General features: G+C 72.7%; 103 protein-coding genes, 4 tRNA genes and 1 pseudogene (2 of these 108 running past the window's edge). 28 read left to right on the top strand and 80 right to left on the bottom strand.

What is annotated here, in order from left to right; all coding sequences use genetic code 11:
* From ACYVKX_RS00280 to ACYVKX_RS00295, 4 genes are all read right to left on the bottom strand, one after another.
* A protein-coding gene (locus ACYVKX_RS00280; RefSeq protein WP_460828495.1) for a dihydroorotase crosses the window boundary here: on the bottom strand, positions 1-591 show its 5' portion. Its footprint begins 699 nt before the window's first position; the window shows 591 of its 1,290 coding nt (coding positions 1-591); its start codon is at positions 589-591; its stop codon lies beyond the left edge, outside the window.
* Positions 588-1,565 (bottom strand): aspartate carbamoyltransferase catalytic subunit, encoded by a 978-nt coding sequence (locus tag ACYVKX_RS00285; RefSeq protein WP_460828496.1) that lies wholly within the window; start codon positions 1,563-1,565, stop codon positions 588-590. The genes ACYVKX_RS00280 and ACYVKX_RS00285 overlap by 4 nt, the downstream gene beginning before the upstream one ends.
* Positions 1,562-2,128 (bottom strand): bifunctional pyr operon transcriptional regulator/uracil phosphoribosyltransferase PyrR, encoded by a 567-nt coding sequence (gene pyrR / locus ACYVKX_RS00290; RefSeq protein ID WP_460828497.1) that lies wholly within the window; start codon positions 2,126-2,128, stop codon positions 1,562-1,564. Before pyrR ends, ACYVKX_RS00285 begins: the two co-directional genes overlap by 4 nt.
* A 262-nt stretch (positions 2,129-2,390) precedes the next feature.
* The gene (locus ACYVKX_RS00295; RefSeq protein WP_460828498.1) at positions 2,391-3,419 is read right to left on the bottom strand and encodes an NADPH:quinone reductase; all 1,029 of its coding nucleotides are present in this window, start codon (positions 3,417-3,419) and stop codon (positions 2,391-2,393) included.
* Positions 3,420-3,474: 55 nt separating this feature from the next.
* Between ACYVKX_RS00295 and ACYVKX_RS00300 the strand changes: the two genes are divergently transcribed.
* On the top strand, positions 3,475-3,882 hold the full coding sequence (locus ACYVKX_RS00300; RefSeq protein WP_460828499.1) for a PPOX class F420-dependent oxidoreductase: 408 nt from the start codon (positions 3,475-3,477) through the stop codon (positions 3,880-3,882).
* A gap of 61 nt (positions 3,883-3,943) precedes the next feature.
* Here ACYVKX_RS00300 and ACYVKX_RS00305 read toward each other — a convergent pair whose 3' ends face one another.
* The 26 genes from ACYVKX_RS00305 to ACYVKX_RS00430 form a co-directional block, all read right to left on the bottom strand.
* Positions 3,944-5,215 (bottom strand): MinD/ParA family ATP-binding protein, encoded by a 1,272-nt coding sequence (locus ACYVKX_RS00305; RefSeq protein WP_460828500.1) that lies wholly within the window; start codon positions 5,213-5,215, stop codon positions 3,944-3,946.
* Positions 5,216-5,289: 74 nt separating this feature from the next.
* Positions 5,290-6,093, bottom strand: coding sequence for a DUF1206 domain-containing protein (locus ACYVKX_RS00310; RefSeq protein WP_460828501.1), 804 nt, complete (start codon positions 6,091-6,093; stop codon positions 5,290-5,292).
* Positions 6,038-7,411, bottom strand: a complete 1,374-nt coding sequence (locus tag ACYVKX_RS00315; RefSeq protein ID WP_460828502.1) for a dihydrolipoyl dehydrogenase family protein — start codon at positions 7,409-7,411, stop codon at positions 6,038-6,040. The genes ACYVKX_RS00310 and ACYVKX_RS00315 overlap by 56 nt, the downstream gene beginning before the upstream one ends.
* A 4-nt stretch (positions 7,412-7,415) precedes the next feature.
* Positions 7,416-7,823: a transcription antitermination factor NusB gene (gene nusB / locus ACYVKX_RS00320; protein WP_460828503.1), complete on the bottom strand. Its 408-nt coding sequence runs from the start codon at positions 7,821-7,823 to the stop codon at positions 7,416-7,418.
* Complete coding sequence (gene efp / locus ACYVKX_RS00325; RefSeq protein ID WP_460828504.1) at positions 7,823-8,386, bottom strand: elongation factor P; 564 nt, start codon at positions 8,384-8,386, stop codon at positions 7,823-7,825. Before efp ends, nusB begins: the two co-directional genes overlap by 1 nt.
* Before the next feature lie 130 nt (positions 8,387-8,516).
* Positions 8,517-9,302 (bottom strand): SIMPL domain-containing protein, encoded by a 786-nt coding sequence (locus ACYVKX_RS00330; protein ID WP_460828505.1) that lies wholly within the window; start codon positions 9,300-9,302, stop codon positions 8,517-8,519.
* A 173-nt stretch (positions 9,303-9,475) separates the two neighbouring features.
* Complete coding sequence (locus tag ACYVKX_RS00335; RefSeq protein WP_460828506.1) at positions 9,476-9,904, bottom strand: type II 3-dehydroquinate dehydratase; 429 nt, start codon at positions 9,902-9,904, stop codon at positions 9,476-9,478.
* The gene (gene aroB, locus ACYVKX_RS00340; protein ID WP_460828507.1) at positions 9,901-11,010 is read right to left on the bottom strand and encodes a 3-dehydroquinate synthase; all 1,110 of its coding nucleotides are present in this window, start codon (positions 11,008-11,010) and stop codon (positions 9,901-9,903) included. The genes ACYVKX_RS00335 and aroB overlap by 4 nt, the downstream gene beginning before the upstream one ends.
* Positions 11,010-11,543 (bottom strand): shikimate kinase, encoded by a 534-nt coding sequence (locus tag ACYVKX_RS00345; protein WP_460828508.1) that lies wholly within the window; start codon positions 11,541-11,543, stop codon positions 11,010-11,012. The genes aroB and ACYVKX_RS00345 overlap by 1 nt, the downstream gene beginning before the upstream one ends.
* Complete coding sequence (aroC, locus tag ACYVKX_RS00350; protein ID WP_460828509.1) at positions 11,540-12,718, bottom strand: chorismate synthase; 1,179 nt, start codon at positions 12,716-12,718, stop codon at positions 11,540-11,542. The genes ACYVKX_RS00345 and aroC overlap by 4 nt, the downstream gene beginning before the upstream one ends.
* Positions 12,719-12,758: 40 nt before the next feature.
* Positions 12,759-13,481 (bottom strand): prepilin peptidase, encoded by a 723-nt coding sequence (locus ACYVKX_RS00355; protein ID WP_460828510.1) that lies wholly within the window; start codon positions 13,479-13,481, stop codon positions 12,759-12,761.
* Positions 13,478-14,296 carry a shikimate dehydrogenase gene (locus tag ACYVKX_RS00360; protein WP_460828511.1) on the bottom strand — a complete coding sequence of 273 codons (819 nt, stop codon included), beginning with the start codon at positions 14,294-14,296 and terminating at the stop codon, positions 13,478-13,480. Before ACYVKX_RS00360 ends, ACYVKX_RS00355 begins: the two co-directional genes overlap by 4 nt.
* Positions 14,296-15,450 carry an endolytic transglycosylase MltG gene (gene mltG / locus ACYVKX_RS00365; protein WP_460828512.1) on the bottom strand — a complete coding sequence of 385 codons (1,155 nt, stop codon included), beginning with the start codon at positions 15,448-15,450 and terminating at the stop codon, positions 14,296-14,298. Before mltG ends, ACYVKX_RS00360 begins: the two co-directional genes overlap by 1 nt.
* Positions 15,447-15,917, bottom strand: coding sequence for a Holliday junction resolvase RuvX (ruvX, locus tag ACYVKX_RS00370; RefSeq protein WP_460828513.1), 471 nt, complete (start codon positions 15,915-15,917; stop codon positions 15,447-15,449). Before ruvX ends, mltG begins: the two co-directional genes overlap by 4 nt.
* 2 nt (positions 15,918-15,919) lie before the next feature.
* Positions 15,920-18,589 (bottom strand): alanine--tRNA ligase, encoded by a 2,670-nt coding sequence (gene alaS / locus ACYVKX_RS00375; protein ID WP_460828514.1) that lies wholly within the window; start codon positions 18,587-18,589, stop codon positions 15,920-15,922.
* Positions 18,589-18,891 carry a DUF6167 family protein gene (locus ACYVKX_RS00380; protein WP_460828515.1) on the bottom strand — a complete coding sequence of 101 codons (303 nt, stop codon included), beginning with the start codon at positions 18,889-18,891 and terminating at the stop codon, positions 18,589-18,591. The genes alaS and ACYVKX_RS00380 overlap by 1 nt, the downstream gene beginning before the upstream one ends.
* A complete protein-coding gene (locus tag ACYVKX_RS00385; protein WP_460828516.1) occupies positions 18,888-19,385 on the bottom strand; it encodes a hypothetical protein in 498 nt (165 codons plus the stop codon). Before ACYVKX_RS00385 ends, ACYVKX_RS00380 begins: the two co-directional genes overlap by 4 nt.
* Before the next feature lie 197 nt (positions 19,386-19,582).
* A complete protein-coding gene (locus tag ACYVKX_RS00390; RefSeq protein WP_460828517.1) occupies positions 19,583-20,932 on the bottom strand; it encodes a replication-associated recombination protein A in 1,350 nt (449 codons plus the stop codon).
* A 17-nt stretch (positions 20,933-20,949) separates the two neighbouring features.
* Positions 20,950-22,056 carry an ABC transporter ATP-binding protein gene (locus tag ACYVKX_RS00395; protein ID WP_460828631.1) on the bottom strand — a complete coding sequence of 369 codons (1,107 nt, stop codon included), beginning with the start codon at positions 22,054-22,056 and terminating at the stop codon, positions 20,950-20,952.
* Positions 22,057-22,196: 140 nt separating this feature from the next.
* Positions 22,197-23,246: an ABC transporter ATP-binding protein gene (locus ACYVKX_RS00400; RefSeq protein ID WP_460828518.1), complete on the bottom strand. Its 1,050-nt coding sequence runs from the start codon at positions 23,244-23,246 to the stop codon at positions 22,197-22,199.
* A gap of 13 nt (positions 23,247-23,259) precedes the next feature.
* On the bottom strand, positions 23,260-24,276 hold the full coding sequence (locus ACYVKX_RS00405; protein WP_460828519.1) for an ABC transporter permease: 1,017 nt from the start codon (positions 24,274-24,276) through the stop codon (positions 23,260-23,262).
* A gap of 190 nt (positions 24,277-24,466) precedes the next feature.
* Complete coding sequence (locus ACYVKX_RS00410; protein WP_460828520.1) at positions 24,467-26,206, bottom strand: ABC transporter substrate-binding protein; 1,740 nt, start codon at positions 26,204-26,206, stop codon at positions 24,467-24,469.
* Between the two features lie 97 nt (positions 26,207-26,303).
* Positions 26,304-27,305 carry an ABC transporter permease gene (locus ACYVKX_RS00415; protein ID WP_460828521.1) on the bottom strand — a complete coding sequence of 334 codons (1,002 nt, stop codon included), beginning with the start codon at positions 27,303-27,305 and terminating at the stop codon, positions 26,304-26,306.
* A gap of 132 nt (positions 27,306-27,437) precedes the next feature.
* Positions 27,438-29,225 carry an aspartate--tRNA ligase gene (aspS, locus tag ACYVKX_RS00420; RefSeq protein WP_460828522.1) on the bottom strand — a complete coding sequence of 596 codons (1,788 nt, stop codon included), beginning with the start codon at positions 29,223-29,225 and terminating at the stop codon, positions 27,438-27,440.
* Positions 29,222-30,562 (bottom strand): histidine--tRNA ligase, encoded by a 1,341-nt coding sequence (gene hisS, locus ACYVKX_RS00425; protein ID WP_460828523.1) that lies wholly within the window; start codon positions 30,560-30,562, stop codon positions 29,222-29,224. Before hisS ends, aspS begins: the two co-directional genes overlap by 4 nt.
* A gap of 15 nt (positions 30,563-30,577) precedes the next feature.
* Positions 30,578-31,249: an MBL fold metallo-hydrolase gene (locus ACYVKX_RS00430; RefSeq protein ID WP_460828524.1), complete on the bottom strand. Its 672-nt coding sequence runs from the start codon at positions 31,247-31,249 to the stop codon at positions 30,578-30,580.
* A gap of 106 nt (positions 31,250-31,355) precedes the next feature.
* Between ACYVKX_RS00430 and ACYVKX_RS00435 the strand changes: the two genes are divergently transcribed.
* Entirely contained in the window at positions 31,356-32,597 is a 1,242-nt protein-coding gene (locus tag ACYVKX_RS00435) for a DUF349 domain-containing protein (RefSeq protein WP_460828525.1), read from the top strand.
* 142 nt (positions 32,598-32,739) lie between these two features.
* Here the strand turns inward: ACYVKX_RS00435 and ACYVKX_RS00440 are convergent, their stop codons facing one another.
* The 8 genes from ACYVKX_RS00440 to ruvC all read right to left on the bottom strand — a co-directional run bounded on the left by ACYVKX_RS00440 (position 32,740) and on the right by ruvC (position 41,295).
* Positions 32,740-34,983 (bottom strand): RelA/SpoT family protein, encoded by a 2,244-nt coding sequence (locus tag ACYVKX_RS00440; protein WP_460828632.1) that lies wholly within the window; start codon positions 34,981-34,983, stop codon positions 32,740-32,742.
* Between the two features lie 95 nt (positions 34,984-35,078).
* Entirely contained in the window at positions 35,079-35,636 is a 558-nt protein-coding gene (locus ACYVKX_RS00445) for an adenine phosphoribosyltransferase (protein ID WP_460828526.1), read from the bottom strand.
* Positions 35,633-36,880, bottom strand: coding sequence for a protein translocase subunit SecF (secF, locus tag ACYVKX_RS00450; RefSeq protein ID WP_460828527.1), 1,248 nt, complete (start codon positions 36,878-36,880; stop codon positions 35,633-35,635). Before secF ends, ACYVKX_RS00445 begins: the two co-directional genes overlap by 4 nt.
* Positions 36,880-38,652: a protein translocase subunit SecD gene (gene secD / locus ACYVKX_RS00455; RefSeq protein WP_460828528.1), complete on the bottom strand. Its 1,773-nt coding sequence runs from the start codon at positions 38,650-38,652 to the stop codon at positions 36,880-36,882. Before secD ends, secF begins: the two co-directional genes overlap by 1 nt.
* A gap of 1 nt (position 38,653) precedes the next feature.
* A complete protein-coding gene (yajC, locus tag ACYVKX_RS00460) occupies positions 38,654-38,965 on the bottom strand; it encodes a preprotein translocase subunit YajC (RefSeq protein WP_460828529.1) in 312 nt (103 codons plus the stop codon).
* Positions 38,966-39,074: 109 nt separating this feature from the next.
* The gene (ruvB, locus tag ACYVKX_RS00465; protein WP_460828530.1) at positions 39,075-40,157 is read right to left on the bottom strand and encodes a Holliday junction branch migration DNA helicase RuvB; all 1,083 of its coding nucleotides are present in this window, start codon (positions 40,155-40,157) and stop codon (positions 39,075-39,077) included.
* Positions 40,158-40,162: 5 nt separating this feature from the next.
* Positions 40,163-40,759: a Holliday junction branch migration protein RuvA gene (gene ruvA, locus ACYVKX_RS00470; protein WP_460828531.1), complete on the bottom strand. Its 597-nt coding sequence runs from the start codon at positions 40,757-40,759 to the stop codon at positions 40,163-40,165.
* Positions 40,756-41,295 (bottom strand): crossover junction endodeoxyribonuclease RuvC, encoded by a 540-nt coding sequence (gene ruvC, locus ACYVKX_RS00475; RefSeq protein WP_460828532.1) that lies wholly within the window; start codon positions 41,293-41,295, stop codon positions 40,756-40,758. The genes ruvA and ruvC overlap by 4 nt, the downstream gene beginning before the upstream one ends.
* Positions 41,296-41,584: 289 nt before the next feature.
* Here ruvC and ACYVKX_RS00480 point away from each other — a divergent pair.
* A pseudogene (locus ACYVKX_RS00480) lies at positions 41,585-41,674 on the top strand (hypothetical protein); the annotation flags it as partial.
* Positions 41,675-42,377: 703 nt separating this feature from the next.
* Positions 42,378-42,578: a hypothetical protein gene (locus ACYVKX_RS00485; protein ID WP_460828636.1), complete on the top strand. Its 201-nt coding sequence runs from the start codon at positions 42,378-42,380 to the stop codon at positions 42,576-42,578.
* Positions 42,579-42,626: 48 nt separating this feature from the next.
* Here the strand turns inward: ACYVKX_RS00485 and ACYVKX_RS00490 are convergent, their stop codons facing one another.
* The 8 genes from ACYVKX_RS00490 to ACYVKX_RS00525 all read right to left on the bottom strand — a co-directional run bounded on the left by ACYVKX_RS00490 (position 42,627) and on the right by ACYVKX_RS00525 (position 50,144).
* Positions 42,627-43,406 (bottom strand): YebC/PmpR family DNA-binding transcriptional regulator, encoded by a 780-nt coding sequence (locus tag ACYVKX_RS00490; RefSeq protein WP_460828533.1) that lies wholly within the window; start codon positions 43,404-43,406, stop codon positions 42,627-42,629.
* A 10-nt stretch (positions 43,407-43,416) separates the two neighbouring features.
* Positions 43,417-44,001, bottom strand: coding sequence for a pyridoxal 5'-phosphate synthase glutaminase subunit PdxT (gene pdxT, locus ACYVKX_RS00495; protein WP_460828633.1), 585 nt, complete (start codon positions 43,999-44,001; stop codon positions 43,417-43,419).
* Positions 44,002-44,069: 68 nt separating this feature from the next.
* Positions 44,070-44,975: a pyridoxal 5'-phosphate synthase lyase subunit PdxS gene (gene pdxS / locus ACYVKX_RS00500; protein ID WP_460828534.1), complete on the bottom strand. Its 906-nt coding sequence runs from the start codon at positions 44,973-44,975 to the stop codon at positions 44,070-44,072.
* Positions 44,976-44,978: 3 nt separating this feature from the next.
* Positions 44,979-45,599 (bottom strand): phosphatidylinositol phosphate synthase, encoded by a 621-nt coding sequence (pgsA, locus tag ACYVKX_RS00505; protein WP_460828535.1) that lies wholly within the window; start codon positions 45,597-45,599, stop codon positions 44,979-44,981.
* Positions 45,600-45,618: 19 nt separating this feature from the next.
* Positions 45,619-46,806, bottom strand: coding sequence for an ROK family protein (locus ACYVKX_RS00510; protein ID WP_460828536.1), 1,188 nt, complete (start codon positions 46,804-46,806; stop codon positions 45,619-45,621).
* Between the two features lie 6 nt (positions 46,807-46,812).
* Positions 46,813-48,057 (bottom strand): sugar ABC transporter permease, encoded by a 1,245-nt coding sequence (locus tag ACYVKX_RS00515; RefSeq protein WP_460828537.1) that lies wholly within the window; start codon positions 48,055-48,057, stop codon positions 46,813-46,815.
* A complete protein-coding gene (locus ACYVKX_RS00520) occupies positions 48,057-48,869 on the bottom strand; it encodes an ATP-binding cassette domain-containing protein (RefSeq protein ID WP_460828538.1) in 813 nt (270 codons plus the stop codon). The genes ACYVKX_RS00515 and ACYVKX_RS00520 overlap by 1 nt, the downstream gene beginning before the upstream one ends.
* Positions 48,870-48,998: 129 nt before the next feature.
* Entirely contained in the window at positions 48,999-50,144 is a 1,146-nt protein-coding gene (locus ACYVKX_RS00525) for a sugar ABC transporter substrate-binding protein (RefSeq protein WP_460828539.1), read from the bottom strand.
* A 213-nt stretch (positions 50,145-50,357) separates the two neighbouring features.
* Between ACYVKX_RS00525 and xylA the strand changes: the two genes are divergently transcribed.
* On the top strand, positions 50,358-51,536 hold the full coding sequence (gene xylA / locus ACYVKX_RS00530) for a xylose isomerase (RefSeq protein ID WP_460828540.1): 1,179 nt from the start codon (positions 50,358-50,360) through the stop codon (positions 51,534-51,536).
* 61 nt (positions 51,537-51,597) lie between these two features.
* Here xylA and ACYVKX_RS00535 read toward each other — a convergent pair whose 3' ends face one another.
* The 4 genes from ACYVKX_RS00535 to ACYVKX_RS00550 all read right to left on the bottom strand — a co-directional run bounded on the left by ACYVKX_RS00535 (position 51,598) and on the right by ACYVKX_RS00550 (position 55,097).
* A complete protein-coding gene (locus tag ACYVKX_RS00535) occupies positions 51,598-52,359 on the bottom strand; it encodes an inositol monophosphatase family protein (RefSeq protein WP_460828541.1) in 762 nt (253 codons plus the stop codon).
* A complete protein-coding gene (locus ACYVKX_RS00540; protein WP_460828542.1) occupies positions 52,356-52,877 on the bottom strand; it encodes an HIT family protein in 522 nt (173 codons plus the stop codon). Before ACYVKX_RS00540 ends, ACYVKX_RS00535 begins: the two co-directional genes overlap by 4 nt.
* A gap of 45 nt (positions 52,878-52,922) precedes the next feature.
* Positions 52,923-54,986 carry a threonine--tRNA ligase gene (thrS, locus tag ACYVKX_RS00545; RefSeq protein WP_460828543.1) on the bottom strand — a complete coding sequence of 688 codons (2,064 nt, stop codon included), beginning with the start codon at positions 54,984-54,986 and terminating at the stop codon, positions 52,923-52,925.
* Positions 54,987-55,025: 39 nt separating this feature from the next.
* Positions 55,026-55,097, bottom strand: a tRNA-Val gene (locus ACYVKX_RS00550).
* A 62-nt stretch (positions 55,098-55,159) separates the two neighbouring features.
* Here ACYVKX_RS00550 and ACYVKX_RS00555 point away from each other — a divergent pair.
* On the top strand, positions 55,160-55,633 hold the full coding sequence (locus tag ACYVKX_RS00555; RefSeq protein WP_460828544.1) for an SsgA family sporulation/cell division regulator: 474 nt from the start codon (positions 55,160-55,162) through the stop codon (positions 55,631-55,633).
* On the opposite strand, the gene ACYVKX_RS00560 is transcribed toward ACYVKX_RS00555, so the two are convergent.
* Entirely contained in the window at positions 55,619-56,440 is an 822-nt protein-coding gene (locus ACYVKX_RS00560) for an aminotransferase class IV (protein ID WP_460828545.1), read from the bottom strand. The two genes, ACYVKX_RS00555 and ACYVKX_RS00560, sit on opposite strands and share 15 nt — an antisense overlap.
* Positions 56,441-56,570: 130 nt before the next feature.
* Here ACYVKX_RS00560 and ACYVKX_RS00565 point away from each other — a divergent pair.
* The 3 genes from ACYVKX_RS00565 to ACYVKX_RS00575 all read left to right on the top strand — a co-directional run bounded on the left by ACYVKX_RS00565 (position 56,571) and on the right by ACYVKX_RS00575 (position 56,850).
* Positions 56,571-56,643: transfer RNA gene (locus ACYVKX_RS00565), tRNA-Gly, on the top strand.
* A gap of 31 nt (positions 56,644-56,674) precedes the next feature.
* Positions 56,675-56,748: transfer RNA gene (locus tag ACYVKX_RS00570), tRNA-Cys, on the top strand.
* A 27-nt stretch (positions 56,749-56,775) separates the two neighbouring features.
* Positions 56,776-56,850 (top strand) — tRNA-Val (locus ACYVKX_RS00575).
* Between the two features lie 470 nt (positions 56,851-57,320).
* Here the strand turns inward: ACYVKX_RS00575 and ACYVKX_RS00580 are convergent.
* Positions 57,321-57,740, bottom strand: a complete 420-nt coding sequence (locus ACYVKX_RS00580) for a pyridoxamine 5'-phosphate oxidase family protein (RefSeq protein ID WP_460828546.1) — start codon at positions 57,738-57,740, stop codon at positions 57,321-57,323.
* Positions 57,737-58,561: a universal stress protein gene (locus ACYVKX_RS00585; protein WP_460828547.1), complete on the bottom strand. Its 825-nt coding sequence runs from the start codon at positions 58,559-58,561 to the stop codon at positions 57,737-57,739. Before ACYVKX_RS00585 ends, ACYVKX_RS00580 begins: the two co-directional genes overlap by 4 nt.
* A 121-nt stretch (positions 58,562-58,682) precedes the next feature.
* Between ACYVKX_RS00585 and ACYVKX_RS00590 the strand changes: the two genes are divergently transcribed.
* Together ACYVKX_RS00590 and ACYVKX_RS00595 are read left to right on the top strand one after the other, a co-directional pair.
* Positions 58,683-59,114, top strand: a complete 432-nt coding sequence (locus tag ACYVKX_RS00590) for a pyridoxamine 5'-phosphate oxidase family protein (protein WP_460828548.1) — start codon at positions 58,683-58,685, stop codon at positions 59,112-59,114.
* Positions 59,101-59,691 (top strand): CBS domain-containing protein, encoded by a 591-nt coding sequence (locus ACYVKX_RS00595; protein ID WP_460828549.1) that lies wholly within the window; start codon positions 59,101-59,103, stop codon positions 59,689-59,691. Before ACYVKX_RS00590 ends, ACYVKX_RS00595 begins: the two co-directional genes overlap by 14 nt.
* Here the strand turns inward: ACYVKX_RS00595 and mmuM are convergent.
* Positions 59,684-60,571, bottom strand: a complete 888-nt coding sequence (gene mmuM, locus ACYVKX_RS00600; RefSeq protein WP_460828550.1) for a homocysteine S-methyltransferase — start codon at positions 60,569-60,571, stop codon at positions 59,684-59,686. The genes ACYVKX_RS00595 and mmuM overlap by 8 nt on opposite strands.
* Before the next feature lie 89 nt (positions 60,572-60,660).
* Between mmuM and ppdK the strand changes: the two genes are divergently transcribed.
* Both ppdK and adhP read left to right on the top strand, forming a co-directional pair.
* Complete coding sequence (ppdK, locus tag ACYVKX_RS00605; RefSeq protein ID WP_460828551.1) at positions 60,661-63,321, top strand: pyruvate, phosphate dikinase; 2,661 nt, start codon at positions 60,661-60,663, stop codon at positions 63,319-63,321.
* An 89-nt stretch (positions 63,322-63,410) separates the two neighbouring features.
* Positions 63,411-64,427 (top strand): alcohol dehydrogenase AdhP, encoded by a 1,017-nt coding sequence (gene adhP, locus ACYVKX_RS00610; protein ID WP_460828552.1) that lies wholly within the window; start codon positions 63,411-63,413, stop codon positions 64,425-64,427.
* A 315-nt stretch (positions 64,428-64,742) separates the two neighbouring features.
* Here the strand turns inward: adhP and ACYVKX_RS00615 are convergent, their stop codons facing one another.
* The 3 genes from ACYVKX_RS00615 to ACYVKX_RS00625 all read right to left on the bottom strand — a co-directional run bounded on the left by ACYVKX_RS00615 (position 64,743) and on the right by ACYVKX_RS00625 (position 68,911).
* A complete protein-coding gene (locus tag ACYVKX_RS00615; RefSeq protein ID WP_460828553.1) occupies positions 64,743-66,743 on the bottom strand; it encodes an ATP-binding protein in 2,001 nt (666 codons plus the stop codon).
* Between the two features lie 100 nt (positions 66,744-66,843).
* Positions 66,844-67,941, bottom strand: coding sequence for a potassium channel family protein (locus ACYVKX_RS00620; RefSeq protein WP_460828554.1), 1,098 nt, complete (start codon positions 67,939-67,941; stop codon positions 66,844-66,846).
* 10 nt (positions 67,942-67,951) lie between these two features.
* Positions 67,952-68,911 carry a YihY/virulence factor BrkB family protein gene (locus ACYVKX_RS00625; RefSeq protein ID WP_460828555.1) on the bottom strand — a complete coding sequence of 320 codons (960 nt, stop codon included), beginning with the start codon at positions 68,909-68,911 and terminating at the stop codon, positions 67,952-67,954.
* A 17-nt stretch (positions 68,912-68,928) separates the two neighbouring features.
* Here ACYVKX_RS00625 and ACYVKX_RS00630 point away from each other — a divergent pair, with 17 nt between their 5' ends.
* Positions 68,929-70,596: an acyl-CoA dehydrogenase family protein gene (locus ACYVKX_RS00630; RefSeq protein ID WP_460828556.1), complete on the top strand. Its 1,668-nt coding sequence runs from the start codon at positions 68,929-68,931 to the stop codon at positions 70,594-70,596.
* A gap of 57 nt (positions 70,597-70,653) precedes the next feature.
* Here ACYVKX_RS00630 and ACYVKX_RS00635 read toward each other — a convergent pair whose 3' ends face one another.
* Positions 70,654-72,102 carry a glycine hydroxymethyltransferase gene (locus tag ACYVKX_RS00635; protein ID WP_460828557.1) on the bottom strand — a complete coding sequence of 483 codons (1,449 nt, stop codon included), beginning with the start codon at positions 72,100-72,102 and terminating at the stop codon, positions 70,654-70,656.
* A gap of 354 nt (positions 72,103-72,456) precedes the next feature.
* Between ACYVKX_RS00635 and ACYVKX_RS00640 the strand changes: the two genes are divergently transcribed.
* From ACYVKX_RS00640 to ACYVKX_RS00685, 10 genes are all read left to right on the top strand, one after another.
* Positions 72,457-74,175 carry a nitrite/sulfite reductase gene (locus ACYVKX_RS00640; RefSeq protein ID WP_460828558.1) on the top strand — a complete coding sequence of 573 codons (1,719 nt, stop codon included), beginning with the start codon at positions 72,457-72,459 and terminating at the stop codon, positions 74,173-74,175.
* Positions 74,172-74,339: a hypothetical protein gene (locus ACYVKX_RS00645; protein WP_460828559.1), complete on the top strand. Its 168-nt coding sequence runs from the start codon at positions 74,172-74,174 to the stop codon at positions 74,337-74,339. Before ACYVKX_RS00640 ends, ACYVKX_RS00645 begins: the two co-directional genes overlap by 4 nt.
* Positions 74,336-75,082 (top strand): phosphoadenylyl-sulfate reductase, encoded by a 747-nt coding sequence (locus tag ACYVKX_RS00650; RefSeq protein WP_460828560.1) that lies wholly within the window; start codon positions 74,336-74,338, stop codon positions 75,080-75,082. The genes ACYVKX_RS00645 and ACYVKX_RS00650 overlap by 4 nt, the downstream gene beginning before the upstream one ends.
* A gap of 43 nt (positions 75,083-75,125) precedes the next feature.
* Entirely contained in the window at positions 75,126-75,869 is a 744-nt protein-coding gene (locus tag ACYVKX_RS00655) for a sirohydrochlorin chelatase (protein ID WP_460828561.1), read from the top strand.
* A 112-nt stretch (positions 75,870-75,981) separates the two neighbouring features.
* Positions 75,982-76,605: a M15 family metallopeptidase gene (locus ACYVKX_RS00660; protein ID WP_460828562.1), complete on the top strand. Its 624-nt coding sequence runs from the start codon at positions 75,982-75,984 to the stop codon at positions 76,603-76,605.
* Positions 76,602-77,741: an alanine racemase gene (gene alr, locus ACYVKX_RS00665; RefSeq protein ID WP_460828563.1), complete on the top strand. Its 1,140-nt coding sequence runs from the start codon at positions 76,602-76,604 to the stop codon at positions 77,739-77,741. The genes ACYVKX_RS00660 and alr overlap by 4 nt, the downstream gene beginning before the upstream one ends.
* Positions 77,738-78,676, top strand: a complete 939-nt coding sequence (locus tag ACYVKX_RS00670; protein ID WP_460828564.1) for a D-alanine--D-alanine ligase family protein — start codon at positions 77,738-77,740, stop codon at positions 78,674-78,676. Before alr ends, ACYVKX_RS00670 begins: the two co-directional genes overlap by 4 nt.
* The gene (locus tag ACYVKX_RS00675) at positions 78,673-79,608 is read left to right on the top strand and encodes an acyltransferase family protein (protein WP_460828565.1); all 936 of its coding nucleotides are present in this window, start codon (positions 78,673-78,675) and stop codon (positions 79,606-79,608) included. Before ACYVKX_RS00670 ends, ACYVKX_RS00675 begins: the two co-directional genes overlap by 4 nt.
* Positions 79,609-79,616: 8 nt before the next feature.
* On the top strand, positions 79,617-80,888 hold the full coding sequence (locus tag ACYVKX_RS00680; protein ID WP_460828566.1) for a sensor histidine kinase: 1,272 nt from the start codon (positions 79,617-79,619) through the stop codon (positions 80,886-80,888).
* Positions 80,885-81,538, top strand: coding sequence for a response regulator (locus ACYVKX_RS00685; RefSeq protein WP_460828567.1), 654 nt, complete (start codon positions 80,885-80,887; stop codon positions 81,536-81,538). The genes ACYVKX_RS00680 and ACYVKX_RS00685 overlap by 4 nt, the downstream gene beginning before the upstream one ends.
* A 5-nt stretch (positions 81,539-81,543) precedes the next feature.
* Here ACYVKX_RS00685 and ACYVKX_RS00690 read toward each other — a convergent pair whose 3' ends face one another.
* Positions 81,544-81,927 carry a DUF3037 domain-containing protein gene (locus ACYVKX_RS00690; protein ID WP_460828568.1) on the bottom strand — a complete coding sequence of 128 codons (384 nt, stop codon included), beginning with the start codon at positions 81,925-81,927 and terminating at the stop codon, positions 81,544-81,546.
* Positions 81,924-82,718, bottom strand: a complete 795-nt coding sequence (locus ACYVKX_RS00695) for a HipA family kinase (RefSeq protein WP_460828569.1) — start codon at positions 82,716-82,718, stop codon at positions 81,924-81,926. The genes ACYVKX_RS00690 and ACYVKX_RS00695 overlap by 4 nt, the downstream gene beginning before the upstream one ends.
* A gap of 114 nt (positions 82,719-82,832) precedes the next feature.
* Here ACYVKX_RS00695 and ACYVKX_RS00700 point away from each other — a divergent pair, with 114 nt between their 5' ends.
* Complete coding sequence (locus ACYVKX_RS00700; protein WP_460828570.1) at positions 82,833-83,513, top strand: hypothetical protein; 681 nt, start codon at positions 82,833-82,835, stop codon at positions 83,511-83,513.
* A gap of 73 nt (positions 83,514-83,586) precedes the next feature.
* Here the strand turns inward: ACYVKX_RS00700 and ACYVKX_RS00705 are convergent, their stop codons facing one another.
* From ACYVKX_RS00705 to ACYVKX_RS00735, 7 genes are all read right to left on the bottom strand, one after another.
* A complete protein-coding gene (locus ACYVKX_RS00705; protein WP_460828571.1) occupies positions 83,587-84,306 on the bottom strand; it encodes a GNAT family N-acetyltransferase in 720 nt (239 codons plus the stop codon).
* On the bottom strand, positions 84,303-84,785 hold the full coding sequence (locus tag ACYVKX_RS00710; protein WP_460828572.1) for a phosphoribosyltransferase: 483 nt from the start codon (positions 84,783-84,785) through the stop codon (positions 84,303-84,305). Before ACYVKX_RS00710 ends, ACYVKX_RS00705 begins: the two co-directional genes overlap by 4 nt.
* A 26-nt stretch (positions 84,786-84,811) precedes the next feature.
* Entirely contained in the window at positions 84,812-85,423 is a 612-nt protein-coding gene (locus tag ACYVKX_RS00715) for a regulatory protein RecX (protein ID WP_460828634.1), read from the bottom strand.
* A 5-nt stretch (positions 85,424-85,428) separates the two neighbouring features.
* Positions 85,429-86,481, bottom strand: a complete 1,053-nt coding sequence (recA, locus tag ACYVKX_RS00720; RefSeq protein ID WP_460828573.1) for a recombinase RecA — start codon at positions 86,479-86,481, stop codon at positions 85,429-85,431.
* Between the two features lie 162 nt (positions 86,482-86,643).
* Positions 86,644-87,432 (bottom strand): S-methyl-5'-thioadenosine phosphorylase, encoded by a 789-nt coding sequence (locus ACYVKX_RS00725; RefSeq protein ID WP_460828574.1) that lies wholly within the window; start codon positions 87,430-87,432, stop codon positions 86,644-86,646.
* Between the two features lie 4 nt (positions 87,433-87,436).
* Positions 87,437-88,705 carry an MFS transporter gene (locus ACYVKX_RS00730; protein WP_460828575.1) on the bottom strand — a complete coding sequence of 423 codons (1,269 nt, stop codon included), beginning with the start codon at positions 88,703-88,705 and terminating at the stop codon, positions 87,437-87,439.
* The gene (locus tag ACYVKX_RS00735; protein ID WP_460828576.1) at positions 88,669-88,863 is read right to left on the bottom strand and encodes a DUF3046 domain-containing protein; all 195 of its coding nucleotides are present in this window, start codon (positions 88,861-88,863) and stop codon (positions 88,669-88,671) included. Before ACYVKX_RS00735 ends, ACYVKX_RS00730 begins: the two co-directional genes overlap by 37 nt.
* A gap of 129 nt (positions 88,864-88,992) precedes the next feature.
* Between ACYVKX_RS00735 and ACYVKX_RS00740 the strand changes: the two genes are divergently transcribed.
* Positions 88,993-89,484: a GNAT family N-acetyltransferase gene (locus tag ACYVKX_RS00740; protein WP_460828577.1), complete on the top strand. Its 492-nt coding sequence runs from the start codon at positions 88,993-88,995 to the stop codon at positions 89,482-89,484.
* 147 nt (positions 89,485-89,631) lie between these two features.
* Here the strand turns inward: ACYVKX_RS00740 and ACYVKX_RS00745 are convergent, their stop codons facing one another.
* The 3 genes from ACYVKX_RS00745 to ACYVKX_RS00755 are packed head-to-tail and all read right to left on the bottom strand — an operon-like array spanning position 89,632 to position 92,236.
* A complete protein-coding gene (locus ACYVKX_RS00745; protein WP_460828578.1) occupies positions 89,632-90,438 on the bottom strand; it encodes an ABC transporter permease in 807 nt (268 codons plus the stop codon).
* Positions 90,438-91,256, bottom strand: a complete 819-nt coding sequence (locus ACYVKX_RS00750; protein ID WP_460828579.1) for an ABC transporter permease — start codon at positions 91,254-91,256, stop codon at positions 90,438-90,440. The genes ACYVKX_RS00745 and ACYVKX_RS00750 overlap by 1 nt, the downstream gene beginning before the upstream one ends.
* Positions 91,256-92,236 carry an ABC transporter ATP-binding protein gene (locus ACYVKX_RS00755; protein ID WP_460828580.1) on the bottom strand — a complete coding sequence of 327 codons (981 nt, stop codon included), beginning with the start codon at positions 92,234-92,236 and terminating at the stop codon, positions 91,256-91,258. Before ACYVKX_RS00755 ends, ACYVKX_RS00750 begins: the two co-directional genes overlap by 1 nt.
* 362 nt (positions 92,237-92,598) lie before the next feature.
* On the opposite strand from ACYVKX_RS00755, the gene ACYVKX_RS00760 reads away from it, so the two are divergent.
* Both ACYVKX_RS00760 and ACYVKX_RS00765 read left to right on the top strand, forming a co-directional pair.
* A complete protein-coding gene (locus ACYVKX_RS00760; RefSeq protein ID WP_460828581.1) occupies positions 92,599-97,158 on the top strand; it encodes an ATP-dependent helicase in 4,560 nt (1,519 codons plus the stop codon).
* Positions 97,151-97,906: a DNA-formamidopyrimidine glycosylase family protein gene (locus ACYVKX_RS00765; RefSeq protein WP_460828582.1), complete on the top strand. Its 756-nt coding sequence runs from the start codon at positions 97,151-97,153 to the stop codon at positions 97,904-97,906. The genes ACYVKX_RS00760 and ACYVKX_RS00765 overlap by 8 nt, the downstream gene beginning before the upstream one ends.
* A gap of 162 nt (positions 97,907-98,068) precedes the next feature.
* On the opposite strand, the gene ACYVKX_RS00770 is transcribed toward ACYVKX_RS00765, so the two are convergent.
* From ACYVKX_RS00770 to dapA, 10 genes are all read right to left on the bottom strand, one after another.
* Positions 98,069-98,371 (bottom strand): helix-turn-helix domain-containing protein, encoded by a 303-nt coding sequence (locus ACYVKX_RS00770; protein WP_460828583.1) that lies wholly within the window; start codon positions 98,369-98,371, stop codon positions 98,069-98,071.
* Between the two features lie 34 nt (positions 98,372-98,405).
* Positions 98,406-98,894: a CinA family protein gene (locus ACYVKX_RS00775; protein WP_460828584.1), complete on the bottom strand. Its 489-nt coding sequence runs from the start codon at positions 98,892-98,894 to the stop codon at positions 98,406-98,408.
* 10 nt (positions 98,895-98,904) lie between these two features.
* Positions 98,905-101,688 carry an ExeM/NucH family extracellular endonuclease gene (locus ACYVKX_RS00780; RefSeq protein ID WP_460828586.1) on the bottom strand — a complete coding sequence of 928 codons (2,784 nt, stop codon included), beginning with the start codon at positions 101,686-101,688 and terminating at the stop codon, positions 98,905-98,907.
* A 43-nt stretch (positions 101,689-101,731) separates the two neighbouring features.
* Entirely contained in the window at positions 101,732-104,008 is a 2,277-nt protein-coding gene (locus tag ACYVKX_RS00785) for a bifunctional metallophosphatase/5'-nucleotidase (RefSeq protein WP_460828587.1), read from the bottom strand.
* Between the two features lie 87 nt (positions 104,009-104,095).
* Positions 104,096-104,719, bottom strand: coding sequence for a CDP-diacylglycerol--glycerol-3-phosphate 3-phosphatidyltransferase (pgsA, locus tag ACYVKX_RS00790; protein WP_460828635.1), 624 nt, complete (start codon positions 104,717-104,719; stop codon positions 104,096-104,098).
* Positions 104,719-106,122 (bottom strand): 30S ribosomal protein S12 methylthiotransferase RimO, encoded by a 1,404-nt coding sequence (rimO, locus tag ACYVKX_RS00795; RefSeq protein ID WP_460828588.1) that lies wholly within the window; start codon positions 106,120-106,122, stop codon positions 104,719-104,721. Before rimO ends, pgsA (ACYVKX_RS00790) begins: the two co-directional genes overlap by 1 nt.
* Positions 106,123-106,275: 153 nt before the next feature.
* On the bottom strand, positions 106,276-107,979 hold the full coding sequence (locus ACYVKX_RS00800; RefSeq protein WP_460828589.1) for a RodZ domain-containing protein: 1,704 nt from the start codon (positions 107,977-107,979) through the stop codon (positions 106,276-106,278).
* Positions 107,976-110,579, bottom strand: a complete 2,604-nt coding sequence (locus tag ACYVKX_RS00805) for a DNA translocase FtsK (protein ID WP_460828590.1) — start codon at positions 110,577-110,579, stop codon at positions 107,976-107,978. Before ACYVKX_RS00805 ends, ACYVKX_RS00800 begins: the two co-directional genes overlap by 4 nt.
* Positions 110,580-110,846: 267 nt before the next feature.
* Positions 110,847-112,532, bottom strand: a complete 1,686-nt coding sequence (locus ACYVKX_RS00810) for a ribonuclease J (RefSeq protein ID WP_460828591.1) — start codon at positions 112,530-112,532, stop codon at positions 110,847-110,849.
* 9 nt (positions 112,533-112,541) lie between these two features.
* A protein-coding gene (gene dapA, locus ACYVKX_RS00815) for a 4-hydroxy-tetrahydrodipicolinate synthase (protein ID WP_460828592.1) crosses the window boundary here: on the bottom strand, positions 112,542-112,590 show its 3' portion. The gene runs 848 nt beyond the window's last position; only the last 49 of its 897 coding nucleotides appear in the window; the start codon falls outside the window, past its right edge; the stop codon is at positions 112,542-112,544.

Consider the following 112,590-nt stretch of genomic DNA (forward strand, 5'->3'; position numbering starts at 1 on the left):
GCCGGCCAGGCCGAGCCGGCCGGACAGCTCGCCCTCGTTCATCTGCGCGCCCTCGGTGAGCCGCGGCTCCTGGGCGTGCTGGGCGACGACGCCGTCGAACGCCTTGACGTACTCCAGCGCCCGGCGCATCAGCACCGCGTCGCTCACGCACCTCCCGTCGTCGGAGAAGACCCGGACGCGCGCGGCCGAGTCGGCCATCGCGCCCAGCTCGGCGAGCCGCTCGCCCCGGAGGCCGACGGTGACGGCGCCGACCGGGAATACGTCGCAGTAGCCGGCCTCGCGGCCCAGCCGCCAGACCTGCTCGACCACACCCGCGGTGTCGGCGACCGGCTCGGTGTTCGCCATCGCGTGCACGGCCGTGAAGCCGCCGAGGGCGGCCGCCCGGGTGCCGGTCTCGACGGTCTCGGCGTCCTCCCGGCCGGGCTCGCGCAGGTGGGTGTGCAGGTCGACCAGGCCGGGCAGCGCGATCAGCCCGGTCGCGTCGACCACCTCGGCGCCACCGGCCGGTCCCGTGGCGACCACGCCGTCCCTCAGGACCAGGTCGGTCGGCGTACCGCCGAGGACGGAGACGTTCTGGATCAGGTAGGTCATGCGTCGCTCTCCTCGGTCGAGCTTGTCGAGACCGCCGGCGCAGAGCCTCCGAGGAGGAGGTACAGGACGGCCATCCGTACGGCGACGCCGTTGGTGACCTGCTCGACGATGACGGACCGCGCGCTGTCGGCGACGTCGGCGGTGATCTCCATGCCGCGGACCATCGGGCCGGGGTGCATCACGATCGTGTGGTCCTGGAGCGTGGCCATCCGGCGGCCGTCGAGGCCGTAGCGGCGGGAGTACTCCCGCGCGGTCGGGAAGAACCCGCCGTTCATCCGCTCGGCCTGGACCCGCAGCATCATCACGGCGTCGGCCTTCGGGATCACCGCGTCGAGGTCGTACGACGTCGCGACCGGCCAGGTGTCGACCCCGACCGGCAGCAGGGTCGGCGGCGCGACCAGCGTGACCTCGGCGCCGAGCGTGTCGAGCAGCAGCGCGTTGGAGCGCGCGACCCGGCTGTGCAGCACGTCGCCGACGATCGCGATCCGCCGGCCGTCGAGGCTCGGCCTGCTCCCGGGGCCGCCGAGGTGGCGGGTCATCGTGAACGCGTCCAGCAGCGCCTGGGTCGGGTGCTCGTGGGTGCCGTCGCCGGCGTTGACCACGCTGGAGCGGACCCAGCCGGAGTGCGCGAGCCGGTGCGGGGCGCCGCTGGCGCCGTGCCGGACGACCACCGCGTCGGCGCCCATCGCCTCCAACGTGAGCGCGGTGTCCTTGAGGCTCTCGCCCTTCGACAGGCTCGACCCCTTGGCCGCGAAGTTGATGACGTCCGCGGAGAGCCGCTTGGCGGCGGCCTCGAACGAGATCCGGGTGCGCGTGGAGTCCTCGAAGAAGAGGTTCACCACGGTGCGGCCGCGCAGCGCGGGCAGCTTCTTGATCGGCCGGTCGGCCAGCTCGCGGAGCTCGGCGGCGGTCTTCAGGATCAGCTCGGCGTCCTCGCGGCTCAGGTCGGCCGCGCTGAGCAGGTGGCGCTTCATCGGTCCCCCACCCCCTGGATCGTCACCGCATCGACGTCGTCGATGCCGGCGAGGGTGACCCGGACCCGCTCGACCAGCGACGTGGGGAGGTTCTTGCCGACGAAGTCGGCGCGGATCGGCAGCTCGCGGTGGCCGCGGTCCACCAGGACCGCGAGGCGCACCGCCTTCGGGCGGCCGATGTCGTTGAGGGCGTCCAGCGCCGCCCGGATGGTGCGGCCGGAGAACAGCACGTCATCGACCAGGACGACGGTGCGGTCGTCGATCCCGCCCGGCGGGATCTCGGTCGGCAGCAGCGCGCGCGCCGGCTTCATCCGCAGGTCGTCGCGGTACATCGTGACGTCGAGCGAGCCGACCGGCACGTCGTACCCCTCCACGGAGGCGATGCGCTCGGCAATCCGCCGCGCCAGCGGTACGCCGCGGCTCGGGATGCCGAGCAGGACGAGGTCGCCGGCGCCCTTGTTGCGCTCGAGGATCTCGTGGGAGATGCGGGTCAGCGCCCGGGAGATGTCGCCGCCGTCGAGGACGACGCGCCCGGCGCCTCCCGAGGGGTCAGGTGCAGACACGAGCCGCGGACCTCCTTCTCCGCCTCGCCGGACGGCTCGTTAAAGGATGTCGATCGGGCGTCACCCTACCCCGCTCCGGCCGCTCCTCCACCGCCGCCCCTCGTGTTTCTCTCTCCCCCTCCTCCGCAGACGCCGAGTCGGCGCATCTTGCCCATCGTGGGGGCGCGACTCGGCGCGTCTTGCCCGCCAGGGACCCGCGAGTCGGCGCGTCTTGCCCGGACCCTGTGGATGGCGCGGGCAGCTTGCGCCGACTCGCGCCCTCTCAGCGGGCAACTTGCGCCGAGTCGATGTCGAGGAGGACCTTGCCGACCGTGCCGGACTCGACCGCGTCGTGCGCGGCGGCGGTCTCCTCCAGCGGATAGTGGTGCAGGGGTACGCCGGCCTCGACCCCCACCCGCAGGGCGCCGGCGGCGATCGCGGCGGTGACGTCCTCGACCGCCGCGCGGAGCAGGCCGGGGTCGAGGGTGTAGAGGATGAGGAACTGGAAGCGCAGGTTCCTCCCGAACGCCGCCCGCAGCGGCATCGTCAGCTCGTCGCCGCCGTTGTTGGCATAGATGCTGACCAGCCCGTGGACCTTCACCACCTCCAGGTCGATCGCGACGTTCTGCGCGGGGGCGACCTCGACCGCGATGTCGACGCCCTCGGGGGCGATCTCCCGGATCGCCGCGGCGGTCTCGCCGGCGGTGTAGTCGACGACGTGGTGCGCGCCGGCGCTGCTCGCCAGCGCGGCCTTCTCCGCGCTGCTCACCGTGCTGACCACGGTGGCGCCGGACCAGCGGGCGAGCTGGATGGCGGCGTTGCCGACCGCGCCTGCTCCCCCGGCGACCAGCACGGTCCGGCCCGCCAGCGTCCCCGGGCCGAGTCGCGCCGGACCGAACTCGTGCGCGGTCAGCGCCCGGTGCGCCGTCACCGCCGGCACCCCGACGCTGGCCCCCAGGTCGAAGGACGCGCCCGCGGGCAGGCCGATCACGTGCTCGACCGGCTGGACGGTGTACTCCGCGGCCGTGCCGTGGGCGCGGCCGTGCTGGGCGAGCACCAGCCACACCCGGTCACCGGCCGCGACGCCCGTGACCCCGTCACCGACCGCGTCGACCACGCCGGCGCCGTCCTGGCCGGGCACCACCTCGTCGTACCCGCTCATCATGCCGGCGCGGAACTTCCAGTCGGTCGGGTTCACGCCCGCGCGCACCACCCGGACCCGCACCTCGCCGGGCCCCGGCTCCGGCACCGGCCGCTCGACCACCTCCAGCACGGACGACGGGCCGGTCTCGCGATAGACGACTGCGCGCATGGCTTCCTCTCTCCGGGTCGGGTACACCTGTCGTAACCCGACACCAGGAGGTTCCATGCCCGAGCTCCCGTTCCCCGACGCCGTACGCGCGCTGCTGGAGAAGCCCAACCCGGCCGTGGTGGCGACGCTGCGCCCCGACGGCGCGCCGGTCTCGGTCGCGACCTGGTACCTCCTCGATGGCGACCGGATCCTGCTCAACATGGACCGCACCCGGGTCCGATTGGCGCATGTGCGCCGCGATCCCCGCGTCAGCCTCACCGTGCTCGACGAGGCCGGCTGGTACACCCACGTCTCGCTCGTCGGCGCGATCGAGGAGATGTACGACGACGAGGGGCTCGCCGACATCGACCGGCTCAGCACCCACTACGGCGGGCAGCCCTATCCCGACCGCGAGTCGCCGCGCGTCTCCGCCTGGATGGCCGTCGAGCGCTGGCACGGCTGGGGCGCGGCCAAGGAGGACTGACCGAGGACTGACCCGTCACTTGCGGCTCCCCGAGAGGGGCCACAAGCGACGGGTCAGCCGTCTAGAGGGCGGCGGCCATCCCGGCGCACGCCTTGAGCCACTGCATCCGGGTGTTCTCGGACAGCTGGGCGTAGGGCACCACGGAGCCGGCGACGAGTGCGGGGTCGTAGGGGACGCGGTACACGCCGCGGGTGCGCTGCTGGTAGACGTCGACCAGGTCGTCGGCGAGCTTGCTGTCGACCTGCGCGGACGGGTCGGAGAGCACCGTGACGGCCTTGTACTTGAGGTTCTGGTAGCCGGCGTCCTGGAGGGCGTCGAGCATCCACAGGCCGCTGTAGCCGGTGTCCTCGCGGACCGTGGAGGTGACGACGAGGAGGTCGGCGGCGCCGGCGGCGGCGAGCCAGTTCTCGGCGCGCATGTTGTTGCCGGTGTCGATGAGGATGATCCGGTAGAACCGCTCGAGCAGCTTGTGGACCGCGTCGAAGTCCTGCGCACGGATGGTGCCGGTCACGTCGGGGCGCTCGTCGGAGGCGAGGACGTCGAAGTGCGCGTCGCCCTGCGCCCGGACGAACGCCCCGAGGTCGCCGATCCGCGACTGGTAGACGTCGGTGAACCGGTCCAGGTCCTCGAGCAGCTCGCGGGTGGTGTTGCGGTGACTGCTCCGGGTGCCGCGGATGCCGAGCGTGCCGCGGGTCTCGTTGTTGTCCCACGCGACCACGCCGCCGCCGCGCACGGTGCCGAAGGTGTAGCCCGCGGCCAGCACGCCGGTGGTCTTCGCGGCGCCGCCCTTGGGGTTGATGAACGCGATCGTGCGCGGGCCGTCGAAGTCCTTCTGGATCATCCGGCGGTCGTCCTCGTAGGCCATCTCGGCCGGGCCCATCTTGGGGCTGATCAGGCCGCCGGTCCAGCGGCGCACGCCGCCGCGCCAGCCCCAGGTCGGCGGGCCGTAGCCCTGGTCGGCGTCGCGCCGGTCGAGGAAGTCGGTGGCGGTCATGAACCGCCGCACCTCCGGCTCCTCCGTGGGTGCCTCGGGAGCGGCAGGGGCGGCCGGCGCCTCCGGGCGGTACGCCGGGGGCGGCGACGCCGGGGGCGGGCTGGTCGGCATCGGGCCCCGCGGCGTCTCGGGCGCCGGGGGCCGGGCCGCCTGCTCACCCGGCAGCTCGCCCGCCTGCTCACCCGGCAGCGGGTCGCTCAGCGGGTCCGGGCGCGAGCCGGACGCGCGGGCGTCGCGACGGGCGGCGTACTGGGCGAGGTCCTCGGGCTGGTACAGCCGGTCGCTGGTGTCGTCGTGGTCCTGTCGCGAGCCGGCCGAACTCCACGCTTCCTGCGACATCGGGTCCTCCCTCGGGCGGCAGGACGGTCCTGCCCAGGCAGTCCCTTCCCCGAATCCCCGCGGGTCACACCCGGCTACTCGCCGAGGTGGCGCGCGCGAGCGAGCGTGAACAGCCCGAAGCAGGCCAGGCCGAGCCCGATCGCGCAGAGCAGGACCGAGCCGAACGGCATGTCGAGCACCTCGAACAGCGCCTGGTCGAGACCGCCGGACTTCTGCGCGTCGTGGGTGATCGCGGCGTAGCCGAACAGCCCACCGATGATCGCGAACGCGACGCCGCGGGCGGCGCAGCCGACCTTGCCGAACCAGAGGTACGCCGTGCCGGTGGCTCCGCTGCGGCCCTCGTGGTCGAGCTCCTCGGCGTACTTGTCGGTCCAGGCGCGGTAGACCTCGTAGCCGCCGTACCCGACGATCCCGAGGGCGACCAGGCCGACGAGCAACTGGCCGCCGGGCAGGTCCATCAGCTGCGCGGTCCATGCCTCCTCGCCCTTGCCCGAGGAGCCGGCGCCGATCGCGACCTTGACGCCGCTGACGCCGATCACCGCGTAGACGATCGCCTTGCCGGCCGCCTGCGCGCGGTCCTTCAGGTCGTTCTCGGTGAACGCGGCGATCGCCTGCCAGAGCGCGAGGAGGAACAGCCCGAGCGCGACGATCCACACCAACACCGCGCCGAGCGGCTGCTGGGCGAGCTCGCGCAGGGCACCGGTGCTGGAGGGCTTCCCCTCGCGGTCGCCGAGCGCGAGCTGGACCGCCAGCCAGGCGATCGTCAGGTAGACGATCGCGAGCGCGACGTACCCCGCGCGGCCGAGGTGCTTCAGGCGGTCCTCACCCGAGGTCGGCGAGGGCGGACTCGACCGCTCGGTGGAAAGTCGGGTACGCATAGATCATCGACCTCAAGGTGGCGACGGGGACCTCCGCGTGGACCGCGACGGCCAGGAGGCCGAGGATCTCGCCGCCCGCGGGCCCCACCGCGGTCGCTCCCACGAGGACCCCGCGATCGGCGTCCTCGACCACCTTGACCAGCCCGTGCCCGCCCGGGCCGTGCATGAAACCGCGCGAGGAGCTGGCCAGGTCCGTGCTCCCCGTGCGCACGGTGAGGCCGGCGTCGCGGGCCTGCCGCTCGGTCATCCCGACCCCGCCGACCTCGGGGTCGGTGAAGGTGACGTGCGGCACCGCGTGGTAGCGCGCCGGCTCGCCGCCCTGCCCGAGGATGTCGCGCAGTGCGACCGCGGACTGGTACATCGAGACGTGCGTGAACGCGCCGTGCCCGGTCACGTCGCCGATCGCCCAGAGCCGCTCCCCCGCGCGCAGCCACTCGTCCACCGCGAGCGTCCGCGCGGCCGGGTCGAACCCGACGGCCTCCAGGCCGAGGTCGTCGAGGTTCGGCGTCCGGCCGGCCGCCACGAGCAGCTTGTCGGCGGCCAGCTCCTCGCCGGTCTGCAATACCAGCGCAAATGCGCCGTCAGTGCACTCCGCCCGGCTGAGCTCGACCCCGGTGAGGACGCGGATGCCCTCCCGGACGAACACCTTCTCCAGCAGCTCGCCGGCCTCCGGCTCGTCGGCCGGCAGCAGCCGCGGGCCGTGCTGGACGACGGTCACCCGGACCCCGAACCGCGCGAACACCTGCGCCAGCTCGCAGCCGATCGGCCCGCCGCCGAGCACGACCAGGGAGCCCGGCAGCTCGGTGCGGCGGACCGCGTCGCGGTTGGTCCAGTACGGCGTGCCCGCGAGCCCGTCGACCGGCGGCACCGCCGGCCGGGTGCCGGTGTTGAGCACCACGCCGCGGCGCGTCGTGTACTGGATCGTCTCGCCGGCGACGTCCACCGAGACCGCGCCGACCCCGGTCAGCCGGGCCAGCCCGTGGTGCACGGTCGCGCCCGCGTCGGTGAGCCGGTCGACCGCGATCGTGTCGTCCCAGTGGGTGGTCGCGTCCTCGTCGATGCGGCCGGCCACCACCGACCAGGCCGGCTCGACGGTCGCCTCGCCCGCGACGGCCGGCGCGCGGCGTACCTCCGCGATCAGGTCGCTGCCGCGCACCATCATCTTGGTGGGGACGCAGCCGTAGTAGGGGCACTCGCCGCCGACCAGGTGCCGGTCGACGGCGACCACCTCGAGGCCGGCCTGCGCGGCGCCGCTGGCGAGGGCCTCGCCGCCGGGTCCGAGTCCGATGACGACGAGGTCGACCTCACGAGCGCTCATGCACTCAGACTAGAGAGTCCCTGTTCCTCAGGATCGCGCCGAGCACGCCGTTCACGAACTGTGGCGACTCGTCGGTGGAGAGGTTCTGCACCAGCGCCATCGCCTCGGACACCGCGACCGCGCCGGGCACGTCGCCGGCGTACAGCAGCTCCCAGGTGCCGAGCCGCAGCACGTTGCGGTCGACCGCGGGCATGCGCGACAGCGTCCAGCCCTCGGCGTACGACGCGATCACCTCGTCGATCCGCGCCCGATGCTCCTCCACCCCGCGCACGATCACCGCGGTGTAGTCGTTGGTCGGGCCCTGGCCCTCGGCGTACGCCCGGTCGAGCGCCGCGATCGCCGCCTCGCCGCGCAGCTCCGAGGCGTAGAGCAGGTCCAGCGCCCGCTTGCGGGCCTTGGAGCGAGCGGCCACTATGCCTTCACGCGGCCCATGTAGGACGAGTCGCGGGTGTCGACCTTGACCTTCTCGCCCTGGTTGATGAACAGCGGCACCTGGATCTCGTGGCCGGTCTCCAGCGTGGCCGGCTTGGTGCGGCCGGTGGCCGAGTCGCCGGCGAGGCCGGGCTCGGTGAAGGTGATGACGAGCTCGACCGAGGCCGGCATCTCGATGAACAGGACGCGGCCTTCGTTCGTGGCCACGACGGCCTCCTGGTTCTCCAGGAGGAAGTTGGCGGCGTCGCCGACGATGTCGGGGCCGACCTCGAGCTGCTCGTAGGAAGAGACGTCCATGAAGACGTACGACGTGCCGTCGTTGTAGAGGTACTGCATGGTGCGGCGGTCGACCGTGGCGGTCTCGACCTTGGTGCCGGCGTTGAAGGTCTTGTCGACGGTCTTGTTCGACTCGACGTTCTTCAGCTTGGTGCGCACGAACGCCGGACCCTTGCCGGGCTTGACGTGCTGGAACTCGACCACGGACCAGAGCTGGCCGTCGAGGTTGAGCACCATGCCGTTCTTGAGGTCGTTCGTGGTCGCCATGCGCGCGTGTCAGCCTTCGTGGGTCGGGAGAGGATCCGGGCAGCGCGCAACTCTATCGGCTGGACCCACCCCCGGCAGAATCCGGCCGAGCATCCGGCCGAGCATCCGGCAGAGTCCGGCCGGCCACCGGCTACCCGAGCGCCCAGACGATCTTGACCGTGACCGAGCCCTTCTCCTTGCCGGCCCGGATCGGCAGCGCCTTGCTGTAGGCCGCCGAGGACAGCGCGTCCCGAGTCGCGTAGACCGGCGTCGGGACCGGCTTGGCCCGCACCTCCTGGAGGGTGAGCACGTCGCCGAGGGACTGGCCGGACGCCTCGGCGTACTGCTCGGCCTTGGCGGTCGCCTCAGCGACGGCGGCGTCGCGGGCCTTCGCCATCACCGCGGACTCATCGCCGACCAGCAGCCGCAGGCCGCCGACCCGGACGTCGTTGCCGCCCGCGTCGACCGCGGCGGACACCGCGGCGCCGCCCTCCTTCAGGTCGCGCACGAGGACGCTCGCGCGCTGGGTGACCCGGTAGCCGGTCAGCACCGGCGGGGCGTAGGAGCTGTAGTCGTACACCGGGCTCATCGACAGCCCGGTCGTCTGCACGTCGCCGCGGGCCACGCCCTGGTCGGCGAGGACGCCGAGCACCCGGTCCATGGTGGCGCTGGCCGCCGAGAGCGCCTCGTCGAGGTCGGTCCGCTTGAGCGTGACCGCGAGGTCGAAGGAGAGCTGATCGGGTACGGCGGTCGCCTCGCCGGTCCCGGTCATGGTCAGCTGCCGCGGCGTACCGCCGGGCTCGGACTGCTGCTCGGCCGCCTGGGCGGGTACTCCCCCGCCACTCCCGCCGCCGAGGAGGTAGGCCACCACGAGGGCCAGGGCCACCAGGGCCGCCACCAGGATGCTGCGCACGCTCACCGTCACGTTCCCGTTCATGGCGGCTCGGACGGGGGCCGCCTCCACTCGGTTCCCCCGGTGAGGGCCGAGTCGGCGCATCTTGCCCGCTGCGAACCCGCGACTCGGCGCATCTTGCCCGCTGCCCTGTGGAGAAGCCGGGCAAGTCACGCCGACTCGGCACTCCACGGCGAGCAAGACGCGCCGAGTCGGCGTCAACCGCGGGCGAGGAGCTCGAGGGCCATCCGGTAGCCGTCGACGCCGTGGCCGGCGATCACCTCGACGGCGTACGGCGTGACGACGGAGGTGTGCCGGAACTCCTCGGGGCGCTGGTGGGGGTCGGAGATGTGGACCTCCACCAGCGGAGCGGTCAGCTGGGCGCAGGCGTCGAGGAGGGCATAGGAGTAGTGCGTCCACGCGGCGGCGTTGAGCACCACCGGGTTGCCGTCGTCGGCGGCGGCATTGAGCCAGTCGAGCAGCTCGCCCTCGTGGTTGGTCTGGCGCACCTCGACGTCGAGGCCGAGCCCCCGGCCCCACTCCACGCACTGGTGGGCGAGCTCGGCGTGGGTGGTGTGCCCGTAGATCTCCGGCTGCCGGCGGCCGAGCCGGCCCAGGTTGGGACCGTTGAGGACCAGGACCCTCACCTCGTGCCGCCGATCGCCGCGTAGGCGTCGCGCAGGTCGACGACGGACGGCCCGGCGAGCACGGTCGGGACGGCGAGGTCCGCGAGCACGACGAACCGCAGCTGCGAGCCGCGCGCCTTCTTGTCGATCCTCATCGCCTTGTGCAGGTCGTCGAAGGACGCCTTGGCGTACGTCGTCGGCAGCCCGACCCGCGCGAACGCCTGGTGGTGCCGCTCCACCACCTCCGGGGCGAGGGTGCCGGCGCGGGCGGCCAGCTCGGCGACGTACACGCACCCGATCGCGACGGCCTCGCCGTGGCGGATCCGGTAGTTCTCGGTGCGCTCGATCGCGTGCGCCATCGTGTGGCCGTAGTTGAGGATCTCGCGGCCGGGGTGGCCGTCGGTGCCGCCGGTCTCCTTGAGGTCGGCGGTGACCACGTCGACCTTCACCCGGATCGCCCGCTCGACCAGCTCGCGGAGCACCGCGGAGTCGGCGTTGATCGCGCCGGCGTCGTGGTCGTCGACCAGGTCGAGGATGGCGGGGTCGGCGATGAAGCCGCACTTCACGACCTCGCCGAGCCCGGCGACCAGCTCGGCGCGCGGCAGCGAGCGGAGCATGGACAGGTCGCACAGGACGCCGGAGGGCTCGTGGAAGGAGCCGACCAGGTTCTTGCCGCCGCGCGTGTTGATGCCGGTCTTGCCGCCGACCGCCGCGTCGACCATGCCGAGCAGCGTGGTCGGCACGTGCACGACCCGCACGCCGCGCAGCCAGGTCGCGGCCACGAAGCCGCCGAGGTCGGTGGTCGCGCCGCCGCCGAAGGCGACGATCGCGTCGGAGCGGGTGAAGCCCGCGTCGCCGAGCGCCTCCCAGCACGACACGGCGACCGCGGCCTTCTTCGCGCGCTCGCCGTCGGGGATGGGCAGCACCATCACGTCGTACGCCGCCGCGAGCGAGTCGAGCACCGGGTTGACCAGCTCCGCCAGCACGTCGGAGAAGACGACCGCGACCCGCTGTACCCCGACGCCCAGCATCTGGGGCAGCCGGTCGGCCAGGTCGTGGCCGACCACGACGTCGTACGGCGACGCGCCGGCCACCCGCACGACGGTGTCCCTCGCCTTCCGCGCCATCAGCCCCTCTCCTCCATCGGCCCCTCCATCTGCCGAGCCTTCCTCGCCAGCGTCGCCGCGATCTCCTCCGCGACATCCTCCGGGCTGCGTCCGTCGGTGTCCACGACCAGGGTCGCGACCGACTCGTAGACCGGGGTGCGCTCGTCCATCAGCGCCTTGACCCGGCCGCGGACGTTGCCGAGCAGCATCGGACGGGAGGTACCCAGCCCGACACGTTTCACCGCATCGGCGAGGCCCACGCGCAGGAAGACCACGTCGTGGCCGGCGAGCAGGTCGCGGGTGCCCGGGTCGAGCACCGCACCGCCACCCACCGCGAGGACGCCGTCGTGCTCGGCGATCGCCGCGGCGACCGCCGTACGCTCCAGGGCGCGGAACGCGGCCTCGCCGTCGTCGACGAAGATCTCCGCGATCGCGCGGCCGGCCGCCGCCTCGACGTCGTGGTCGGTGTCGCGCACGGTCGTGCCGAGCCGCGCGGCCAGCAGGCCGGCGACCGTGGTCTTGCCCGCCCCCATCGGGCCGATGAGGACGATCATCGGTAGCGCAGCGTGTCCAGGTAGCCCTCGGCGTTGCGCCGGGTCTCGGCCACCGAGTCGCCGCCGAACTTCTCCAGCACGGCGTCGGCCAGCACCAGCGCCGCCATCGCCTCGGCCACGATCCCGGCGGCCGGGACCGCGCAGACGTCGGAGCGCTGGTGGTGGGCGGCCGCCTCCTCGCCGGTGGCGACGTCGACGGTGCGCAGCGCGCGCGGCACGGTCGCGATCGGCTTCATCGCGGCCCGCACCCGCAGGATCTCGCCGGTCGACATGCCGCCCTCGGTGCCGCCGGAGCGGCCGCTCACGCGGCGGATGCCCTCGTCGGTCGGCACGATCTCGTCGTGCGCGAGCGAGCCCGGGGTCGCGGCGAGCTCGAAGCCGTCGCCGACCTCGACCCCCTTGATCGCCTGGATGCCCATGAGCGCGCCGGCCAGCCGCGAGTCGAGCCGGCGGTCCCAGTGGACGTGCGAGCCGAGGCCGGGCGGCAGCCCGTGGACGACCACCTCGACGACGCCGCCGAGCGTGTCGCCGTCCTTGTGGGCCTGGTCGATCCGCTCGACCATCCGCTTGCTGGTCTCGGCGTCGAGGCAGCGCACCTCGTCGGCGTCGAGGCGCGCGACGTCGTCCGGCTGCGGCCACGCCCCGGCCGGCGCGCGTACGCCGCCCAGCTCGATGACGTGGGAGACGATCCGGGCGCCGACGGCCTGCTCGAGGAAGCCCGACGCCACCCGGCCGAGCGCGACCCGGGCCGCGGTCTCGCGGGCGGAGGCGCGCTCGAGGATCGGGCGGGCGTCGGCGAAGTCGTACTTCTGCATGCCGACCAGGTCGGCGTGGCCCGGCCGCGGCCGGGTGAGCGGGGCGTTGCGCGCGAGCGCCTCGAGCTCGACGGGATCGACCGGATCGGCCGCCATCACCTGCTCCCACTTGGGCCACTCGGTGTTGCCGACCTCGATGGCGACCGGGCCGCCCTGGGTCTCGCCGTGGCGGACGCCGCCGACGAAGGTGACCTCGTCCCGCTCGAACTTCATCCGCGCCCCGCGCCCGTAGCCGAGCCGCCGGCGCGCGAGGGCGTCGGCGATGTCGTCGGACGTGATCCGGACGTGGGCGGGCAGCCCCTCCAGGATCGCGACCAGGGAGGGGCCGTGGGACTCGCCCGCGGTCAGCCAGCGCAGCATGGGGTCAGTCTTTCACGAGGGTTCCGGTGGGATTTCACCGTCATCCCCCGACGAGACGCGTCCAGACCGGGTCGCCGAGCACCACCCCGGCGAGCGCGCCGGCCAGCAGGAACGGCCCGAAGGGGTAGGCCGCCTTGAGCACCCGGCGGTCGCGGCGGAGCACCGCGACGACGAGACCCGGCACCGCGAAGACCAGGAACGCCCCGTAGATCCCGACCAGGAGCTCGGGCCAGCCCAGGTAGCCCAGGGCGAAGCCGAGCACGGCGGAGAGCCGGACGTCGCCGTACCCCAGGCCGGGCGGGTGGATCCACCACAGCGCGTAGAACAGGCCGAACACCACGGCGGCCGCGACTCCGGCGCGGACGAGGGCGTCGGGGTCGCGCTCGAGGTACGCCGTGAGGCAGCCGAGCAGCACGACGCCGACGAGCGCCGGCCAGACGACGGCCGTGGGCAGCAGCCGGGTGCGCAGGTCGACCACCGCGAGCCCGACGCCGACCGGCACCAGCGGCAGCAGGTAGAGCAGCGGCCACGCCATCCCCACGCCGAGACCGACCAGCGCCCCGGCGACCAGGCAGAGCGCGACCGCGACGGGGCCCAGGCCCGGCGCGGCCGCGATGGAGCGGTACGAGGGCTTGGGGTGGTCCCCGTGATCGGCAGGGTCCGGCGCGGGCTCGGGGATCCGGCCGATCAGGCCCGGGACGAGGAGGCCGGCGGCGGCGCACCCGGCCGCGCCGAGCGCGACCGCCGCCGGGTCGACGCTCACCCCGCCGCCCGCCGGGCGGCGAGCTCCCGCTCGCCCGCGGCGCGCATCGCCTCGAGCGGCCCGGGTACGCCGGTGAACAGCTCGAACTGGAGGACGGCCTGGTGCACGAGCAGGTCCAGGCCGCTCACGAGCACCCGGTCACCGGTCACGGACGCCGCGAGCGGGGTCGGCCAGGGGTCGTAGATCACCTCGAAGACCACCGGCGCGACGGCGCAGCGGGCGACCAGCCCGGGGTCCTGCGCGGCGACCGGGATCGTCGAGACGACGACCTCGCCGGCCACCTCGCCGCCGGCGAGCGGCAGCACCTCGACGTGCGGCCCCGACGGGTGCGCGGCGATGACGTCGACCGTCTCCCCGGCCCGCTCGGGCGCGCGGGCGAGCAGCCGGACCGAGGTGGCGCCGAGCTCGCAGAGCGCCAGCCCGGTGGACGCGGCGGTCGCGCCCCCGCCGAGCACGGTCCCCGCCGTGACCGGCCCGTCGTAGCGCTCCCGCACCGCCGCGACCGCGCCGGGCAGGTCGGTGTTGTCGGCCAGCGCAATTGCGCCGTTATGGCAGATCAGCGTGTTCGCCGACCCGGCGATCCGGGCGCGGTCGGTGACCTCCGCGGCCAGCGCGAGCGCGCGCCGCTTGAGCGGCATGGTCAGCGACAGGCCGCGCCAGTCGGGGCCGAGGCCGCCGAGGAAGTCGGCCAGCCCGTCCTCGGGCACCCGGACGGCGTCGTACTCCCAGTCCAGCCCGGTGGCGGCGTACCCCGCCCGGTGCAGGGCCGGCGACAGCGAGTGGCCGATCGGGTCACCGAGGACCGCGCAGCGCATCAGCAGGCATCCGAGGTCTCGCAGTAGGCATCGAGCTCCTGGGTGAAGCCGAGGAACTCCTGGTAGTCGTCGGTGAACTTGGTCTCGCCGGTGCGCAGGTTGACCGTGACCCAGAACAGCCAGTTGCCCTCGGCGGGCTTCAGCGCCGCCTGGATCGCGGCGTCGCCCGGCGCCTCGATCGGGGTCGGCGGCAGCCCGGGGTACTTCCGGGTGTTGTACGGCGAGTCGACCGCGAGGTCCTCCTCGGTCAGCGCGACGCCGAGGTTGCGGCCGAGCGCGTAGTTGACCGTGGCGTCGATCTGGAGCAGCCCGTTGGTGATGCCGTTGTCGGGGTTCTCGAGCCGGTTGTAGATCGCCCGGGCGATCTTCGGCATGTCCTGGCCGCGCCCCTCCGCCTCGACCAGGCTGGCGACCGTCATGACCTCGGCCGGGGTGTAGTCGAGCGCCGCGGCGCCGGCCTCGAGGTCGTTGTCCTCCGCGGCCTGCCGCCAGCGGTCCACCATCGCGGTGAGCATCTGCTTGGGCGTGGCGTCCGGGCCGAAGTCGTAGGTCGCGGGGAAGAGGTAGCCCTCGGGGTTGCCGCCGGCGTAGTCGGGCAGGCCGAGCTGGTCGGGGTTGTCGAGGACCCGCTGGAACGCCTTCGCGGGGTAGTCGGTCTCCTTGGCCAGGAGCTTGACCGTGTCGACCACCCGGAGCCCCTCGGGGACGGTCACCGTCGCCGTGACCATGTTGGCCGGGTCGACCAGGACGGCGACGGCGTCCGCGGCGGCCATCTCCTTGCGGAGCTGGAAGTAGCCGGCCTGGAGGTTGGCCCAGTCGGGGTTGCCGTTGGCGGCCGTGACGAACGCGTCCACCGACGCCACCACGCCCGCCTCCTTGAGCCGGCGGCCGATCGAGGCGGCCGAGTCGCCGCTCTCGACCTCGAAGGTGACCTGGCCGCGGCCGGGTCCGTCGTAGTCGGGCGCGGACTGGAACTGCTCCTGGACCTTGTCGATGCCCCAGGTGATCCCGAAGTAGAGGCCCCCGACGATCGCCGCCAGCGCCACCAGCACCGCCAGGCAGCCGGGCAGGCTGCGGCGCCTCTTGGCCCGGCGGCGCCCGGGCTCGCCGACCGGATCCTCTCCGGTCAGGGTCAGGTCGTGCTGGTCCGTCATGCGGTCTCCTCGACGATCTCGCCCGGTGCGGTCCCCGTCGTACGCTCGGCGTCCAGGGCGTGCTGCAGGATGAGGACGGCGGCAGCCTGGTCGACCACGGCACGCCGTCTGCCCCCCGTGCGGCCCTGGTCGCGCAGCATAGCCTCCGCGGAAACCGTGGTCATCCGCTCGTCGACCAGCCGCACCGGCACCGGTGCGACCCGCCGGGCCAGCGCGCCGGCGAACTCGCGCACCTTCGCTGCGGCCGGGCCTTCGCGCCCCGAGAGCGAGCGCGGCAGCCCGACGACGACCTCCACCACCGTCGAGTCGGCCTCCTCCTCGGTCAGGATCGCGGCGATCCGGGCGAGGTCGCCCCGGCCGCGCCGGACCGTCTCGACCGGGGTCGCGAGGAGCCCGGACGGGTCGCTGCGCGCGACCCCGATCCGGGCGTCTCCGGGGTCGATGCCGAGGCGTACGCCGGGGCGCAAGCTCAGCCTCCGACCCGGCCGACCTCGGCGGTGACGACTGCGAGCGCCTCGTCGATCCGCGTGGTGTCGGTGCCGCCACCCTGCGCGACGTCGGCCTTGCCGCCGCCCTTGCCGCCGACCAGCGGGCCGACCGCGCGGACCAGGTCGTTCGCGCTCAGCCCGCGGGCCTGCGCCTCCTCGTTGAGCGCGGCGACCACGGAGACCTTGCCGTCCGCGGCGCCGACCACGACCACCACGCCGGGCTCGCCCTGCGGCAGCCGGCCGCGGACGTCGAGCGCGAGCGTGCGGACGTCGCCTCCGCCCGCGCCGTCGGCGCGGTGCGCCACCACGTTGACCGGTCCGACCTTCGCCGCCCCGGCCGCGAGCTCGCCGCCGGCGGCCAGCAGCCGGCCGAGGCGGACCCTCTCGATCTCCTTCTCGGCCGCGCGCAGCCTCTCGACGATGTCGTTGACCCTCTCGGGCAGCTGCTCCGGGCGCACCTTGAGCGCCTCGGACAGCTGGTTGACCAGCACGTGCTCGCGGGCGAGGAAGCGGTAGGCGTCGCTGCCGACCAGCGCCTCGACGCGGCGCACGCCCGAGCCGATCGAGGACTCGCCGAGCAGCTTGATCACGCCGAGCTTGCCGGAGCTGCCCGCGTGGGTGCCGCCGCACAGCTCGCGCGCCCAGTCGCCGACGGAGACGACACGCACCTGGTCGCCGTACCTCTCGCCGAAGAGCGCCATCGCGCCCGAGGCGACCGCCTCCTGCTGGGTCATGATCTGCGCGTGCACGGCGAGGTCGTCGAGCACCACGTCGTTGACCCGGGCCTCGACGTCGGCCAGCACCGACGGCGGCACCGCGCCGGTGGCGGAGAAGTCGAACCGGAACCGGCCCGGCGAGTTCTCCGAGCCCGCCTGGGTCGCGGTTTCGCCCAGCGCCTCGCGGAACGCCTTGTGCACCATGTGGGTGGCGGTGTGCGACCGCGAGATCGAGCGCCGGCGCTCCAGGTCGACCGCCGCGTGCGCACCGAGCCCCGCAGCGACCTCGCCCTCGACGACCTTCGCCTTGTGCACGATCAGCCCGGTGACCGGCGACTGCACGTCGTACACCTCGAGCCGGGCGCCGTTCGTCAGCTCGATGACGCCCTGGTCGGCGAGCTGACCGCCGCCCTCGGCGTAGAACGGCGTGCGGTCGAGCACGACCTCGACCAGCTCGCCCGGTCCGGCCGAGCGGACGACGCCGCCGTCGGCGACGATGCCGCGCACGGTGCCCTCGTCGGCGATCACGTCGTAGCCGGTGAACTCCACCGGGCCGCCCATCGTGTCCGCGACCTCCCGGTAGGCCGAGGCGTCGCGGTGCTGGCCCCTCTTGGCGCGGGCGTCGTCCTTGGCACGCTGCCGCTGCTCGCCCATCAGCCGGCGGAAGCCGTCCTCGTCGACGGCGAGACCCTGCTCGGCCGCCATCTCGAGGGTCAGGTCGATCGGGAAGCCGTAGGTGTCGTGCAGCGCGAACGCCCGGTCGCCCGAGAGCGTGCCGCCGCCGGACCGCTTCACCTCGGTGGCGGCCAGGTCGAAGATCTGGGTGCCGGCGCGCAGGGTCTGGCGGAACGCCTGCTCCTCGGCGTACGCGACCGTGGAGATCCGCTCCCAGTCCCGGTGCAGCGCGGTGTAGGTCTCGCCCATCTTGTCGCGGCTGATCGGGAGCAGCTCGGGCAGCGCCGGGTCGTCGTAGCCGAGCAGGCGCATCGAGCGGACCGCGCGGCGCAGCAGCCGGCGCAGCACGTAGCCGCGCGCCTCGTTGCCCGGCGTGACGCCGTCCGCGATCAGCATCATCGAGCTGCGGACGTGGTCGGCGACGACCCGGAACCGGACGTCGTCGTGGGGGTCGGCGCCGTACCGGCGGCCGGTGAGCTCCTGGGCCTTCTCGATCACGGGGAACATCACGTCGATCTCGTACATGTTGTCGACGCCCTGGAGCAGGAACGCGACCCGCTCGAGGCCCATGCCGGTGTCGATGTTCTTCTTCGGCAGCGAGCCGGCGATGTCGAAGTCCTCCTTGGACCGCACCGCCGACAGCTCGTCCTGCATGAAGACGAGGTTCCAGAACTCCAGGTAGCGGTCCTCGGCCGAGAAGTCGCCGTCGGGTCCGTACGCCGGGCCGCGGTCGATGAGGATCTCCGAGCACGGTCCGCCGGGGCCGGGCACGCCCATCGACCAGTAGTTCTCCTTGGGGCCGAGGCGGATGATCCGCTCGTCGGGCAGGCCGGTGACCTTCCGCCAGAGGCCGAGCGCCTCGTCGTCGCCGTCGAGGATCGACGGGTAGAGCCGGCTCTCCGCGAGGCCGAAGCCGCCGTCGGCGATCGGCTTGGTGACCAGCTCCCAGGCGAGCTCGATCGCGCCCTCCTTGAAGTAGTCGCCGAAGGAGAAGTTGCCGCACATCTCGAAGAACGTGCCGTGCCGGGTCGTCTTGCCGACGTCCTCGATGTCAGGGGTCCGCACGCACTTCTGCACGCTGGTCGCGCGCGGGTACGGCGGCGTCTCCTGGCCGAGGAAGTACGGCTTGAACGGCACCATGCCGGCGTTGACGAACAGCAGGTTCGGGTCGTCGAGCAGCAGCGATGCGGACGGCACCGGGGTGTGGCCGTGCGACTCGAAGTGAGCCACGAACCTCCGGCGGATCTCCGCGGTGTCCATCAGGTGCTGCCTTCCTCGGTGGTCGGGCCTTCGGTGGTCGAGCCTGTCGAGACCGCCCGGTGGCGGCCCCCGGTCAGCTGCGGGGCTCCATGAGGCACGAGCCCGAGCTTCTCGCGCAACTCCGACTCCTTGTCGGCCCGGCCCTGCGCCACCTCGTCGCGGAGCATCCGCGCGCCCAGCCCGAGTGCGCCGACGCGGTCCTTGAGCCCCTCGACGGTGAGCGCCTCGGCCGCGCGCCGGCCCCGGACCATCACGTAGACGGCGGTCCCGGCCCCGGCGACGAACCAGAGCCCGCGCCTCATGCCGCCGCGTCCTCGGCGCGCTGGCGCGCCTCCCACTCCCGCCGGGCCTGGCGGGTGTCGGCCCTGCGCTGCCTGCGCGCCCGCCGGACCTCGCGCCGCATCTCGAAGCGGATCCGGTTGCGCGTCTCGGGATCCATCGCCCGACGTACGCCGTGCGCGAGCGAGGCCGCCTTGACGACCGTCTCGCGCAGCACCAGGTCGGCGAAGAGCGCCCCGCCGACCTGCGGCGTCGGCCGCGGCTCGGGCCCGTCCGCGCGCTCACGCTCGCCGAGGTCGGTGATGACGAACTCCGTCTCGCGATGCGGCTCCGGACGATCCAGCCTCCGCAGCACCTCCTCGAGCTGCGCCCGCAGCGCGGCGGTCTCGGCCCGTGCGGTCGCGACCTCGCGGTCGGTGCGGGACCGGGCGCGCAGCAGCGCGACGCCGAGCGCCAGCGCGACCAGCGCCAGCCCCACGGCCGCCGCGGGCCCGATCCAGCCCTGCCAGTCCTGCATGGTCCCCGACCCTATCGCGGCCCCCCTCACCAGGGTCCGCCGACTCGGCGCGTCTTGCCCACCAGAGACCGCCGACTCGGCGCAAGTTGCCCACCCGGTCCACAGCACCCGGGCAAGTTGCGCCGACTCACGCCCTCTCCGCGGGCAAGTTGCGCCGACTCACGCCCTCTCCGCGGGCAAGATGCGCCGAGTCGGCGTCAGTCGCCGCGGATCAGCCGGCGGACCCGCTCCCAGCGCTCCCTGATCGCGGCCTCGGCGCCCAGCGAGGTGGGCTGGTAGTACTCGCGGTCGAGGAGGACGTCGGGGGCGTACTGCTGCTCGGCGATCCCGAACGGCTCGTCGTGGCTGTACTTGTACGTCGCACCGTGGCCGATCCGCTTCGCCCCGGCGTAGTGGGCGTCGCGCAGGTGCGGCGGGACCTGGCCGATCCTGCCGGCGCGCACGTCGGCGATCGCCGCGCCGATGGCGGTGGTGACCGCGTTCGACTTGGGCGCGACGGCCAGCGCGATGGTCGCGTGCGCGAGGGTCAGCTGCGCCTCGGGCATGCCGATCAGCTGGACGGTCTGGGCGGCGGCGACCGCGGTCTGGAGCGCGGTGGGGTCGGCGAGGCCGACGTCCTCCGAGGCCAGGATCATCAGCCGACGGGCGATGAAGCGCGGATCCTCCCCCGCCTCGATCATCCGCGCGAGGTAGTGCAGCGCGGCGTCCGCGTCGGAGCCGCGCACCGACTTGATGAAGGCGCTCACCACGTCGTAGTGCTGGTCGCCCTGCCGGTCGTAGCGGACCGCGGCGCGGTCGACGGCGGTCTCGGCGGTCGCCAGGTCGACGGCGTCCAGCCCCTGGGAGGCGGCGGCACCGGCCGCGGCCTCCAGATAGGTGAGCGAACGGCGGGCGTCGCCGCCGGCGAGCCGCACCAGGTGCTCCAGCGCCTCGTCGTCGACCTTCATCGCTCCGGCAAGGCCGCGCTCGTCGGCCAGCGCCTGGGCGAGCACCGCCCGCACGTCGTCGTCGGTGAGCGACTCCAGGCGCAGCAGCAGGCTGCGCGAGAGCAGCGGCGAGATCACGCTGAAGAACGGGTTCTCCGTGGTCGCCGCGATCAGCGTGACCCAGCGGTTCTCCACACCCGGCAGCAGCGCGTCCTGCTGGGCCTTGCTGAACCGGTGCACCTCGTCGACGAACAGCACCGTCTCCCGGCCGCCCGCGACCAGCTCGGCGCGGGCGGCGTCGATCGCGGCCCGCACCTCCTTGACGCCCGCCGAGACCGCGGACACCTCGACGAAGCGGCGGTCGGTCTGGTTGCTCACGATCGACGCGATCGTGGTCTTGCCGGTGCCCGGAGGTCCCCACAGCAGCAGCGACATCGCCTGGTCGCCCTCGACCAGCCGGCGCAGCGGCGAGCCGGGCGCGCGCAGCTGCTCCTGCCCGACGAGCTCGTCGAGCGTCCGCGGCCGCATGCGTACGGCGAGCGGCGCCGACGCGTGGGTGTTCGCGTTCAGCGAGCCGCCCCCGACCCGCGGGCCGGGGGCGTCGAAGAGTCCTTCGTCCACCCGCTCAGGCTAGGCGGTCACGCCGACGCCATCGTCTTGCGGCTCAGGTCGAACCAGCTGTCGGCGTAGCCGGGGTCGTTGCCGAGCGCCGGGCTCGGGGTGGCACCGGGGTCCGGCGTACCGCTGTCGTCCACGCCGAGCAGGGAGGCCGTGACCGGCCGCTCGGGGTGGCGGCCCAGCTCGCCCGCGAAGTGGCACGCGACCTTGTGCCGCCGGCCGATCTGCAGCAGCGGGGGCTCGACCCGGGCACAGATCTCCTGCGCCAGCGGGCAGCGGGTGCGGAACCGGCAGCCGGACGGCGGGTTGATCGGGCTCGGTACGTCGCCCTGCAGCCGGATCCGCTCGCGCCGCCCGCCGATCGCCGCCTGCTTCACGTCGGGCACCGCGGAGAGCAGCGCCTGGGTGTAGGGGTGGTTCGGCCGGTTGTAGAGCGTGTCCCGGTCGCCGATCTCGACGATCTTGCCGAGGTACATGACCGCGACCTCGGGGCAGAAGTGCCGGACCACGGCCAGGTCGTGCGCGACGAACAGGAACGAGATGCCGAACTCGTCCTGCAGGTCCTGGAGCAGGTTGATCACCTGCGCCTGGATGGACACGTCGAGCGCGGAGACCGGCTCGTCGGCGACGAGCAGCTTCGGCTGCAGGGTCAGCGCGCGGGCGATGCCGATGCGCTGGCGCTGGCCGCCGGAGAACTCGTGCGGGTAGCGGTTGTAGTGCTCGGGGTTGAGGCCCACGATCTCGAGCAGCTCCTGCACGCGCGGCAGGATCTGGTCCTTCGGCACGACCTTGTGGATCGCCAGCGGCGCCCCCACGATCGAGCCGACGGTGTGCCGCGGGTTCAGTGAGGTGTACGGGTCCTGGAAGATCATCTGGATCTCCCGGCGCAGCGGCTTCAGTCCGCGGGCGGACGTCTTGGCGATGTCCTTGCCCTCGAAGCTGATCTGGCCGCTGGTGGGCTCGTACAGGCGGGTGATCATCCGGCCGGTGGTCGACTTGCCGCAGCCGGACTCGCCGACGAGGCCGAGCGAGCCGCCCTTCGGGACCTGGAACGAGACCCCGTCGACGGCCTGCACGTGGCCGATCGTGCGGCGCACGACGCCCGAGGACCTCACCGGGAAGTACATCCGCAGGTCGCGGACCTCGAGGATCGGCGGCGCGTCCGGGTCCAGCTCGGCCGCGGCGTGGCCCTCGACGGTCGGGATCGGTACGGCGTCGTCCGGGACGGTCGCGTCCCCGGCCGGTCGCGGGCCCTCGTGTGGCGTGGTCATCGCTCCTCCACCAGGTCCGGCGCGATCTCGGGCAGGACCTCTCGTTCGAACACGACATCGGGGTTGGCGAGGTGGCACCGCTTGAGGTGCGTCTCGGAGCGGGAGCCGGGGGCCAGCTCGGGCAGGACGGTCGTGCAGAGGTCGCCGGGCACCTTGTCGCGGTGCGGGCACCGCGGGTGGAACGCGCAGCCGCTCGGCGGGGTGAGCAAGCTCGGTGGGTTGCCCGGGATCGGGATCAGCTGCGCCGACGTGTCGCCGGTGACGTCCGGGACGCTCGAGAGCAGGCCCCAGGTGTAGGGCATCTCCGGGTGCGTCAGGATCTCCTTGGTCGTGCCGTACTCGACGGCCCGGCCGGCGTACATCACCAGGACGTCGTCGGCGGTCTCGGCGACGACGCCCAGGTCGTGGGTGATGATGATGATCGCGGACTCGAACTCGCGCTGGATGTCCTGGAGCAGGTCGAGGATCTGCGCCTGCACCGTCACGTCCAGGGCGGTGGTCGGCTCGTCGGCGATGATCAGGCTGGGGTCGTTGATCAGCCCCATCGCGATCATCGCGCGCTGCCGCATACCACCGGAGAACTGGTGCGGGTAGTCGTCCACCCGGCGATCCGGCTGCGGGATGCCGACCCGGTCGAGCATCTCGATGGTCCGGGTGCGGGCGGCCCTCCTGCTGACGTCGTGGTGGATCCGGTACGCCTCGGCGATCTGGTTGCCGACCGTGTAGTACGGGTGCATCGAGGACAGCGGGTCCTGGAAGATCATCGCCACCTCGCGGCCGCGACGCTTGCGCATGTCCTCGTCAGACAGCGTCAGCAGGTCGGTGCCGTCGAGCAGGATCCGGCCGCTGACCTGCGCGTTGGTGCCGCGGTGCAGCCCCATGATCGCGGAGCTGGACACGGACTTGCCCGAGCCCGACTCGCCCACGATGCCGAGGGTCTTGCCCTTCTCGACCGTGTACGAGAGGCCGTCGGTGGCCTTCACGACACCGTCGACGGTCGGGAAGTGGACCTTGAGATCCTCCACCGACAGGAATGCGTTGCTCATCCGCGTTCTCCCTCTAGCCCAGCCGGACGCGCGGGTCGATGACGGCGTACAGGATGTCGACGACGACGTTGGCGACGATCACGAAGGTCCCGGTCAGGATCACCAGGCCGACCAGCGTCGGCAGGTCGTCGGCGCTGTAGGCCTGGAGCGCGATCACGCCGAGGCCGTTGTAGGCGAACACGTTCTCGGTGATCAGCGCGCCGGCCATCAGCGCCGCGAAGTCCAGGCCGATCATCGTGACGAGCGGGGTCAGCGCGGCGCGCAGCGCGTGCTTGGTGATCAGCACCCGCCCCTTGACGCCCTTGGCCTTCGCCGTGCGGATGTAGTCCTCGCTCAGCGACTCCAGGACGTAGGAGCGCGTGATACGGACGTAGCCGGCGAGGTAGAGCAGGGCCAGGGTGAGCGCCGGCAGGAGCAGCGCCGACAGCCAGCCGAAGAAGCCGCCGTCGGCGATGGTCTGGTACGCCGGATAGTCGACCAGCTTCCATCTGATCGCCACGTAGATGATGAGGAACTTGCCGATGAAGAACGACGGGAACGCATAGGCGACCAGCGTCAGGCCGACCAGCCCGCGATCGAGGAAGGAGCCCTTGGTCATCGCGGCCAGGATGCCGAACAGCACGCCGCCGAGGACCCACATGACGACCGCGACCAGCGCGATGGAGGCGGTGATCGGCAGGGCGTTGCCGATGATCTTGTTGACCGTCTGCTGGTTGACGAACGAGAAGCCCAGGCAGGGGGCCTTGCAGTCGGTGACCAGGTTCGGGTTCTTCTCGCGCAGTTGCTCGTCGGCGGGGTACTGCCGGCCCTGCACGACGCCCCCGAGGAAGTCGGTCCACTGGGTGATCCACGGCTTGTCGTAGCCCAGGGCGATCCGGGTCTGCGCGATCTGCTCCTCGTTGCAGTTCTTCCCGCACGCCTGCTTCGCCGGGTCGGACGGGACCGCGAAGAACAGGACGTAGGTGACGAACGTCAGCGCGAGGATCAGGAGCAGGCCCATCAGCAGGCGCCTGACGGTGTAAGCGATCACCGGATGCTCTCGATTCAGGTGGAGGACCAGCCCGGGTGAGGCCGGGGTGTGGCGGACGGCCCGGGCGCGCGGTGGCGCACCCGGCCCATAGTGGCACGTGGTGAGGCCGGGTGGGCGGTGCGAGCACCGCCCACCCGGCTCGGGTACTGCTGTCCTACGTCACGCTAGGTGGAGCTCGGCGAGCCGAGCCTCACTGCTGCACGCCGATGGCACCCAGGTCGGGGTACATCGAGGTGGACGGGGTGATCATGTAGCCGGTCACCTTGGAGCCACGCACGTAGTAGTTCTTGAGGATGTAGAGCGGGATGTAGGCGACGTCGGCGCCCAGCTGGGCGTCGGCCTCCTGCAGGAACCCGTTCTGCTCGTCGATGCTGGTCGCGTTCGCGGCCTTGTCGACGAGCGCCTCGAAGGCGTCGCTCTGGTAGCAGCCGTAGTCCTGGCCACACGTGGTGGACGAGAAGTTCGGGCGGCTGTCGAACAGCGGCGGCAGGACCGTCATCGCGGACGGCCAGTCGGCGCCCCAGCCGGCCAGCATCACGTCCGACTCCTTCTCCGGCTTGGAGATGACGTCGTAGTAGGTGTCGGTCAGCGGGTCGAGCGTGGTGTCGAAGCCGGCCGCGTCCCAGTTCTCCTTCAGCACCGCCGCGATCTGGTCGTTCGTGTCGCTCTTGGCATAGGTGAAGGTGATCGGGTACGGCGTCTCGACGCCCGCGTCGGCGAGGAGCTGCTTGGCGGCGTCGACGTCACCCGCGGACGGGAGGTCGGCGAACGCCGGGTTGGGCTGGTAGCTCGCGACGCCGCTGTTGACGATCGAGTCGGCGCGCTCGGCGGCGAACTCGCCGCCGCGGGCCTTGACGACACCGTCGAGGTTGATGGCCGCGGCCAGCGCCTGGCGGACCTTGACGTCGGTCATGGTCTTCATGTTCGGCACCAGGTAGAAGTTGTACGGCGAGCTGGTGTTGACCGCGCGGTCGGCGACCGGGCCCTGGATCCGGCTGAAGCGGGTCGGCGGGATGTTCGGCGCGCCGACGGCGTACTTGTCGTTGCCGCTGTCGGCGATGAGGCGGTCGATGATCAGCTCGATCGAGGTGTCGGACGGGTTGATCTGGTACTCGATGGTGTCCGGCAGCGCCTTGCGGAGCTGCGGGTCGTCGGTCGCGGGGTCGTACGCGTCGTTGCGGACCAGGGTCGCGCCCTTGTTCTTGTCCCAGACGCCGCCCTGGACCTTGTAGGGCCCGTTGGAGAGGACCTTCCAGGTCGACTTCGCGCCCTCGTCGAAGGACTTCTTGTACGGGTCCATCATCGACAGGCCGGCGACGGCCAGCGGGAAGTCGGCCCACGGCTTGTTGAAGTTGTAGGTGATGGTCTTGCCGTCGCATTGGATGGCCTTGTCGAACGCGGCCTGCTGCGCGGCGGTGGCCTCGTACGGGCCCGGGTAGTCCTTCACGTCGAGGTAGCTCAGGATGTAGTTCGGGCCACCGGTGATGAGGTCGTTGGCGAACACCCGCGAGGCGCCGTAGCGGAAGTCCTCACAGGTGATGTCGCTGCCGTCCTCCCACTTCACGCCGTCCTTGATCGTGAAGCTCCACGAGGTGGCGTCCGCGTTCTTGGTGCCGGTGTCGGTCGCCAGGTCGGGGACCGGCGTGGCGGCCTCCTTCTCGTCCTCGGTGATCGGGAACGCGACCAGGCCGCGGTAGATCGTCCGGCGGTAGTTCGCGAGCTCGAGGCCGTAGTAGATCCGCTGCGGGTCGGCGCTCTCGAAGGGGTAGTGCTGCAGGTAGTACAGCGTGCCGCCGGCCTCGGCGGCGCCGCCGTCGCTGGAGGGCGAGGACGGCGGGGGCGAGTTGTCGCTGCCGCCACAGGCAGCCAGACCCAGAGCCAGCGACGCAGCCGCACCCACGGCGAGCATCCGCTTCAGATAGTTGGGCATTGCTTCTCCTTCGGTGTGTGACACGCCAGGCAAGTGGCGGCACCTGCGACGGCGTTGTGCCGTCGACAACTGGGGTGGTCGCTCGCGACGAGCGGGGTCAACGATCGGCCTTGGGGTCGAGGGCGTCGCGCAGGCCGTCGCCGAGCAGGTTGAACGAGACGACGATGATCGCGATCAGCGCGGCCGGCGCGAAGAAGAACACGAAGTCGCCGTCCGCGTAGCTCAGCGAGTAGGACAAGATGTTGCCGAGCGTCGGGGTCGGCGGCTTGATGCCGACGCCCAGGAAGCTCAGCGCCGCCTCGGCGGAGACGAAGACCGGCATGTAGAGCGTGAACGTGATCAGGATCGGGGCCCACAGGTTCGGCAGGATCTCACGGAAGTAGATCCGCCACCGCGAGGCGCCGATCATCCTGGCCGCCTCCACGAACTCGCGCTCCCGGATCGAGAGCACCTGACCGCGGATCAGCCGGCTGACACTGGGCCAGCCGAACAGGCCGAGGACGGCGGTGACGTAGACCGCGTTCGCGAGGTCGCCGGCGGGGATCTTCAGCTTGTCGGTGATGAAGGCGAGGCCGAGACTGGCGAGCGCCAGCACCATCAGCGTCTGCGGGAACGACAGGGTGAGGTCGGTGAGCCGGCCCAGGACCGCGTCGGTCTTGCCGCCGGCGGCACCGCTGACGATGCCGATGACGACCCCGAGTCCGATCGAGATGATCGTCGCCGTGAGCGCGATGCCGAGGGAGAAGGTCAGGCCGTACCAGAGCCGCGCCAGCGTGTCGCGGCCGATGCCGGGCTCGACGCCGAGCAGGTGGTCCCACGAGATGCCGCCCCAGGCTCCGATCGGGACGGTGTTCGGCCCGATCAGGTCCTGGTTGGTCTTGTAGGGGTCGAGCACCCCGAACTTGACCAGGAACGGCGCGGCGATGGCGGCGGCGACGTAGGCCACCACGAACCCGAGCGCCACCATCGTGAGCCTGTCGCGGCGCAGCCGCCCCATGGCGAGCTGGAACGGCGACTTGCCCTCGATCGCCGCGGCGGGGGCGCCTTCTGCCGACACCACCCCGGCGCTGACGGCGCCGTGGGTCTCGAGGTCGCTCATGCACTGCCTTTCGACGACGGCTCTCACACAACATCGGTACCACGGCGGGCGCCGGGCGCGCTCGCGACTCTATGTCACAAGTCCGCGCACGTCGGTCACCCGGACGTAACGATCTGGTCTCGGCCGACGAGCCTACCGTCCCGCCGATCGGGCCGCGACAGACGGATCTTCCTCCGGGCGGGCGTCCACGCCCGCCTCCTTCCGCTGCTGCGGCGTGATCGGCGCAGGAGCTGCGGTGAGTGGGTCGAAGCCGCCGCCCGACTTCGGGAACGCGATCACGTCCCGGATCGAGTCGCTGCCGGCGAGCAGCGCCACGATCCGGTCCCAGCCGAAGGCGACGCCGCCGTGGGGCGGCGCGCCGTACTTGAACGCCTCGAGCAGGAAGCCGAACTTCTCCTCCGCCTCGGCCTCGTCGATGCCCATGACCGCGAAGACCCGCTTCTGCACGTCCTCGCGGTGGATCCGGATGGAGCCGCCGCCGATCTCGTTGCCGTTGCAGACGACGTCGTAGGCCCAGGCGAGGGCGCTGCCGGGGTCGGCGTCGAAGGCGTCGAGGTCCTGCGGGCTGGTGAAGGCGTGGTGGACGGCGGTCCAGGCGCCGCTGCCGACCGCGACGTCGCCGGCCGCGGTCGCCTCGTCGGCCGGCTCGAAGAGCGGGGCGTCGACGACCCACAGGAGGCTCCACGCGCTCTCGTCGATCAGGCCGCAGCGGCGGCCGATCTCGAGGCGGGCGGCGCCGAGCAGCGCCCGGCTGGGCTTCACGGCGCCGGCGGCGAAGAAGACGCAGTCGCCCGGCCTCGCGCCGACGTGGGCGGCCAGGCCGGCCTTCTCCTCGTCGGTGATGTTCTTGGCCACCGGGCCGGTCAGCTCGCCGTCCTCCTGGACCAGCACGTAGGCCAGGCCCCGGGCACCGCGCTGCTTGGCCCACTCCTGCCAGGCGTCCAGCTGCTTGCGCGGCTGGCTCGCTCCCCCGGGCATCACGACCGCGCCGACGTACGGCGCCTGGAACACTCGGAACGGCGTACTCGAGAAGAACGCGGTGCACTCGACGAGCTCCTGGCCCATCCGCAGGTCCGGCTTGTCGGAGCCGTAGCGGGCCATCGCCTCGGCGTAGGTCATCCGCGGCAGCGGCGTCGCGACGTCGTGGCCGACCAGCCTCCAGAGGGCGACCAGGATCTCCTCGGCGACCGCCAGGACGTCGTCCTGCTCGACGAAGCTCATCTCGAGGTCGAGCTGGGTGAACTCCGGCTGCCGGTCGGCCCGGAAGTCCTCGTCGCGGTAGCACCGCGCGATCTGGTAGTAGCGCTCCATGCCGGCGACCATCAGCAGCTGCTTGAACAGCTGCGGGCTCTGCGGCAGGGCGTACCAGCTGCCCGGCTGCAGGCGCGCGGGCACGAGGAAGTCGCGGGCGCCCTCCGGGGTGCTCCGGGTGAGGGTCGGGGTCTCGATCTCGACGAAGCCGTGCCGGTCGAGCACGTCGCGCGCGGCCCTGTTGACCTTGCTGCGCAGGCGGATCGCGTGGTTGGGGCCGGATCGGCGCAGGTCGAGGTAGCGGTGCCTGAGCCGAGCCTCCTCACCGACGTCCACGTGCTCGCTGATCGGGAACGGCAGCGGCGCCGCGGCGCCGAGCACCTCGACGTCGGTCGCCACGACCTCGATCTCGCCGGTGGCGAGGTGGGGGTTCTCGTTGCCCTCCTTGCGCAGGGTCACCTCGCCGGTGACCTTGAGGCAGTACTCCGCCCGCAGGTGGTGGGCGACGGCCTCGTCGCGGATCACGACCTGGACGACGCCGCTCGCCTCGCGCAGGTCGATGAAGGCGACGCCGCCGTGATCGCGCCGGTTGGCCACCCATCCCGCGAGGGTGACGGTCCGGCCGGCATGCTCGGCGCGCAGGGCGCCGGCGTCCTGGGTGCGGATCACTGCTCTGTCTCCTTGACCTGGATCGTGACCTGCGGTCGCAGGTCGTCGGCGGGCGGGGTCCAGGCCGCGGGGTCGGCCGCGACCTGGTCGCCGGACCGGATGTCCTTGACCTCCCCCTGGTCCGGGAACCAGACGTAGGGGATGCCCCGGCGCTCGGCGTACCGGATCTGCTTGCCGAACCGCTGCGCGCTCGCGGCCACCTCGCACGCGATGCCCCGCGCGCGCAGCGCGGTCGCGACGGCGTCGCTGGCGGGCCGGCTCTCCTCGTCGGCCAGCGCGACCAGCACGGCGCTCGGCACCTTGCGGTCCGAGCTCAGCAGGCCGCGGCTCATCAGCGGCAGCAGGGATCGGCTGATGCCGAAGGAGATGCCGACCCCGGGGTAGGTGCTGCGGCCGTCGGAGGCGAGCGCGTCGTAGCGCCCTCCCCCGCCGACGGACTTCAGGAACTCGAAGCCGACCATGTGGATCTCGAAGACCGTGCCGGTGTAGTAGTCCAGGCCGCGCGCGAGGCTGAGGCTGGCCTCGACCTCGAACCGGTCGCCGCGGACGCCGGCGCAGCCCTCGATCACCGCGGCGAGCTCGGCGAGGCCGGTGTCGAGCAGCTCGTGCTCGACCCGCAGCTCGCGGACCCGCTCGACGAACGACGTGTCGGCCGTGGCGATCCGCGCGAGGGCGAGGCACTGCCGGACCTGCTCGTCGTCGAGGCCGGCGTCGCGACCGAGCAGCGCGGCGACGTCCTCCTCGGGGAGCTTGTCGAGCCTGTCGACGATCGTGATGACCGCCTGCGGGTCCGCCGCGCCGATGCCGCGGTAGAAGCCCTCGATCAGCTTGCGGTTGTTGACCCGCAGCCGCAGCGGCGGCAGCGGCAGGCCGGAGAGCGCCTCCGCCATCACCCGGGCGACCTCGACGTCGAAGTGGAAGGGCAGCTCGTCCTTCATCACCACGTCGATGTCGGCCTGGGTGAACTCGCGGTAGCGGCCCTCCTGCGGCCGCTCGCCGCGCCACGCCTTCTGGATCTGGAACCGGCGGAACGGGAACTCCAGCCGGCCGGCGTTCTCCAGCACGTAGCGGGCGAAGGGAACAGTCAGGTCGAAGTGCAGTCCCATGCCCGAGTCGTCGCCAGCCTCGTGTGCCTGCAACCTCCGCAGGACGTAGACCTCCTTGGACGTCTCGCCCTTGCGGAGCAGCTGGTCCATCGGCTCGACGGCGCGGGTCTCGATGCCGGCGAAGCCGTGCAGCTCGAAGGTACGGCGCAGCGCGTCGATCACCTGCTGCTCGACGAAGCGCTGCTCGGGCAGCAGCTCGGGGAACCCGCTGAGCGGGGTCGGCTTGCTCAAGGTCAGAGGTCCTTCTCAGAGGTCCTGGAGGTAGGGGTTGGTCGCGCGCTCCCGGCCGATCGAGGTCTGCTCGCCGTGGCCGGGGAGCACCACGATGTCGTCGGCCAGCGGGAGCACCTTGCTCTTGAGGCTCTGCAGCATGGTCGGGTGGTCGCCCCCGGGCAGGTCGGTGCGCCCGATCGAGCCCGCGAAGAGCAGGTCGCCGGAGAACATCACCTCGGACACGTCGGCACGGTCGTACGGCGAGCGGAACGTCACCGACCCCTCGGTGTGGCCCGGCGTGTGGTCGACGACGAAGCGCAGACCGGCGAGCTCGAGGTCCTGGCCGTCGGCGAGCTCCCTGACGTCGTCGGGCTCGGCGAACTCGTAGTCCCCGCCGAGCAGCATCCGGGTGCTCTCCTGCGACATCCCGGCCATCGGGTTCGCGAGCAGATGCCGGTCCGCGGGGTGGATCCAGGCGGTCGCGTCATAGGTCCCGGCGACCGGGGCGACGCACCACATGTGGTCGACGTGCCCGTGGGTGACCAGCACCGCGACCGGCTTGAGCCGGTGCTCCCGGACCACGTCGGCGACGCCCGGAGCGGCGTCCTTGCCGGGGTCGACGACCACGCACTCGCTGCCCGGACCGGTGGCGGCCACGTAGCAGTTGGTGCCCCACGGACCCGCGGGGAAGCCGGCGATCAACACTCCGGCAGCCTACCGAGCGGCGCTCGGCGCCGTCTCATCGGCACCGACCCGGTCGCCGTACGTGACTAGCATGTGCGCAACCACCAGGGATCGAGCGGAGCGCACTGTGACGAGCCACGATTGGGGCCGCGTCGGCGACGACGGCACCGTCTACGTCAAGACCGCCGACGGCGAGCGCGCCGTCGGCCAGTACCCCGAGGGCACGCCCGAGGAGGCGCTGAGGTTCTTCACCGAGCGGTACGACGCGCTCGCGTTCGAGGTCGACCTGCTCGAGCAGCGGATCAGGTCGGGCGTCATGTCGCCCGACGAGGCCGCCGCCTCGATCCGCACCGTCCGGGCCCAGGTCGCCGAGGCGAACGCGGTCGGCGACCTCGCGAGCCTCGTCAGCAGGCTCGACGCGCTCGGCCCGGTCCTGGCGACCCAGCGCGAGGCGCGCAAGGCCGAGCGGGCGCAGCGGTCCGCGGAGGCCCGCGCCGGCAAGGAGCGGATCGTCGTCGAGGCCGAGGCGCTGGCGACCGGCAGCGACTGGCGGGGCGGCGCGAACCGGATGCGCGAGCTGCTCGACGAGTGGAAGGCGCTGCCCCGCATCGATCGGTCGTCCGACGACGCACTGTGGCGCCGCTTCTCGACCGCGCGCACGGCGTACACCCGGCGCCGCAAGGCGCACTTCGCCGAGCAGCACGAGAAGCGCGACCAGGCTCGCGGGGTCAAGGAGCGGCTGGTCGTCGAGGCCGAGGAGCTGGCGACGTCCACCGACTGGGGCCCGACTGCGGGCCGCTACCGCGAGCTGATGCGGCAGTGGAAGGCCGCCGGCCCGGCGCCGCGCGACATCGACGACACGCTCTGGAAGCGCTTCCGCGGTGCCCAGGACACCTTCTTCGGGGCGCGCGACGCGGCCGCCGCCGAGCAGGACCAGGAGTTCGCGGCGAACGCCGAGGTCAAGGAGCGGCTGCTCGCCGAGGCCGAGGCGCTGCTGCCCGCCCTGCGAGCCGGGGGAGCGGATGTCGAGGACGCCAAGCGCGCCTTCCGCGACCTCGCCGAGCGCTGGGACGCCGCCGGCAAGGTGCCGCGCGACCGGATGCGCGAGCTCGAGGGCCGGATCCGCAAGGTCGAGCAGGAGATCCGCGGCGTCGAGGACGAGCAGTGGCGCCGTTCGGACCCGGAGAAGTCCGCCCGCGCCGACGACATGGTCTCCAAGCTCGAGGCCGCGATCGCCCAGGTCGAGGCCGACCTGGCGAAGGCTCGCGCCGCCGGCAACGAGAAGCTGGTCGAGGAGCTCGAGGAGAACCTCGCCTCCCGCCAGTCCTTCCTCGAGACGGCCAAGCGCGCCAGCGCCGACTTCTCCTGAGACCGCCGAGTCGGCGCATCTTGCTCGCCAAGAAGGCGCGAGTCGGCGCAAAGTGCCCAGCCTCTGCACAGGCAGCTGTGGATGGGGCGGGCAAGACGCGCCGACTCGCGCCTCCCACGTGGGCAAGACGCGCCGAGTCGCGCTACTGCGTGACCCGGTAGGCGTCGAAGACGCCGGGCACGGATCGGACCGCCTTGAGCACGGTGTCGAGGTGCTTGGCCTCGGCCATCTCGAAGGTGAACCGGCTCTTGGCGACCCGGTCGCGGGTGGTGGAGAGGTTCGCGCTGAGGATGTCGACGTGGGCGTCGGAGAGCGCCATCGTGATGTCCGAGAGCAGCCGGGCCCGGTCGAGCGCCTCGACCTGGATGTTCACCAGGAAGCTGGACTGGCCGGTCGGCGCCCACTCGACGTCGAGCAGCCGCTCCGGCCGGGACTGGAGGCTCTTGGCGTTCGTGCAGTTCTGGCGGTGCACCGAGACGCCGCCGCCCTTGGTGACGAACCCGAGGATCGGGTCGGGTGGCACCGGCGTGCAGCACTTGGCGAGCTTCACCCAGACGTCCGGCGCGCCCTTGACGATCACGCCGGAGTCGCCGCCCGGCTGCACCTTCGCCCGGCTCCGTCGGCCGGTGATCGTGACGCCCTCGGACAGGTCCTCGGCGGCACCCTCGGCGCCGCCGTGCAGGTCGATGACCCGGCGTACGACGGCCTGGGCGCTGATGTTGCCCTCGCCGACCGCGGCGTAGAGCGCGGAGACGTCGGCGAGCTTGAAGTGCCCCGCGGCGAGCATCAGCGACTCGTGCGACATCAGCCGCTTGAGCGGCAGCCCCTCCTTGCGCATCAGCTTGGCGATCTGCTCCTTGCCACGGTCGATCGCCTCCTCGCGCCGCTCCTTGGTGAACCACTGGCGGATCTTCGAGCGCGCCCGCGGCGACTTCACGAAGCCGAGCCAGTCGCGCGACGGGCCTGCGTTCGGCGCCTTCGACGTGAACACCTCGACCACGTCGCCGTTCTCCAGCCCGGACTCCAGCGGCACCAGCCGGCCGTTGACCCGGGCGCCGATCGTGTGGTGCCCGACCTCGGTGTGTACGGCGTACGCGAAGTCGACCGGGGTCGCGCCGGTCGGCAGCGCGATCACGTCGCCGCGCGGCGTGAACACGTAGACCTCGGCGCGGTTGATCTCGAAGCGCAGCGACTCGAGGAACTCCCCCGGGTCCTCGACCTCGTTCTGCCAGTCCAGCAGCTGCCGGACCCAGGTCATGTCGCCCCTCGACGACTGAGCATCGCCGGCGCGGTCGGTGTCGACGCCGGAGCGGCCGTCCTCCTTGTACTTCCAGTGCGCGGCGACGCCGTACTCCGCCCGGCGGTGCTGGGCGAAGGTCCGGATCTGCAGCTCGACCGGCTTGCCCTGCGGGCCGATCACGGTCGTGTGCAGCGACTGGTACATGTTGAACTTCGGCATCGCGACGTAGTCCTTGAACCGGCCGAGCACCGGGTTCCAGCGCGCGTGCAGGATGCCGAGGACGGTGTAGCAGTCGCGGTCGTTCTCGACGAGCACCCGGATGCCGACCAGGTCGTAGATGTCGGAGAAGTCGCGGCCGCCGATGATCATCTTCTGGTAGATCGAGTAGTAGTGCTTCGGCCGGCCGGTGACCGTCGCCTTCACCTTCGCCTCACGCAGGTCGGCCTCGACCTGGGCGATCACCTCGGCGAGGAACTGGTCGCGCGAGGGCGCGCGCTCGGCGACCATCCGCACGATCTCGTCGTAGATCTTGGGGTGCAGGGTCGCGAACGCGAGGTCCTCGAGCTCCCACTTGATGGTGTTCATGCCCAGCCGATGGGCCAGCGGCGCGTAGATGTCGAGCGTCTCGCGCGCGACCCGCTCCTGGGTCTCCTGCTTGACATAGCGCAGCGTGCGCATGTTGTGCAGCCGGTCGGCGAGCTTGATGACCAGCACCCGGATGTCGCGCGACATCGCGACGATCATCTTGCGGATGGTCTCGGCCTGCGCGGAGTCGCCGTACTTGACCTTGTCGAGCTTGGTCACGCCGTCGACGAGTTGGGCGACCTCGCCGCCGAAGTCCTGCCGCACCTGCTCGAGGGTGTACGGCGTGTCCTCGACCGTGTCGTGGAGGAGCGCCGCCGCGAGCGTCGGCTCGGTCATGCCGATGTCGGCGAGGATCGTCGTGACCGCGAGCGGGTGGGTGATGTAGGGGTCGCCGCTCTTGCGGGTCTGGGTGCCGTGCATCCGCTCGGCGGTGAGGTAGGCCCGCTCCAGCAGCGCGAGATCGGCCTTGGGGTGGTTGGCCCGCACCGAGCGGAACAGCGGCTCGAGGACCGGGTTCGCGGACTGGTTCCGCGTGCCCATCCGGGCCAGCCGGGCGCGCATCCCGCGGGTGGAGGACGCCGTCTCCGGGGCGCGCCGCTCCCGCTCGGGAGCCGGGGCGGTGCGTTCCTCCGTCACGCGGCCAGTCTACGTACGGCTCACACGGTGAGCAGCGCGGTCACGGGTACGCCGCCGACGGCCTCGCGGCCCGACAGGACCCCGAGCTCCATCAGCACGGCGACCCCGTGGACCTCGGCCCCGCACTTGCCGACCAGGTCGACGGTCGCCCTCGCCGTACCGCCCGTGGCGAGCACGTCGTCGACCACCAGCACCCGCTCTCCCGGCCGGACGGCGTCGCGGTGCACCTCGAGGGTGGCCTCGCCGTACTCCAGCGCGTAGGAGACGGCGTAGGTCTCGCGCGGCAGCTTGCCGGCCTTGCGGACCGGCACGAAGCCGGCGCCGAGGGCCAGCGCCACCGGGGCGCCGAGGATGAAGCCGCGCGACTCCATGCCGAGCACCTTGTCGACCACGGGCCGGCCGGACTCGTCCCGCGCGGTCCCAGCCAGCGCGGCCACGATCGACTCGAGCGCCGCGTGGTCGGCGAGCAGCGGCGTGATGTCCTTGAAGAGGATCCCGGGCTCGGGGAAGTCGGGGACGTCGGCGATCAGCCCGAGCGCCTCGGCCAGCCGTGGCTGGCCCGGCCCGGGCGAGGTCACCTCTTGCCCCGCTTGGACCTCGGCTGCCGCGACGGCTGCTGCCGGCCCGACGACGCGCTCCGCTGCACCGGGCGGCTCGGCTCCGGCACGTTGCGACCGCGGCCCATCGCGTCGGGCACCCGCTGCTCCCGAACCGGCGGCGGTGCACCGGACACCGGGGCGGCCAGGTCCGGGTCCTCGCCCGGCTCCTCCTGGATCGGCATGTCCTCGGTGAAGGCCGGGATGTTCGCGTAGCGGTCCGCCTCGTGGCGCGCCCGCGCCCTGGCCCGCTTGTCGGCCAGCTTGACCTCGGTCTCGTTCGACTTCAGGTGCACGAGCACGCGCGGCGCGATGAAGACCGACGAGAACACACCGGCGGCCATGCCGACGAACTGCGCGAGCGCGAGGTCCTTCAGCGAGCTGGCGCCGAGCTGGACGGCGCTCACGTAGAGGATCGCGCCGATCGGGATCAGCGCCACGATCGAGGTGTTGATCGAGCGCACCAGGGTCTGGTTGACCGCGAGGTTGGCGGCCTGGGAGTAGGTCTGGCTCTTCTGCCGCAGCTCATGGGTGTTCTCCCGGACCTTGTCGAAGACGACGACGGTGTCGTACATCGAGAAGCCGAGGATCGCGAGCAGTCCGGTGACCGCCGCGGGCGTGACCGGGAAGCCGGACAGCGAGTACACGCCGATCGTCAGGAGGATGTCGTGGGCGAGGGCGACCAGGGAGGCCACCGACATCTTCCACTCGCGGAAGTAGGCCCAGATGAAGAGGACGACGAGCGTGAGGAAGATGCCGACGCCGAGCAGCGCGCGCTCGGCGACCGCCCGGCCCCAGCTCGCGCCGATGTCGTCCTGGGAGATGTCGCCACCCTTCGGATCGACGCCGGTGACGTCGGCGACGATCTGGCGCACCTCCGCGTTCTCGGCGGCGGAGAGGTCCTCGGTCTGGATGATGATCGCCTCGCCGGAGCTGCCCGAGGACGCGGTCGTGACGGTCGGCTCGGCGTTCAGGGAGGTGCCGATCTCCTCGCGCAACCGGTCGGCGGTGTCCTGGCCGGCGACCTCCGAGGACAGGTTGTCGACGCGGAACTGGGTGCCACCGGTGAACTCGATGCCGAAGTTCAGCCCCTTGACCACGATCACGAGGATCGCGGCCGCGACGAGGGTGCCGGAGACGGCGTACCAGAGGGCGCGATGGCCGACGAAGTCGTAGGACTTGCGGCCCTGGTAGAGCTCGTTGCCGAGCCTCGAGAACTTGCCCATCAGGCCTTCCCCTCCGCGCCCACTCGGTCGATGCCCAGCGTGCCGGCGCTCAGGCCGGACAGGTTGCCACCGCCGTTGAAGAACCGGAACCGGGCCAGGTACGACACCAGCGGCTTGGTGAACCAGAACAGCACCGCGAGGTCGATCAGCGTCGAGAGGCCCAGCGCGAAGCCGAAGCCCTTCACCACGCCGGTGGCGAAGATGTAGAGGACGGCGGCGGACAGCAGCGACACGACGTTCGCCGCCATCCGGGTCTTGCGGGCCCGCTTCCACCCGGTCTCCACCGCGACCCGCATCGACCTGCCCTCGCGCATCTCGTCGCGGATGCGCTCGAAGAAGATGATGAACGAGTCCGCGGTGACGCCGACGCCGATGATCAGGCCGGCGATGCCGGGCAGCGTGAGCGTGAAGCCGGCGGTCTTGGCGAGAAGCAGCACCAGCGCGAAGGTGACGGCCGCGGCCGTCACCAGCGACGTCAGCACCACCAGGCCCAGGCCGCGGTAGTAGAGCAGGCAGTAGATCATCACCAGCAGCAGGCCGAGGGCCGCCGCGGTGAGGCCGGCGCGGAGCTGGTTGCCGGCCAGCGACGGGCCGACGTCCTCGGAGCTCACGTCGTCCTCGAACGAGATCGGCAGCGCGCCGAACTTCAGGCTGGTCGCGAGGTCCTTGGCGGAGTCCTCGGTGAAGTTGCCGCTGATCTGCGCGTCACCGCTGGTGATGACCCCGTCGAACTGAGGCGCCGAGATCACCAGCCCGTCGAGCACGATCGCGAACTGCTGCTGGGTGCCGACCATCTGGCGGGACAGGTCGGCGAAGACGCCCTTGCCCTCGCCCCCGATGCTCAGCTGGACCTGCCAGTTGACGCCACCCGAGCTCGGCAGGCCGGCGTCGGCGCTGGTCAGGTCGGTGCCCTCGACCGCGGCCGGCGAGAGGAGGTACTTGGTCGCGGCGTCCTCGCCGGCGCCGCAGGTCACCAGCGGCCTGTCCGGGTTGTCCACCACCGGCTCGGTGGCCGGGCACTTGTAGTCGTTGAAGGCCTTGATCGACCTCTGGTCCGGGTTGGCCTGGAAGGCCAGCGCCTGGGCGGCCGGGCCGGTCGGCTGCGGCTGCTCGCTGGCCCCGTCGGTGGGCTGCATGGTCGGGGAGCCGGTCGGGGAGCCGGTGGGAGAGCCGGTCGGGGTCGGCTTCGGGGAGCCGGTCGGGGACGGCTTCTCGGAGGCCTGGCCCTGGTTCTTCCCGGCCTTGTCGCCGGCCAGGAACGCCGGGCGGTTCTTGGCCGAGCCGGACTGGCTCTTCTGCAGGCCCTTCTGCTGGCTGCCCTTGCCGTCACCCTGGCCCTGGTTCTTGCCGTCACCCTGGCCGTTGCCCTGGCCCGGCGGCGGAGCGGCGGGGGTACACGGGCCCGGGTTGAGGCTCGAGCAGGCGACCGTGCGGAACCGCAGCTGCGCCTGGCGCTTGACCACCTCGACCAGGTCCTGGCGGTTCGCGCCCGGGATCTCGACCACGATGAACTGTCCGCCCTGGGTGTTCACCTCCGCCTCGGCCACGCCGGAGCCGTTGACGCGCTGGTCGATGATCTGCCGGGCCTCCTCTAGGCTCTCCGAGGACGGGTTGTCCTGCGCGACCAGCGTGATCCGGGTGCCGCCCTGGAGGTCCAGGCCGAGCGCCGGCTTCCAGTTGCCGGCCAGCGCCACGAGCCCGTAGAGGATCGCCACTCCGACCAGGAAGACGATCAGTGAGCGCCCCGCGTGCCGCGCGCCCGTGCGTGCCATGTCAGCTCTCCTCGGGTCCGGTGGCGTCTGACCGGTCCTCGTTCGCCGGCTCCTCCGGCTGCTCCGCCCTCGTGGCGACGGTGCCGATGGCGCCCCGGGCGACCTTGATCACGACGCCGTCGGCGATCTGGACCAGAGCGTGGTCGTCCTCCAGCGCGCTGAGGACTCCGTAGACGCCCGAGGTCAGCACGACCTCGTCACCCACGGACAACGACGACTGCATGCGCCGGAGTTCCTTCTGCCGCCGGCTGGCGGGGCGGATGATGAACAGCCAGAAGAGCAGCGCGATGCCGATCAGCGGCAAGAACTCCACGACGAAACGACCTCTCGAGCGACATGCGACTGCGGCGCGACCCAGACCGGGCGACCGACGACGGGCAAGTGTAACCAGCGGGGTGGTGCGGCTCACCAATCGGCGCGGGTCAGTCCTCGAAGAGAGCGGCGTCCCCGTCGACCGAGGCGGGCAGCGGCGGCGGCCTCATCCCGAGGTGCTCCCAGGCCGACGGCGTGGCGATCCGGCCGCGCGGCGTACGGGCGAGGAAGCCGTTGCGGACGAGGAACGGCTCGGCGACCTCCTCGACGGTCTCGCGCTCCTCGCCGACGGCGACCGCGAGCGTGGAGATGCCGACCGGCCCGCCGCCGAAGCGGCGGCAGAGGACGTCGAGTACGGCGCGGTCGAGGCGGTCCAGGCCGAGCTGGTCGACCTCGTACAGGTCGAGCGCGGCCCGCGCGACCGGCAGCGTGACCACGCCGTCGGCCCGGACCTGGGCGTAGTCGCGGACCCGGCGCAGCAGCCGGTTCGCGATGCGCGGGGTGCCGCGGGAGCGCGACGCGATCTCGGCGGTCCCGTCGGCGAGCGCGTCGACCTCGAGCAGCCGCGCCGAGCGCTGGACGATCCGGTCGAGCTCGTCGGGCTCGTAGAACTCGAGGTGGGCGGTGAAGCCGAACCGGTCGCGCAGCGGCCCGGGCAGCAGGCCGGCGCGGGTGGTGGCGCCGACGAGGGTGAACGGCGGGATGTCGAGCGGGATCGCGGTCGCGCCCGGCCCCTTGCCGATAACGACGTCGACCCGGAAGTCCTCCATCGCCAGGTAGAGCATCTCCTCGGCCGGCCGCGACATCCGGTGGATCTCGTCGACGAACAGGACGTCGCCCTCGTTCATGCCCGACAGGATCGCGGCGAGGTCGCCGGCATGGGTGATCGCCGGGCCGCTGGTGAGCCGCAGCGGGGCGCCCATCTCGGCGGCGATGATCATCGCCAGCGTGGTCTTGCCGAGCCCGGGCGGGCCGGACAGCAGCACGTGGTCGGGGGCGCGACCGCGGCGCCGGGCGGCCTCCAGGACGAGTCCGAGCTGGTCGCGCACCCGTGCCTGGCCCACGACCTCGTCCAGGGTCCGCGGGCGCAGCGCCGCCTCGACCGCCCGTTCGTCCCCCTCGGCCTCGGCGGCCGTCAGCGAGCGGAGGTGGGTGGTCTCCGCCTCGTCGATGTCGTCCTCGTGGAAGGGCATCCGCCTCAGGCCTTGCTCAGCGTCCGGAGCGCGGCGCGCAGCAGCGCCGCCACGTCGGGTACGTCGCCCGCCTCGGCCGCCACGGCGTCGACCGCCTTCTCGGCGTCCCTGGCCGACCAGCCGAGCCCGACCAGGCCCTGGTGCACCTGGTCGCGCCAGGGGGCGACCGCGGCGGGGACCGCCGGGGCGCGGCCGCCGGTCGGCGTACCGATCCGGTCCTTGAGCTCGAGGATGATCCGCTGCGCGCCCTTCTGCCCGATGCCGGGCACCGTGGTCAGGGTCTTGGGGTCGTCGCCGGCGATCGCGACGCGCAGGTCGTCGGGGCTGAGTACGGCGAGCATCGACTGCGCGAGCTTCGGCCCGACCCCGGACGCGGTCTGGAGCAGCTCGAAGGTCTGCTTCTCGTCGTCGTCGGCGAAGCCGAACAGGGTCAGCGAGTCCTCGCGCACCACCATGCTCGTCGGCAGCGTGGCCGCCTGGCCGGTGCGCAGGGTCGCGAGCGTGCCGGGGGTGCACATCAGCTCCAGGCCGACTCCCCCGACCTCCAGCACCGCGCTGGAGAGCGTCACCGCGGCGACCCTGCCGGACACGAACGCGATCACGATGCACTCCTCGGTGGTCGAGCTTGTCGAGACCCCGCCAGCGCCGCGTCGATCCGGGCCTGGGCGCCGCCGCGCCAGATGTGGGTGATGGCCAGCGCCAGCGCGTCGGCGGCGTCGGCCGGCCTCGGCCTCGCGTCGAGCCGCAGGATCCGGCTGACCATCGCGCCCACCTGCGCCTTGTCCGCCCGGCCGTTGCCGGACACCGCGGCCTTCACCTCGCTCGGCGTGTGCAGCGCGATCGGCAGCCCGCGCCGGGCGGCGCAGACCATCGCGATCCCGCTCGCCTGCGCGGTGCCCATCACCGTGCTCACGTCCGAGCGCGCGAACACCCGCTCCACGGCGACCGCGTCCGGCCGGTACTCGTCGAGCCAGGCATCCACACCCTTCTCGATCGTCACCAGTCGCTGCGGCACGGGCAGGTCGGACGACGTACGCAGCACGTTGACGTCCACGAGGCTCAGCGGGCGCCCCACCGTCCCCTCGACCACGCCCAGGCCGCAGCGGGTCAGGCCGGGGTCGATCCCGAGCACACGCATATCGCCTCCGTCTCGCCTCCGTCCGAACAGGTGTTCGGAGGTCACGCTAGTCGGCCGCTCCCCCATGTGCTGACAGGACACGCCCGGGGGTGGTCATTGCGCATGTAACGCCGGGTTACTCCTTGTTCCCACCAGGTTGCATCACCGTGGGAACAAGCAGTAACCCGGCGTTACAGCCGGCAGCTCGAACAGGCCCACAAACCGCCCACAGCCGCACACTCCGACCCGGATCTCCACCGGAGCCGTTCCCGGCCCGGCAGCATCCGACCCGGGCGGACGATCGTGAGGGATGCCCCTCCACCGACACCTGCCACTCGACGAGCACGGACTCCTCACCCGCCGCGCCGCTGCCGGGGCCGGCCTCCGCGATGCCGACCTCCGGAGGCTTCTCACCGACGGCGTGCTCGTCCGCCTCCGCCACGGGGTGTACGCCGATGCCGCGGTCTGGCGGGGCCTCGACCCGTACCGTGGGCGACCGCTCCTCCGCGTCCGCGCGGCCCAGCAGGTGCTCCGTTGCGAGCACGTGCTCAGCCACGACTCGGCCGCGCTCCTCCACGGTCTCGGCGTGCCCGACCCCGAAGCCGCCACCGTCCATGTGACGCGGCGCAAGGTCCACGGCGACGCGGTCCGGGCGGGCGTGAAGCACCACCTCGCGCCGTACCGCGACGAGCAGGTCGTGGTCGTCGACGGCCTGCGCGCGCTCGACTCGGCGCGCACCGCCCTGGACATGGCCCGCGAGCACGGGCTGGTGGCGGGCGTCGCCTGCTGCGACGCGGCGCTGCGCCGGGGCGCGACCCGCCTCGACCTCGACCAGGCGCGGGCGGCGATGTGGTGCTGGCCCGGCAGTCGGATCATGGACGCCGCGATCGACCTCGCCGACCCGGGCGCCGAGTCGTGGCTCGAGTCCGAGGGGCGGGTCCTCGTGGCGAGCCTCGGGCTCGGGCGCCCGGAGACCCAGTTCGGGCTCACCGACGGCCACCGCAGGGTCTGGTGCGACCTGCGGATCGGACGTCACGTCTTCGAGATCGTCCGGCAGGCTCAAGTACCTGCCGGACGATCTCGCCGGGAGGCGACCGGAGGACGTGCTCTGGGCGGAGAAGCGCCGCCAGGACTTCATCACCGGGTTCAAGCTCGGCGTCTCCCGGATCACGGTCACCGACTGCCGGAGCGGCGCTGCCGCGGCGCGCCGCCGGCTGCTTCGCGAGTATGCCGACACCTGCGCCCGGTTCAGCACCGACATCAGCGACCTGGCGCCGTACCGCATCCGCCGCCGGTGGACCTGAGGCCGTCGACCTCCCGGCTCAAGCTGCAGACAACAACCCCACCCAGCATCAGGCGTCGATCGACTCCAGCACCTCGTCGGGGATGTCGGCGTTGCTGAAGACGTTCTGGACGTCGTCGAGGTCGTCGACGGCGTCGACCAGGCGGAACACCTTGCCGGCCACGTCGACCTCGCCCACGGGGATGTCCATGGTCGCCACGAACTGCACCTCGGCGGAGTCGTAGTCGATGCCGGCCGCCTGGAGCGCCGTGCGGACCGCGACCACGTCGCCGGGCTCGGACTGCACCTCGAAGCTGTCCCCCAGGTCGACGACGTCCTCGGCGCCTGCGTCGAGCGTGGCCTCGAGTACGTCGTCCTCCGACACCGCCCACGGCCGGCCGGCGCGCTCCTGGCTCTTGCCCACCACGACGACGCCCTTGCGGGTGAACAGCCGCGAGACCGACCCGGGGTCGGCCATGGTGCCGCCGTTGCGGCTGACCGCGGTGCGGACCTCCATCGCCGCGCGGTTGCGGTTGTCGGTCAGGCACTCCACCAGCAGCGCGACGCCCGAGGGCCCGTAGGCCTCGTACATGATCGTCTCGTAGTCGACGCCGCCGCCGTCGAGGCCGCCTCCGCGCTTGACCGCGGAGTCGATGTTCTTGTTCGGGACCGACTGCTTCTTGGCCTTCTGGATGGCGTCGTAGAGCGTCGGGTTGCCGGCCGGGTCGGGTCCGCCCATCTTCGCCGCGATCTCGATGTTCTTGATCAGCTTGGCGAACAGCTTGCCGCGCTTGGCGTCGATCGCGGCCTTCTTGTGCTTGGTGGTCGCCCACTTGGAGTGGCCGGACATGCGTCTCCTTCTAACCTTCGTCGATCGAGCCGGTGGTCGAGCCGGTGGTCGAGCCCGTCGAGGCCCGGACCAGGTCCACGAACAGCCGGTGGACCCGGGGGTCGCCACCCACCTCGGGGTGGAACGACGTCGCCATCAGCGGACCCTGACGGACCGCGACGATCCTACCCGCGGCCTCGCCCCGCTCCACGCGCGCGAGCACCTCGACCCCGTCGCCGACGGCCTCGACCCACGGCGCCCGGATGAAGATCGCGTGCACCGGCTCGGCCATCCCGGCGAAGGCCAGCTCGCCCTCGAATGAGTCGACCTGCCGCCCGAACGCGTTGCGCCGCACGGTGATGTCGAGCCCGCCGAGCGTCTCCTGGTCGGCCGTGCCGTCGAGCATCCGGTCGGCGAGCAGGATCATCCCCGCGCAGGTGCCGAACGCCGGCATCCCCTCCTTGACCCGCTGCCGGATCGGCTCGGACAGGTCGAAGGTGCGCGCCAGCTTGGCCATCGTGGTCGACTCGCCACCGGGGATCACCAGGCCGTCGCAGGCGTCGAGCTCGGAGGTACGCCGGACGGCGATCGCCCGCACGCCGAGGCCGTCGAGCATCCGCACGTGCTCGCGGACGTCGCCCTGGACGGCGAGGACGCCGATCGTGGGCCCGGCAGAGGGCGTCGTCACCAGCCCCGCTCGGCCAGCCGGTGCGGCGCCGGGATCTCCTCGACGTTGATGCCGACCATGGCCTCGCCCAGCCCCCGCGAGACCTTCGCGACCATCTCGGGGTCGTCGTGGAAGGTCGTGGCCTTCACGATGGCCTCGGCCCGCTGGGCCGGGTTGCCGGACTTGAAGATCCCCGATCCCACGAACACGCCCTCCGCGCCCAGTTGCATCATCATCGCCGCGTCCGCCGGAGTCGCGATCCCGCCCGCGGTGAACAGCACCACCGGCAGCTTCCCGTCACGCGCCACCTCCGCCACCAGGTCGTACGGCGCCTGCAACTCCTTGGCCGCCACATACAGCTCGTCACCCTCCAGCGCGCCCAGCCGGCGGATCTCCCGGCGGATCGTGCGCATGTGGGTCACCGCGTTGGACACGTCCCCGGTGCCGGCCTCGCCCTTGGAGCGGATCATCGCCGCGCCCTCGGCGATCCGCCGCAGCGCCTCGCCCAGGTTGGTCGCACCGCACACGAACGGCACCGTGAACGCCCACTTGTCGATGTGGTTGGCGTAGTCGGCCGGGGTCAGCACCTCCGACTCATCGACGTAGTCCACCCCCAGCGACTGCAGCACCTGCGCCTCGGCGAAGTGCCCGATCCGGGCCTTGGCCATCACCGGGATCGAGACCGCCTCGATGATCGAGTCGATCATGTCCGGGTCGCTCATCCGCGACACCCCGCCCTGCGCCCGGATGTCGGCCGGCACTCGCTCCAGCGCCATCACCGCCACCGCGCCCGCGTCCTCCGCGACCCTCGCCTGCTCGGCGGTGACCACGTCCATGATCACACCGCCCTTGAGCATCTCCGCCATCCCGCGCTTCACCCGCGTGGTGCCGGTGCCCGTCTCGTCAGTAGTGCTGTCAGCCATACCTCAGATGGTAGTGCCGGCTTCGGCCCGGGCCTGACGGCGGACCACCCACACGCGCTGCGCGACCGTGATCGTCGACGCGACCGCCAGGCCCCAGAGGGCGACGTAGAGCAGCACCGGCAGGTCGAAGATCGCGCTGAACCCGGTCAGCACGAGGATCGCGACCAGCCGGTCGGCCCGCTCGGCGATGCCGACCTTGACCTCGAAGCCGAGGCTCTCCCCGCGCGAGCGGGCGTAGGAGGTGACCGCACCCATCAGCAGGCAGACCAGGCTGAGCACCAGGTAGACCCGGCTCGGCTCCTCCCACGCGAAGTACAGCGCGAGGCCGATGAAGATCGCGCCGTCGCCGATCCGGTCGAGCGTGGAGTCCCAGAACGCGCCGAACTTGCTCACCCGCCCCGTCGTGCGGGCCATGTGCCCGTCGAGCAGGTCGCTGAAGACGAACGCCGTGATGACGAGTACGCCGGTCAGCAGCTCGCCCCGCGGGAAGAAGATCAACGCACCGGCGCAGACGCCGAGGGTGCCGACCAGCGTGACGGCGTCCGGGCTCACCCCCAGCCGGATCAGCAGGTGGGCGACCGGCGAGATCACCGTGGTCCAGAAGGCGCGGAAACGTTCGAGCATGGCGGCAGCAGGCTACCGGTCAGCCCGCCTGGGGCACCGCCTGCGGATGGTCGAGCACCGGCGCGAAGGCCAGCTCGGCGGCGCCGATCAGCGGCGACTCGTCCTCGAGGCCGGCCGAGCGGATCACCACGTCCTGCCGCGGCGACATCATCGTGCTGCGGCTGAGCGCCTCGTCGACCCGGTCCTCCGCGGCCCGCCACACCTGGGCGAGGCAGCCGCCCAGCACCACGATCTCGGGGTTGACCAGGTTGACGATCGCCCGGATGCCGACGCCGCACCAGTCCGCGACCTTGGCCACCGCCTCCTCGGCCCGGGACTCGCCGGCCTGCGCGGCCGCGATCACCTCGGCGACCGCCGGCGGTCCGCCGCCGGCGAGCCGGCCGGCCCGGCGCAGCAGCACGTTCTCGCCGACCTTGGTCTCCCAGCAGCCGACCGCGCCACACCGGCAGACCGGCCCCTCGGAGTCGACCTGCATGTGGCCGACCTCGCCGGCGTACCCACTCGCGCCGGTCAGCGGCCGGCCGCCCACGAGGAAGCCGCCGCCGATGCCGACGCTCGCGCTGAGGTAGACGACCTCGGAGAACCCGACCGCCGCGCCCCGGAGGTGCTCGGCGAGCACGCCGAGGTTCGCGTCATTGCCGGTGGACACCGGCTTCCCGAGCCGCTTCGACAGCAGGTCGGTGAACGGCTCGTCCACCCAGCCCAGGTTGGGCGCGAACCGGACCAGGCCGTCGCCGGCCCGGACCGCGCCCGGCACCGACGCGCCGACGCCGAGGCAGCGCGCGCCCGGACGGGTGGCGAGCACCTCCTCCACCATCTGGGCCACCGCGTCGACGACGTGGTCGACGTCGTGCTCGCCGCGCTGGTGGCCACGGGTACGCCGCTCGAGCACCTCTCCACCCAGGCACACCAGCGCCACCGCGATCCGGTCCACGCCGACGTCCACGGCCACCACGACGTTGTCCCCGCGAGGGACGACCAGGTGGGACGGGCGGCCCGATCGCCCGCCCACCGGGGCCGTCTCCTCCGACACCAGCGCCAGGCTCTGCAGCTCGCCGGTGAGCGCACCGATGGTGCTCCGGTTCAGGCCGAGCTGCTTGGTGAGCACCGCGCGGGTGGTCGGTCCGTGCGTGTGCACCGTCTGGAGGATGGCGCGCAGGTTCGCGCGCCGCAGCTCCTCGGTGCCGACGCCGGTCGGGGTGGGCATGGGGGCCTACACCCGTCCCGTGGCCGCCGCGCGGCGCCGGCTGAGGGCGTCGACGGTCGCGGCGAGCAGCAGCACGATGCCGGTCACGATGAACACGATCCCGGCAGGCTGGTTGAGCAGGCCCATGCCGTTGGCGACGACGGCGATCACGAGGCCGCCGATGACGGCGTCGGTGACCCGGCCCTTGCCGCCGAAGAGGCTGGTGCCGCCGATGACGGCCGCGCCCACGGCGTACAGCAGGGTCTCGTTGCCGCCGGTCTGCGGCGAGACGGAGTTGGTCCGGCTGGCGAGCAGCATGCCCCCGACGCCCGCGACCGTCGAGGACATCATGAAGCAGGACACACGGGTCCAGGCCACGTTGATGCCGGCCCGGCGGGCGGCCTCGGCGTTGCCGCCGACCGCGTAGATGTGGCGGCCCCACGAGGTACGGCTGAGCAGGTAGCCCAGGACCACCACGAGGATCAGGATCACCAGGACGACGTTCGGCACGCCCTTGACGGACTTCAGCGTCGGGTTGGGGCTGCGCTCGGTCGACAGGTAGCCGACGACGGCCAGGACGGCGAGCGTCAGCGAGCCCGTCTTGAGCCCCCACAGCAGCATCGGCTGCGCGACCAGGCCCTTGCGTCGTCGCTGTCGCAGGGTCAGCAGGGTCGCGAGGCCGTAGCCGACGATCACCACAATCGCGAGCGCCCACCCCAGCCACAGCGGCATCGAGCCGTTGTTCAGCTTGAGGACGAACTCGTTGCGGTAGCCGATCGTGCCGCCCTCGCCGATGATCTGCAGCATCACGCCCTGGAAGCCCAGGAATGCCGCCAGCGTGACCACGAACGACGGGACGCCGATCTTGGCGACGACCGTGCCCAGGCACAGGCCGATGAACGTGCCGGTCAGGATGGCCGCGAGCAGCGACGGGATCAGCGGCCAGCCGCTCTCGGTGAGCGTCAGGCCGAGCACCGAGGCGACCACGCCACCGGTGACGCCCGCGGACAGGTCGATCTCGCCGAGGAGCAGCACGAAGACCAGGCCCATCGCGATCACCATGATGCCGGCCGACTGGCCGATCAGGTTGGCGAAGTTGAGCGCACCGGTGAAGGTCTCGGGCCGCAGCGCCGAGAACACGATCACCAGCGCGACCAGGCCCAGGATCGCCGGCAGCGAGCCGACTTCGCCGCCACGGACCTTGGCGGCGTAGGCGCGGGCGATCGCGCCGAGCGTGTTCTGCTCCTCGACGGGAGCCACCGGCGTGCTCATCAGATCGCTCCGTTCGTGGCGCCGTTGCCGTGCCGGTCGGACCGCCCGCTGGTGATCAGCTCGACCACCTCGGCACGAGTGACGTCGTCCCTGCGCACCTGCGCGACCAGCTGGCCCAGGTAGAGGACGGCGATGTCGTCGGCGACCTCGAACACGTCGTTGAGGTTGTGGCTGATCAGCACCACGCCGAGGCCGCGGTCGGCCAGCCGGCGGACCAGCAGCAGGACCTGCTCGGTCTGCGCGACGCCGAGCGCCGCGGTCGGCTCGTCGAGGATCACCACGCGCGAGTTCCAGAGCACGGCGCGGGCGATCGCGACGGTCTGCCGCTGGCCGCCGGAGAGGGCCGCGACGTGGGTGCGCACGGAGGCGAGCGTCCGGACCGAGAGCCCGTCGAGGGTCTCCCGGGCCCGGGTCTCCATCGTCGTCTCGTCGAGACGGACCGACGAGCCCAGCTCGCGGCCGAGGAACATGTTCTCGACGACGTCGAGGTTGTCGCACAGCGCGAGGTCCTGGTAGACGACCTCGATGCCCAGGGCGTTGGCGTCCTTGGGGCCGTGCACCTTGACCGGCTGGCCCTCGAAGAAGTACTCGCCGTCGTCGAAGGCGTGGATGCCGGCGATGCCCTTGATCAGGGTGCTCTTGCCGGCACCGTTGTCGCCGACCAGGGCGGTCACCTGGCCGGGTCGTACGTCGAGGTCGACGCCGCGCAGCACGTGCACGGCACCGAAGCTCTTCTGGATGCCCCGCAGGCTCAGCAGCGGCTGGCCTGGCGAGGGCGTGGGCACAGCCTGTTCGGCCGCTTGGACGGACACGGGTTCTCCTCACCGGGGTGGGATGGCGGGCGACGTGCGCCCAGGCAGGATTATGCGACTCGGAAGGGGGCTCGGGGGCCCGTCCCCGCAGGGACGGACCCCCGAGCATGCCGATCGGTCGGCGTGGCGCTACTTGATGCCGTTCTCCTGGCAGGCCTTCGCGAACGCGTCGACGCAGATGTCGGCGGCCTTGGCGAAGCCGTCGTCGATCACCTGCTGGACCTTGTCCGCGGTGATCCAGACGGGGGTCGCGAGGACGGACGGGACGTCCTCACCGGTCTCGGTGTCCGGGACGGTGCCGGTCACGAGCGCGTCGGCGGAGGCGGTGTCGCCGTTGATGAGCGCGATCGCGAGGTCGGACGCGGCCTTGGCCTCGAGGTTGGTGTTCTTGTAGACCGTGCCGCACTGGTTGCCGGCGAGCACGTTCTGCAGGCCCTCGACCGAGGCGTCCTGGCCGGTGACCGGGATCGTGCCGGCGACGCCCTGGTCCTTCATCCGGGCGATGATGCCGCCGGCCATGGTGTCGTTGGCCGACACGACGCCGTCGATCTTGCCGTTGTTCTGGGTGTAGAGCTGCTCATAGGCCTGGCCCGCCTTGGCGGCGTCCCAGAAGCCGCTCTGGTCGCCGACCAGGCTGTAGTCGCCCGAGTCGATCTTCGGCTTGAGGGCCTCCTCGTAGCCCGACTTGAACAGCGCGGCGTTGTTGTCGTTCGGGTCGCCGTTGACGTAGATGATGTTCGCTTTGGTCTTGCCGGCCTCGTCCAGGCAGGCCTGCAGGCCCGAGCCCATCAGCCGGCCGACCTCGACGTTGTCGAAGGACACGTAGTACGACGCCCCGCCACCCAGGGTGAGGCGGTCGTAGTCGATGCTCTGGACGCCGGCCTCGGCCGCTTGGCTGAGGCACGCCTTGCCGGAGTTGGAGTCGAGGTTGACGATCATGAGGACCGTCACGCCGCCGGCGACCATGCTGTCGCACAGCTGGCCGAACTTGGCGGTGTCGCCGCCGGCGTTCTGGATGTCGTAGTCGACACCGGCCGCCTTGAACGCCGCCTCCAGGCTGGGCCGGTCGTTGGCCTCCCAGCGCGGCGACGTGGTGGTGTCCGGCAGGATCACCCCGATCTTGCCCTCGGCGCCGCCGCTCTCGCCGCTGCTCCCGGTCCCGCTGTCGCCGCTGTCGTCGCCACAGGCGGCGAGGGCACCGAACGCCAGCACGCCGACCGCTACCAGGGACGCGAACCGCGCACCCGTCTTCCTGACCATTTCCTCGACCTCCATGGCTTGGACCGGCTCCGGCTCGTCTTTCGAAACGAGTGATCACTGTCGTGTGACGGCCGCCACCGGGTATGTTGTGGCGGACAACATACTCACGGCAAGCCGAGCGCGGCAAGCGGTTCCGAGTGCGCTTTTTGTTGCACGTTCCAACCAAGCGTCCGGCCGCCTGAGCGTGACCGAATCGTGATCGAAACCGAACTTGGATCGAGGACCCCGATGAGCGCCGACGACCGCTTCGCTCCCACCCGCGACGACCGCTTCTCCTTCGGCCTGTGGACCGTGGGCTGGCAGGGCGTGGACGTCTTCGGCGGGGCGGTGCGCCCCGTGCTCGACCCGGCCGAGGCGATCCACCGGCTCAGCGACCTCGGCGCCTACGGCATCACCTTCCACGACAACGACGTCTTCCCGTTCGACGCCTCCGCCGCCGAGAGGGAGCGGCACCTGGCGCCGTTCCGCAGGGCGCTCGAGGAGACCGGTCTGGTCGTCCCGATGGTGACCACGAACCTCTTCTCCCACCCGGTCTTCCGCGACGGCGGCTTCACCAACAACGACCGCGACGTACGCCGCTTCGCGATCCGCAAGGCCGCCGACCAGGTCGACCTCGCCGCCGAGCTCGGCGCGCAGATCTTCGTCGCGTGGGGCGGCCGCGAGGGCGCCGAGTCCGGCGCCGCGAAGAACGTGCAGACCGCGCTGGCGCGCTACAAGGAGGCCTTCGACGTCCTCGGGGCCTACTCCGAGGAGCAGGGCTACGGCCTGCGCTTCGCGATCGAGCCGAAGCCGAACGAGCCCCGCGGCGACATCCTGCTGCCGACCGTCGGCCACGCGCTGGCGTTCATCAACGAGCTCGAGCGCCCCGACCTGGTGGGCCTCAACCCCGAGGTCGGCCACGAGGAGATGGCCTCGCTCAACTACGCCCACGGCCTGGCCCAGGCGCTGTGGCACGGCAAGCTCTTCCACATCGACCTCAACGGCCAGACCGGCCCGCGCTACGACCAGGACCTGCGGTTCGGGGCCGGCAACGCGCGCGGCGCCTTCTGGACCGTCGACGTCGTGGAGAACGGCGGGTACGACGGGCCGCGGCACTTCGACTACAAGCCGCCGCGGACCGAGGACATGGACGGCGTCTGGGAGTCCGCCCGGGCCTGCATGCGCAACTACCTGATCCTGCGCTCGAAGGTGCAGGCATTCCGCAGTGACCCCGAGGTCCGGCAGGCCCTGAAGGATGCTCGCCTCGACGAGCTCGCCCGGCCGTCGCTGGCCGCCGGCGAGTCGGTCGCCGACCTGCGCGCGGATCTCGACGGCGGGTCCTTCGATCCCGACGCCGCCGGCCGCCGCGGGATGGCCTTCGAGCGACTCGACCAGCTCGCCCTGGAGCACCTGTACGGGGTGCGCTGAACGGATAGTCCCTGACGTTTCGGCCCCTGATCGGGCGTCCTGAGGGCGCAAACGTCAGGGACTACCCCAGCAGAGCGCGCTCGATCTCGCCCACGGCGGTCGGGGCGCCGGCGGCGAACCACGTCACGCCGGCGGCCTCGATCCGGCGGGCCGCTCCCCCGGCACCGAGGATGAGCGCGGCACCGGGCAGCTCATCCCAGGGCGGGAGTGAGTACTGGCAGCGCACGTGCAGCGAGCCCTGCGCGATCGCGGTCGCGTCCATCGACGCCGAGCCGAGCATGCGGAGCGTCGCCGCGCCCCCGGCCATCCGGGCGAACGCGGCACCGAGCTCGCCGGCGTACTCCGGTGGATGGAGGTACGTCGTCATGCAGGCCGTCGCCAGCGGCCGGTCGGCGAGCGGCGCGACGGGCACCCCGTCGACGGTGGTCGGCAGGCCCGGCCCGCCGACGAACGTGCGGCCGGTCGCGGGGTGGTGCACCGCACCGAGGACCAGGTCGTCGCCGTCGCGCAGCGCGATCGCCGAGCACCACCAGTCCAGTCCGGCGACGAAGTTGTAGGTGCCGTCGACCGGGTCGATCACCCAGGTGCGACCGGACTCGCCGTCGCGGGACGCGCCCTCCTCCCCCAGGACGCCGTCCGCCGGGCGCTCGGCCGCGAGGGTCTCGACGACGAGGCGCTCGGCCTCATGGTCGGCCGCGGTGACGATGTCCGAGATCGACGTCTTCCGCTGGGCCTGGAGGCCCTCGGCGCGCATCCGGTGGGCCAGCGCGCCGGCCGCGCGCACGACCCGGGCCGCGAGCGCGGCGTCCTCGGCGAGCGTCACGCCCACGCCTCGGCGAGCAGCGTGCGGGTGTCGGCGAGCAGCTGCGGCAGCGTCTTGGTGCCGCCGACGACCGTGATGAAGTTGGCGTCCCCGGACCAGCGCGGCACGACGTGCTGGTGCAAGTGCTCCGACAGCGAGCCGCCGGCGACGCCGCCGAGGTTGATCCCCACGTTGAAGGCGTGCGGGCCGCTGACCTCCCTCAGCACCCGGACCGCCTGCTGGGTCATCGCCATCAGCTCGGCCGCCTCGGCCTCCGCGAGGTCCTCGAGCTCGGCCACGTGCCGGTGCGGGAGCACCATCAGGTGGCCGGGGTTGTAGGGGTGCAGGTTGAGCACCGCGAAGCAGGTCTCGCCGCGGTGCACGACCAGGCTCTCCTCGGCGGGCAACTCGGCCATCGCGCAGAACGGGCAGCCGCCGTCGACGGGCCGCGCCGGGGCGACGTACGCCATCCGGTGCGGCGTCCAGAGCCGGTCGAACCCCTCGAACCCGTCGCGTACCTGCCCCGCGGGATCACTCATGGGCGCAACCCTAGGGTGAGCACTTCCCGACGCTCCGCCGGGAGCCTAGACCTGCGCCCGAGCGGCGACCGCGTCGGCGACCCGCTGGATCGCCTCGTCGACGGGTACGCCGTTGTCCTGCCTGCCGTCGCGGTAGCGGAACGACACCGCGCCCGCCGCCACGTCGTCGTCGCCGGCGATCATCATGAACGGCACCTTCTGCAGCTGGGCGTTGCGGATCTTCTTCTGCATCCGGTCGTCGGAGTGGTCGACCTCGACTCGCAGGCCCTGCGCCCGCAGCCGGCGCGCGACGCCGTCGAGGTAGTCGTCGTGCCGCTCGGCGATCGGGATCGCCTGCACCTGCACGGGCGCGAGCCACGGGGGGAAGGCGCCGGCGTAGTGCTCGACGAGCACGCCGAGGAACCGCTCGATCGACCCGAACTTCGCGGAGTGGATCATCACCGGGCGCTGCCGGCTGCCGTCGGCCGCCTGGTACTCCAGCTCGAAGCCGCGCGGCTGGTTGAAGTCGTACTGGATCGTCGACATCTGCCAGGTGCGGCCGATCGCGTCGCGGGCCTGCACCGAGATCTTCGGCCCGTAGTACGCCGCGCCGCCGGGGTCGGGCACCAGCTCGAGGCCGGACTCCTGCGCGACGTCGGCGAGCACCCTGGTGGCGACCTCCCACTCCTCGTCGTCGCCGACGAACTTGTCCTTCTTGGAGTCGTCGCGGGTCGACAGCTCGAGGTAGAAGTCGTCGAGGCCGAAGTCCTTGAACAGGCTCAGGCAGAAGTCGAGCAGGTGCTTGATCTCCGCGGGCGCCTGCTCGGGGGTGACGTAGGAGTGCGAGTCGTCCTGGGTCATGCCGCGGACCCGGGTCAGGCCGTGCACGACGCCGGACTTCTCGAACCGGTAGACGCCGCCGAACTCGAACAGCCGGAGCGGCAGCTCGCGGTAGGAGCGGCCCCGGGACTTGTAGATCAGGTTGTGCATCGGGCAGCTCATCGCCTTGAGGCGGTACTGCGCGTTCTCGAGCTCCATCGGCGGGAACATGCTGTCCGCGTAGTACGGCAGGTGCCCGGAGGTGTGGAACAGCCCGTCCTTGGAGATGTGCGGGGTGCCGACGTACGAGAAGCCCTCCTCGATGTGCCGGCGCCGGACGTAGTCCTCCATCTCCCGCTTGATCACGCCGCCCTTGGGGTGGAACACGGCCAGGCCGGAGCCGAGCTCGTCGGGGAAGCTGAACAGGTCGAGGTCGCGGCCGAGCTTGCGGTGGTCGCGGCGCTCGGCCTCCTCGATCCGGTGCAGGTGCGCCTCCAGCGCCTCCTTGGACTCCCACGCGGTGCCGTACACGCGCTGGAGCTGCTTGTTCCTCTCGTCGCCACGCCAGTACGCCGCCGCGGTGCGCATCAGCTTGAACGCCGGGATCCGCTTGGTGGTGGGCAGGTGCGGGCCGCGGCACAGGTCGCTCCAGGCGACCTCGCCGTTGCGGCGTACGTTGTCGTAGATGGTGAGCTCGCCGGCGCCGACCTCGACGCTCGCGCCCTCCGCCATCTCCTGGGCCGCCTCGGTGGTCGAGCCGGTCGAGACCCCCGCGCCCTTGAGCCCGATCAGCTCGATCTTGTAGGGCTCGTCCTGCAGCTCGGCGATCGCGTCGTGGTCGGTGGTGACCCGGCGCTCGAACCGCTGGCCCTCCTTGATGATCCTCCGCATCGCGGTCTCGATCCTCACGAGGTCCTCGGGGACGAACGGGGTCTCGACGTCGAAGTCGTAGTAGAAGCCGTTCTCGACCGGCGGGCCGATGCCCAGCTTGGCCTCGGGCCACAGCTGCTGCACGGCCTGGGCCATCACGTGCGCGGTGGAGTGGCGCAGGATGTCGTGGCCGTCCCTGCTGTCGATGGCCACGCCCTCGGTCTCGTCGCCGTCCTGCAGCTCGTAGGAGAGGTCCTTCAGCTCGCCGTTGACCCGCGCCGCGATCACCTTCTCCTCGTCGCGGTACAGCTCCCACGCCCTGGTGCCGGCCGTGACCGTCCGGTCCTCACGCGCGTCGGCGTGGGCGAGGACGATCTTGAGGTCGGACACGGTCGGGCTCCTTCTGGGTGGTGGGACGTCATACGTTCCGAGGAAACGCATGCTCCCACCGTATGACGTCCCGGTGCCGGTCCTTTTCGGTGGGCGATACTGGGTTCGAACCAGTGACCTCTTCGGTGTGAACGAAGCGCGCTACCACTGCGCCAATCGCCCCGGATGTGCGGTCGCCGACTCTAGCCTACGAGCCCGGCGAGCTCACATTCGAGGGTCGCGTCATGGGGTGCCCGGTCGCCCGTCTCCTCGGCGTGACGCAGCAGCCCATCTCCCGCACCGTCTCCGCGGACCTCCTCCTCCAAGTACTCGACGCTCGGGGGCGCACCGTCGACCTGCCGGCCGAGTTCGGGTACGACCCGGCCGACCCGTGGGCCGTCTGGATCACCTTCCGGGGGGCGAGCGGCCACTCGACCGAGCCGGTCCGCTGGGCCGTCGGCCGCGACCTGCTGCTGCACGGCATGACCGAGCCCGCGGGTGAGGGCGACGTACTGCTCTTCCCGAGCGTCGACGAGAACGGCCGGGCCGCGGTGGTGATGGAGCTCTGCTCACCCGACGGCCGACTGGTCACCCAGCTGCGCACCAGCGACCTGAACGACTTCCTGGTCAAGACGCTGACGGCGGTGCCGCTCGGCACCGAGACGATCGACCTCGACCTGCTCGTGGAGTCGCTCGTCGGCGAGTCAGAGCCCCAGTAGCTCCGGCTCCCTCTCCCGCCAACGCGCGGCGGCCTCGGCCGTGACCGGCCCCGGCGCGGACAGCTCGCGCTCGTTCCACCGGGAGACGGCCTGGACGTCGCGGGTCGTGGACGCGAGGAACACCTCGCTCGCCCGCTCGACGACCTCGATCGGCTCGTCGACCTCGCGTCCGCCGTACCACTCGAGGACGAGGGCGCGGGTGACACCGGCGAGGCAGCCGCTGGCGAGCGTCGGCGTGCGGAGCTCGCCGTCGACGACGTAGAAGACGTTCGAGCCGGTGCCCTCGCAGAGGTGACCGGCGAGGTTGGCGAAGACCGCCTCGCTCGCGCCCCGCTCCTTCGCGGCGGCGAGGGCGACGACGTTCTCGCCGTACGACGTGGTCTTGAGCCCGGCCAGCGCGCCGCGCTCGTTGCGCGGCCAGGGCACGGTGGCGACGATGGCCGCCCCCGGCCAGGGCCGCATCGCGTCGGCCGCGACGATCACGGTCGAGCCGGCGTCCCCGCGGCCCGATCCCATCGGCGCCGGTCCACCGGTGACGGTGATCCGGAGCCGGGCGAGCGGGTGGTCGAGTCCGTCGAGGACGGCACCGATCCCCCGGCGTACGGCGTCCTCGTCGACCTCCGGGAGGCCCAGCCCGGCAGCCGATCGGTGCAGCCGCTCGAGGTGGTGGTCGAGGGCGAACGGCAGTCCGTCGACGACCTTGATCGCCTCGAAGACACCGTCGCCGACGGTCAGTCCGTGGTCGCTGACGAGCACCGCCGGGGTGGTCGCGTCGGGCAGCAGGCGACCGTCGATCCACGCGCGCATGGGCCCACCCTAGGCGTGGTGAACACCGGGAGTCTGCGGGGCAACGCGCCGGCGAGGGTCGATTTTGCGAGGTCTGGGGCATCGGCTACTGTTCTCACGCACGCCGGCCGGGAGACCGTTCGGAGCGCAGGCGGACGTAGCTCAGTTGGTAGAGCGCAACCTTGCCAAGGTTGAGGTCGCGAGTTCGAGCCTCGTCGTCCGCTCGGAGAGGTCTCTCCCTGGTTTGGCCTCCATGGTGGGTTGGCCGAGAGGCGAGGCAACGGACTGCAAATCCGTGTACACGGGTTCAAATCCCGTACCCACCTCCACGCAGTCCCCTCCACAACTCAAGACCCGGGCGATTGGCGCAGCGGTAGCGCGCTTCCTTGACACGGAAGAGGTCACTGGTTCAAACCCAGTATCGCCCACCAGAGCAAAGGCGCAGGTCAGAGGCACTTCTCCACGCGGGAAAGGTGCCTCTTTCCATGTCCACTCACTCCCGCTTGGCCAGGGAGTTCGACATGCTCGGCACCGGTTGGCAGCCGGCACAGCGCGCAGCAGGTCACCTGCGCTCGCACGCCGCGCCACCTGTCGCGGGGCTCGGACACCAAGCACCTCACCGGGCTCGCGGCCTGAGTGCCGGCGCGACCGCCTGCAGTAGCCGAGGTTCGCGGCCCCGACACTCGGCGAGGCTAGGCGAAGACGCCGACGAGGACGGCGACGGCGACGGCCACGAGGAACACGGCGTTCCACTCCATGGCGACCTCCCGGGGACGAGGACGGGACCGTCCCCCTCGCCGGCTGATGGGCTCAGTAGACCGAGCGGACCGGCCCGTCGGCAAGGACGGCGCGCTCCCGGTCCAGTCCTCTCGGCCAGGCGCACGGTGGCCGAGAGGACTGGTCAGCCCCGCTGGATGAGGAACCGGCGTCCGGTCACCGTGGCGGGCACGATCTCGAGCACGTCGTACCGGAGCAGCATCGGCACCCACGACGGCACGCTCTCCCCCACGATCCGCGCCTGCTGCTCGTCGAGGTGGCGCAGCCGCCCGCGGACCAGCACCGACCAGGCGAGGTCGTCGTCCTCGAAGCCGTCGATCTCGAAGCCCACCTCGGACTCCAGCTCGGCGGCGAGCAGCTTGTTGCCGGCGGCGGTGCGTACGACGAGCGAGCCGTCGTGCAGGCCGTAGTTGACCGGCACCACATGGATCTCGTCGACCAGGCGGTAGCCGAGCCGGCCGAACCGCTCGGCGGCGAGCAGCGTCCAGCACTCCTCCTCGTCGAGCACCGCGACGGGACGGTCCGGGGTGGGCCGGTCGGTCATGACCGGTCGACCACCATCACCGGCCCCTCCGCATGCCGGAGGACCGTGCGGGTCAGGGCGCCGAGGTGGACGCCGAGGTGTCCGGGGCGCCGGCCGAGCACGAGCATCGACGAGGTCCGGGTGGCGCCGACGAGCGCGTCGACCGGCCGCCGCCACCGCACGTCGAGGTCGACGTCGTCGATCGGCCCGAGCTCGGTCAGGGAGTGCCGCAGCACGTCCTCGGCCTCGTGGATCCACCGCTCGCGGGTGTCGTTGCTGAACAGCAGGTCCTGGTACGGCTCGGCCAGCCAGACCGCGTGCAGCACCACGAGCCGCCGCCCCGCGGCCCGGGCGTGGGCCAGCGCCGCCCGGACCTGTGCATTCACCAGGAGCGGCTCGTCGAGGGCGACGGCGACCGGCTGCTCCTCGAGAGGCACGGTCCAGCCGGCCGGTACGACGACGACCGGTGCCTGCGCATGCGCGGCCACCCGGGTGGAGACCGACATGGTGAGCAGCCGCTCCATCGTGCCGGCGTCGCGCCGCTCCAGCACGACCAGGCCGTCGCGCGCGGCGCGCTCGGCGATGGTCGCGGCGACCGGCCCGGTCGCGATCTCGGTGGTGTGGGGGATGCGGCCCTCGAGTCGGTTCGAGGCGTCGGTCAGCACCGCCCGCCCGACCGCGGTCAGCGCCTGCTGGAGCGAAGGAGTCTCCCCCTGGCCGTGCACCACATGCAGCAGGAGGACTCCGGTCCCCCTCCGTTCCGCCTCGGCCACCGCCAGGCCGAGCACACCCTCGTGGACGCCGTCGGGTCCGACGGCGACGAGAACTTCGTATCCGTTCATCGGAATCCCTCCTCGTCCCCACTCTGGGCTCCGGAGCGGCGCGACGGCAGGGCCGTTGGTCCCGAGGGTTCGGGACCGATCGGTCTGGGCGGCGCCGGGCGTGCGGACCGACGGTATGGGCATGAGCACCGGCAACGTCGCGACCCTCGTCGCCTACGACTGCTGGGCGCTGCTCGAGGACGCCGACATCGCCCGCGTCGCCTGGCAGGGCGCCGACGGCATCGCCCTGGTGCCGGTCAACTACGCCGTCGACGGCGGGGCCCTGTGGTTCCGCACCGACCCGGGTACGGCGCTCGCCCGCGAGTGCGACGGCACCGACGTGGTGGTCGAGGTCGACCGGATCGAGCCCGACGGCCGGGGCGCCTGGAGCGTGGTCGTCCGCGGCACCGCCGGGCTCGTCGACCACCTCGACGTACCGGACACCCTCGCGGACCTGCGGGTGTGGCCGGTCGGTCCGCGCAGCCTGTTCGTGCGCGTCGAGCCGGACGCCGTGACCGGCCGCCGGCTCTGGAGCGCACCCCCGACCGTAGGAGGCACCGATGCTCGTCCGTGACCTGATGACGCCCGATCCGCAGACCGTGACCGCGGACAGCAGCGTCAAGGAGGCGATCACCCGCCTCGCCGAGCTGGGCATCACCTCGATGCCGGTCGTCGACCGCCACCGGCGGCTGCTCGGCATCGTGAGCGAGGCCGACCTGATCCGCGACCTCGTGGCGCGCGACCCCCGCGCCCAGGAGCGGCCGATCGAGATGCGGCCGCTCTTCGCGCCGCACACGGTCGACGAGGTCTACACCCGCGCGGCGGTCTCGGTCCACGCCGACGACGACGTCGCCGCTGCCGTCGAGATGATGACGGTGACGTCGGCCAAGAGCCTGCCGGTGGTCGACGCCGACGGCCGGCTGCTCGGCGTCCTCAGCCGCAGCGACGTGGTGCAGGCCCTGGCCCGCGCCGACGACGTGATCGCGGCCGACATCGACGAGCTGCTCGTCGACCTCGGCCACGGCGACTGGCTGGTCGAGGTCGACGAGGGCTGCGTGCGCGTCAGCGGCCCGTCCGGCGCGGCGGAGCGGTCCCTCGCCCACGTGGTGGCGCACACCGTCCCCGGCGTCGTCGAGGTCGACGTCAGCTGATCGCGGCGACCCGCCGGGCCAGCGCGGCGATGTCGGCCGGGCCGGCGCCGCAGCAGCCGCCGACGTAGGCGGCACCGGCCCGCGCCCACTCCTCGACCAGGTCGAGGTCGAGCGGCCCGCCGTACGCCCACCGCCTGGCGTCGGCGTCCCAGCTGCCGCCGCGGTTCGGGTAGGCGACGGCCGGCAGGCCGGTGACCTCGACCGCCGTGCGTACGGCGCCCAGCACGTCCTCCTGCGCCGAGCAGTTCACCCCCGCGGCGACGAGGGCCCGGCTGCCGGCCAGCACCGCGTAGGCGTCGTCGAGCGGCTGGCCGGCGCACGTGGCACCGCCCCGGACGGAGTAGCTGAACCACGCCGGGAGGCCGACCTCGTCGAGCAGCGGCACGAGCACCTCGGCCTCGTCGAGGTCGGGGATCGTCTCCACGGCGACCAGGTCGGGCCCGGCCGCGGCGAGCAGCTCGAGGCGGGGCAGGTGGAAGTCGCGGAGCCGGCCGGCGCCGACGCCGTAGCGGCCGCGGTACTCCGAGCCGTCGGCCAGGTAGGCGCCGTACGGCCCGACCGACGCGGCGACGAGCCGGCCCCCGCCGCCCAGGGAGCCGCCCGGGGCGTCGGCCAGGGAGTCGCGGACCTCGCGCGCGAGGGTGACGCTCCGCGTGATGAGCGCCGCGGCGTCGTCGTGGCCGGCGGCGGCGAAGCCGTCGACGCTGGCCTGGTAGCTGGCCGTGGTGGCCACCTGAGCGCCGGCGAGGTAGAACGCGCGGTGGGCGGCCGCGATCCGCTCCGGCTCCTCGGCGAGCAGCCGCGCGGTCCAGAGGGCGCCGGACAGGTCGGCACCCTGGTCCTCCAGGGCCGTCGAGAGGCCGCCGTCCAACACGAGCACGACCCCATCCTGCCCGGCGGCCCGCCCGACGGCCGCGCGTGGGACCATCGGCCCTCGCCACCGGCGCCCGCCGGGTGCACCCTCGATCCATGGGCAGCTACGTGTACGGCTTCGACCAGGGCGGCATGGACCAGAAGGACCTGCTCGGCGGCAAGGGCGCGAACCTCGCCGAGATGACCCGGCTCGGGCTGCCGGTGCCTCCGGGCTTCACGATCTCGACCGACGCCTGCCGGGCCTTCCTCGCCGCCGGGTCCGAGCCGGCCGGGCTCGAGGACGAGGTCGACGCCCACCTGGCCGCGCTGGAGGAGCGGATGGGCCGGCGGCTCGGCGACCCGGACGACCCGCTGCTGGTGGCGGTCCGGTCGGGAGCGAAGTTCTCGATGCCCGGGATGATGGAGACCGTCCTCGACGTCGGCCTCAACGACGCCTCGGTCGTCGGCCTCGCCCGGCGACACGGCGACGAGCGGTTCGCGGCCGACTCCTACCGGCGGCTGCTCCAGATGTTCGGCACCACCGTGCTCGGCATCGACGGCGCGGCGTTCTCCGAGCGGATGGACGCCGGCGACCGGCTCGACGCCGGCCAGCTGCGCGCGGTCGTCGAGGACTTCAAGGCGATCGTCCGGGAGCGCACCGGTCGCGACTTCCCGCAGGATCCGCGCGAGCAGCTGCGCCTGGCCATCCGCGCCGTCTTCGCGTCGTGGAACACCCCGCGCGCCGCGCTGTACCGGCGCCAGGAGCGGATCCCCGACGACCTCGGGACCGCCGTGAACGTCCAGGCGATGGTGTTCGGCAACCGGGGCCCGTCCTCGGGGTCCGGGGTCTGCTTCACCCGCGACCCGGGCACCGGCGACCAGGGGGTGTACGGCGACTACCTGCCCGACGCGCAGGGCGAGGACGTCGTCGCCGGCATCCGCAACACGGTGCCGCTGTCCGCGCTCGCCGAGCTCGACCCGGCGTCGTACGACGAGCTGCTCGGCGTGATGGCGACACTGGAGCGGCACTACCGCGACATGTGCGACCTGGAGTTCACCGTCGAGGACGGGAAGCTGTGGATGCTGCAGACCCGGGTCGGCAAGCGCACGCCGCGGGCGGCAGTGCGGATCGCGGCCGACCTGGCCGCGGAGGGCCTGATCGACCTCGACGAGGCCCTGTGCCGGGTGAGCGGGGACCAGATCGGGGCGCTGATGTTCCCGCGGTTCGCCGCCGATCCCGACCGGACCCCGGTGGCGACCGGCATGAGCGCCTCCCCCGGCGCGGCCGTCGGCCGGGTCGCCCTGGACTGCGAGACGGCGGTGGCCTGGGCGGCGGGGGGCGCGGACGTGATCCTGGTCCGCAAGGAGACGACCCCGGACGACCTGCCCGGCATGGTCGCCGCCCGCGGGGTGCTGACCAGCCGCGGCGGCAAGACCTCGCACGCGGCGGTGGTGGCGCGCGGCATGGGCCGCACCTGCGTCTGCGGCGCGGACGCGATCGCGATCGACCTCGACGCCCGCCGGCTGACGGTGGGCGGCGGCCCGGACGTCGCCGAGGGCGAGGTGATCTCCATCGACGGCGGCACCGGTGAGGTCTTCGTGGGCGCCGTCCCGGTCGAGGAGGCCGCGCTCGTCCGCCGGCTGGAGGGCGAGCCGGCCAGCGACCCGGCCGACGACCCGGTCGCCGACGCGGTGCTGCGGCTGCTCGCGCACGCGGACGGCGTACGCCGCCTGGCCGTGCGGGCCAACGCCGACACCCCGGACGACGCCGCTCGGGCCCGCCGCTTCGGGGCGGCCGGCATCGGCCTGTGCCGCACCGAGCACATGTTCCTCGGCGACCGGCGCGAGCTCGTCGAGCGCCTGATCGTGGCCACGGACGAGACGGCGCGGGAGGCGGCGCTCGCCGCGCTGCTCCCGCTCCAGCGCGCGGACTTCGCCGGGATCCTGGCGGCGATGGACGGCCTGCCGGTGACGATCCGGCTGCTGGACCCGCCGCTGCACGAGTTCCTGCCCGACCTGACCGACCTCGCCGTCCGGGTCGCGCTCGCCGACGAACGGCAGGCCGACGGCTCCGACGGCGCCGTGGACCACGAGCTGCTCGACGCCGTACGCCGCCTGCACGAGCAGAACCCGATGCTCGGCCTGCGGGGCGTGCGGCTCGGGATCGTGCTGCCGGGTCTGTTCGCGATGCAGGCCCGCGCCGTCGCCGAGGCCACCGCCGACCTGCTCGCCGGCGGTGCCGACCCCCGGCCGGAGCTGATGGTGCCGCTGGTGGCCAGCGAGCGGGAGCTCGGCCACGTCCGCTCCCGCCTCGAGGAGGTCGTCGCGACGGTCGCCGGGGAGCGCGGCGTGGACCTCGCGGTCCCGATCGGCACCATGATCGAGGTGCCGCGGGCCGCCGTCACCGCCGACCGGATCGCCGGCGCCGCGGACTTCTTCTCGTTCGGCACCAACGACCTGACCCAGATGACGTGGGGCTTCTCGCGCGACGACGTGGAGGCCGAGTTCTTCCCGGCGTACCGGGATCTCGGGATCCTGCCGGTCTCGCCGTTCGAGTCGATCGACGTCGACGGGGTGGGAGAGCTCGTGCGGCTCGCCGCCCGGCTCGGCCGGGAGACCCGGCCGGACCTCCACCTCGGCGTCTGCGGCGAGCACGGCGGCGACCCGGCGTCGATCCGGTTCTTCGAGACCGTCGGCCTCGACTACGTCTCCTGCTCGCCGTACCGGGTGCCGGTGGCGCGGTGGGAGGCCGGCCGGGCCGCCCTCCTGCGGGCGTGACCAACGACGCTCCCCCGACGGGACCTTCTGCCCTGCCGTCCCCCGCGGGGCCGGGGCGACGGTGGAGGCCTCACCCAAGGGAGGACGCCATGAAGGCAGCCGTCGTCACCAGCTTCACCACTCCGCTGGAGCTCCAGGACCGCCCGGTCCCCGAGCCCGGCCCCGGCCAGGTCCTGGTCCGCATCGAGGTCAGCGGCCTGTGCCACACCGACATCCACGCCGCCCACGGCGACTGGCCGGTCAAGCCGACCCCGCCGTTCGTCCCCGGCCACGAGGGCGTCGGCGTCGTCGAGGCGCTCGGCCCCGGCGTCACCCATCGCGCCGTCGGCGACCGGGTCGCGATCCCGTGGCTCGGCCACGCCTGCGGCCACTGCGACCACTGCATCTCCGGCTGGGAGACCCTGTGCGAGGAGCAGCAGAACTCCGGCTACTCCATCGACGGCACCTTCGCCGAGTACGCCGTCGCGGACGCCGCCTACGTCGTCCCGGTGCCCACCGGGGTCGACCCCCGAGACGCCGCGCCGCTGACGTGCGCGGGCGTCACCACCTACAAGGCGATCAAGGTCGCCGGCATCCGTCCGGCCGAGCGGGTGGCGGTCTTCGGCATCGGCGGCCTGGGCCACCTCGCGGTGCAGTACGCGCGGCTGGTGGGCGGCACCGTGATCGCGGTCGACGTCGAGGACGAGAAGCTCGAGCTCGCCCGCGAGCTCGGCGCGGACCACGTCGTCAACGCCCGCACCACCGACCCGGTGGCCGCGATCGAGGCGCTGGGCGGCGCGGACGTCGCCGTCGTACTCGCCGTGATCCCCTCGGTCTTCGAGCAGGCCCTCGCCGCGCTGCGCCGCGGCGGCCGCCTCGTGTGCGTCGGGCTGCCGCCCGAGACCGACGGGCCGATGAGCCTGCCGATCTTCTCGACCGTGCTCAAGGGCGTCTCGGTGATCGGCTCGATCGTCGGCACCCGCCAGGACCTCGCCGAGGTCTTCGACCTCCACGCCCGCGGCCGTACCCGCGTCGTCGCGGAGACCCGCAAGCTGGACGAGGTGAACGGCGCGATCGACGACGTCCTGAGCGGGCGCGCGCCGGCGCGGATCGTCTTCGAGTTCTGATCCGCGCGAGGACAGGGAGGGCCCGAGGGCAGCGACGACCTCGGGCCACCTCCCTGTCGACGATGCGTCCCGGGTCCGTCCCCGGGAGGTGGACCGCGCCGGCGTCTCGGGTCACCTGCGCGGTCCGAGAAGAGCGTAGGCGGAACCGGCCGGTCTGCGCGGCCGGTTGAGGGAATCTGGAGGAAGTCGCGACGCGATGGTCCAGCGGCAGGATCCGTGACCGCAGCGGGTCGGCGGCTCACCCGCCGGGGTGGGATGAGAGGTCCTGCCAGTAGGTGATCGCCTGCCGCGCCCCCTCCCGGCGGAACCTCTTACTCAGCCGTCGTACGCCGGGAGCGTGAACTCGAAGACGGTCCCCTGGCCCGACGGGTTGGGCAGCGCGACGATGGTGCCGTCGTGCCGGCCGACGATCCGGCGCACGATGGACAGGCCCAGGCCGCTGCCCTCGTAGTCGCGGTAGTGCGCCCGGTGGAACTCCTCGAAGATCTGCTCCTCCTCGCCCCGCGGGATGCCGATGCCGTTGTCGGCGACCCGGACGGTGACGAAGCCGGGCTGCTCTGCGCTCCCGCGCACGGTGACGCACGGCTCGACGCCCGGGGCGACGTACTTGAGCGCGTTGCCGATCAGGTTGTCGAGCACCTGCCGGACCAGGACGGGGTCGGCCATGACCGGCGGGACCGCCTCGCACCGGACGCTCGTCTCCGCGTGCCGGGCCGCGGCGACCTCGCGAGCGAGCGCGCACACCTCGACGCGGGTCATCTCGAGGTCGCGGGCGCTGCTCGTCGCGTGTGCGAGGAGGTCGCGGATCAGCTCGCGCATCCGGCGCGAGGACGAGCGCACCCGCGAGACGAACTCCCGGGCCAGCTGCGCGTCCAGCCCACCGGAGTCGAGCTCGTCGGCGATCATCTCGGTCCAGCCGTCGATCGCCGCGAGCGGGTTGCGCAGGTCGTGGGCGACGACTCCGGCGAACGCCGCCAGCTCCTCGCGCCGGGCGTGCTCGGTCGTGGTGTCGCGGAAGATCACCAGCGCCCGGGCGCGGCCGCGCCCGTCGGGCGGGAGGGGTACGGCGGACACGGAGACCACGCGGTCCGGCTGGTCGGGCACCGACAGCAGGATCTCGGCGTCGCGGACCGTCTGCCCCGCGAGCGCCCGGTGGGAGGGCCGGTCGGCGAGGAGGAGCGGCGTGCCGTCGGCCCAGCGGTCCGCACGGGCGGCGAGCTCGTCGCGGGTCACGGCGTCCTCGTCGAGGCCGAAGATCGCGGCGGCGGCCGCGTTCTGCAGCAGCATCCGGCCGCGGTCGTCGACCACGAAGAGGCCCTCGTTCATCGAGCCGATGACCGCCTCGCGCACGCTGGCCTGGTACTCCGCCTCCTCGCGGGTGCGCCGCAGCTCCTCGGCCAGCGCCTGCCGCTCGTCGCGGCCGGTGGACAGCGCGAGCCCGGTGATCACGATCGTGGCGACGTAGAACTCCGCGAGGAGGTAGCCGGCGTCGACGCGCGCGACCGCCGCGAACGGGCCGATCCCGGCCGCGGTGAGGGAGATCGTCGCGAGGCCGGCGAGGAACGAGTGCACGCCGCTGAGCAGGGTCGAGAACCGCAGGCCGAACCACACCGTCGCGGCCAGCAGCGGGAAGGCCAGCGGCAGCTCCTCGAACCAGAACGCCAGCACGTACATCCCGACGGTGAACGCCGTGGCCGCGAACAGCTCCAGCCAGCCGGCGCCGCTGAGCAGCCGCGGCCGGGGCCGCTCGGAGGTCGCGCGCTCGCCGATCAGCAGGCCGACCGTGACCACGATCAGCGCGCTGCAGAGGTTGCGACCGAACCACAGCAGCCCGCCGAGGTCGAGGTCGTCGCCGGTGACGAGGGTCCAGCCGACGGTCGCGAGGACGGCGCCGAGGGCGGTCCCGAGCACGAGCGCGGCGACGTACCGGGCGAGCGCGCGCGGCCGGTCCAGCGGCCGGTCGCCGCCACAGGCCCACAGCTCAGGGCACAGCCGCCGCAGGAGCAGCACCACCGCGAGGGTCTGCACGACGACCGCACCGGCCATTGCTCCGGCCAGGTCCGGCTCGGATCCCAGGACCAGGTTGGCGCCGAAGGCGACCAGGCCGAGCAGGACGGTCTCGACGCTGAGGACGCGGACCCCGCGCAGCACGAACCACAGGACCGCGATGCCGCCGGCCGGGAGCGCGGTGCCGAAGCCCGGGGCCTCGTAGCCGGCGCGATCGGTCCCGAGCGCGAGCAGCACCAGCAGCCCGGCGAACCCGAAGGCCCAGCCGGGACGCACGACCGCATGCGGCGTCTTCCGGTCGCCCGGCATCCCCACTCCCACACTCAGCCCCTGTTGCAGGCCCCCACTGACGTGACAGCAGGCTAGCCCCAGGAGCCGCCCGGAGTGTGGGACCCGCGCCGCAGCGAGATCACGCGTCGTCGGCGAGCTCCTCGTCGTGGGTGCCGGGTCGGGGTGCCCAGGGCAGCTCCTTGGCCGGGCGTACGACGATCAGCCGGTCGCCGCGGGCGAGCAGCGTCACGACCGGGTCGAAGTAGCGGTAGACCTTCTCGTCGCGCACCACGGCGATCACCTGGTCGGGCAGCGACTGCGGCTGCCGGCCGACCTCGTTGACGAGCAGGTCGCGCTCGGCGACCTCGAGCCCCTCGCCGTAGGTGAGCAGGTCCTCCATCACCGAGCCGAGCGTCGGCGACAGCGACGACAGCCCGAGCAGCCGGCCGACCGCGTCGGAGGAGGTGATGACGGAGTTGGCGCCGGACTGGCGCATCAGGGCGACGTTCTCCTGCTCACGGACGGCGGCGACGATCCAGACCTCGGGGTTGAGCTGGCGCACGGTGAGCGTGGCGAGGACGTTCGAGTCGTCGCGGTTGGTCGTGATGATCACCTGGCTGGCGTCCTCGACGCCGGCCCGGCGCAGCACGTCCTGGCGGGTGGCGTCGCCGGTGACGACCGCGAGCCCGTCGGCGTGCGCCTCCTGGAGGGCCGTGGCCCCCGGGTCGACGACCACGATCCCCTCGCGGTCCTGGCCGTTGTTGACCAGGGTGTCGACGGCGGCCCGGCCCTTGGTGCCGTAGCCGATGACGACGACGTGGGCAGACATGTGCTTCCTCCAGCGGGCGGTCCGGAACAGCTCACGGCCCTGCGAGGCGAGCACCTCGAGGGTGGTCCCGATCAGCAGCACCAGGAAGGCGATGCGGAGCGGGGTGACGACGAAGGCGTTGATCAGGCGGGCGTGCGACTCGACCGGCGCGATGTCGCCGTACCCGGTCGTGCTCAGCGTGACGGTCGTGTAGTAGATCGAGTCGATCAGGTCGACCTTCCCGGTCGGGTCGTTGCCGTCGACGTAGGCCCGCCGGTCGATCCAGACCAGCAGCACGGTGCCGACCAGGATCGCCAGCGCCAGCAGCAGCCGGCGGCCCAGCTCCCACCACGGGGAGCGGCCGGGGTCGGGAAGCGACAGCTTGCCGCGAACGCGGCCCTGCGTGATGTCGCTGGAGTCCTCCGGCACGGGGGTGAACCTACTCGGTCCCGGCGCGCGAGCCGAGGCGGCGCAGCCGCTGCACGAGCTCGAGTCGCGCACGCGTGGTCGCCTTCTGCGGGAAGACCTCGTCGAAGGCGGCGTTGACCGCGGCCCCGATGAGCACCGCGATCGAGACCAGGTAGAGCCACAGCAGCACCGCGATCGGCGCGGCCAGCGGCCCGTAGATCGACTTGGAGTCGGTCGAGGTGGCGGTGAGGAACCAGCGCAGCACGTAGGAGCCGACGACCCAGCAGAACAGCGAGAACGTCGCGCCGGGCAGGTTGAAGCTCCAGTTGGTCCGCACCGGCACGGAGACGTGGTAGAGCGTCGCGAGGAAGCAGATGCAGATGACCAGGACGACCGGCCAGTAGAACGCCATCAGGAAGTCCGCCCGCTCCGGCAGCCAGTCCTCGACCAGGCCCGGCCCCGCCACCATCAGCGGGATCGAGACGACCCCGGTGACCATCGCCAGGACGTAGAGCCCGAAGGACAGCGCCCGGGTCTTCACGATCCCGCGGTGGCCGCCGAGCCCGTGCATGATCGTGATGGTGTCGACGAAGACGTTGAGGGCGCGCGAGCCGGACCACAGCGCGAGCACGAAGCCGAGCGAGATGATGTCGAACCGGCCGCCCTGGAGGACGTCGTCGATGGTCGGGGTGATGATCCGGTCCACGGCGTTCTCGGTGAGCGCGCGGCCGGACAGGTCGATCACCGCCTGCCGCACGTCCTCCACCTGGGCCGCGCTGAACCGGTCGGTCACGAAGCCGATCGCGCCGGCCATCGCGAAGATCAGCGGCGGCACCGACAGCACGGCGAAGAACGCCGCCTCGGCGGCCAGCCCGGTGACGCGGTACCTCAGGCAGGAGGCCACGGTCGTGACGACCAGGCGCCAGACCAGCTCGCGGAGCCGGTGGAGCCGGGCCACGACGGCACGCTCCACGCTCTCGGCCCCGGACATGGATCTAACGTAAGGGCATGCGTTCGGAGATCCGGGTAGCCACGAACCAGCCGCCGCCGCTGGCGGGTCACAACGTCGTCACGGGCGACCCCGCCCTCGTCGAGGCGGTGACCCGGCACGCCTCCGCCGAGGTGGTCGAGGATCTCGCCGGGATCGGCGCCCAGGCCGGGTCGGCCGAGGCCCGCGAGCACGGGATGCTCGCCAACGAGCACCACCCGCGGCTGGTGAGCTACGACCGGTACGGCAACCGGGTCGACGAGGTGGAGTTCCACCCGTCCTGGCACTGGCTGATGGAGCGCGCGGTCGGGCACGGGCTGGCCGCGCGGCCGTGGGAGCAGCAGGACGCCGGGTCGCCGTACGCCCACGTCCGGCGGGCGGCCGGCTTCCTGGCGTGGTCGCACACCGAGCCCGGCCACGGGTGCCCGATCTCGATGACGTACGCCGCCGTACCGGCTCTCCGCGCGGACGAGGCGCTCGCCAAGGAGTGGACGCCGCTGCTGGCGTCGACGGCCTACGACCCCGGCGTCCGGCTCGCGTCCTCGAAGCGCGGCGCGCTGGCCGGCATGGGCATGACCGAGAAGCAGGGCGGCTCCGACGTGCGGGCCAACGTCACCGAGGCGCGGCCGACCTCGGTGGACGGCGAGTACACGCTGCACGGGCACAAGTGGTTCACCTCCGCGCCGATGAACGACGTGTTCCTCGTGCTCGCGCAGGCGGCGGGTCGGCCGGAGGATTCAGCACTGACGTGCTTCGTGGTGCCGCGGGTGCTGCCCGACGGCACGCGCAACCGGCTGGACGTCGTCCGCCTCAAGGACAAGCTCGGCAACCGCTCGAACGCCTCGTCGGAGTTGGAGCTCGACGGCACCCTCGCCCAGCGGCTCGGCGACGAGGGCAGAGGCGTGCGGACGATCATCGAGATGGTGGCCGCGACCCGGCTCGACTGCGTGCTCGGCTCGGCCTCCCTGATGCGGCGCGCGGTGAACGAGGCGACCTGGCACGCGTCGCACCGCTCGGCCTTCGGCTCGCTGCTGGCCGACAAGCCGCTGATGCAGAACGTGCTCGCCGACCTCGCCGTCGAGGCGGAGGCCGCCATCGTGCTGGCGATGCGGCTCGCGGCCGCGGTCGACGGCGTCGCCGACCCGCACGAGGCGGCGCTGCGCCGGATCGCGCTGCCGCTGGCGAAGTTCTGGGTGTGCAAGCGCACGCCGGCCCTCGTGGCCGAGACGCTGGAGTGCCTGGGCGGCAACGGGTACGTCGAGGAGTCCGGCCTGCCGCTGCTCTACCGCGAGGCGCCGCTCAACTCGGTGTGGGAGGGCTCGGGCAACGTCAACGCGCTCGACGTGCTGCGCGCGCTCGGCCGCGAGCCCGAGGCGCTCGACGCCTGGATCACCGAGGTCGGCCGCGCCCGCGGCGGCGACCCGCGCCTCGACCGCGCCATCGACGACACCCTGGCCCTGCTCGGCTCACTCATGGGCGAGCCGGACCGTCTGGAGGCGAGCGCCCGCCGGCTTGCCGGCCGGATGGCGGCAGTCCTGCAGGGTTCGCTGCTCGTCCGCCACGCCCCGCCCGAGGTCGCCGACGTCTTCTGCGCCTCGCGCCTCGGCTCGGCGTACGACGGCACCTTCGGCGCGCTCCCCGGCGGCGACCTCCGCGCGATCGTGGAGCGGGCGACGCCGGTCGTCTGAGCGGGTCGTCCGCCTCTCGACGGGCAATACGCCGCCCTCGGGCGGACGACCCGTCTCCTAGCTGAGGTCGATGCCAGGGTAGAGCGGGTGCCGGTCGAGCATCTCGGCGGAGGCGTCGCGCACCTTGTCGGCCACGCCCTCCCCGAGCGAGTACGACGCCTTGGACGGCCGGCCGTCCTTGGTGGTGCCGGGTCGGGTGCTCTGCAGGACGTGCACGATCAGCTCGGCGACCCGGTCGAACTCGTCGTGGCCGAAGCCGCGGGTCGTGAGCGCGGGCGTCCCGAGCCGGATGCCGGAGGTGTACCAGGCGCCGTTGGGGTCCTGCGGGACCGAGTTGCGGTTGGTGACCACGCCCGCGTCGAGCAGCGCCGACTCGGCCTGGCGGCCGGTGAGGCCGAAGGAGGAGACGTCGAGCAGGACGATGTGGTTGTCGGTGCCGCCGGTGACCAGCGTCGCGCCCCGGGAGAGGAACCCGTCGGCGAGGGACTTCGCGTTGTCGGCGATCCGCTGGGCGTAGGTGCGGAACGCCGGCTGCCGGGCCTCGGCGAGCGCGACCGCCTTCGCGGCCATGATGTGCGACAGCGGGCCGCCGAGGACCATCGGGCAGCCGCGATCGACGTCGGCGGCGTACTCCTCCTGCGCGAGCACGAGGCCGCCGCGCGGACCGCGCAGCGACTTGTGCGTCGTGGTCGTGACGACGTGGGCGTGCGGCACCGGATCCTCGTCGCCGGTGAACACCTTGCCGGCCACGAGGCCGGCGAAATGCGCCATGTCCACCATCAGGGTGGCGCCGACTTCGTCGGCGATCTCGCGCATCTTCGCGAAGTTCACGCGGCGGGGGTACGCCGAGTAGCCGGCGACGAGCACGAGCGGTCTGAACTCGCGGGCCTTGGCGGCGACCGCGTCGTAGTCGAGCAGCCCGGTCTCGGGGTCGGTGCCGTACTGCTGCTGGTGGAACATCTTGCCGCTGATGTTGGGACGGAAGCCGTGGGTGAGGTGGCCGCCGGCGTCCAGCGACATGCCGAGCAGGCGCTGGTTGCCGAGCTCGTGGCGCAGCGACTCCCAGTCCTCCTCGGTCAGCTCGTTGACGTTCTTCGCCCCCAGCTTCTCCAGCGCGGGGGTCTCGACCCGGTGGGCGAGGATCGACCAGAAGGCGACCAGGTTCGCGTCGATGCCGGAGTGCGGCTGGGCATAGGCGTACGGCGCGCCGAACAGCTCCCGGGCGTGCTCGGCGGCGAGGGCCTCGACGGTGTCGACGTTCTGGCAGCCGGCGTAGAACCGGTGCCCGACCGTACCCTCGGCGTACTTGTCGCTGAGCCAGGTGCCCATGGTGAGCAGCACGGCGGGCGAGGCGTAGTTCTCCGAGGCGATCAGCTTGAGCGAACCTCGCTGGTCGACGAGCTCCTGGCGGGTGGCCTCGGCGATCCGCGGCTCAACCGAGGCGATCACCTCGAGGGCCTGGCGGTACGCGCTGCTGGTCAGGGAGTCGAGGGAGGCGTCGCTCATGAGGGGCAGCGTAGGGCACCGCGCGGTGTGACGTGGCCCGCAGTCCCTCCGGTCGTGAGGCGGGCGTGCTCGCCCGTGTCTCAAATCGCGGATGACTGTCTCATTCCATGGGATTTCGGGTTGTGGCGAGCGCGTCCACCCCGTGAGACTCCTTGACATGATCTCCGCTGCGACCCATGCGTATCTCGTGGCCCGGCGCCATGTGGATCTCGGTCGTACGCGCAGCATGATGTGTTGGCCCTCCTGACCAGCCTTCCCGCCCTGGCGCGCTGAGCTCCCGGCAACGACGCCGGTCGAGCATCGCGGGCCGACCGCCCAGGAACGTCTCCCAGGAACGTCAAGGAACCGACACCCATGTCCGACCTCCGCTTCACCGCCAAGCGCGCCGAGCGCACCGAGATCCCCCGCCCCAAGCGCGGCGAGGGCCAGTGGGCGCTCGGCTACACCGAGCCGCTGAACAAGAACGAGCAGTCCAAGAAGGACGACAGCCCGCTCAACGTCCGCGACCGGATCCTCCACGTCTACTCCCAGCGCGGCTTCGACTCGATCGACCCCGCCGACCTGCGCGGCCGGTTCCGCTGGATGGGCCTCTACACCCAGCGCAGGCCCGGCATCGACGGCGGCAAGACCGCGATCCTCGAGGAGGAGCTCGACGACCGCTACTTCATGCTGCGGGTCCGCTCCGACGGCAAGCTGCTCGCCCCCGACACCGTCCGCACCCTCGGCGGCATCGGCGTCGACTACGCCCGCGACACCGCCGACGTCACCGACCGCGAGAACATCCAGTACCACTGGATCCGCATCGAGGACGTCCCGGCGATCTGGGAGCGGCTCGACGCCTCCGGGCTGCACAGCCTCGAGGCCTGCGGCGACTCGCCGCGGCCCTTCCTCGGCTCGCCGGTCGCCGGCGTCGCCGTGGACGAGATCATCGACGGCACCTCGGCGCTGGCCGAGATCGAGCGGCGCTACATCGGCAACCCGGACTTCGCGAACTTCCCGCGGAAGTTCAAGACCGCGCTGACCGGCCACCCCTCCCACGACGTCGCGCCCGAGGTGAACGACGTGGCCTTCGTCGGCACGGTGCACCCCGAGCACGGCCCCGGCTTCGACCTCTGGGTCGGCGGCGGCCTGTCGACCAACCCGATGCTCGCGCAGAGGATGGGCGTCTGGATCCCGGTCGAGGAGGTCCCGGACGCGTGGGAGGCCGTCGCCTCGATCTTCCGCGATTACGGCTACCGCCGGCTGCGCTCGCGGGCCCGCCTGAAGTTCCTCGTGCAGGACTGGGGGGTGGCGAAGTTCCGCGAGGTGATGGAGAACGAGTACCTCGGGCGCCCCCTCGTCACCTGCGCGTCGCCGGCCTCCCCGATCGGCCACCGCGACCACATCGGCGTGCACGACCAGAAGGACGGCCAGAAGTACGTCGGGATCGCGCCGGTCGCCGGCCGGGTCTCGGGCACCCTCCTGGTGCGGCTCGCCGACCTGATGGAGGAGTACGCCGTCGCGGGAGCCCGCCTCACGCCGTACCAGAAGATCGTGCTGATCGGCGTGGAGCCGGACGTCGTCGAGCCGCTGCTCGACGCCCTCGACGCGATCGGGCTGTCGGCGCGGCCGTCGAACTGGCGGCGCAACACGATGGCCTGCACCGGCATCGAGTTCTGCAAGCTCGCGATCGTCGACACCAAGGACCGCGCCCGCGACCTGGTCGCCGAGCTCGAGCGGCGCTTCCCCGAGCTGGACACCCCGATCACCGTCAACGTGAACGGCTGCCCGAACGCCTGCGCCCGCACCCAGGTCGCCGACATCGGCCTCAAGGGCCAGCTGGTGATGCACGAGGGCGAGCAGGTCGAGGGCTTCCAGGTGCACCTGGGCGGCGCGACCGGCCTGCAGGCGAACTTCGGCCGCAAGCTGCGCGCCCACAAGGTCACCAGCGCCGGGCTCGACGACTACATCACCGCCGTGGTCACGAACTACCTGGCCGACCGCGAGGCCGGCGAGTCGTTCATGACCTGGGTGCTGCGCGCCGACGAGGACCTGGTCCGCGGTGAGAAGACGCTGGCGGGGGTGCCGTCGTGAGCGAGCGCGCGGTCCCCTTCCACTGCCCGTACTGCGGCGACGAGGACCTGCGCCCGCACGAGGGCGCGCACGGCGCGTGGGAGTGCCGCTCCTGCATGCGCGCCTTCGGCCTGAAGCTGATCGGGCTGTTGCGACCCTCCGGACCGTCGGGCGGCGCGGCATGAGCGCCGCCACCACCCGGTCCGCCCGGGCCTTCCGCGGCACCGAGACCCACGGCCGCTCGCCGGAGGAGCTGCGCGAGCTGGTGTCCCACTGGGGCGCCGAGCTCGAGCTCGCCCCGGCCGAGCACATCATCGAGTGGGCCGTGGCGACCTTCGGCGAGCGCTTCTGCGTAACCTCGTCGATGGGCGACGCCGTCCTCGCCGACGTCGCCGCGAAGGTCGCGCCGGGCATCGACGTGGTCTTCCTCGACACCGGCTACCACTTCGCCGAGACGATCGGCACCCGCGACGCGGTCGAGGCGACGATGCCGGTCACCCTGCGCACGATCACGCCGGCGCAGACCGTGGCCGAGCAGGACGCGGCGTACGGCGAGGACCTCTACAAGACCGACCCGGACCTGTGCTGCGCGCTGCGCAAGGTCCGTCCGCTCGCCGACTCGCTGGAGGGGTACGACGCCTGGGCGACCGGGCTGCGCCGCGCGGAGACCCACCACCGGGTGATCGCGCCGGTGATCGGCTGGGACGCCAAGAAGGGCAAGGTCAAGGTCTCCCCGCTCGCCCGCTGGTCCGACGAGCAGGTCGAGCGGTACGTCGCCGAGAACGGCGTACTCGTGAACCCGCTCGTCTACGACGGCTACCCCTCGATCGGCTGCTGGCCGTGCACCCGCCGCGTCGCGCCCGGCGAGGACCCCCGCAGCGGCCGCTGGGCCGGCACCGCCAAGACCGAGTGCGGGATCCACTCATGACCCCGTCCCCCACGCAAGCACGCACCACGAAGGAGGCAGTGCGATGACTGCTCCGGCTCTGGTGGCCCTGGCTCACGGCAGTCGTGACCCCCGGTCCGCCGCGACCATCAAGGCCCTCGTCGGCGAGGTCAGGGCGATGCGCCCCGACCTGCGCATCGAGCCGGCCTTCCTCGAGCTGTCCAAGCCGTCGTTCACGACGGTCGTGGACCGCCTGGTCAGGGCGGGGTACGACGAGATCGTCGTCGTGCCCCTGCTGCTGACCGAGGCCTACCACGCCAAGGTCGACGTCCCGAGCGCCGTCGCCGAGGCGCAGGCGCGGCACGAGGGCCTGAGGATCCGGGCGACGAGCATCCTCGGCCTGGAGGCGCAGTTCCTCGAGGTGCTCGACGTCCGGATGCGCGAGGCGCTGCGCGCGGCCCGGGTCCGCGAGCTGGACGCGCTCGTGCTGGCCGCGGCCGGCTCCAGCGACCCGCTCGCCAACCAGGCCGTCGCCCGGCTCGCCCGCGTCTGGGGCGCCCGGCACAAGCTGCCGGTCACGGCGGCGTACGCCTCGTCCTCCCCGCCGGCCACCGGCGAGGCGGTGCGGGCGTTCCGCGCCGAGGGCCGCCGCCACATCGCGGTCGCGTCGCTCTTCCTCGCCCCCGGCAACCTGCCGGACCGGGCCGCGGAGCTCGCGCTCGAGGCCGGCGCCGTCGCCGTCTCCGATCCGCTCGGCGCCCACCCGGAGCTGGCCCGCGCGATCCTGGCGCGGTACGCCGTCGGCGCAGTCGAGCTCGTCCCCGTCTGACGCCGAGTCGGCGCAGTCTCAGTTGAGACTGCGCCGACTCGGCACTTCGGGGCAGGTGGCCGGCACCTGAGGTGGAGGCGGGTGAGGGGTCGCCGTTCCTAGCGTGGACGGCATGACGATCCTGCTGTCCGACGCCCGGGTCCGGGCGCTGCCCGTGGTCGAGTGCGGGGAGCCGCTGGTGCGGCTGCCCGCCGTTCTGTCCCCTACCGGTGCGCTGGTGCGCGCCGGGCTCCGGTTTCGGCTGCTGGCAGCCGAAACCCTGCTGCCGCCCGGGATCCGGCTGCGCGTCGTGGAAGGGCACCGGCCGGTCGAGCGGCAGCGCGCCATCATCGCGTCGTACGCCGCCCAGCTGCGCGCCCGGCACCCCGGCATCGACGAGGGCGAGCTGGAGCGGCTGACGAGCCGGTTCGTCTCGCCGGTCGACGTCGCACCGCATGTGGCCGGCGCGGCGGTCGACCTGACCCTGGTCGACGTGTGCGGCGACGAGCTCGACCTCGGCACGCCGATCGACGCGACGCCGGAGGAGAGCGACGGGCGCTGCTGGTTCGCCGCGGACGGCATCGGCGCGGACGCCCGCGCGCACCGGGACCTGCTCTCGGCCGTGCTGCACGCGCAGGGGCTGGTGAACTACCCGACCGAGTGGTGGCACTGGAGCTTCGGCGACCGCTACTGGGCGCTGGTCACCGGCGCCGACCACGCGGTCTACGGCCCGCTGTCCGCGGCGGTGGCGGCGTGAGCGTCGCGGTCGCCCCGCGCGGGCGGACCGGCAGCGGGCCACGGCTCGAGGTCGACCTCGCCGCGGTCGCGGCCAACACCCGGCTGCTGGCCGCCCGGACGACCGGGGAGCTGATGGCGGTCGTGAAGGCGGACGGGTTCGGCCACGGCGCCCTCGACGTCGCCCGCACCGCGCTCGCCCACGGCGCCACCCGCCTCGGCGTCACCTCGCTGGACGAGGCGTGGCCGCTGCTCGGCCTCGGCGCACCGGTGCTGTCCTGGCTGAACCCGGTCGACGCCGACTTCGCGAGCGCGACCGCGCACGGCGTCGAGGTCGCCGTCCCCTCGCTCCAGCACCTCGCCGCCGCGGCCGCGGCCCCGGGGCGCGCCCGCGTGCACCTGCACGTGGACGCCGGCATGGCCCGCGACGGCGCCGACCCGGCCGGCTGGGCGCTGCTGTGCCGCTCCGCCCGCCGGGCCGAGCAGCGCGGCGAGGTCGAGGTCGTCGGCGTGATGGGCCACCTCGGCTGCGCCGACTCCCCCGGCGACGAGTGCAACGCGATCGGCCGCACCCGCTTCGCCTGGGCGCTGGAGCACGCCCGCGCCGCCGGCCTGCGCCCTCGCGACCGGCACCTCGCCGCCACGGCGGCGACCCTCACCGACCCGCGCACGCACCACACGATGAGCCGCGTCGGCGCGGGCCTGGTCGGCATCGACCCGTCGGGCACCACCGCGCTGCGGCCCGCGATGACGCTGACCGCGCCGGTCGTGTCGGTCCGGCGGGTCCGCGCGGGCACGCCGGTCGGCTACGGCCACGCCCACCGCACGAGCGCTCCCACCCACCTCGGGCTGGTGCCGCTGGGGTACGCCGACGGGCTGCCCCGTGCGGCGTCCGGCCGCGCCGAGGTGCTGGTGCGCGGCGTACGGCGTCCCGTCGTCGGCCTGGTCTCGATGGACCAGCTCGTCGTCGACCTCGGCGAGCGCGGCATCGACCCCGGCGAGACCGTGACGGTCTTCGGGCCGGGCGACGCGGGCGAGCCGACCGTCGCCGAGTGGGCCGCCTGGGCCGGCACGATCGAGCACGAGGTCGTCACCGGGCTCGGTGCCCGGGTCGCGCGCCGGGTGCGCGGCGTCCCGCACCTGCGGAGTCTGTCGTGAGGACCCGGGTCGCGGTGATCGGCGGCGGGCAGAGCTGCGAGCACGACGTCTCCCTCGCCTCGGCAGCGGCCGTCGCCGCGGCACTCGACCCGGCGACGTACGACGTCGTGCCGCTCACCATCGGCCGCGACGGCACCTGGCGCGACCGCGGCCTGCGGCCGATCGGGCTCAGCGGCGCGGCGCAGGTGCTGCGCGGCTGCGACGTGGTGTTCCCCGTCGTGCACGGGCCGCACGGCGAGGACGGCGCGCTCGCAGCGCTGTGCGAGCTGGCCGGGCTCCCCTACGTCGGCTCCGGCGTCCGCCCGGGAGCGCTCGCCATGGACAAGTGGGTGACCAAGCTGGTCGCCCGGGCGGTCGGCATCGCCACCGCGCCCGGGCAGCTCGTGACCGCCGCGACCGCGGCGCACCTGCGCTGGACGCATCCGGTCGTCGTGAAGCCGGTCGCGGCCGGCTCCAGCCTCGGCGTCAGCCTGGTGACCTCGCCCGAGGCGCTGCGGCCGGCGCTCGACGCGGCGCTGGCGCTCGACGACCGGGTGCTGGTCGAGGACGTCGTCGCCGGCCGCGAGATCGACGTCGCCGTGCTCCGCCGCGCCGACGGCGCGCTCGTCGCCGCGCCCGCGCTGGAGATCGTCGCCGACGGGCTGTTCGACTACGACGCCAAGTACGGCGGGCACGCGGACTTCCGCGTCCCCGCGGCGCTCGACGAGGTCGACGCCAAGGCGCTGGAGGACGCCGCGCTGGCGGCGTACGACGCCCTCGGCTGCGGCGGCGTCGCGCGGGTCGACTTCTTCCTGACCGCGGACGGGCCGGTGCTCAACGAGGTCAACACGGTGCCGGGGATGACCGAGCACTCCCAGGTGCCGCGGATGTTCGCGGCGGCCGGGCTGTCCTACCCGGACCTGCTCGACGAACTGGTCCGCGGCGCCGGCCGGTGACCGCTCGGATCGACGGCCTGGACCTGATCCGCGGGATCGCCATCGGCCTGGTGATGCTGCGCCACGCCGTGCCCGGCGTCTTCGCGGGCGCCGGGGTGGTCGGGGTCGTGATGTTCTTCGCGCTGTCCGGCTACCTGATCACCGGGGTGCTCGAGCGCGGACCGCGCCTCGGCGAGTTCTACGCGCGCCGCGCTCGACGGCTGGTGCCGGCGCTGCTCGTGCTCGTCGCCGGCGTGGCCCTCGTGACGCTGGTGGCCGACCCGCTCGGCGACCGCGACGAGCTGGGCTGGACGATGCTGTGGGCGCTGACCTGGACCGGCAACCTGCCGTTCGCGAGCGTGGACGGCGCGACCTTCCACCTCTGGACGCTGGCGACCGAGGAGCAGTTCTACCTGCTCTGGCCGGCCACGCTGCTGCTGCTCGGCCGCCATCGGGCCCTGGTCGTGGCCGGCGCCGCGACCGTCCTGGCCTGCCTCGCGACCGTCTGGTGGCTGGCCGAGGCGCCCGACCTGGCCTACGCGCTGCCCACCAGCTGGGCGGTGTGCTTCGTGATCGGGGCCGCGGTCCGGCTGCACGGCGACCGGCTCGCGGTGCCGGCCTGGGCGGCACCGGCCGCCCTCGCGGCCCTGACGGCGCTGAGTGTGGTTCCCTTGCGTGGACACGCGCTCACCTACCTGGCAGGAGGCCCGGCCATCGCGGCGCTGACCGGCGTGCTGATCCTCGCCTGGCGGACCTGGCTGACCGTCACCGGGCCGCTGGCCGCCGTGGTCTGGCTCGGGACGGTCTCCTACGCGGCGTACCTCTGGAACTATCCGCTCTCGCTCTGGCTGCCCGCCCTGCCGGCGGCCGCGCTGACGCTGGTGGCCGCGGCGCTGAGCTGGCGGTACGTCGAAGCGCCCCTGCAGCGCCGGCGGGAGCCGGTCTCCGTATGACCGGTGCGATGACCCGCGTGCGGGCCTGGGTCCCCGACCTCGTGGTCGGGTCGGTCGTGCTGCTCGTCGGCCTGGTCGAGGTGCGCAGCATCGACCCGTACTACTACTACAACGACCCGCACCCGGCGCTGGTGCTCGTCGTCCTCGGCATCGCGACGGCCGTCGGCCTCTCTCGACGGCTCCCCGCGGTCGCACTCGCGCTCGTGGGGGCGGTCTGCACGATGCAGGTCGCCACCGGCACCCAGCTGCTCGTGATCCAGCTCGCGATCGGCGTCGTCGCCTTCGGCACGGCGCGCTGGGGCAGCACGCCGACCATGCTGGCCAGCGGAGTGTCGATCCCGGTGGCCGCCGTGATCGCGGTGCTGTGGATCGACCACGAGATCCTCTACGCGGCGATCGACGCAGCAGGGCTGCGGGACCTGGTCGGCCAGACGGCCGGATCGGTCAGCGGCCGTCAGCTCGGCGCCGCCGTGCTCGGCATGTTGGTGCTCGGCGTCCCCTGGCTCGCCGGCCTGGCCCTGCGGTTCTCCACCCGGGCGCGGCAGTCGCGCGCGTCGCAGGAGGTCGCGGAGGCCGAGCGCGACCAGGCCGAGGAGATCGCCCGGCTGCGCGAGGGGCAGGCCCAGCTGGCCCGCGACGTGCACGACGTGGTCGGCCACTCGCTGGCCGTGATCCTCGCGCAGGCCGAGTCGGCGCAGTATCTCGACGACGTCGACACCGCCAAGCTCAAGCAGACGATGGAGAACATCGCCTCCTCGGCGCGGACGTCGCTGGACGACGTGCGGCAGGTGCTCACCTCGACCTCCGGCGAGACCGCGCGGCCCGCCCGGCAGGCGGACCTGGACGGCCTGATCGAGGGCGTGCGAGCCAGCGGGCACGAGGTCGTCTCGACCGAGGTCGGTACGCCGCAGCCGATGCCTCCGGAGCTGGAGGTCGTCGCGTTCCGCGTGCTCCAGGAGATGCTCACCAACGCGATCAAGCACGGCCGCCGCGACCAGCCGGTCCGCGTCGAGCGGCACTGGGAGGGCGACCTGCGCATCGAGGTCGAGAACGCCGTCGACGCCCCGTCCCCGGTCTCGGCCGCGGGCTCGGAGGAGACCCAGCCACTCCACGGACAGGGCCGCCCGGTGCCGACCATGCCGGTGGCGCCGGGCGGCCAGGGGCTCGAGGGCATGCGCGGCCGGCTCGAGGCGGTCGGTGGCCGGCTGGACGTACGCCGGCGCACCGACCCGCCCCGCTTCACCGCCACCGTGTGGGTGCCGCTGCGGAGTCGCGGATGATCGCGGTCCTGCTGGTCGACGACCAGGATCTCTTCCGCGAGGGCGTCCGGGTGATCGTCGACGCCCAGGAGGGGATGCAGGTCGTCGGATCCGCCGCCGACGGGCTCGAGGCGGTGCGGCTCGTCGACGAGCTCGAGCCCGACGTGGTGCTCATGGACGTCCGGATGCCCGAGATGGACGGCGTCGAGGCGACCCGCCAGATCTTCCTGCCGGACCGGGCCGCCCGCCGCACCAAGCCGGTGCGCGTCGTGGTGCTCACGACCTTCAACCTCGACGACCGGGCCGCGACGGCGATCCGCTACGGCGCCAGCGGGTTCCTCCTCAAGGGCACCACGCCGGTGATGCTGGCCGACGCGATCCGCACCGTGCACGCCGGCAACGCCGTGCTCGCGCCGAGCGACCTCTCGACGCTGCTGGACGGCCAGTTCCGCAGCCGCACACCGGTGCCCCCGGCGTACCGCTCCCTGACCGAGAAGGAGCGCCAGGTCTTCGGCGCGGTCGCACGCGGGCTGTCCAACACCGAGATCGGCGAACAGGTCTTCGCCAGCGAGTCGACGGTGAAGACCCACGTGGGTGCGATCCTGCGCAAGCTCGGACTGCGCGACCGGGTGCAGATCGTGGTGTTCGCGCACGAGCACGGGCTGGTCTGAGCCCCTCAGCCGACGAGCTTCTCCATCAGGCGCTCGAGCTGGCGGGCCGGGTCGTGGGTGACGCCGCCGTGCACCGGGCCGGGCTGGAGGACGGTACTGCGCGGCGCCCCGAGGAACCCGAACCGCTGGCCGGTCGGCCTCCCCGACGCCGCACCCCCGCGCTCGTCGCCGGCGCAGACGCCCTCGACGAAGCTCAGCGCCTCGCAGACCTGGTCGACGTCGAGCCGCGGGTCGAGGGCGCGCAGCCGGTCGCGGTCGACGTGCCAGGCGACGCCGAGGAAGTCGGTCGCCTGGCAGTAGAGCACCACGCCGACGTTGACGAACTCCTCGCGGTCCACGCGGGGCACGCAGCGGAGCACGACGTACTGGTAGGCGAGCCTGCTGCTCATCGCACCGCCACCCCCGCCCCACCGGTCGGCAGCCACCGCCGGGTGCCGAGCCGCGCGGTCAGGAAGCCGACATAGGCGGCCCGGACGGCGTCCGGCGTCTCCGCACCGGGCACCGGATCGAGCCAGACGTCCGGCACCTGCGCGAGGACCTCGGCGAAGACCTCCGCGGACAGGGTCGCGCCGATCTCCTCGTCCGCGGCCGGCAGCTGCCGCGCCTTGGTCGCGAAGACGTGGTCCTCGATGCTCCACGGCTGGCGGGCGAACCGGTCCGGATCGGTCACCCCGCCCGCCCAGGCGTGGTGGAAGTACAACGCCGCGCCGTGGTCGATCACCCACAGCTCGCCGTGCCAGGAGAGCAGGTTCGGGTTGCGCCAGGACCGGTCGACGTTCGCGGTGAAGGCGTCGAGCCACAGCACCTTCGCGGCGACGCCCTCGCCCGTGGGGCCCCGTTCGACCGGCTCGGCGCCGTCGAAGCCGAACGCGCCGGGGAGGAAGTCGACGCCGAGGTTGAGGCCCGGGCTGGCGTTGAGCAGGTCCTGGACCTCCTCGTCGGCCTCGTAGCGGGCGATCTCGGGGTCGAGGTCGAGCGCCACCAGCGCCGGGGTGCGCAGCCCGATCCGCCGGGCCAGCTCGCCGACGATCACCTCGGCGACGAGCACCCGCACGCCCTGGCCGGCGCCGCGGAACTTGCAGACGTAGGTGCCGAGGTCGTCGCCCTCGACGATGCCGGGCAGGCTGCCGCCCTCGCGCAGCGGCGTGACGTAGCGGGTCACGGCCACGGTCGGGATCACGGAGACACCCTAATGACCCGGCGCATGGCCGGGTTTGTCGACTGTCCCTGTCGGGTAGTCGCCCGATGGGCGCTCGGGGCCCACCTCACTCGGACCAAGAAGACAGGACCTGTCATGCGCCTACGTCGCATCCTCGCCGCCGCCGTCGTCACCTCGCTCGCCGCGCCGGCTGCCCTCCTCACCTCCTCCCCCGCTGCCGCCGCCACCGCGACCCGCATCGTGGGCGGCAGTGACGGCAAGGGCTGGCTCTACGCCAGCTCCTACCGCTCACAACCCGGCGTCCCGGCCTACGGCGACACCCTCTCGCTGTCGATCAACGTCGTCACCGACGCCGGCCAGCAGGTCTACGACGGCACCCTCACCGTGCAGCGCAAGGTGCCGGGAAGCGACTGGAAGACGATCGGGAGTGAGTCCTCGGCGTACCTCTACAAGAGCATCAAGGCCGTCGGCAACGCCAGCTACCGCGTGCTCTACAGCGGCACCGCCGACTACGCCCCGGCGACGGCGGGCGTCACGAGCAAGGTCCAGCGCAAGCTCGACCTCCAGGGCATCAGCGGCAAGCGGGCCGGGGTCAAGGGCAAGGTCAGCCCGAAGCTCAAGGGCAAGGTCGTCATCTTGAAGAAGCAGGGCAAGAAGTGGAAGCGCTTCAAGGCGGTCCGCACGAACAAGAAGAGCCGCTTCGTCGTGTACCTGCCCGCGCCGCGCAAGGGCAAGTACTTCTGGCGGATCCAGATCGCGTCCAGCAAGGCGTTCGCGACCACGAACAGCCGGACGTACTACACGCGCAAGTACTGACGTCGACCCCCACTGGCCGGGCTGCTCGGAGTCCTCCCCGGGCGGCCCGGCCCGTTTCACTGCCGCGTCGGCGTCAGCCCAGCACCCGTCGTACGTCGAGGGTGCAGCCGACCACGGTCCGCACGCTGCCGTCCTCCTGCGGCTCGTCGAACCACAGGCCCTCGGCGAACCCGGCCTTCGCGAGCATCCGCAGCGACGCCGCGTTGCGGTGGTCGGGCGCCGCGAAGAACGCCGTCGCGTCCGGGAACCGGCGCCGCGCGCGGGCCATCCAGGCCCACACCACCCGGACCCCGAACCCGCGTCCGCTCCACTCCTCCGCGAGGGCGTAGTCGACGCCGACCGCGTCCGGGTCGGGCCCGAGCACGGCGTACTCGGGGTAGTCGCCGACGCGGTAGTCCTGCACGAACCCGACCGAGCGCCCGTTGACCTCCGCGACCCACATCCGGGTCGGCGTCATCCCGTCGATGCTCGGGCCGTACTGCCCCTCGACCCGCTCCGTCGTCGGCTCGCCGTCCGAGGCCCACCACCGATGCAGGTGGTCGGTCTGCCGCCACCGCGTCACGTCGGGGAGGTCGCCGCGGGTCATCGCGCGCACGGTCACCCGGTTGTCGTGGTCGACGAGGAACCGCTTCGGCTCGGCGGAGAGGTCCACCGGCACCGGCTCGACGTGCAGGCTCGCGACCGTGCGGCGCGCGGCCGCCGCCCACGACTCACCCTCGTGCACGACCCCGGCGAGCTCCCGGCCGCGGTCGTGGACCACCAGGTGCAGCCGGCTCGTCCGGGGGGCGTTCATCGACAGGCCCGGTCCACCAACGGCGGCTCGGCGGACCAGGGGAAGTCGATCCAGCGGTCGGTACGCCGCCAGACGTACTCCGGCCGGACCACGGTCCACGGCTTCTCGTAGATGACCGCCACCCGCGCCTCCGCGACGTGGTCGGCGCAGAAGTCCCGGACGATCTCCAGCGTCTTGCCGGTGTCGGCGACGTCGTCGGCGATGAGGACCCTCAGCCCGGCCAGGTCCACCGCCGCCGGGGTCGGCGGCAGCATGATCGGCACGTCGAGCCGCTCGTCGACCCCGGTGTAGAACTCGACGTTCACCGCCGACAGGTTCTTCACGTCCAGCGCGTAGCCCAGGCCCATGCCCAGCCCGAGCCCGCCGCGGGCGATCGAGAGCACCAGGTCGGGCTCGTAGCCGCTGTCGACCACCTGCCGGGCGAGGTCGCGCACCGCCGTACCGAACAGCTCGTAGGTCAGGGTCTCGCGCTCGGCCACGGGAGCATTCTGGCGGGTCGGACGGGTCAGTCGTCCAGCGATCGACGCCCAGCGACCTCCAACTCCTCCCTCACGACCGCGAAGGACAGCCCCGAGCCGTACCCCTTGCGGGCCAGCATGCCGACCAGCCGGCGGGTGGCGGTGGCGTCGTCGACCCGGCTCAGCGAGCGCAGCCTCTTGCGGACCAGAGCACGGGCGGCCTCCTCCTCGTCGGCCGGGTCGATCTCGTCGAGCGCTTCGCGGGCGACCTCGTCGTCGACGCCCTTGCGGCGCAGCTCCTGGGCCAGCGCCCGCCGCGCCAGGCCCCGGCCGCCCCCGGCCGGCTGGCGGGAGGCGATCCAGGAGCGGGCGAACGCCTCGTCGTCGACCAGCCCGACCTCCTCGAACCGGTCGAGGAGGCGGGTGGCGACGTCGGCGGGCACGTTCTTCTTCGCGAGCCGGTCGCTCAGCTCCCGGCGGCTGCGGGCCTGCCCGGTGAGCTGGTCGAGCAGGATCCTGCGCGCCACGGACTCGGGGTCGGCCTCGGGCACCTGGGTGGCGGCGTCCTCGGGCGGCGCCGGCGCGGACCTCCGGGTCCAGGCGTCGACGCCGGTCGAGACGTCCCCCAGCCATTCGGGGGCAGGCCGGTTCTCGTGCATCACGTTCAGAAGTCGTCGACGCCGATCGGCTCGGCCGGGAGCTCGGTCACGTCGTGGTCGACGGTCGGGCCGACGCCGAGCTTCTCGAGGATCTTCTTCTCGAGCTCGTTGGCGAGGTCGGGGTTGTCCTTGAGGAACTTCCGCGAGTTCTCCTTGCCCTGGCCGAGCTGGTCGCCCTCGTAGGTGTACCAGGCGCCGGCCTTGCGGACGATGCCGGCCTCGACGCCGACGTCGATCAGGCCGCCCTCGCGGCTGATGCCCTTGCCGTACATGATGTCGAACTCGGCCTGCTTGAACGGCGGGGCGACCTTGTTCTTCACGACCTTGACCCGGGTCCGGTTGCCGACCATGTCGGTGCCGTCCTTGAGCGTCTCGATGCGGCGCACGTCGAGGCGCACCGAGGAGTAGAACTTCAGCGCCCGGCCGCCGGTGGTGGTCTCCGGCGAGCCGAACATGACGCCGATCTTCTCGCGCAGCTGGTTGATGAAGATCGCTGTGGTCTTGGAGTTGTTGAGCGCGCCGGTCATCTTGCGCAGCGCCTGGCTCATCAGCCGGGCCTGGAGTCCGACGTGGCTGTCGCCCATCTCGCCCTCGATCTCGGCCCGGGGCACCAGCGCGGCCACCGAGTCGATGACGATCAGGTCGAGCGCGCCAGAGCGGATCAGCATGTCCGCGATCTCCAGCGCCTGCTCGCCGGAGTCGGGCTGGGAGACGAGGAGGGCGTCGGTGTCGACGCCGAGGGCCTTGGCGTACTCCGGGTCGAGCGCGTGCTCGGCGTCGATGAAGGCGACGATGCCGCCGGCGCGCTGGGCGCTGGCCACGGCGTGCAGGGCGACGGTCGTCTTGCCCGACGACTCCGGACCGTAGATCTCGACCACGCGGCCGCGCGGCAGGCCGCCGAGGCCCAGCGCGACGTCGAGCGCGATCGATCCGGTCGGGATGACCTCCAGGGGGGCGCGGGTCTCGTCGCCCAGGCGCATCACGGAGCCCTTGCCGAACTGCTTCTCGATGTTCAGCAGCGCGGCGTCGAGGGCCTTCTCGCGGTCTCCACCAGCCATGGCGTTCTTCCTTGTCTCTCGTCGGGTTCCAGGCACGTCGGCGACGCTAGGGCGAGCCACCGACAGCGCCTGGTCAGCGCGTCGACCGCTGTGGACAACCTCGCTCCACGTCGTGCCTGTGGACAGAAACTAGCCCAGGATCGAACAGATGTTCGGGAGGCGTCAGGGCGTGTCGTAGGTCAGCGCGATCCCGTCGGCCCACGTCGAGCACGAGCACCCCGAGGGATCCGGCAGCCCGGCCACCGCGGCGGTGAGCAGGCCGGTGAGCCGCTCGAGGTTCGCCCGGAACAGCGTGAAGACCTCCTCCTGGCCGACCCCGCCCCCGCTCTCCGCGCCGGCGTCCATGTCGGTGACGAGGGCGATCGCGGCGTAGCACATCCGCAGCTCCCGGGCGAGGGCCGCCTCCGGGGCGCCGGTCATGTTGATGAGCGTCCCGCCGGCGGCGGCGTACCACCGCGACTCCGCGCGCGTGGAGAACCGCGGGCCCTCGATCACGACCATCGTCGCGCCGGCCCTCACCCCTGGGTCGGCCGCGCGGACCGCCCCGGCGACGCCGGCGCAGTAGGGGTCGGCGAAGGGCAGGTGCACGGCGCCGCTCTCGACGTACGACGAGATCCGCCGGTGCGTGCGGTCGACGAGTTGGTCGGGGACGACCACGTCGCCCGGCGCGACCGCCTCGGAGAGGCCGCCGACCGCGCACGGCGCGAGCACCTGGCGCACGCCGAGGGAGCGCAGCGCCCACAGGTTCGCGCGGTAGGGGATCGCGTGCGGCGGGTACTCGTGGTGCGGCCCGTGCCGCGGCAGGAACGCCACCCGGCGGCCTGCGACCGAGCCGACGGCGATCCGGGCCGAGGGCTCGCCGTACGGCGTGTCGACGGCGTGCTCCTCGTAGTCGGCGAGGAAGGAGTAGAAGCCGGTGCCGCCGATCACGGCCACGTCCGCGTGGGTCACGTGCTCAGGGTGCCAGCCGCGTGGTCGCCCGCGCGCCGAATCCGCCCACCGCGACCAGGGCGACCAGTCCGATCGAGCCGATCGCGAGCTCGGGGTAGCCCCACGCGCCGACGACCACGCCCGCCAGGCCTCCCGCGCCGGCGGCGGTCAGGCCCATGACCAGGTCGGCGGCGCCCTGGACGTCGGTGCGGGCATCGAGCGGCGCGTGCTGGGCGATCAGCGTGGACGCCGCGACGGTCGCGAACGACCAGCCCAGGCCGAGCAGGAAGAGCCCCACGAAGATCTGCCAGCTGCTGCCCGCCGGCGCGGCGGCGCAGAGGACGAGCGCGGCGAGCAGCAGCACCGCGCCTGCGACGAGCACGGCGGGCCGGCTGGTGCGGTCGGCCAGGATGCCGACCAGCGGCGAGAACGCGAACATGCCGAGCACGTGCAGGCTGATCACCAGCCCGATCACGCGCAGCTCGGCCTGGCCGTGCTCCATCTGCAGCGGCGTCATCACCATCACCGCGACCATCGCCGCGTGCGCGCAGGCCATGCCGAGCACGGCGAAGGCCAGCACCGGCCGCTCCCGGGCCGCCGCGACCGCGCGGCTCCACGCGGTGCCGGACGGCTCGGTGACGGGTACGCCGGCGGCCTCGCGAGCCAGCAGCAGCGGGTCGGGCCGGAGCAGCCCCCAGATCACCAGCGCGGCCGCGAGCATCCCGATGCTGCCGAGCGCGAACGGCCCGGTCAGCTCGGGAATGCCGAGCGCGTCGGCGAAGGCCGCCGAGGGGCCGGTGAGGTTCGGGCCGGCGACCGCGCCGATGGTCGTCGCCCACACCACCGTGGAGAGCGCGCGGCCCTTGTGCGCGTCCTCGGCGAGGTCGGTGGCGGCGTACCGCGCCCCGTTGTTGGCCGCCGTGGTCGCGCCGAGCAGGACCGCGCCGACGAGCAGCAACGCCATCGACTCGACGACGCCCGCGACGACGGCGAGCACCGCGCCGGCGGCGCCGATCAGGTAGCCCGTGGCGAGGCCCGAGCGGCGACCGCGCCGCGACATCATCCGGGCGAGCAGGTACGCCGCGACCGCGGCGCCGAGCACCTGGAAGGTCTGCGCCAGCCCGGCCTGGCTGTCCGACCCGGAGAGGTCGCGCGCGAGCAGCGACGCGGTCGCGATGCCGATGGTGATCCCGACGGCGCCGACCGCCTGCGCGGCGACCAGCGTGCGCACCGTGCGCCGCTGGGCGGCCGCCAGCGTCAGCGCTTGCTCGGGGGCAGCTCCAGGACTCGCCATACCGCGGCCCACACCTCCTTCGGTGGTACGCCGGCGGCCAGCGCCTCGCTGGCGGTGCGGCCGCCGAGGTCGCCGATGACGAACAGCTCGGCCCAGGTGCGCGCGTAGGACTCCCCCAGCGCGTCGTCGATCCGGGCCCAGAGCTCGGTGTGTCTCATGGGTGCCATGCCTTCCTCACGGGCGCACCGCCTGCGCATCCAGCCACCGTCCCGCTCATGCCGCCCATCCTTCCAGTCCGCTCGCGCGCCGCGCGTCCGAGCCCCGCCGGCCTCCGCGAGGATGGCGGCATGTCACTCGTGCGCGCCGCCACCGAGGCCGACCTGCCCGCGATCGCCGCGATCTACGACGAGGAGGTGCGCCACGGCATCTCGACGTTCGCGACCGAGCCACCGGGCCCCGACTACTGGGAGGAGCGGCTGCACTCCACGCACCCGGGCGACCACGTGCTCGTCGCCGAGCGCGCCGGCGCCGCCGTCGGGTATGCCTACTCCGGCAGCTACCGGCCACGGGCGGCCTACGCCCGGACCCGCGAGACCTCGGTCTACCTCGCCTCCTCCGCGCGCGGGCAGGGCCTCGGCCGGGCGCTGTACGGCGAGCTGCTCGGCCGGATGCGGGGCGACGGCGTGCGGCTGGCGGTCGCCGTGATCGCCGTACCGAACCCGGGCAGTCGGGCGCTGCACCGGGCCTGCGGGTTCGCGCACGCCGGCACGCTGCACGAGGTCGGCTTCAAGTTCGGCCGGTGGATCGACACCGAGCTGTGGGAGCGGCGGCTCACGTGAGCAGCAGCGTGTCAGCCCCTCCCCCGCAGTTTCACCATGGGATGGTGTCGAGCCTGCACGTTCCACGGTGTGCACACCACGGGAAGTGCAGGCTCGCCTGGATACCGTGGTGAACCTGCGACTCGGTGCCGCAGCGCCCCCGGTCGGTCACTTCAGCAGCAGCGTGTCGAGCCGGCGGCGGACGATCAGCAGGCCGACGACGCCCATGGCGACGAGGTAGACCACCGAGACCAGCGAGCCCCACGAGAGCGCGCCGGTGGTCAGCTCGCGGCAGAGCACCACGCCGCGGTAGAGCGGCGTCGCCTCGACCACCCACCGCACGCCGATCGGGTAGGCCCCGATCGGGAAGAACGTCGCCGAGAACAGGAACATCGGGATCACCGCGAGGTTCACCCACTCGAAGTCCTGCCAGCTGCGCATCCAGGTCGTCAGCGCCATGCAGATGCCGCCGAACGCCAGGCCGATGAGGAGTGCGGCCGGTACGGCGAGCACCGCCCACCACGACGACACCAGGCCCATCGCGACCATCACGAGGAGGAAGCCCGCGGAGTAGATGCCGCCGCGCAGCAGCGACCAGCTCAGCTCGCCACGGGCGACGTCCATCGTGGTCAGCGGCGTCGCCAGCATCTGGTCGAACAGCTTGTTGTACTTGAGCTTGAAGAAGAAGTTGAACGTGCTGTCGAGCAGCGAGCCGTTCATCGCCGACGCCGCGAGCATGCCGGGAGCCACGAACTCGGCGTACGGGATGTCCTGGCCGTTGAACTCGAAGCCGGTGACCAGCTGGCCGACGCCGACGCCGATCGAGAACAGGTAGAAGACCGGCTCGAGGAAGCCGGTGAGGAAGATGTACCAGGCGCGGCGGTAGGCCAGGTAGTTGCGGTAGACCAGCAGCCCGGTGGCCTCACCCGCCGAGAGCGGCCGGGCGCGGAGCACGGTCGCGGTGACGGCGGCCATCAGAGGCTCATCCGCTTCGTGAGGCGGGCCACGGCCCAGAACCAGCCGAGCACCGCGAGTACCGCCAGGTAGCCGACGTGCACGACCGCCGTACCGGCGTCCACGGTGTCGAGGGTGAGCATCCGGGTCAGGTCGACGCCGTGCCACAGCGGGGTGGCCTTGGCGAGCGCCTGCATCCACGGGTCGAGGTTCTCGACCGGGAAGAACGCGCCGGAGAACAGGAACAGCGGGATCATCCCGAGCCGGAACACGATCGCGAACGGGCTCTCGTCCCTCAGCCCCGCCGAGAACGCGTAGATCGGGGTGGCGAACGCCAGCGCGACGAGGAACTGGACGAGGAAGGCCAGCACGGCGCCGTACGCCGTCGCGAAGACGCCGAACGGCGCCACCACCAGCGTGAACACGCCGCAGGTCAGGCCGACGCGGAAGAGCACGAACCCGAGGTGGCCGAGGATCACCTCGCGCACGCTCAGCGGCGTGGCGGTCATCCCGAAGTAGGTCTTGTGCCACTTGATCATGCTCATGACCGGGTAGGTGGTCTCGCCGAACACCGTCTGCATCGCCTGCGAGGCGAGCAGGCCGGGCGCGATGAAGACGAGGTACGACGACGCGCCCTCCAGTTGCGAGGGGTCGCCCGCGACGTAGTCGCCGAGGAGCACGCCCATCGCGAGCACGTAGAAGAGCGGGTTGACGAAGGAGGAGATCGCCGAGCCCTTCCAGGTACGGCGGTAGACGATCGCCCAGTAGTCGACCAGCCGCGCGGCGCCGGCGAGCGTGTTGGCGGGCGCGGTGCTCGCTGCTGGATCCCGGGGAGCCATCAGTCGACCAGCGTCCGGCCGGTGAGGCGGAGGAAGACGTCCTCGAGGGTGGAGCGGCGGACCAGCGTCGCGACCGGCTCGAGGCCGCGCTCGTGGACCTTGGCGACCGTCTCCTCGCCGTCCGCGGTGTAGAGCAGCAGCCGGTCGGGCAGCACCTCGACCCGGTCGGCGAGGTCCTCGACCTTGCTCGCGAGCGCCTCGTGGCTCTGCTCCTCGGGCGCCACCCCGAACCGCAGCTCGGCCACCTCGCGGGTGGAGTGCTCGGCGATCAGCGCGAGCGGCGAGCCCTCGGCGACGATCAGACCCTTGTCCATGACGACCAGCCGGTCGGCGAGCTGCTCGGCCTCGTCCATGTAGTGGGTGGTGAGCACCAGCGTCACGCCCTGCTGCTTGAGCCGGAACAGCCGGTCCCACACGACGTGCCGCGCCTGTGGGTCCAGGCCCGTGGTCGGCTCGTCGAGCAGCAGCACCTCGGGCCGGTTGATCAGGCTGCGCGCGATCGTGAGCCGCCGCTTCATGCCGCCGGAGAGGTCCTCGACCCTGGCGTCGGCCTTCTCGGTCAGCTGCACGAACTCCAGCAGTTCGTCGACCCGCTCCCGGACCGCCTTGCGCGGCAGCCCGAAGTAGCGGCCGTAGACGAACAGGTTGTCGCGCACCGAGATCTCGAGGTCGAGGGTGTCCTCCTGCGGGCACACCCCGATGCGGCTCCTGATCTCGGGGCCGTCGGTGGCCGGGTCCAGCCCGAGGATGCGCAGCGTGCCGTGGGTGACGGGCGAGACCGCCGCGACCATTCGCATCGTGCTCGACTTGCCGGCGCCGTTCGGCCCGAGGAACCCGAACGCCTCCCCGCGGCGTACGTCGACGTCGATGCCCCGCACCGCCTCGAAGCTCCCGAACGACTTGCGCAGGCCCGCGGCGAAGATCATGGAGTCGTTCACGGGGTCGATCGTGGACTCGTTTGCGGGGTCGGCATCGGTCACGTGACGGCATCCTAGGACGCCCCTCCGACAGTCGCCTCCGGTTATCGGGCGGGGTTGGGGCCGCGGTTGGTGACCAAACCACAAGGATTCGGCCGCAATCTCTGCGGTTGGTGACCAAACCGCGTAGTGAACGGCCAACGACGTTCGCCGCGCGTCCGCTGAGCGAACGACGCCTACGACCCGCCCGACAGCCCCTCGATTGGTCACGAACCGCACGTGGGAGCGCTCCAGATCTGCGGTTGGTGACCAAACCGCATCACCTACGCTGCCCATCTTCGAGTCGGGGCGAATTCACCCAACTCGACGGCGACTGAGACCCAACTCGACGAGGGGGTGTCGGTGGGGTGAGCAAGACTGGCCCGGTGAGCGCCCTAGAGAGGTTCAGCGAGCCGACCCGCACCTGGTTCGGCGCGGCGTTCGCCGAGCCCACCCCAGCGCAGGCGGGGGCGTGGGAGGCGATCGGGGCGGGGCGGCAGGCGCTGGTGGTGGCGCCGACCGGGTCGGGCAAGACGCTGAGCGCGTTCCTGTGGAGCATCGACCGGCTCGTCACCACCGAGCGTCCCGAGGACAGGCAGCGGCGCTGCCGGGTCCTCTACATCTCCCCCCTCAAGGCGCTCGGCGTCGACGTCGAGCGCAACCTGCGCGCGCCCCTGACCGGCATCCGCCACACCGCCGACCGGCTCGGCATCGACGTCCCCGAGGTCGCCGTCGGCGTCCGCTCGGGCGACACCCCGGCCGCCGACCGCCGCAGGCTCACGACCACCCCGCCGGACATCCTGATCACCACCCCCGAGTCGCTGTTCCTCATGCTGACCGGCCAGGCGCGCGAGTCGCTGCGCGGCGTGGAGACCGTGATCGTCGACGAGGTGCACGCGGTCGCCGGCACCAAGCGCGGCGCCCACCTCGCGGTCAGCCTCGAGCGCCTCGACGCGCTGCTCGACCGGCCCGCGCAGCGGATCGGCCTCTCCGCGACGGTCCGCCCGCTCGAGGAGGTGGCCCGCTTCCTCGGCGGCTCCGCGCCGGTCGAGATCGTGGCGCCGCCGAGCGCGAAGGAGTGGGACCTGCGGGTCGTCGTCCCGGTCGAGGACATGACCGCCCCCGAGGAGTACGACGACGAGGACGGCGCCGACCCCGAGCGCTCCCAGAGCCTCTGGCCGCACGTCGAGGAGCGGGTCGTCGACCTGATCGAGCAGCACCGTTCCACGATCGTCTTCGCCAACTCGCGCAGGCTGGCCGAGCGGCTCACCGCCCGGCTCAACGAGATCGCCACCAACCGCGCCGGGGTCTCGAGGGGCTCGACCACCGAGGGAGTCCCTGCCCAGATCATGGCGCAGTCCGGCCAGTCCCACGGTGCCGAGCAGGTGATCGCCAAGGCCCACCACGGCTCGGTGTCGAAGGAGCAGCGCGCGCTGATCGAGGACGACCTCAAGCGCGGCCGGCTGCCCTGCGTGGTCGCCACCAGCAGTCTCGAGCTCGGCATCGACATGGGCGCGGTCGACCTGGTCGTCCAGATCGAGTCCCCGCCCAGCGTGGCCAGTGCCCTGCAGCGGGTCGGCCGGGCGGGCCACCAGGTCGGCGAGGTCTCCCGCGGCGTGCTGCTCCCCAAGCACCGCGGCGACCTCGCCCAGACCGCCGTCGCGGTGGGCCGGATGCGCACCGGCGCGATCGAGTCGCTGCGCGTCCCGGCCAACCCCCTCGACGTACTCGCCCAGCAGGTCGTCGCCGCCACCGCCCTCGACGCCTGGACCGCCGACGACCTCTACGAGCTGGTGAAGCGCAGCGCGCCGTTCACGAACCTCCCCCGCAGCGCCTACGACGCCACGCTCGACCTGCTCAGCGGCCGCTACCCCTCCGACGAGTTCGCCGAGCTCCGCCCGCGGATCGTGTGGGACCGCGTGACCGGCACGCTCACCGGCCGGCCCGGATCCCAGCGGCTCGCGGTCACCAGCGGCGGCACCATCCCCGACCGCGGTCTCTTCGGCGTCTACCTGGTCGGCGAGACCCAGTTGAATTCTGGGGCGGGTCGCCGGGTCGGCGAGCTGGACGAGGAGATGGTCTACGAGTCCCGCGTCGGCGACGTCTTCGCGCTCGGCGCGACCAGCTGGCGGATCGAGGACATCACCCACGACCGGGTGCTCGTGACGCCGGCGCCCGGCGTCCCCGGGCGGCTGCCGTTCTGGAAGGGCGACGCCCTCGGCCGCCCCGCCGAGCTCGGCGCCGCGATCGGCGCGTTCACCCGCGAACTGGCCGCCCTCCCGAGGGCCCGCGCCGAGGAGCGCGCCCGCGCGGACGGCCTCGACGAGTACGCCGCCGGCAACCTGGTCGCCTACCTCCACGAGCAGCTCGACGCCACCAACCTGCTCCCCAGCGACCGGACGCTGGTGGTGGAGCGGTTCCGCGACGAGCTCGGCGACTGGCGGCTGGTCGTGCACTCGCCGTACGGCGTCCCGGTGCACGCGCCCTGGGCGCTGGCCGTCAATGCCCGGCTGCGCGAGCGCTACGGCGTCGACGGCCAGGCGGTCGCCTCCGACGACGGCATCGTCGTGCGCATCCCCGACACCGACGCCGAGCCGCCCGGTGGCGACGTGATCGTCTTCGAGCCCGACGAGATCGAGGCGGTCGTCACCGACGAGGTCGGCGGCTCGGCGCTGTTCGCGAGCCGGTTCCGCGAGTGCGCCGCCCGCGCGCTGCTGCTCCCCCGGCGCGACCCCGGCCGCCGCTCGCCGCTGTGGCAGCAGCGCCAGCGCTCCGCCGTACTGCTCGAGGTCGCGGCCAAGTACCCGTCGTTCCCGATCGTGCTCGAGGCCGTCCGCGAGTGCCTCCAGGACGTCTACGACCTGCCCGCGCTGGTCGCGCTGATGCGCGGCATCGACCGCCGCGAGGTGCAGGTGGCCGACGTCGCCACCCACCAGCCCTCGCCGTTCGCGCGCAGCCTGCTCTTCGGGTACGTCGCGCAGTTCATGTACGAGGGCGACTCCCCCATCGCCGAGCGGCGGGCCGCCGCGCTCTCGCTCGACCAGGGCCTGCTGGCCGAGCTGCTCGGCCGGGCCGAGCTGCGCGAACTGCTCGACCCCGACGTGCTCGCCGAGGTCGAGGCCGAGCTCCAGCGCACCGCCGCGGACCGGCGCGCCCGCGACGCCGAGGGCGTCGCCGACCTGCTGCGCCTGCTCGGGCCGCTCGGCACCGCCGAGGTCGCCGAGCGCAGCACCGCCGACCCCGCCGAGTGGCTCCAGGCACTGGCCGACCAGCGCCGGATCGTCGAGGTGCGGATGGCCGGCGCGGAGCGCTGGGCCGCGATCGAGGACGTCGGCCGGCTCCGCGACGGGCTCGGCGTCCCGGTCCCGCCCGGTACGCCGGACGCGTTCGCCGACCCGGTCGACGACCCGCTCGCGGACCTGGTGGCGCGGTTCGCGCGGACCCACGGGCCGTTCACCGTCGACGACGTCGCGGCCCGGCTCGGGCTCGGCGCGGCGGTCGTCCGGCACACCCTCCAGCGGCTCGGCGCGCAGGGCCGGGTGCTCGACGGCGAGTTCCGCCCCTCGGGCAGCGGCACCGAGTGGTGCGACGCCGAGGTGCTGCGCCGGCTGCGCCGCCGCTCGCTGGCCCGGCTGCGCCAGGAGATCGAGCCGGTCGAGCCCGACACCCTGGGCCGCTTCCTCCCCGCGTGGCAGCACGTGGTCTCGACGGGCTCGACCACCGGGACCCGCGGCATCGACGGGGTGCTCGCCGTGGTCGACCAGCTCGCCGGCTGCGCGGTCCCCGCCAGCGCGCTCGAGCCGCTGGTGCTCGCCTCCCGCGTGCGCGACTACGAGCCGGCGTACCTCGACGAGCTCACCGCATCCGGCGAGGTCCTCTGGGCCGGCCACGCGGCGCTGCCCGGGAGCGACGGGTGGGTCTCGCTGCACCTCGCCGACCAGGCGCCGCTCACGCTCCCGGAGCCGGGGCTCGACGAGCTCGACCACCGGTGGGGCGAGCTCCACCAGAAGGTCCTCGACGCGCTCGCGCCCGGCGGCGCCTTCTTCTTCCGCCAGCTCGCCGACAGCGTCGGCACCCAGGACGACAAGGCGCTCTCGGCCGCGCTCTGGGACCTGGTCTGGGCGGGTCGCGTCTCCAACGACACCCTCGCCCCGCTCCGCGCGCTCACCCGCAGCGGCACCCCCGCCCACCGCAGCCGGCGCCCGCCGCCCCGGCTCGGCCGGCGCCCAGGTGGCGGCCCGGTCCGCACCGGCCCGCCCGGGACCGCCGGCCGCTGGGCGCTGCTGCCCGCGATCGATCCCGACCCCACCCGCCGCGCGCACGCGACCGCCGAGCGGCTGCTCGACCGGCACGGCGTCGTGACCCGCGGCGCGGTGGCCAACGAGCGGGTCCCGGGCGGGTTCGCGGCGGTCTACAAGGTGCTGGCGGCGTTCGAGGAGACCGGCCGGTGCCGGCGCGGCTACTTCGTGGCCGGGCTCGGCGCCGCCCAGTTCGGCACCGCCGGTTCAGTCGACCGACTGCGCACCTACTCCGAGCCGCCGCCGGACGCCAAGCCGGCCGCGGTCGCGCTGGCCGCCACGGACCCGGCCAACCCGTACGGCGCCGCGCTGCCCTGGCCGGTCTTGACGGGCTCGACCACCGGGGGGCACCGGCCGGGCCGCAAGGCCGGCGCGGTCGTCGTACTCGTCGACGGCGTGCTGACCATGTACGTCGAGCGCGGCGGCCGCACCCTGCTCACCTGGTCCGACGACCCCGACCGGCTCGGCCCAGCCACCGCCGCGCTGGCCGAGGCCGCGCGCCGCGGCACGCTCGGCCGGATGACCGTCGAGAGAGCCGACGGCGAGCAGCTGCTCGGGTCGGGTTCGACCCCGCTGCGCGAAGCGCTGCAGGCCGCCGGCTTCGTGGCGACGCCGAAGGGGCTGCGGCTGAGGGCCACGGATGCCTGAGGGCGACGCGGTACGCCGCACCGCCCGGCGTCTCGCCCGAACCCTGGACGGCCGGGTGCTGACCCGCAGCGACCTCCGCGTGCCGCGGCACGCCACCGCCGACCTGGCCGGCGGCACCGTCGTCGAGACCGTGTCGCGGGGCAAGCACCTGCTCACCCGGGTCGACACCGACGGCGGGCAGCTCACGCTGCACACCCACCTGAGGATGGAGGGGTCGTGGCGGGTCTTCGAGGCCGGGAGGCGCTGGAACCCTGCCTCCCACGAGATCCGCGTGGTGCTCGAGACCGCCGGGCCGGTCGCGGTCGGCTACCTGCTCGGCATCGTCGAGCTGGTCCCGCGTGAGCAGGAGGACGACGTGGTCGGCCACCTCGGGCCCGACCTGCTCGGCCCCGGCTGGGACGAGGACGAGGCGCTCCGGCGTCTCCGGCAGCACCCGGACGCGCCCATCTTCGAGGCGCTGCGCGACCAGACCCTGCTCGCGGGCGTCGGCACGATCTACGCGGCGGAGGCGCTGTTCGTGATGGGCGTCCCGCCGGCCACGCCGGTGGGCGAGGTGCCCGACCTGCCGCGGATGGTGCGCCGGGTCCGCCAGATGCTCGACCAGGAGTGGTCGCGGTCGAACAGGATGTGGGTTTACCGGCAGCGGCTCTGCCGGCGGTGCGGTGCCCAGGTCGTCGTAACGGCGTTCGGCCGCCCCGGCCAAGAGCGCTCGGCGTACTGGTGCCCCAGCTGTCAGCCGGTCCGGTAGCGGCTGCGCGTTCGCTCATCGGACTGCGGTTTGGTCACCAACCGCATGATGGGAGCGCTCCCGGTTGCGGTTTGGTCACCAACCGCGGACATGCGACCCCCAGAACCGACCGAACCCGTCCGACCAGCGGACGCGAGTTGCATCGGCCGATGAGACAGCCGGTCAGGCGGCCGAGGTGACGACCGGACCGGTCGGCGCGGCGACCGGGATGCGGCTCAGGCCGGCGGCGGCCTCCTCGAGGGCGACCGCGTCGGAGACGTCGCGCAGCACCTCCGACAGCGGGGCATCGAGCGCCGCGCAGAGCGAGGCGAGCAGCTCGGAGGACGCCTCCTTCTGGCCCCGCTCGATCTCGGAGATGTAGCCCAGGCTGACCCGGGCCTCGGCGGAGACCTCGCGCAGGGTCATCCCGCGCTGCATCCGCAGCTCGCGCAGCACGTCGCCCAGCAGGCGGCGGAACAGCACCATGCGCCTCTCCCTTCCGGCGTCGGTCTCCCCAACGCTACCCGAGGGACGTTTCTTCCCGGCGGAGGACGGCCTCGAACGCCACCAGCGCCTCGCGCACGCTCCGCTCCTGGACCTGCTGCCGCCCGCCGGCGAGCTCCAGCGCGACCGCCTCGAGCAGGCCCGGCCCAGCGATCCCGACGAACACGGTGCCGGGCGGCCGGTCCTCCTGCCCGGTCGGCCCGGCGACGCCCGTCGTCGCGAGGCCGTACGTCGCCCCGGTCAGTGCCCGCACACCCGTGGCCATCGCCCTCGCGCACTCGGGCGACACCACGCCGTGCTCCTCGATGACCCGCTCCTCGACGTCCAGCAGCGACGCCTTGAGCTCGGTCGCGTAGGCGACCACGCCGCCGACGTAGGTCTCCGAGGCCCCCGGCGTGTCGGTCAGGGCGACCGCGAGCCGGCCGCCGGTCAGGGACTCGGCGGTGGCCACGGTCGCCCCGGCCGACCGGAGCAGCAGGTGCACGCGCGGGAGCAGGTCCGTCACGCGCGCAACGTTAGAACAGCCTGACCACCCGCACCTGCACGGTGTCGCTGGACGGCGCGACGGTGTCGCTGCCGGCGTACGCGACCGTGACGTCGTAGCTGCCGGGCCTGGCGAAGGTGCCCAGGCTGAGCAGGCCGTAGCCGCGGACCAGGCGCACCTCTCTCGACCGCCCGTCCCAGGTGACCGTGGCGGTCCCGCTGGGCCTCGTCCCGTCGGCGGCCGAGACCCGGACCACCAGCACGACCGGCAGCAGCCGCGCGATCGTCGTCGGCGGCAGCGCGGTCGCGGTCACCTCCGAGGCCACCTTCGCGTCCGGCAGGTCCAGGCCGACCACGCCAGGGTTGTGGTCGGAGGCCCGGAACTGGTTCGGCTCGTAGAAGCCGGTCGCGTTGTAGTTGTCGCGGCTGTACTCGAAGGCCACCGACTCCCCGGCGTTGATCTGCCACACGTCGACGCCGGTCACCATCGCGCGGGCGGCGTCGTTGGCGAGGATGTGGTCGAGCGAGCCGGACAGGCCGCCGAAGAGGTACGTCGGCTCGCCGGGGTCGCTCGTCGACTCCAGCTTGGTGTACCCCTGCCCGTAGAGGACCTGCATCGGGTCCTCCTGGCTGTAGGAGTTGAAGTCGCCGGCGAGGAAGATCCGGTCGGTGCCGCGGGACGCGGCGAACTCCTCCGCGAAGGGCCACAGCGCCTGCGCCTGCGCGACCCGGTCGGCGTTGGCGTTGCCCTGGCCGTCGGGGTCGGGCGTGCCGGAGCCCTTGGACTTGAAGTGGTTCACGACCACCGCGAACGCCTCGGAGTCCGGCAGGCCGGCCCCCTTGAACGCCTGCGCCAGCGGCTCGCGGGCGTTGCCGAACGCCGGGCTGCCGGTGAGCACGACCGACCCGCCGACCGGCTCCACTTCGGCCGGCCGGTAGATAAAGGCCGTCCGGATCACGTCCTGCTCGGCCACCGGCGGCAGGTCCGCGGGGTCGGGCGAGGGCACGAACGCCCAGGTGCCGGCGCCCGCGTCGGCGTTGAGCGCGTCGACCAGCTCGGCCAGGGCGTCGTCGCGGTTGGGCTCGCCGAGCGCGACCGAGTTCTCGATCTCCTCCAGCGACACGATGCCGGCGCCGAGCCTGTTGATCGCGGTCACGATCTTGGCCTGCTGACGCTGGAGGTCCTCGTCCTCGGCCGCCCCGCGCGGGCCGCCGCTGCCGCAGTCGTCCACGGTGACGGGGTCGTCGTCGCGGTCGACGTAGTAGCTGCAGGCGCCGGGGTTGACGGCGTCGTAGTCGGCGCCGGTGGTGTTGAAGTAGTTCAGCACGTTGAACGTCGCGAGCCGGATGTCGCCGCCGACGTCGGCCGGTGCGGCGTTCTGCGGGCGGGTGTTCTCGAACGTCGCGACCTCGGCGCCGTCGCCGGTCACCTGGCTGGTGGGCTGGAACTTCCACAGGTCGTTGCGGTAGTCGAGCACCACCGGGCCGGTGAAGTCGACGGCCGCGCCGACCCGGATCGGGTTCGCCGGGGAGAGCCAGGGCAGCGGGATGTCCTGGTTGGCGCCGCCCCCGAACGGCAGGAAGTTGATGCTGGCACCGTCGTCGAGCACCACGCCGCGGTCGGCGTTGTCGGCCTTGACGGCGGCGATGGCCGCCGCGTCCTGGGCGTCGGCGACCTCGGTGGGCTGGACGAGCAGCCGGTCGCCGGCGGCCAGGCCGATCTGGGCGTACTGGTTGATGGAGTAGGTGTCGGCCACGGTGAAGTCGCCGGCGGGCGCGAACAGCTCGCCCTCGTGGGCCTCCCGCTCGGCCGCCGGCGGCACGCTGGTCGTCTCCGGCTGCACCGGCGCGAGCGGGGTCGCGAGCGGCTCGACCCGGTCGAGCGCGATCTCGGTGAGGCCCTGGTACTCGGTGACCTTGCCGGTCACCCGCACCGAGTCGCCGATCGCGACCCGGCCCGCGCCTCCACCGCCGTACACGAACACGGCGTCGGACGCGCCGGGCGTCGGGTCGCTCCCACCGGTGCCGCCGGTCTGGAGGTAGAAGCCGTCGAAGCCGCCCGAGGGATACGTCGCCGTGACGACGCCCTCGGTGATCACCGGGTCGCCGGCCAGCGGCGAGGCGTCGCCGGTGCCCTGGACCTCCGCGATCGAGACCTCGACCGGCTCGGGGTCGGGGTCCTCGGGCGTGGACGCGCCGGACTCCGGCGTGGGCGCGCCGGTGGCGAAGTCGGCCGAGTTGTCGTCGGTGTCCGCGCCGGTCCGGCTCGAGGAGGTGGCGTTGCCGGTGCCCGCGGCCTTGGCCGTCTCGAAGGTGTTGCTGTTGACGCCGACCAGGTCGACGATCCCGTCGCGTACGGCGGTGCCGTCGGCCGTCGGGGTCAGCGCGGTCGTCCCGGTGGCCAGCCACACGGTGAAGGCGGTGCCGCTCATCGAGATGCTGCCGGTCGCGTCGGGCGTGGGCAGCGGCGTGGTGCCGCCCGCGCCCTTCGCCTCCTGGACCAGGTAGCGGGCGCCGGGTGCCACTGTGCCGGTCAGCGGGGTGACCCCCGTCGCGGCGGCCGTGCCGCCGGAGCTGCGGTACTGCACCGACATGCCGTCGACGCTGATCGGCGCCGACGTGGGGTTGTAGAGCTCGATGAAGTCGTGGGTGTAGGTGGCGCCGGAGTTGCCGCCACCGCCGTACACCTCGCTGATGACCAGGCCGGGGCTGACCGCCGTGGCGGGCGAGCCGAGCACCGCGATGCCGGAGACCGCCGTGGCGAGGCCGGCGGCGAGCGCCAGTGCCCGCCGCGACGCCCGAGACGTCGTGGACATGGATGAGTCCTTCCGAGAATGTCGTTGTGGGGGGTGCCGCGTACTACTTCTTCTTCTCGACCGTGATGGTGACGCTGGCCCGGGACGGCTGGGTGGAGTCGTTGCCGAGGTACCTGATCCGCACCTGCTTCCTCCCGGCCGCCCGGAACGCCGGCAGCCTGACCGTCGCCTTGCCGCCGGTGAGCCGGCGGGTCCAGGTCCGGCCCGCCGTGCGGATCTCGACCCTGCCCGTCGCGCCCTGCCCGCCGGACCGCACCGACACGTGGATCGTCGGCTTGGTCCGCCTGGCCACGACTCTCTTGGGCGTGGCCTTCGCGGAGATGGACGACGCGTTCTGCTCGAACGTCACCGGGATGAACACCAGGGTGCCGGTGTCGGCGCCACGGACCGTGACGTCTCGCCGGCCGATCGGCAGCCGGGCCGGCAGCCGCACGCTCACCGAGGCGGTGCCGGCCTCGTCGCCGGTCGCGCCCGGCGCCACCGTGTTGTCGACCGGGAAGCTGCCGAGCTCCCGGTCGCCGACCGACACGACGACCTCGCCGTCCTGCGCGTCGCCCGCGCCGGTCATCGCGAGCGAGGACAGGTCGAAGGCGAGCGTGTCTCCGGCGCCGTACGCCGCCGGAGCGCCCGCGGGCCAGGCGACGCCGACCGCCCGCTGGCCGGCGTCGACGCTCAGCGGCTGGGCGGAGGCGAACTCCTTCAGGTAGTCGACCATCGCCTGGAGGTCGACCTGGCCGGTGTCGCGCTGGACGCCCTCGGTGAACGTGGGGAAGTCGTCGCCGCCGCCTGCGAGGAAGGAGTTGACCGCGACGGTGTAGGTCCGGTCGCCGGCGAGCGGCGTGCCGTCGAGGTACATCGCGGTGACCTCGCGAGCCACCGGGTCGTAGGTGTAGCCGAAGCCGGCGGAGGACCCGAGCCGCAGGAACGGGCGCGACGCGCTCGCGGGCTGCCACTGCTCCTCGAGCACCTGCTCGATCTGCGCGCCGGTCAGCTCGATGTTGACCAGGGTGTTCGCGAAGGGCTGGACGTCCGCGGCCTGCCGGTAGGTCACCGGGGCCGGGTAGCCGCCCTCGGCCATGCCCACCAGGTCGGCGCGGAGGCCACCGGGGTTCATGAAGCCGATCTGTGCGCCGGCGGCCCAGCGCTGGGCCTCGGCGACCAGGTTGCCCAGCGTCGACTCACCGCCGCGGTTCTCCTCCGATCCGGTGCCGTCCGCCGTCGGGCGGGCGGCACGCTCGAACGCGCCGGCGATCGTGCCGAGCTCGACCGAGCCGGGCTCCTCGGCGTCCTCCTGGGCCTGCTCGACGATCGCCTGTACCTCGGGGTCGGGGGCGAACGAGCCGGCGTTGACGTCGACGTTCTCGTTGGTCGACGCGACGACGGACCCGGTGTCGGGGTCGACGCTGAGGGTGAGCCGGTTGAGGAAGGCGCCGTACTGGCCGGCCGAGACCACCGGTCGCTGCGTGACCGGGCGGTCGGCCCACGACGGGACCGGGAACGAGCAGTCGTAGTTCAGGTGGCTGTGGCCGGAGACGATCGCGTCGACGTCGCCGCTCACGCCGGTGACGATCGGCCCGAAGTCGGTCTTCGGGTCGGCCATGGTCGAGCAGTCGGTGCTCGGGGCGCCCTCGTGGGTCAGCAGGACCACCACGTCGGCGCCGTTGGCCCTGAGCTCGGCGGCCTCCTCGTTGGCCGCCGCGACGATGTCGGTGACCGTGAGGCCCGCGATGCCGTCCGGCGAGACCAGGCTCGGCAGGTTCTCGGTCACGGCGCCGACGAAGCCGACGGTGACGCCGCCGACGTCGGTCGTCCAGGACGGGGCGATCGCGTCGGCGCCGCCCGGCTCCTCGACGTTGGCCGCGATGTACTCCCACTCGGCGCCGCCGCGCGGGTTGGTCGTGGCGTCGTAGGGCGCCATCACCCGGTCGACGAGGTCGGCGTACCCCTGGTCGAACTCGTGGTTGCCGACCGAGGAGACGTCGAGGCCCATCTCGTTGAGGACGTCGATGGTGGGCTTGTCCTCCTGGATGAAGGACTCGAAGGTCGTCCCTCCGATCAGGTCGCCGGCGGCGGCGAAGATCGTGTTCGGGTTCTCCGCGCGGAACTGCTCGACGGCCCCGGCGTACTTGGCGGCGCCGGGGATGTCCCGGCCGGAGAGCAGCCGGCCGTGGAAGTCGTTGGTCGCGACGATCTGGACGTCGACCGGGTCGGCGGCGTGTGCGGGTGGGCTGATCAGGGTGGCGGACGACGCGACGAGCGCGAGTCCCGAGATGGCGACAAGGGTGCGGGCACCCCTGCGGGCCCGAGATGTGGGGGGCACGGTGCAGACCTTTCGGCGTGGCTGGGTTCGATCCGCACACCTAACCCCGAATCGGCTCGATCAGGCAAGCATCTCCGGGGAGGTTCGTCACCGGCGCAGGGTCGCGCGCTGCCTCCACACGTCGCGGTAGAACTCCCAGCCCGACCACAGCGTCAACGCGACGGCGACCGCGAGGCAGGTCTGGGCGGCGTAGAAGAGCACCTGGCCGGGCACCTCCGTCCAGCTCGCCAGGTCGGGGTCGCGCAGCGGCAGGGCGAGCGTGCCGAGCGCGATCGCCTGGAACGTGGTCTTGAGCTTGCCCAGGTCGGCGGCCGCGATCACGACCCTCTTCAGGATCGAGAGCCGCAGCAGCGTGACGCTCCACTCGCGCAGCAGCACCAGGATCGTCACCCACCACCAGACGTCGCCGACGACCGAGAGGCCGATGAGGGCCATGCCGGTGATCGCCTTGTCCGCGATCGGGTCGGCGATCTTGCCGAAGTTCGTGATCAGGTCGTGCTTGCGGGCCAGGTCGCCGTCGATCTTGTCGGTGACCATCGCGCCCACGAAGATCGCGAACGCGACGCAGCGCCACAGCACCGAGTCGCCGCCGTCGACGAGCAGCGCCCAGCCGAAGAACGGCACCAGGACGATGCGCAGCGTGGTGAGGACGTTCGGCACGTTCCAGTTGCTGGGCCCGTCGCCGGGCCGGCCCTGCCCCACTGCGTCCATCACAGGGCCCGAGCGTAGAGGTCGACGCCCTCAGCGCCGACCGCCTCGGCACGGACCAGGTCACCCACGCGCGCGTCGCTGTCGAGGAGGTACGTCGAGCCGTCGACCTCCGGGCCCTGATGGGCGCCGCGGCCCTCGACCGTGCCGTCGGCGTCGACCCGCTCGACCAGCACCTCGACGGTCTCGCCCACGCGCTCGGCGGCGCGCTGGGTGGTGAGCTCCTCGACGAGCGCGCCGACGTGCTCCGCGCGCGCCCGGATCTCGTCGGCGTCGAGCTTCCCGCCGTACGACGCGGCCTCGGTGCCGTCCTCGTCGGAGTAGCCGAACACGCCGGTGACGTCGAGGCGGGCGGCGACCAGGAAGTCGCACAGCGTCCGAAGATCCTCCTCGGTCTCGCCCGGGAAGCCGACGATCACGTTGCTGCGCACGCCCGCCTCCGGCGCGAGCGCGCGGACCTGATCGAGCAGCGCGAGGAAGCTGTCCGGGTCGCCGAAGCGGCGCATCCGGCGCAGCACCGCGGCGCTCGCGTGCTGGAAGGACAGGTCGAAGTACGGCGCGACGCCCGGCGTGCCCGCGATCGCCGCGATCAGCCCCGGCCGGGTCTCGGCCGGCTGCAGGTAGGAGACCCGGACGCGCGCGACGCCCTCGACGGCCGCGAGCTCGGGCAGCAGCGTCTCGAGCAGCCGGAGGTCGCCGAGGTCCTTGCCGTAGGAGGTGGAGTTCTCGCTGACGAGGAACAGCTCGCGGGCGCCCCGCTCACCGAGCCAGCGCGCCTCCTGGAGGACGTCCGAGGGCCGGCGGCTGACGAACGAGCCGCGGAAGGACGGGATCGCGCAGAACGAGCAGCGCCGGTCGCAGCCACTGGCCAGCTTGAGGGACGCGGTCGGGCCCGAGTCGAGCCGGCGGCGTACCGACGCGGGGCCGGAGGCGTGCCCGGGCACCGGCGTCGTGGACAGCGAGCGCTCGACCGGGGTGATCGGGAGCAGCAGCCGGCGGTCCTGGGGCGTGTGCGCCTCGTGGGCCTCCCCCGCGACGATCGCGCGCAGGCGCGCCGCGATGTCGGGGTAGTCGTCGAAGCCCAGCACCGCGTCGGCCTCCGGGAGGGAGTCGGCGAGGTCCCTGCCGTAGCGCTCGGCCAGGCAGCCGACGGCGACGACCGCCCGGGCACGGCCCGCGGCCTTGAGGTCGGCCGCTTCGAGGAGGGTGTCGACGGAGTCCTTCTTGGCGGACTCGACGAAGCCGCAGGTGTTGACCACGACGGTGTCCGCGTCCGCGGGGTCCTCGACGAGGAGGAAGCCGCCCGCCTCGAGACGGCCGGCGAGCTCCTCGGAGTCGACCTCGTTGCGGGCGCACCCGAGGGTCACCATCGCCACCGAGAGCAGTTCCTGTGCGCTGTTCGTCATGACCGCGCCAGTATCCCAACCGGTGTGAGCGTCTCCTATTCGGCGTCGTTGAGTTGGGCCTGATTCGCCTGCGAGTTGGGCCTCGACCGCGGGGGTGCCGTAAACGAGGCCCAACTCGAGCGCGAATGACGCCCAACTCGACGGGCGGGGCGGCTACTCGGCGGCGGCGAAGGTGTTCTGCGCGGGCTGGCCGAGGGCCCCGAGCGGGCCGCGGTCCTGGCCGTCCACGGTGACCTTGAGGCCGCCGTCGGAGGACTGGATCCGCACCGGCGGCGCCGCCTTGAGCGTCTGGCTGTCGCCGAAGGCGAGGTCGCCGTTGAACACGATCTCCCCCGCGCCGTCGCGGACCACGACGCGCGCGCCGCCCGAGCCGGCGTCGAGCACCACCGGGACCGGCGGGCCGACGTTGGCGGCGTTCGAGGGCGAGCCGTTGAGGACCGGCTTGGTCTGCAGCTCGATCGGGCTGTCCGTGATCAGCCGCGCGATCGACCAGGCCAGCACGATCGCCATCACTGCGGCGACCAGCACCGACCAGTTCGGCCCGCCACGCGTGCTGCGGATCGGGCCGCCCTCGCTCGTCGCGAGCTCGGCCTCGAACACCCGGCGGGCGTCGATCGGGGCGTCGGAGTACCGGTCGTCGTACGCCGCCAGGAGCGGTGCCGCCTCGACGCCGAGGACCCGCGCCAGCGTGCGCAGGTGGCCGCGGGCGTAGAAGTCGCCGCCGCAGGGGGCGAAGTCGTCGACCTCGATCGACTCGATGACGTGCGGGCGGATCCGGGTGCGCTCGGCGAGCTGGTCGACGGTGAGCGCGAGCCGGGTGCGGGCCGCGGCCAGCTCGGGCCCGATCACCGGGTCGACGGCCGGGGCCGGCGCGAGGTCGTCGATCACGAGCGGCTCGACCGGGTGGCCCGCGCGGGCGATCGGGCTGATCCGCTCGCTCCACACGACGGTGGCCTCGGGGTCCTCGACCAGGTCCGAAACCAGGTCCGCGCCGTCCGGGCGGCGCAGCTCGCGCGACTCGGGCAGGTCCGCCCGGGCGGCGTGCTCGTCCTCGGCCGGGTCGGCCTTGAGCGCCGCGGCGCCCTCGAAGCGCACCTCGGAGCGGACGCCGGCCACGGCGTCGCGCAGCGGCAGCGGGGTCGCGCTGGCCACCAGCGGCGGCAGGGCCACGGTGGGCTCGGGCTCCGGCTCGGCGTCCGGCGTACGGCGGAGGGAGAGCCGGTCGGCGACGAAGCCGATCCCCCGGGCGATCGTGGGCCGCGGGTCGTGGAGGGTCGGGTGGTGCTCTTCGGGCTCCTCCCCGGCGGCGTCCTCGTCGACGGCTTCCGCCTCGTCCCACTCATCGAGCTCATCGATCTCCTCGGGGACGATCTCGACGACCTGGCCGGGGCCGCCCGCGAGCCGCTCGAGCGCGGCGAGGAGGTCGCCGTCGGCGCCGAGCACGCGGGTCGAGAGCGACAGCGTGACCGCCCGGGTCGGGGCATCCTCGTCGCGCGGCACCAGGACCACGCTGCCGTCGCGGAGGAGGCCGCCGCGCGGCTCGACCTCGACGTGCTCGATGTCCGACCACGGCAGGCCGTGCCAGGTGTGGCCGCGGCGCAGCCGCACGCCGTGCTCGTCGACGACCAGCAGCGGCACCCGCGCGTCGAGCAGCGACTGCAGGTGCGCGGCCGCGATGGCGCCGACCACGAGCGCGAGCGCCCAGTCCAGCCAGCCGCCGCCACCGAGCGCCCGGGTCAGGTAGGCCAGGGCGACGATCGCGGCGATCGCGCCGACCCCGCCGGCGAGGCGGGCGTCCGCGCGGACCTCGACCGAGGTCTGCTGCTCGTCGGTCTGCTCGTCGATCAGGCTGGTCACATCTCCCCCTGGAGGGTCGCGATCACGGCATCGATCTCGTCGGGCTTCACCAGCACGTCGCGCGCCTTGGACCCCTCGCTGGGCCCGACCACGCCACGGCTCTCGAGGATGTCCATCAGCCGGCCCGCCTTGGCGAAGCCGACCCGGAGCTTGCGCTGCAGCATCGAGGTCGAGCCGAACTGCGTCGACACGACCAGCTCGATCGCCTGGACCACCAGGTCCAGGTCGTCGCCGATGTCGTCGTCCAGCTCGCGCTTGCTCGCCGCGGGCGCGGTGACGTCCTCGCGGTACGTCGGCTGCAGCTGCGTCTTGCAGTGCTTGACCACCGTGGCGATCTCGGCCTCGGTGACCCAGGAGCCCTGGATGCGCGCCGGCTTCGAGGCGCCCATCGGCAGGAACAGGCCGTCGCCCTGGCCGACCAGCTTCTCCGCGCCCGGCTGGTCGAGGATGACCCGGCTGTCGGCGAGGCTGGAGGTCGCGAACGCCAGCCGCGAGGGCACGTTCGCCTTGATCAGGCCGGTGACGACGTCGACCGACGGCCGCTGCGTGGCGAGCACCAGGTGGATGCCCGCGGCCCGGGCCAGCTGGGTGATCCGGACGATCGCGTCCTCCACGTCGCGCGGGGCGACCATCATCAGGTCGGCGAGCTCGTCGACGATCACCAGCAGGTAGGGGTACGGCGCCAGCTCGCGCTCGCTGCCCGGCGGCACCGTGACCTTGCCGGCCCGCACCGCCTTGTTGAAGTCGTCGATGTGACGGAAGCCGAAGTTCGCGAGGTCGTCGTAGCGCAGGTCCATCTCGCGCACCACCCAGGCCAGCGCCTCCGCGGCCTTCTTCGGATTGGTGATGATCGGCGTGATCAGGTGCGGGACGCCCTCGTAGGCGTTCAGCTCCACCCGCTTCGGGTCGACCATGATCATCCGCACCTCGTCCGGCGTCGCCCGCATCAGCACCGAGGTGATCATGGAGTTGATGAACGACGACTTGCCCGAGCCGGTGGCGCCGGCCACCAGCAGGTGCGGCATCTTCGCGAGATTGGCGACCACGAAGCCGCCCTCCACGTCCTTGCCGAGCCCGGCCACCATCGGGTGGTGGTCGCCGCGCGCGGTGCCCGACCGCAGCACGTCGCCGAGGGAGACGATCTCCTTGTCCGGGTTGGGGATCTCGACGCCGACCGCGGACTTGCCGGGGATCGGGCTGAGGATGCGGACGTCGGCCGAGGCGACGGCGTAGGCGATGTTCTTCTGGATGTTGGTGATCTTCTCGACCTTGACGCCCGGGCCGAGCTCGACCTCGTAGCGGGTGACCGTCGGGCCGCGGGTGTAGCCGGTGACCTGGGCGTCGATGGCGAACTCCTCGAGCACCTGGGTCAGCCGGTCGACGACCTCGTCGCTGGCCTGGGAGCGCGCCTTGTGCGGCGAGCCGGCCTTGAGCATGTCGTTGCCGGGCAGCGTGTAGGCGATGTCGCCGGAGAGCGCGAGCTGCTCGACGCGCGGCGGCAGCGGGGTGTGCGGGGGCGGCTCCAGCTCGGCGCTCGTCTCCGCGAGGTCCGGGCCGACCGGCGCGGGCGCCACATCGGGCGCGAAGATGTCGAGGCCGTCGGCGGTGGTCTCGAGGCCCCGCTTGCGCCGGCGGAGCTCGCGGTCGGAGAGCACCGGGCTGTCGTAGGCCGGGTCGCCCAGGTCCGGGTCGATCTCGCCGGTCTCGTCGCCGGCCGGGCCCCTGGCCCTGCGGCGGCGCGAGCGGGTGGCCGGGATCGCCTGGGTGGCGTCCGGGTCCTCGTCGGTCGCGACCTGGCGGCCGAGCAGCCGGTCGCGGGCCCCGGCCAGCCTCACCGGCACCTGGTAGAGCGGCGTGGCGGTGATGATGAGGACGCCGAAGAACGCGAGCAGCGCGAGCAGCGGCATCACGACGTACTCGGACCGGAGCAGGTCGAGCAGCAGGCTGGAGACGACGTACCCGATCGCGCCGCCGCCGGTGCGCAGGTCGGAGGTGTCGCCGAGCTGGGGCTGCGGGTTGCCGGACGCGATCTGGACCATGCCGAGCAGGCCGAAGGCGAACGCCGACCAGCCGACGACCTGGCGGCCGGCCGGGCCGTTGTGCACCGGATCGCGCATCGTGCGCCAGCCCACGAAGAGCAGCGCGAGCGGCACCAGGAACCCGACCTTGCCGACCGAGCCCTCGACGACGGTGCGGGCGGCGTCCATGACCGAGCCCGGGAGCTGCCACCAGACGGCGCCGGCGACGACGACCGCGCCGCCGAGCAGGAGCAGCCCGACGCCGTCGCGACGGTGCTCGGGCTCGAGGTCGCGGGCGGTGTGCCCGATGCTGCGGGCGACCGCGCCGACGCCGTGGGCGATCGCGAGCCAGACCGCGGCCACGCCGCGGAACAGCGCGGTGAACAGGCGGGCGACCGGGCCCGGCCCGCTGCGGACCGCGCGCGGCGCGGGCCGGCGCCTGCTCGTGCTCCTCGAGCGCTTGGAGCTCGAGGAGGCAGGCTTGCGCTTCGGGCTGGTACTCCGGGATCGGGTGCTCGAGCTCCGCGACGTGGACGTGCTCTTGCTCCGCGACCCCGGCGGGGAAGACGTACGGGTCGCCATGGTGACCACCCTACGCAGCCGTCACTCCCGTCACACGCATCACAGGGGTGCGTGTCGGACGCCGCCGGATCCGGCCGGGACGTCATCCGGGGCTGCCCCGACGACCCACGCTGAAGCGGCCGTCGGAGCGTGGCAGGCACCGCCATGACAGCGCAATTGCGCCGACATGGCAGTCGAGACAGCCCGAGCACCGCCGCACGACCAGCCCGCATGACGTCCCCCACCAGCCCGACCGCACGTCAGCCGGCCGCGGTCGCGCGTCCCCGCTCAGGCCTCGATGACGACCGGGATGATCATCGGACGCCGACGGTGCGTGTTGCTGACCCAGCGGCCGATCACCCGGCGTACGGTCTGCTGGAGCTGGTAGGAGTCGGTGTTGCCCTCGCGGATCTGGGCGTCGAGGGCGTCGATGATCGGCTGCTTGATCTCGTCGAAGCTCGAGTCGTCCTCCGCGAACCCCCGCGCGTGGATCTCCGGGCCGGCCGACACCTTGCCGCTGACCGAGTCGACCACGACGATCACCGAGATGAACCCCTCCTCGCCGAGGATCAGGCGGTCCTTGAGGTCGGACTCGGTGATGTCGCCGACCGACGAGCCGTCCACGAAGACGTAGCCGCAGTCGACCTTGCCGGCCACCGAGGCGACACCGTCGACGAGGTCGACGACCACGCCGTCCTCGGCGATGACGACGTTCTCGACGCCGGTCGCCGTGGCGAGCGCGCCGTTGGCGAGCAGGTGCCGGATCTCGCCGTGCACCGGCAGCACGTTGCGCGGCCGGACGATGTTGTAGCAGTAGAGGAGCTCGCCGGCGCTGGCGTGGCCGGAGACGTGCACCAGCGCGTTGCCCTTGTGCACGACGCGGGCGCCCCAGCGGGCCAGGCCGTTGATGACGCGGTAGACGGCGTTCTCGTTGCCGGGGATCAGGCTGGAGGCGAGCAGGACGGTGTCGCCCTCCTCGATGTGCACGAAGTTGTGGTTGCGCTGGGCGATCCGCGACAGCGCGCTCATCGGCTCGCCCTGCGAGCCGGTGGAGATCAGCACCTGGCGCTCGGGCGGCAGGTCGGCGAGGTCCTTGGCGTCGACCAGCACACCCGCGGGGACCGTGAGGTAGCCGAGGTCGCGGGCGATCGCCATGTTGCGGACCATCGAGCGGCCGACGTAGGCGATCTTGCGGTCGTGCGCGACGGCGGCGTCGATGACCTGCTGCACGCGGTGCACGTGGGAGGCGAAGCAGGCCACGATGATCCGCTGCTGCGAGTCGCGGAAGACCTGGTCGATGACCGGCGTGATCGACTTCTCCGCCGGCGTGAAGCCCGGCGTCTCGGCGTTGGTGGAGTCGGTCAGGAAGAGGTCGACGCCCTCCTCCCCCAGCCGGGCGAACGCGCGCAGGTCGGTGATCCGGCCGTCCAGCGGGAGCTGGTCCATCTTGAAGTCGCCGGTGTGCAGCACCATCCCGGCGCCGGTGCGGATCGCGACCGCCAGCGCGTCGGGAATCGAGTGGTTGACCGCCACGAACTCCAGGTCGAAGGGCCCCAGCGTCAGCCGGTCGCCCTCGCGGACCTTGTGGTGGACGGTCTCGCGGAGCCGGTGCTCGCGCAGCTTGGAGTCGAGCAGCGCCAGCGTCAGCTCCGAGCCGACCAGCGGGATGTCCGGCCGCTCGCGGAGGAGGTACGGCGTCGCGCCGATGTGGTCCTCGTGGCCGTGCGTGAGCACCAACGCCTCGACGGTGTCGAGCCGGTCGCGGATCGAGCTCCAGTCCGGGAGGATCAGATCGACGCCGGGCTGGTGGTCCTCCGGGAAGAGCACGCCGCAGTCGACGACGAGCAGCCGGCCGTCGTACTCGAACGCGGTCATGTTGCGGCCGACCTCGCCGAGCCCGCCCATCGGGATGACCCGGAGGCCCCCCTGCGGCAGTGCGGCCGGTGCGGAGAGCTCGGGGTGGGGGTGACTCAATGTTCGTCCTTACAGGAGGCCGGAGGCCGCGAGTCCCGCTCGCAGGGCGGCCACCTCG

It is taken from the genome of Nocardioides hungaricus (assembly GCF_054782915.1).

What these genes read in the sequence shown, in the direction of transcription:
- ACYVKX_RS00285 (WP_460828496.1), bottom strand. Translation starts at nt 1,565, where the DNA reads ATGAAGCGCCACCTGCTCAGCGCGGCCGACCTGAGCCGCGAGGACGCC.
- ACYVKX_RS00295 (WP_460828498.1), bottom strand. Translation starts at nt 3,419, where the DNA reads ATGCGCGCAGTCGTCTATCGCGAGACCGGCCCGTCGTCCGTGCTGGAG.
- ACYVKX_RS00300 (WP_460828499.1), top strand. Translation starts at nt 3,475, where the DNA reads ATGCCCGAGCTCCCGTTCCCCGACGCCGTACGCGCGCTGCTGGAGAAG.
- ACYVKX_RS00305 (WP_460828500.1), bottom strand. Translation starts at nt 5,215, where the DNA reads ATGTCGCAGGAAGCGTGGAGTTCGGCCGGCTCGCGACAGGACCACGAC.
- ACYVKX_RS00310 (WP_460828501.1), bottom strand. Translation starts at nt 6,093, where the DNA reads ATGCGTACCCGACTTTCCACCGAGCGGTCGAGTCCGCCCTCGCCGACC.
- ACYVKX_RS00315 (WP_460828502.1), bottom strand. Translation starts at nt 7,411, where the DNA reads ATGAGCGCTCGTGAGGTCGACCTCGTCGTCATCGGACTCGGACCCGGC.
- efp (WP_460828504.1), bottom strand. Translation starts at nt 8,386, where the DNA reads ATGGCGACCACGAACGACCTCAAGAACGGCATGGTGCTCAACCTCGAC.
- ACYVKX_RS00330 (WP_460828505.1), bottom strand. Translation starts at nt 9,302, where the DNA reads ATGAACGGGAACGTGACGGTGAGCGTGCGCAGCATCCTGGTGGCGGCC.
- aroB (WP_460828507.1), bottom strand. Translation starts at nt 11,010, where the DNA reads ATGGCGCGGAAGGCGAGGGACACCGTCGTGCGGGTGGCCGGCGCGTCG.
- ACYVKX_RS00345 (WP_460828508.1), bottom strand. Translation starts at nt 11,543, where the DNA reads ATGATCGTCCTCATCGGCCCGATGGGGGCGGGCAAGACCACGGTCGCC.
- aroC (WP_460828509.1), bottom strand. Translation starts at nt 12,718, where the DNA reads ATGCTGCGCTGGCTGACCGCGGGCGAGTCCCACGGCCCCTCCCTGGTC.
- ACYVKX_RS00360 (WP_460828511.1), bottom strand. Translation starts at nt 14,296, where the DNA reads ATGCGCTGCGCGGTCCTCGGTGACCCGATCGGCCACTCGCTGTCGCCG.
- mltG (WP_460828512.1), bottom strand. Translation starts at nt 15,450, where the DNA reads ATGACGGACCAGCACGACCTGACCCTGACCGGAGAGGATCCGGTCGGC.
- alaS (WP_460828514.1), bottom strand. Translation starts at nt 18,589, where the DNA reads ATGGACACCGCGGAGATCCGCCGGAGGTTCGTGGCTCACTTCGAGTCG.
- ACYVKX_RS00380 (WP_460828515.1), bottom strand. Translation starts at nt 18,891, where the DNA reads ATGAGGCGCGGGCTCTGGTTCGTCGCCGGGGCCGGGACCGCCGTCTAC.
- ACYVKX_RS00385 (WP_460828516.1), bottom strand. Translation starts at nt 19,385, where the DNA reads ATGCAGGACTGGCAGGGCTGGATCGGGCCCGCGGCGGCCGTGGGGCTG.
- ACYVKX_RS00395 (WP_460828631.1), bottom strand. Translation starts at nt 22,056, where the DNA reads ATGTACTTCCCGGTGAGGTCCTCGGGCGTCGTGCGCCGCACGATCGGC.
- ACYVKX_RS00400 (WP_460828518.1), bottom strand. Translation starts at nt 23,246, where the DNA reads ATGAGCAACGCATTCCTGTCGGTGGAGGATCTCAAGGTCCACTTCCCG.
- ACYVKX_RS00410 (WP_460828520.1), bottom strand. Translation starts at nt 26,206, where the DNA reads ATGCCCAACTATCTGAAGCGGATGCTCGCCGTGGGTGCGGCTGCGTCG.
- ACYVKX_RS00415 (WP_460828521.1), bottom strand. Translation starts at nt 27,305, where the DNA reads ATGAGCGACCTCGAGACCCACGGCGCCGTCAGCGCCGGGGTGGTGTCG.
- ACYVKX_RS00440 (WP_460828632.1), bottom strand. Translation starts at nt 34,983, where the DNA reads ATGCGCGCCCGGCTGGCCCGGATGGGCACGCGGAACCAGTCCGCGAAC.
- secF (WP_460828527.1), bottom strand. Translation starts at nt 36,880, where the DNA reads ATGGGCAAGTTCTCGAGGCTCGGCAACGAGCTCTACCAGGGCCGCAAG.
- secD (WP_460828528.1), bottom strand. Translation starts at nt 38,652, where the DNA reads ATGGCACGCACGGGCGCGCGGCACGCGGGGCGCTCACTGATCGTCTTC.
- ruvB (WP_460828530.1), bottom strand. Translation starts at nt 40,157, where the DNA reads ATGCCCTTCCACGAGGACGACATCGACGAGGCGGAGACCACCCACCTC.
- ruvC (WP_460828532.1), bottom strand. Translation starts at nt 41,295, where the DNA reads ATGCGTGTGCTCGGGATCGACCCCGGCCTGACCCGCTGCGGCCTGGGC.
- ACYVKX_RS00490 (WP_460828533.1), bottom strand. Translation starts at nt 43,406, where the DNA reads ATGTCCGGCCACTCCAAGTGGGCGACCACCAAGCACAAGAAGGCCGCG.
- pdxT (WP_460828633.1), bottom strand. Translation starts at nt 44,001, where the DNA reads ATGCTCGACGGCCTCGGCGTGCGGGCGATCGCCGTCCGGCGTACCTCC.
- pdxS (WP_460828534.1), bottom strand. Translation starts at nt 44,975, where the DNA reads ATGGCTGACAGCACTACTGACGAGACGGGCACCGGCACCACGCGGGTG.
- pgsA (WP_460828535.1), bottom strand. Translation starts at nt 45,599, where the DNA reads ATGCTCGAACGTTTCCGCGCCTTCTGGACCACGGTGATCTCGCCGGTC.
- ACYVKX_RS00510 (WP_460828536.1), bottom strand. Translation starts at nt 46,806, where the DNA reads ATGCCCACCCCGACCGGCGTCGGCACCGAGGAGCTGCGGCGCGCGAAC.
- ACYVKX_RS00515 (WP_460828537.1), bottom strand. Translation starts at nt 48,057, where the DNA reads ATGAGCACGCCGGTGGCTCCCGTCGAGGAGCAGAACACGCTCGGCGCG.
- ACYVKX_RS00525 (WP_460828539.1), bottom strand. Translation starts at nt 50,144, where the DNA reads ATGGAGGTCGAGGAAATGGTCAGGAAGACGGGTGCGCGGTTCGCGTCC.
- xylA (WP_460828540.1), top strand. Translation starts at nt 50,358, where the DNA reads ATGAGCGCCGACGACCGCTTCGCTCCCACCCGCGACGACCGCTTCTCC.
- ACYVKX_RS00540 (WP_460828542.1), bottom strand. Translation starts at nt 52,877, where the DNA reads ATGAGTGATCCCGCGGGGCAGGTACGCGACGGGTTCGAGGGGTTCGAC.
- thrS (WP_460828543.1), bottom strand. Translation starts at nt 54,986, where the DNA reads ATGCGTTTCCTCGGAACGTATGACGTCCCACCACCCAGAAGGAGCCCG.
- ACYVKX_RS00555 (WP_460828544.1), top strand. Translation starts at nt 55,160, where the DNA reads ATGGGGTGCCCGGTCGCCCGTCTCCTCGGCGTGACGCAGCAGCCCATC.
- ACYVKX_RS00560 (WP_460828545.1), bottom strand. Translation starts at nt 56,440, where the DNA reads ATGCGCGCGTGGATCGACGGTCGCCTGCTGCCCGACGCGACCACCCCG.
- ACYVKX_RS00580 (WP_460828546.1), bottom strand. Translation starts at nt 57,740, where the DNA reads ATGACCGACCGGCCCACCCCGGACCGTCCCGTCGCGGTGCTCGACGAG.
- ACYVKX_RS00585 (WP_460828547.1), bottom strand. Translation starts at nt 58,561, where the DNA reads ATGAACGGATACGAAGTTCTCGTCGCCGTCGGACCCGACGGCGTCCAC.
- ACYVKX_RS00590 (WP_460828548.1), top strand. Translation starts at nt 58,683, where the DNA reads ATGAGCACCGGCAACGTCGCGACCCTCGTCGCCTACGACTGCTGGGCG.
- ACYVKX_RS00595 (WP_460828549.1), top strand. Translation starts at nt 59,101, where the DNA reads ATGCTCGTCCGTGACCTGATGACGCCCGATCCGCAGACCGTGACCGCG.
- ppdK (WP_460828551.1), top strand. Translation starts at nt 60,661, where the DNA reads ATGGGCAGCTACGTGTACGGCTTCGACCAGGGCGGCATGGACCAGAAG.
- adhP (WP_460828552.1), top strand. Translation starts at nt 63,411, where the DNA reads ATGAAGGCAGCCGTCGTCACCAGCTTCACCACTCCGCTGGAGCTCCAG.
- ACYVKX_RS00615 (WP_460828553.1), bottom strand. Translation starts at nt 66,743, where the DNA reads ATGCCGGGCGACCGGAAGACGCCGCATGCGGTCGTGCGTCCCGGCTGG.
- ACYVKX_RS00625 (WP_460828555.1), bottom strand. Translation starts at nt 68,911, where the DNA reads ATGTCCGGGGCCGAGAGCGTGGAGCGTGCCGTCGTGGCCCGGCTCCAC.
- ACYVKX_RS00630 (WP_460828556.1), top strand. Translation starts at nt 68,929, where the DNA reads ATGCGTTCGGAGATCCGGGTAGCCACGAACCAGCCGCCGCCGCTGGCG.
- ACYVKX_RS00635 (WP_460828557.1), bottom strand. Translation starts at nt 72,102, where the DNA reads ATGAGCGACGCCTCCCTCGACTCCCTGACCAGCAGCGCGTACCGCCAG.
- ACYVKX_RS00640 (WP_460828558.1), top strand. Translation starts at nt 72,457, where the DNA reads ATGTCCGACCTCCGCTTCACCGCCAAGCGCGCCGAGCGCACCGAGATC.
- ACYVKX_RS00650 (WP_460828560.1), top strand. Translation starts at nt 74,336, where the DNA reads ATGAGCGCCGCCACCACCCGGTCCGCCCGGGCCTTCCGCGGCACCGAG.
- ACYVKX_RS00655 (WP_460828561.1), top strand. Translation starts at nt 75,126, where the DNA reads ATGACTGCTCCGGCTCTGGTGGCCCTGGCTCACGGCAGTCGTGACCCC.
- ACYVKX_RS00660 (WP_460828562.1), top strand. Translation starts at nt 75,982, where the DNA reads ATGACGATCCTGCTGTCCGACGCCCGGGTCCGGGCGCTGCCCGTGGTC.
- ACYVKX_RS00680 (WP_460828566.1), top strand. Translation starts at nt 79,617, where the DNA reads ATGACCCGCGTGCGGGCCTGGGTCCCCGACCTCGTGGTCGGGTCGGTC.
- ACYVKX_RS00685 (WP_460828567.1), top strand. Translation starts at nt 80,885, where the DNA reads ATGATCGCGGTCCTGCTGGTCGACGACCAGGATCTCTTCCGCGAGGGC.
- ACYVKX_RS00690 (WP_460828568.1), bottom strand. Translation starts at nt 81,927, where the DNA reads ATGAGCAGCAGGCTCGCCTACCAGTACGTCGTGCTCCGCTGCGTGCCC.
- ACYVKX_RS00700 (WP_460828570.1), top strand. Translation starts at nt 82,833, where the DNA reads ATGCGCCTACGTCGCATCCTCGCCGCCGCCGTCGTCACCTCGCTCGCC.
- ACYVKX_RS00705 (WP_460828571.1), bottom strand. Translation starts at nt 84,306, where the DNA reads ATGAACGCCCCCCGGACGAGCCGGCTGCACCTGGTGGTCCACGACCGC.
- ACYVKX_RS00715 (WP_460828634.1), bottom strand. Translation starts at nt 85,423, where the DNA reads ATGCACGAGAACCGGCCTGCCCCCGAATGGCTGGGGGACGTCTCGACC.
- recA (WP_460828573.1), bottom strand. Translation starts at nt 86,481, where the DNA reads ATGGCTGGTGGAGACCGCGAGAAGGCCCTCGACGCCGCGCTGCTGAAC.
- ACYVKX_RS00730 (WP_460828575.1), bottom strand. Translation starts at nt 88,705, where the DNA reads ATGGCGAGTCCTGGAGCTGCCCCCGAGCAAGCGCTGACGCTGGCGGCC.
- ACYVKX_RS00735 (WP_460828576.1), bottom strand. Translation starts at nt 88,863, where the DNA reads ATGAGACACACCGAGCTCTGGGCCCGGATCGACGACGCGCTGGGGGAG.
- ACYVKX_RS00740 (WP_460828577.1), top strand. Translation starts at nt 88,993, where the DNA reads ATGTCACTCGTGCGCGCCGCCACCGAGGCCGACCTGCCCGCGATCGCC.
- ACYVKX_RS00745 (WP_460828578.1), bottom strand. Translation starts at nt 90,438, where the DNA reads ATGGCCGCCGTCACCGCGACCGTGCTCCGCGCCCGGCCGCTCTCGGCG.
- ACYVKX_RS00750 (WP_460828579.1), bottom strand. Translation starts at nt 91,256, where the DNA reads ATGGCTCCCCGGGATCCAGCAGCGAGCACCGCGCCCGCCAACACGCTC.
- ACYVKX_RS00765 (WP_460828582.1), top strand. Translation starts at nt 97,151, where the DNA reads ATGCCTGAGGGCGACGCGGTACGCCGCACCGCCCGGCGTCTCGCCCGA.
- ACYVKX_RS00770 (WP_460828583.1), bottom strand. Translation starts at nt 98,371, where the DNA reads ATGGTGCTGTTCCGCCGCCTGCTGGGCGACGTGCTGCGCGAGCTGCGG.
- ACYVKX_RS00780 (WP_460828586.1), bottom strand. Translation starts at nt 101,688, where the DNA reads ATGTCCACGACGTCTCGGGCGTCGCGGCGGGCACTGGCGCTCGCCGCC.
- pgsA (WP_460828635.1), bottom strand. Translation starts at nt 104,719, where the DNA reads ATGGACGCAGTGGGGCAGGGCCGGCCCGGCGACGGGCCCAGCAACTGG.
- rimO (WP_460828588.1), bottom strand. Translation starts at nt 106,122, where the DNA reads ATGACGAACAGCGCACAGGAACTGCTCTCGGTGGCGATGGTGACCCTC.
- ACYVKX_RS00805 (WP_460828590.1), bottom strand. Translation starts at nt 110,579, where the DNA reads ATGGCGACCCGTACGTCTTCCCCGCCGGGGTCGCGGAGCAAGAGCACG.